A 113,595-nucleotide genomic window follows, 5' to 3' on the forward strand; every position below is an offset into this window, starting at 1 on the left:
GTCCCCAATTCCATCGTATTTGGCGATTTTTGGAAATGGACACAAAGGACGTGTCATGACGATTTCACCGGCGGCAACATTGTTGTCCTTGAATTTTGTCGCGACTATCCTGTCAGGTGCATCGCCTGTTTCTACCCATCTCTCGAGCGCCGCCAAAAGGTCTCGAGAGGGGTCGCCGGCCAGTGGGGCTGGGGTGCTAATGTCGTTGCCAAACACATTCGGCCCCAATCCCCCTCCGCAATGGTCCATGCCAGGGGCCTTGTAAAAGCGAATAAATGAGCCTCCAGCTCCGGTCGCTTCGCTAACCGATGTCAGATACTTTTCAAACCCGGCTGGCGGAATTAGCGCATCCATGGTTCCGTTGAAGCCAATGATTTTCCCGCCGCGATCCCTGAATTTCGTCAGATCTTTGCTCGTTGCATTTACGATCGGCCCTAGAACGCTTTCGACCGTTTGCCTGTCTCTGGAATAATCAAAATTGAGGAAGTCGAAGTCATTTCCAAGCACCCATGAGAAAAGCTCGCCGAACGGAGGCTTGGTGGAAAGATCGATCGCCAGACCGGCCGACCAATTCCGCTCTGAGCCCTTTTCGAGCTGCGGCGCTATGACTGCTCCCGTCACCGGGTCGACCACCGGGCTATACAGTTTTTCAACGGCCGACACCTGATCTGCAGTGAGGCAGTTCGCCCCGCCTGCGTCCTGGCATTGCAGAACGCGCGGATTAAACGAGCACTTTTCGGGCCGACTTATCAGACCGTCCTTCACTCCGTCGTCAGCGTCACAGGCTTCCAGGACTGCAGAAGACAGCAGGGCCATCTTGTCGGCAGGCATCCCCGGTGCCGGGAGTTTTTTCATGGTCGCCCAGTATGTAGCGATGCCGATGTGGGTCCCAATCCGATCATTGGCTGGCGCGCCGCTGATGATGCCGTCATAGTCGTCCGGGTACCGAGTCGCTTCATGGATTCCTTGACCACCCCCGGTTGAGCAGCCCATGAAATACGATTTCGCGGGCGGCTTTGAATAAAATCGCTCAGCCGATGCTTTTGAGAGAACCGTCATGAGGTGGGTTGAACGATAGCCCCAATCGATCCACTTTTCGGGATGACCCCGGAGAAGCGAGCCATCGAAAGAAAGCGTTGCCCCCCGGTGCCCATGTCTGTATGGGCGACCGCATAACCGCGCCTCAAACCTGCCGCCAGAGATTCGTAGCTGATGAAACCGGCGAACCCGCCGTTACCCAAGCCAAGCATCCGCCCGTTCCAGTGATCGCCGGGAAGCCAGATCTCAACTTTGATGTCGCTGTCATTGGAAGGGGTCAGTCTGACAGAGAGTCGACAGAATTCAGGCAATGATTTGATCGTTTCCGCAGTGGGGATGATCTGCTTCGGTACTGGAAAGTCTCCTGCTGGCCGATATTCCACGACGGTGAATTCAGTTCCCGGCAAGCTCTGAGCTGCAATAGCGCGGCACCTCTCCTCGTTGGACACCATTTGGGGAGGCGCGTCAGGAGGAATCACTGGCGTGGTGCCGGTTGCAGGAGGGAGTACAACAGGCACGAAACCTCCCGAATCCCCTCCTCCTCCGCACCCTGCGGCAATCGCCGCCACCATCATCCCGGTGACTGCTTTATATAAAGTCGTTTTTCTCATGATTTGTCTCCTACGTTGATGCTAGAACCGCTATTAAGTTAATAGCGATCCAAGAGCGGGGCCTGCTTAAAGCGCGGGCATTAAGGCTTGATCGTTGTCCCTTTCGGTTGCTGGCCGCGGCGCCGCTTTCCCTGGTGCGCCCGATCCGAGAACGGCGACACAATGATTCCTGGGGCCACTCGCCTACGCTAGGGCGCGCAAATACGCTAGGGTTTTCCATCACATCACGACGCGATGATTTCGTTGAGGCGGCCAGATCAGAAGATGCCGGCAACGCATTGGTACGTCATTTGGCGAAAATGTCGCGCCACGGACGTGAAGAGGTTGCGCTTTCCGCCTTAGTTGGAGCAGGCGGGGTAAACCCTGGCGTACTCACGCGACATGACACCCAAGAGATTTTTGAGCACTATCACGCTTTCGGGCGAAGGCCCTTTTTCGGATGGGTGAGTGAAAAAAGGCTATCTATTTGCGGCATTGAGAATGCTTGATGCTGAATATTTTGCTGAGGAATACCTCGCTAGAGTCGTCCCGCTTCTAAAACGGAGCGGTGCTCGAATCGTCGCTTCTTCAGATAGACCTGAGATAGTGGAAGGTGCGACTGACCGCGAGCGGGTCGTACTTATCGAATTTGATTCGTTTAAGTCAGCTCAGGATTTCTACCATGGCACAGAGTACCAAGCGGCAATTCAGTTTCGATTCAATTCAGCAGACGCGCACGTTTACATTATGGAAGCCCTAGACTGACGACCTTCCTATCGAGAGAGGGGGTCGGAGGAATCACTGTTCTTCGCCCAAATATCTCAAACAATGCAGAGAGGCCTCGGCGCTACAAAAGGACGACTGCATTGACCCCTTCTTCGCCGGCTTGGTACACCTGAGGTGACGCGATCCGCGAAGCCTTCTGTGCTCCCGCGACGGTCAAGCCACACATTGGTCACAGCTTGCCAATCCACCGCCCGCCTCCCCAGCTTGGCGTAGGCATGATGGTCCCAGCGTGCCTCCTGGTTGATCTGAACGCGTTATGTGCCCTGAGTCAGGAATACGCGCCAAATTTTTCCTCGGACGACGAGCTCGCGAGTTAAAGCCAGGGGCAGATCGAAATCGCGAGCCCGCGCTTACCATCAGTCCCGCGGCTTCATTTTCCTGAGACCAAGAATCTCGCGCGCCTCCCCCGCGCTTGCCAGGCGGCCGCCCAACTCACGCACGATGCGACCACCTTTGGCAACCAGAGCAGCGTTATCGGGTGCAAGCACCCCTTTCTCAAGGTAGATGTTGTCCTCCAGCCCTGCCCGCACGTGGCCGCCCAGGAGGAAGGCTTGCGCCAGCATGGGGAACGCTTGCCGGCCGATGCCAAAAGCGGCCCAGCGCGAATATTCGGGCAGCAGCGAACGTAAGTAGGCCAGCGTCGTGGGCGAGGCGTCGGCGCCGTACTTCACACCGAGGACGATCTGGAACAGCGCCGGTTCCGGCAAGGTTCCCTCTGCGATCAGATCACGAGCTAGGTGGATGTCCCCCGTGTCGAATACCTCCAACTCCGGCACTGTCCCCGCCTCTTGAATCAGTGCAGCCATCTTGCGCACATTCGCGGGCGTGTTGATGACGACGGAAGACCCGGAAAACATCGTATTGAGATCGAGGCTGCAGATCTCCGGCCGGAGGGCGGCCACGTGCTCCACTCGAGGCTCAGGCCGCATGAGCGTCGTACCGGCGGCTGCGACCTTCGGGTCGTGCTCACTCGGCACAAAACGCTGACCAGGGCCCGTGGTGAGATTGATCACCAAGTCCACATCGCTCGCCCGAATTCGCTGCACGACCTCTTCGTAGTGGGCAAGCTCCATGCTGGGGCGCCCGTCAGCATGTCGGACATGAATATGCACAATGGCTGCGCCGGCGCGGCCCGCATCGATGCAAGCATTCGCGATCTGCTCAGGAGTACATGGCAAGCCCGGATGCTGGGCGAGCGTAGTGATATTGCCAGTCACGGCACAACAAAGAATAGTGGGGGTGCTCATTGGTTAGAACATTGCTGAAAGTGTGTTGAAAACAAACCGCGACGAATACGTCCGGCGATGGATAAGCTTCGGTATCAACCGGCTGCATCGGCAAACGCGAATCCCATCGCACGGGCGTGGTAGTAGATGCCGCCGTCCTGAACAATCAGGAACATGGCAAATTGGGTTCCTTCGTTGTGATGGGAATGCATCGACGTTGCGGGTGTGACCGTCGTCGCCCAGGGGGCCCAGTCCTTGCGCTTGCCGTCAACCACGGAATAGCAGTTCTCGCCTTGGATCACCAGCGCCACGGCCGCTGAGTTGTGTCGATGTGGCCGCTGGGATTTTCCGGGCGGCAAGGTGTTCATCGCTACGGTGAGGGTTGGCAGAACGTTTCGGCTTGCCTCTTGTTCTTGCGAGGAGAGTATGAGCGCCGACCCTGCGATGTCGTCACTGCGTCCAATGCGGTAGAGGAGTTGAATCTGACGACTCATCTCGTCGGAGGTGAAATGCACTATCTCCGTCGGCGAATCGCCGGCGAGAGGTGGCTGCAGGTGTTCGAACATGAGTTGCGGTTCATTCGTGACGATCCACAATACGGCATCGCTCTCGCCAGCCTTGTGCCGATGGCTGGAGCTCCCCGGCAACACGAAGAGGTCTCCCCGTTGCCAGTCAATGCGCTCGTCTCCACATTCTGTCGATCCCTGCCCCGCGATGACATAGACGACGACTCCGCTGGCTCTGAATATCGTTTCCAGGGACTCCCCTGCCCTGATCCGTGCGTACCGGGCCAGGACAAGTGGCGTCGTTGCAGGGAACTTGCAACCCAACTGCTGCGATCGATCGCAGGAGATGACCCCAGTCGGAGTCCGCGGGTCCAAGGCCCTGCGAGGTTCATCGATGAAGCTCTCACCCGGAACCGGCGGAAGCTTCAGATCGAATGCATTGCCCGTATTGAAATATCTGGCGCGTTCTTCGGCTTTGGACTTGGGTGCCGAGGCGCGTTGCACCTCGAGCTCGCCAATAGACCGCGGCAGCGGTTGGTCATGCATGTTCTCTCCTTTTCAAGGCAGTCAGGTGTGTTCAGTCGCTACCTCGGCATAGCCAGTCGTGCACCCGAAGCTAGCGGAGCTCGCCTGCACTCAGTTCAAGCCCCGTGCGCTCCTTCACGAACTGTTCGACGGCTTGCACCAATGCATCGCAGTCCGCTTTCGTCGTGGGTATGCAAAGGTTGATCATTCCGCGCTTGGCTATCCAGAACCCCTGTTTCAGCAGATCGAAGTAGAAGAGATCTCTCAACGGAATATGACTTGCCTTCAGGTCGCGAACGCTATTGACCACGGCACGCGTCATGTGGACATTCATCATCGAGCCTCGGCCGGTGAACGTCATGGGAAGCTCGGACCTCGAGGCAATATCGTTCAGGCGCTGCCGCAGCTTTTCTCCACGTGCCGTCACCTCGGAAAGCAGCGCTTCGGTGAGCACATGCTTCATTCCGGCGGAGCCCGCCGTCATGGTGAAGATGTTGTTGTTGAAAGTCCCTGCGTGGCTGATCGAGTTCGGACCGAGCGGATTGAAACGGCCCATGATCTCTTGCTTGCCACCGAAAGCCCCAAAGCTGAAACCGCCTCCCAAGTACTTGCCCAGGGTGGTCATGTCCGGACGGATTCCGTGCAACGACTGCAACCCGCCGAATGCCAGCCGAGACGTCATCACCTCATCGAAGATCAGGACTGCGCCGGTGCGCGTCGTCCAGTCACGCAGGAACTTCAGGAACTCCTTGCTGGCGGGGATGCAGCCGCCAGAGCCTTGCATCGGCTCCACGATGACTGCGGCAATCTCACCCGCATGTTGGTCGATTAGAGCGGCGGCGGCTTCGGGATCGTTGTACGGCGCCAAGACGAAGTCGAATGGCGCGGTAAGGGGGTGACGGCTCGCACCTGAGAACACGAACACACCGCCGTGGTAGGCGCCCTCGAACACTACAATCTTGTTCCGGCCAGTGACAGCGCGTGCGGTCTGAATGGCATACAGGTTGGCCTCCGTTCCGGAATTTGCAAAGCGCAAAAACTCCATGGAGGGAAAACGCTCTCGGATGAGGTGGGCCATCTCAGCCTCCGCTTCGGTATGGCCGCCCATCGACCATCCCTGCTCGAGCGCCTGCATCACCGCTTCGCGCAGTATCGGATTCGAGTGACCGTAAAAGCCCGCCGTGTACTCACCCAGGAAATCCCGGTACCAGTTGCCGTCCAGTGAACAGACGCGTGCGTCCTTGCCGGCCACCAGCGTCAGAGGGAACGGATCGGTGAAGATCACTGTCCGGGTGTTGCCCCCCGGCATGACCTCGGCGGCCCTGAGATGCTGTGCGTAGCTTCGTGGGTTGGCCTTTGTGTATTCCTCTTTCGCTTCAGCCAAGGCAATGCTGACATGTCGGGTCTTCGCAGTAGTGTTCATGAGTGTGTTGATTGGAAGTAAACGGTGTTGTGGTTCGGCCCAGGACAAGGTCTCTTCAGGCTGCAATGGCCGAGTGCCCCAGGTAGGCTTCGCGGACTCGATCGTTCGCCCCGAGCTCTGCTGCCGAGCCTTCGAGCACGACCTGCCCGCTCTCAAGGACATATCCTCGCGAGGCAACGCTGAGGGCCAGGACGGTGTTCTGCTCTACCAGCAAGACAGTCAAGCCCTCGCCATGGATGTCAGCGATTCGCGCGTAAACCTCCTCCGCCAAGCGGGGAGCCAAGCCGAGCGATGGTTCGTCAAGCAGCAGAACCTTGGGGCGCGCCATCAAGCCGCGCCCGATGGCGAGCATCTGCTGCTCACCACCGGAAAGAGACCAGCCCAACTGGGTCGACCGCTCTGCCAGACGGGGGAATAGCGAATAGACCCGATCCATGTCCGACCGCAAATGACCATCCGAACGCCGGATGTGGGCCCCCACCAGCAGGTTCTCCTTGACCGTGAGCCCCGGAAAAATCTTCCTTCCCTCGGGCACATGAGCAATGCCAGCACGCACCCTCTGTTCGATGGACAGGTGGCTGATGTCTTCGCCGTCGAAAGTGATGGCCCCAGTGACAGCCAGTACCCCCGAGATCGCCTTGAGCAGACTGGTCTTGCCCGCCCCATTGACCCCGATCAGGGCAACAGCCTCTCCGCGATCGACGTGCAGGTTGATGCCGCGCAGCGCGGCGATGTCCTTGTAATACGCGCAAAGATCTTTACAGTGAAGCACTTCGGTACCCCTCTCCCAAATAGGCGGCGAGCACGGTTTCGTTTGCGGAAACCTGCGCGGGCGTTCCTTCGGCGAGCTTCTTGCCGAAGTTCAGGACGGTGATGCGCTCGGCAAGCCGCATCACCATGTTCATGTTGTGCTCGATCAGCACCACCGAGAGCTGGTGCTCCTTGCGAAGTGCCTGGAGAAGGCTCATCAGGCGCTCCACCTCACCGGAGTTCAGGCCTGCAGCGGGCTCATCCAGCAACAGTAGTTTTGGACGGCCCACCATTACTTTGGCCATCTCGACCAGTCGGCGACTCCCATAAGACAACGAACCGATCTGCCGGCCCGCATACTGGGCGAGGCCGAATCGTTCCAACATCTGCAAAGCCGCTTCCCTGCTTTCAGCCTGGTCCACGGAAGCGTTCCGCGGTGAGTACACCAAACGTAGAAGCGATGGCGGCTTGCGTGCCGAATGACCCATCATCACGTTCTCCAGAACGGTCAGCCTCTCGAACAGGCGTCCGTTCTGGAAGATTCTTCCGACGCCCATACCGATGATCTCGTGGGTCTTGCGGGATGAGATATCGCAGCCATCGAAGACGATTGCACCCCGGGTGGGACGCGCCAAGCCGGTCAGCAGGTTGATCAAGGTGCTCTTGCCCGCTCCGTTAGGTCCGATCACAGAATGAAATTCACCCTGCTTGACCTGAAAACTCACGTCGGACAAGGCACGGACGCCACCGTAGTCCTTGCTGACGGCCTTCACTTCGAGAAACGCCATTTGCCGGCCTCCTTCGATGACAGTTGCGCCTTCCACTTGCTCCACGCGAACCCGAACAAGCCTGCCAGGCCTCTGGGCGCGAGAAAAAGCATCAGGAGAACGAGCAGGCCAAAGATCACGAGATAGGCGGACCCGAGCCACCGTAGCCACTCCGGCAGGAACGTGATGACAAACGCACCCAGGATGGATCCAAGGATGGTTGCTTCGCCGCCGACGACCAGCATCGCCAGGTACACAATCGACGTGCTGGTACTGAAATCCTCCGGCGCGACAAACCGTGCATGTAGAACGAACATCACTCCGGCTACGCCGGCGTATACGCCGCCTAAGGTCAGAGCGGTCACCTTCACGGCGGTCACGTTCAGGCCTGAGACGGAGGCTGCGAGTTCATCGTCCCTGACCGCAATCATCGATCGTCCCAGCTGGCTGTGCCGGACATAGGAGGCAAAGACTGCAAGCAGCACGACGGCAACCAGCGCAAGGTAGTAGAACCGCCGCTCCGAATCGAACGCGAATCCCAGTATCGTCAGCGCCGGGATGCCAGTCAGCCCGTTGGAGCCGCCCGTGATCTCTACCAGGTTAGAGACAACGATGATGAAGCTCACGTTGATGCCCAGCGTGGCAAGCGCGAAGTAGTGGCCCTTGAGCCGCAGTAGCAGGATGCCGGTCACGTAGGAGAAGGCACCCGCGGTCGCCATGCCGATCAGGCACCCTAGCCAGGGATTAAGGCCAAATTTCACGGAACCGATGGCCACTGCGTAGGCTCCCATGCCGGCCACCGAGGCATGCATCATGGAGATCTGTCCGGCATACCCGAGCACGAAGTTCAGGCCCAGCACAGCCGCAGATGAGATCAACGCAGCGTTCGTCAAGCGGACCCAGTACTCCCCCACTGCGTTCGGCAGCAGGCTCGCGGCGCCCAGGCTGAGCACAAGCGCCAGAATCAAGCTGGCGTTCCTTGCGTTTTTCTTGTTCATGTCAACCTCGTTCCGAAATCGGCTCACCGAAGATGCCCTGTGGACGCGCCACGAGAAAGACAACCATGGCGCCGAAGCACAGAAGGTCTTTGTAGGCAGACGAGATGTAGGAAGCGCCCAGGATCTCCGCAAGTCCCACGAAGAGTCCGCCGGCAATTGCGCCAGGCACGCTTCCAAATCCACCGATGATGGTGGCAGCAAAGGCCTTCAATGCGATCGCATCGCCCATATGCGCGTCAGCGAACCACATCGGCGCGATCAGCAGGCCCGCGAAACCAGCCAGCACCGCGGCAATCGCCCAAGAGCACGCTAGCAGCAGTCCGACAGGCAGCCCCATGAGCCGAGCTGTGGGAAAGTCCTGCGCAACAGCTCTCATGACGCGTCCAAGGGAAGAATGCTGCATCAGCACGTACAAGGCTGCGACGAGGACCGCCGTAATGCCGATACTCGCCAATGCGTGCGTCGATATCGCGCTGTCGAAAACGGTGAGCGTTCCGTCGCCGAACGGCGATGGCAGCCGGAACGGGACACTCCCCCAGATCAGGTTCGCTCCGTTCTGCATGGACAGTCCGATCATCACCGTGGCAATGACCACGGTCACAGGAGACTGCGTGCGAAGCGGAAGGTGGACTCCAAGATAGAAGAGGAAGCCGAATACCCCCATCATTGCCACCGCCAACAGAATCGCCATTGGCATAGGCAGGCCGAGTTGCAGCACGGTGGTGACGCCAAACATCGCGCCGAACATGACGAACTGCCCGGCTGCGAAGTTCACGATGCCGGTCGCCGAATAGATGGTGACGAAGCCCAGCGCTGCCAATGCATACACGCTGCCCAGGGCTACGCCACTTACCAAGAGTTGAACAAGATCTTGCATCTCGTGTGCCCTGGTTGCGCGCTCGTCAGGGTGTTGCCACGACTTTGGACACGAACACCATGTCCTTGGTGCCCTTCTTGAAATTCACGATGGTCACTTCGTGAATTCCATTGCCAGCATCGTCGAAAGAGAATGTTCCAGCGACGCCCTGGTAGTTCTTGACCCGTGCGACGTAGTCGCGCAGCTTTTCCGGATCGGGGCCAACCTTGCGCAGGCCATCGGCCAGAATCATCGCGCCGTCATAGTAAACCGCCGCATAGGCATCCGCGTCGACGCGGAACCTCTCCTTGTATTCCTTGACGAAGCTCTTGGCGTTCGGGTTGGTTTCCAACATGACGTCAATCACGCCCCAGACATTCTCGAGGTCAGCAGCAGACATCAACTGCATCGCCGATGGAAGAAAAACCCCCGAGGACGCGACGATCGGCTGTTTCAGCCCCATGGTCTTGATCTGGCGCAGCAGCAGCGCACCGTCTTGCGGGAAGCTCAGTGCGATGATCGCGTCGGCACCTTTGTTCTTGAGGCTCAGCAACTGTGCGGACATATCTTTGTCATTGCCACCGTAGGCCTCGGATGCCACAACCGCGATGCCTGCGTCTGCCAGGGTCTTGGTGGCTGCCTTCGCTGCACCTTGACCGAAGTCGTTCTGGATGTAAATGATCCCAGGCTTCGTTGCCTTCAAAGTCCCCTTGACGAACTGCGCCATGGCCACGGCCGCCGTGCTGTCGGCGGGACGGATCCGGAACATGTACGGATTCTTCAGCGCTTGGAGCGCGTCCGCTCCGCCCGCATACATGACGGGCACGCGCGCCTTCAAGACTTCGGGGGCAACGGCCATGTTCTGCGTGCTGTAGCTCGACAGGAAAACGAAAGTGGGTTTCTTCTCCTGCACGATCTTCATGAACGCGTTGAGCGCCGTGGGATTGGTCGATTGCGCGTCCTCGAAGACGAAGCGGATCGGTTTCCCGTTGATCCCGCCCGCCTTGTTGACGTGCTCCTCGGCGAGTCGAAGGGAGTTGTGGTACTGCGTGCCTGAGAGCGCCGCAGGACCCGTGAGGGGCACGGTTGCTCCGATTTCAATGGCGCTCTGGGCAAACGACGGCATGCCGGCGATCGCCACGAGTGAGGCCGAGACGAGTTTGAGTAGCAGCTTGCGGTTGGTCATGCTTCGCTCCTTACGGGAGAGTTGGTGGGGAACTGGTTGGGTCGATCGTTCATGCAACTGAGTGCAGTCGGCAGGACTGCACGTCAGCGGCGCTGGCTTTCGTTGAAATAGCCGTTGCGCCGATCGCTTGCAATATCAGCGTCGCTGCGCTCCGACGGAGTGCCGTAGCCACCGCCGCCGGGAGTGCTCACCTCGATCCAGTCGCCCGCCCTCAGGGCGATGTCGTCGGCTTTCGAGATGTGCTCTGGAGTGAACTCCCTTCCATCCTGGGAGATCAAGATCTGGTTGGTGGCGCCCGGCTCGCCGCCAAGAATTCCGGGGGGGCCGAACTTTCCGTGATCCATCAGGAAGGACACCTTGGCGGTGCCGCGAAGGAGCCGAATGCGATAGTTGACGCCGAATCCACCTCGATGCTTGCCCGCACCGCCGGAGTCTTCGCGCAGGTTGTAGTGCTCGAAGCGAATCGGGTAGCGTTGCTCCATGATCTCCACCGGCTGGCTCTTGCAGATGCCGATCGTGGAGCATCCATTGGTGATGCCATCGCCGGACCACCAGCCGCCGTATCCGCCGCCAGAAAAGTAGTACATGACGTACTCGCGTCCGTTTTCAGGGTCCACGCCACTGAGGTTCAGGTTTCCACTGGTCCCTGCGGCAGCGCCGAAAAGCTTCTGTGGAATGGCCTGCGCCAACGCAAGAAAGATCGATTCCATGACGCGCTGAGAGACCTCAGCAGCGCAGCCAGCAACGGGCCGAGGGTATTCCGCGTAAAGAAAAGTTCCGTGCGGCTTCTTCACTTCGATGGGCGCGAAGCAGCCGGCATTGATCGGCACGTCGGGAAAGACATGCTTGAACCCGAGGTACACGGACGAGACCGTCGATGCCCAGACTGAATTCATTGGTCCTGAGCATGGCTTGCTCGACTTGGAGAGATCCACGGTCACCTGGTCGCCGCTGACCGTGACTTCGGCGTGAACCTCAAGCGGTTCATTCACCACACCGTCGCTGTCCATGTAGGTAGTGCTGCGGTAGACGCCGTCGGGAATGGCCCTGATGTGCGCGCGCATCATCTGCTCGGCCCTGCGCTCGAGTTCTTCGATGGCGATGTCCACGATTTCGACGCCGTAGCGATCAAGGAGTGCGGTAAGACGCTCGGCGCCCTTCTGCAGGGCCGCAATCTGTGCCTTGATATCGCCGATGCGTTCGTCGGGGATACGGATGTTCGCGAGAATCAGCTTCACCATTTCGTCGTTCATGACGCCGTCGCGCACGATTCGTACGGGAGGTATGCGAAGTCCTTCCTGGTGGATCTCCGTCGCGGTGCTGCTGAATCCGCCCGGCACCATCCCGCCCGTATCGGGCCAATGTCCCGCGTTCGACAGGTAGCACCAGAGCCGACCCTTGTAGAAGAACGGCCTGACCATCTTCACGTCCATCAAGTGCGTGCCGCCCCGATAAGGGTCGTTGACGATGATGATGTCGTCCTGACCGAGGTTCGGACACTCCTCAAGGACGCAGCGTGTCGTTTCCTGCATCACGCCGACGAATATCGGCAGGCCCGTGGCGCCCTGCGCAATCAACCGGCCATCCTTGGCGCCATAGATGCCGTTGGAGCGATCGAACGCCTCCGAGATGACTGGGGAAAAGGAGGTCTTCTCATGGACAAGATCCATTTCATTGCAGACCTGTGCGAGCCCCTTTTCGATGACGATCAAGGTGACGGGATCGAGTACTCCGCTGACTTTGCTGGTGTTCATGGTTTTCAGGTTCCGTTGTTCAGTTGGGACTCAGGCATGGAGGTCGATCAGGATGTTCCCGAACTTGTCGACCGTCGCGCGAGTGCCTGGATCGATCACCACGGTCGAGTCGGCCTGCTCAACGATGGCGGGGCCGACAAACACGGCACCGGCGGGCAGCCGCTCGCGGGAATAGATGTTTGTCTCATGCCAGCGCCCGTCAAAGAAGGCCTTTCTGCTGCCGACAAGCGCGGCTTCGAGGGTGTTGCCTTCATCCGGCCGGAAGATGTCGATGGAGATCCTGTCGCGCACCCCGATGACGGTGGTACGAACGTTGGCGAGCACGGGCTTCATCTCAGGAAGGTCGAGGCCGAAGCGGTCAAGATAGGCGCGAGCGAATTCCTGACGAACCTGCTCCTTGTTGAAGACACCCGCGTCGGTGGGCAGCTTCATGACGTGGGTCTGCCCCTGGTACATGAGATCGAGTTCGTTGCGCACGACCACTTGCTCGACTGAAACGTTCTCTCTTCTCAACAATTCCCGCCCGGCATCGGCCTGTGCTTGCATAACCGCGATCACGTCTTGTGGGTCTAAGCTATCGAAGGGTGCGTTGACAGTCTGTACGAAGTCGTGCCGCACATCCGAAAGGACGCATCCAAGCGCCGAGGTCAGGCCGGGAAAGCGCGGAACGAGCACCTTGGGAACGCCCACTTCGCGGGCGATTGCCACGGCGTGAAGAGGGCCTGCGCCACCATAAGGCATAAGCACGAAATCGCGGGGATCCTGACCCTTGTCAATGGAGATCAAACGGATAGCACCCGCGAGCTCGCTGACGGCAACACCAACGACCGCTTGAGCAGCCTCAAGAGCGGACATTCCAAGCGCTTTGCCCAGATGTTCCGAGAAGACGCTTTCGATCTCGCTCAAGGATGCGGGGCTCTCGACGCCTGTGATAGCGTCATGGTTCAGGCGACCAAGCAGGTAGTTGGCGTCCGTCACCGTCGGCAATTTTCCGCCGCGCCCATAGGCGATGGGACCGGGGAAGGAGCCTGCGCTTTCCGGCCCGATGCGCAGCATGCCCGCCGTGTCGACTCTGGCGATGCTCCCGCCGCCAGCGCCCACCGTGTGGATGTCGATCATCGGAATGCGGACCGGCAGCGCATAGGCGAGTTCTTTCTCCGCGCTGATCACCGGCTCGCCGTCGGCGATGAGGGCCACGTCATAGCTCGTGCCACCCATGTCCCCGGTGATGATGTTTTTGACCCCCGCCGCCTTCGCGATCTGGGAGGCAGCCAGGACACCCGCGGCCGGCCCGGACATGACAGTGTGCGCAGCGTGGTCGCCCACCACTGACGCGGCCATCATTCCGCCGTTGGCCTGCATGATCATCAGTTCGTTCTTGAAACCCTCGGCGGCCAAGAGTTCGCCGACACGGCGCACATAGCTCGTCACGATAGGGCGGATCGCTGCGTGCACTGCCGCGGTGCTGCCTCGCTCGAACTCCCGCATTTCACGCACGCATTCGTGGCCGGCCACCACGTCTGCGGTGTGCCAGAGCTTGCGGACGATTTCGGCGGCGCGCTTCTCGTGCTCCGGGTTGGCGTACGAATGCAGGAAATGGATCACCACGGACTCGACGCCCCGGAGTCGAAATTGCTCGACCGCAGCGATCACATCCTCTTCATGGAGTGGCTCGACGATGCCGCCGTTCGAATCCATCCGCTCACGGACTTCGATCCGGTCCTGCCGCTCGATGAGCGGCCGAAAGGTACCCGACAGACCGTACGAGTTGGGGCGTGTGCGTCGGCCCAGCTCAAGTACATCCCTGAACCCTTGGGTCGTGATCAGTCCGCAGCGAGCACCCTTGTGTTCGAGCACAGCATTGGTTCCGGCGGTCGTACCGTGGACGAGCCAGGAGATCTCGGACGGCGAGACGCCCAGCTTGGCGATTCCTTCCAGAAAACCCTTCGCCCGATCGTCGACCGTGGTCGGCACCTTGGCGGTCCTGAAGATGCCCTTTTCGCCGTCGACAAGCATGAAGTCCGTGAACGTGCCACCGACGTCGACTCCAACATTGATTGAACCCATTGCATTCCTTTCTGGTTTCGCTTTTCGAGACGATGTTCTCGTTTTATGATATTCTTCGCGAAGTGCCTTTGGAGCGCAAGACTTTTTTGACTAGGGATATCCCCGGGAGATCAATGGCGAAAAGCCGTCAGGCGGCCCGAGTCCGCACTTCCTTCTGGGGAAACACGCGAGATGCGATGATTGGCTTTGCAAACACACTGGAGATGAAGTGACAAACGCAAACGACGTGAGTGGTCCCCTTGACCGCTACTTGTCGATCCTTGAAGTTGTGCTCGCCTCGAAGCAGGGGCTTACCTTGGCGGAGCTTTGCAAGATCCTCGACCTGCCCAAGCCCACGGCACACCGCCTGGTTTCCGCGCTAGGCAGCGCCAAGGCGCTTGAGGTTGCCGACGAAGGCCTGAAGACCTACCGCGTCGGTGCGCGCATGTCGCGGATGCTGCAGCTCGGACGCAGTGACAGCGCCCTGATCAACTATTGCCAGGTGGTGTGCAACGAACTTGTGAGCGAGCTCGAAGAAACCTGTTACGTGGTCAAGCTCACGCCGCAATCGGCGCACACGATCGCAGTGGCCGTCACCGAGCATGGGTACAGGATGCACGTCGGCGAAGGTGCCGTGATGCCGATGCATGCGGCAGCTTCTTCCAAGATATTGCTTGCGCACCAGGACGACACATCTCGACGGCGATACCTCAGCGGACCGCTCGAGAAGCTCACGCCTTTCACGATCACAAGCGTTCGCCAGGTCCTCTCCGAAATCGAAAAGGCCAAGAAGGACGGCTACGCCACTTGCGTGGGTGAAGTGGACCCGTCCACCAAAGCGTATGCGGTGCCCGTCTCTTCCCCAGTGGGCGTTTTCTATTCGGTGGGTGTTACCGGACCGCAGTTCAGAATCGACAAGCGACCCATGGCATATTGGATCGACCACCTGCGAGACGCCGCCCAGAAGCTGGAACGCATTCTGGAGATGCCGCACCTCGACGGCGCGCAATTTTCCACTGGGCCGAGGGGTGCAACGGCCCGCCGTCCCGAGCGCAAGGCAGCTGGCTGACAGCACCGCTGTTCGTCGAAGGCGTCAGGAGTGTTGGATTCCACCGATCTCTGACCCGAGGGGGGTACGGATAAAAACTTGGACTGGTTTATGTCGCAAGTCCAAGACTCTCTCGATATTCGATGGGGCTGAGAGAGCCAAGGGAGAGCTTGATCCGCTTCTCGTTGTACCAGCGGATGTAGAAATCAACTTCTTTGATGAACTGCTCGATCGTGGTGGCCTTCCAGTCCCGAGGGTAGAACAGTTCCGTTTTCAGCCGGCCGAAGAAGCCTTCGCACGCGGCGTTATCAGGCGAGCACCCCTTGCGAGACATCGAGCGAACCAGCTTCGCGTCCCCGATCCTCAATAGCCAACCAGGCCAGCGATAGTGGGCACCGCGATCAGAGTGAACGATGGGCCGGGCGTTGCCGTCGACCACGGTCTCGATGGCCGCATCCAGCATGGTGTTGACCAGCTCAGCATTTGGATGCTCCCCAATGGACCAACTGATGACCAAGCCATCGAAGCAGTCGATGACGGGAGAGAGGTACACCTTGCCAGCCGGGATCTGGAACTCGGTGATGTCGGTCAGCCACTTCTCGTTCGGCGCTGCGGCGCGGAAGTCACGATTGATGAGGTTCTCGGGCGCTGGACTGATCTCTCCCAGATAGGCGCCGTACCGGCGCCGCTTGGGTTTAGAGACGACCAAACTCTCTTGTCTCATCAACCGCTGCACGACCTTCTCCGAGATCGTGACGCACTGCCTGGCCAGAGACGCCTGCAGCCTGCGGTATCCGCGTAGGCCATGAGCCTGATGCCTGTCTTCTTCTTCAGGTCTTCACCCAGTTCCTTGCCGAATGGTCCGTCGAGCACCGCATAGGCGTGTGCATGCGACTGGAACATATACGGCATGCTGAAGATGTTGAAGGGCCGATAGACGCCGGAAACGCCGCCCTCATGCACGACACCGAGTTCGACGGTGCCGAGGCGCAGGCCTTCCATGATCTGCGTTGACTGGATCAAGCCCATGATGGCCGCGGACGTGATGACGCTCGCGGACGAATGGTTGCATTCACGCTATATGCAGACATGCAACGAGCTCCAACAACCTTTCGCGCAGTATGGATGGGCGTAGCTATGCAGGTTCACTGCTCTCGTCGACATCGTGGTCGACCAACAGCAGGTGAACTTGCCCGTCCTGACACGGATGCCGGTCGCCACACCGCTCAACGCGTAAAACCATGGTGCGCCTGCCGACGCAGCGCTACGACGATGGACGGTCGAGCCCAGGCTCAGGCTCAACGTGGTTGTGCGTGATGAGACGCCTGAGCTTGGGGGTCAACCACAGCTCCGCGTCCTCCACGAATTCGTAGACGACCGGCACCAATACCAGAGAGAGCAGCGTGGAACTGATCAGGCCACCAATGACAGCCAATGCCATCGGTACCCGGAATTCCGAGCCTTCGCCAATGCCCAAGGCCGTGGGCAGCATGCCCGCCGCCATGGCGAAGGTGGTCATGACGATGGGGCGCGCGCGCTCCCGACAGGCCATCACCAGCGCCTCGTGCTGGCTCACGCCATCGCGCTCTGCCTCAATCGCGAACTCGACCAGAAGGATCGAATTCTTCGCCGCCAGCCCCATGAGCATCAGCAGGCCGATCATCGCGGGCAGGCCCAGTTCCGCGCCGCCCACCAGCAGGCCCAGGAATGCCCCAGCCAACGATAGCGGCAGCGCCGTAAGGATTGTCAGTGGTTTGAAGAAGCTGCGGAACAGCAGCACGAGCACGGCGTAAATCATGCCGATCCCCGCTGCCAGCGCCAGCGCGAAGCTGTTGAACAACTCGAGCTGACTTTCGCTCTGCCCGTAGGCCGGATTCCTAACACCAGGCGGCAGGCTTTTGAGCACAGGAAGATCCTTGATGCGGCTCATGGCTTGGCCGAGGGACACACCGACCAGCTCGGCCTCGACCATGGCACGGCGTTCGCGGTCATAGCGCTCAATGCGCGCTGCACCGGCCTGGAAGCCGACCTCAGCCACGGCCGACAGTGGTACGGTCGTCCCTGAGCTCGTGGGAACTCGCAAGGCCCCGATCACGCCTAAGTCACCGCGCGCAGCATTGTCCAGCCTCACGCGAACTGTCAAACGTTCAGTACCGGCATTGAACTTCGCGGAGTTCGCATCGATGTCGCCGATAGTGGCCACACGGGCGATTGTCGCCACGCTCTCGGGCGTCACTCCCAGGCGCGCCGCCTCGGCCTGCTTCAGGCGGATAACCAGTTCGATGCCGGGACGAGGCGTTACCTCGTGCACGTTAGCAAGTTCGGGCAAGCTGCGCATCTGCAACGCGAGCGACTGCGCGGCCTGATCGAGTGCCAACCCGTCCTCGCTCGACAGCAGGACCTGGACCAGGGTACTGCCGCCCTGCCCTCCGGGCCCAAAGCTCAGGCGTACGTCCGGAATTGAGAGCAACAGTGGACGGATGTCGGCCTGGAACGCCTGCGTGGTCACCTCGCGATCTGCGCGCAGCAGCACTGTCACCGTGCTGGCACCGGTGGCGCCGGTGGCGAGGGTTCCGAAAACGGTTTGGACGTCCTTGCGTTTTCGGAGTTCGCGGGTAAGGCGATCCGTGGCAGCCTGGATGTCGTCGAGTGTCGCGCCCGGCGCGGCCTCCATCGAAATCTGCACGATGCCGTTGTCGCTGGGCGGTGCGAAGCCCGTGGACAACAGGCCCGCCAGGAAAAGTGATCCAACGAAAGTGGCCACCCCTATCGATAAAGAAATCCATCGGTGGTCCAGCGCCCAATCCAGCGATTGGCGGTACCAGCCATGAAACGGTTTGGGTGCCCGGATCTGCGATTGCGGCGCCAGAAAATAGGCACACATCAGCGGCGTCAGCATGCGCGCCACGACAAGCGAAGAGAGTACGGAAACTGCGACCGTGATGCCGAACTCGTAAAAGAACTGGCCTACGTAACCGCCCAGAAAAGATACTGGCAGAAATACCACGACGATCGACAGCGTGGTAGCCGTCACGGCGAGCCCAATAGCGTCGGAGCCCTTGAAGGCTGCTTGGAAAGGCGTCTCGCCGGCATGGATACGCTTCTGGATATTCTCGATCTCGACGATGGCATCGTCCACAAGGATGCCGATCACCAGCGTCAGCGCGAGCAGCGTGATCATGTTGAGGCTGAAACCCAGCAGCGACATGACCGCGAAGGTAGGCACGAGCGAAATGGGCATCGCGACCGCCGCAATGGCCGTGGCACGCCAGTCGCGCAGGAACACGAGCACCACGAGGGCGGCAAGGAACATGCCCTCGATCAACGTATGAACCGTTGCTTGGAAGCTCTGGCGAGTGTTCTCGGCCGATGAAATGATCCGAGTGAAGAGGATGCCGGATTTCTGGCCAGCCAGCTTGGCGACCGCCGCGATGGTTGACCTTTCCACAGCCACGTCGGAAGCCGAGTTGGTCTTCATCACCTGGAACCCGACAACAGGCACGCCGTCAAGCAGCGCGAGATCGGTCCGCTCGGCGCCACCGCTGCCAACTTCGGCCAGATCGGCCAGTCGCACTGTCCGTCCATCTCCGGTCGGGATGACGAGTTGGCGCAGGCTCTCGACACTCTGCGCGGCGTTGAGCACACGGACAGTTTGCTGGTTGCCGCCGACCTGTGCGACACCACCGCCGATGTCGGTGCTGAAGCCACGCAGCGCATTGTTGACCTGCGGTGCGGTCAGGCCCAAGGCCTCGACCCGGGCGGGGTCCAGGGTCACGTTGATCTCGCGTGTGACACCTCCGATCCGCGCGACCTTTGCAACACCCTTGGCTCCGATCACCTGACGCGTCACCGTGTCATCAATGAACCGGCTGAGTTCGACATCCGACATGGAAGGCGCCGACACGGCATAGGTCAAAACGGGCAGTGAATCGATGTCGAATCGCCGCACCACCGGCTCTTCGATGCCAAGTGGAAGTGTCGCCCTGACGCTGTCGATGGCGGATCGAACCTCGTCGGTAGCCTTCTGCGGGTCCGCACCGACGGCGAACTCGACAGTGGTCGCGGACAGCCCCAGAGACACCGTGGAGCTGACGTGGTCCACATTGGCGATGTTGGACACTGCCCCTTCGATCTCGCGTGTGACCTGCTTCTCGACCTCCGATGGTGCCGCACCAGCCAGCGTCACGGCGACCTGCACGATCGGGAACGACACGTCAGGAAAGAGCTTGATGGGCAATGCCGCGTAGCCGGCCAAACCGGCAACAAGCAGCGCAAAGAACAGCACGCTGATCGGAATGGGGTTCTTGATGGACCAAGCGGAGATACCGAACTTCATGTCACTTCTCCGGAGTCCCCGTGAGTGTTGCCGATGACTCGGCAATCTCGGTCTTCACTTGGTCGCCGTCGAGCAGAAACGCACCGCCGGCCAAGGCCACTTGAGTGCCAACCGGTGGGCCTTCCACCAACTCCACCAGCCCACCGGATCGCTCGCCGGTCTTCACAGGGATTCTGCGAGCGCGGCTGTCGGCACCGATCACCGTGACCAGAGGACCACTCGCCTCGAACTGCACAGCCTTCTCGGGTACCACAGCCACCGGCACGGACCGGCCCATGAAGGTCGCGCGGGCGAAGCCCCCCACGCGCAGCACGCGATCGGCAGGTAGCGACACCCGCACGCGCCCCAGTTTGGTCTGGGGGTCGATGCGAGGGCCGATCAAGCGAACGACGCCGTCGAGTTCTTTCCCGTCGGCAAGGGTTACTTTCACTGGCTGGCGTTCAGCGATGCGCAGGATGGATGCCTCAGGCAACTCGGCCTCGAGCTCGAAAAGGTTGTCGCGAGCGACCCTGAACATGGGCTCTCCACCTGACAACGAACCTGGGCGTGCAGTGCGCTCGATGACCATACCCGACACCGGCGCACGCACGATCATCTGCCCGACCTGGGCCTCGAGTTCGCGCAGCTGAGCCTGTGCAACGCGCGCCTGGCTTCGGCGCTTGCCGATATCCTCGTCGGACATCACGCCCGTGCCGTCGAGGCCTTCGACGCGGTCGGCCTCGCTTTTGGCGTTGTCCGCCTGCGCTTGCGCCTGAATAAGCCGTTCGCGCAGCAAGGTGTCGTCCAACACGGCCAGGGGTTGCCCGGCCTTCACCCGAGCCCCCTCCTCCACGAAGACACGCAGCACGCGCACGCCGGCTTGCTCTACGCCGACTGCGGCCTCTTCGCGAGCCACCAACAGTCCGGAAGCGGTTGTCGTGCTGCCGAATGCGACACGCGCGACGTGCGTGACGCTGACGACTCGAGCCGGATCGACGACGCGTTGCACCGGCGCTTCCTTGGAGCATGCGCCCAGGAACGCGGCAGCGCCGACTGCGAGTGTGGAGACAAATCGTCTGGTCATGATGAAGAGCGAGAAGGTGAAGTCGAGGGCGACCATCCGCCGCCCAGGGCCTTGAAGGTCTGCACGGATTGAAGGAGTCTGTCCAGCCTAGCTGTCGTCAATGCCGAGCGCGTCGCGCGCCACGCAGCCTCGGCGTCCAGCAGGGTCTGCAGATCGCCCAGGCCACGCCGATAGCGGATATGCGTCGCGTCAAAGGCGCGCCGGGCACGAACCTCACCAGCGTTCAGGATCTCGACGCGCCGTTGCGCGGCGCGCAGGCGCACAAACGCGCGGTCCGCCTCTGCGAAGGCCGTCTGCACCGCCGTCTCATAGCGAATCAGCGCCTGATCGACACGAGCACCCTGCAGATCGAGCGCAGCTCGAAGGCGCGGCCGATCGAGCACCGGAATGTCAAGGCCTAGGCCGAGCGTCCAGAAGGAAAGGGAGGTGTTGATGCTGCCGCGCTGCTGCGACAGCCCGAGCGATGGATGAAGTGTCAGCGTCGGAAAGAAGTCGAGCTCGGCCAATCTGACGGAGGCACTGGCGCTGTCGATGCGCGCCCGCGCCTCGCGCACGTCGGGACGGCGGCGCAGCAAATCGCCGGGTACCGCGTCGGGCATGGCCGGGGGCTCCTCCAAGGTGTCGCCCAGTTGCAAGTCGTCGACTGGCAGCAGCCCACGGCCCGTTAGCACCAGCAGTGCACGCCGTGCGGCATACAGATCGGCCTCGAGCGCCATTCGTTGGGCCCGGCTGCGCGCCAGCTCCGCACCAACGCGGTCGGCGTCCGATCCGGCGGCCAAACCGCGTTCGAAGCGCCGTTCGATGAGTTCTAGCAGTTCGCCCTGGATGCGTTCGTTCGCACGCGCATCCTCTAGTTGCACCGTCAAGCCCCGCGCTTCGAACAACGTCTGCGCGACCTGCGCGGCCAACGAGGACCGCGAGGCTTCATATGCGAACCGGGCGGCCGCCAGATCCGCGTCGGCTGCATCACGTGCCGCTGAACGGCGCCCGAATAGATCGATCTCCCAGCTGATTGGCAACGCGAGGTTCCGCGCCTGTGCGACGGGCGGCGAGGGGTCGTCGCCAAGGCTGCGACTCTGGGTTCTTTCGGCGCTTGCCTGCACCCGCCCTTGTGGATCGTAGGCCGTCAAAGCCTGGGCGCGGACGGCCCGCGCCTCATCCAGGCGCGCAAGCGCAAGCCTGGCATCCGTACCGCCCTCCAACGCGCGCTCCACCAGCAACTGCAGTTGCGCGTCACCATAGCTGGTCCACCAAGTGTCGGGTTCTGCCGCGGACAGAAACCCGCTGCTGCCGGCGGCCGAGTAGACCGCAGGCAGCAACAGATCCGGCATGGCCAGGTGTTTGCCGGTGGCGCAACCGAGTAGCCCGATTGCCAACAGCACGGTCGGCACGAGCCGCAGGACCATGATCGTCGGTGAAACTCGACGGCAGGGCGGAACTGTCACGCAATGAGTTGGAACTCTGTAGCGTCTTTTCACGTCGTCACCCGAGTGCGTGAAGTGGAAGAGTGACCAGCGACGCAACCGCGACAAAATGACAAGCGGTGCCGACCATGACAAAGCCGTGCCAAAGCGAATGCATACCGGGAACGCGGGACATCAGGTAGAACGGCGTACCCGCCGTGTAGGCAACCCCACCTGCCACGATCCAGGCGATGGTGAATGGCGAAAAGCGATCGAGACACGCCTCTGCGGCGACGACACCGACCCATCCCAAGGCAAGGTAAATTGCCGCGGACATCCAACGGCCACCCGGAGGCCGAAGGAGCTTCAGGACCATTCCGATCAGTGCTGCCGGCCATATGATCGCAAGCAGAAAAATGCCCCAGGCGCCACCCAACGCCACCGCGAACGGCGTGTACGTTCCCGCGATCAACAGATAGATCGCACAGTGGTCGAGGGTCCGAAGCATCGACTTGCGAGCCGCGCTCGTGCTGCAGTGATAGGCCACCGAAGCCGCATACGTCGCCAACACCGCACCGACGAACGCGCTCGCAGAAAGCATCAGGGCGGCGGAGTCAAGGGCGCGACTCCGGACAATGAGCCAACACCCGAGCGCGACGAAAATTACCAAGCCGCCTGCGTGTGTCGTCACATTCATGCGTTCGTCGGGCGATACCGCGCTGATCCGTCGCGACAGCCTCATCGGCCGACCATCTGCACCAGGAATACTGCAAGTCGCATCGGATCGGGCGCGGCCCGCGCTGACGCCTCCGGCACGCGCCGCGCGGGCAGTCTCAGATTGGCTGGTTGGGTGCATCATCTTCACCTACTCAAGGAAAGCAACCCTGCGCATCTACGGCGCAGGGTCGTGGGCGTAGAAGCCCGCACGCCCTGTCTTCTTCAGGGATTGATGGCGGGGTTGAGAAACCGGCGGTTTGGTGAGGTAGTCCATCGGCGCCGCGGTCGAGGCCCGCAACTCGATCAGACACCTCACTGCGTGCGCTGAGCACGATGACAAGGATGCAGGGATGAGTCGCTCGAATTTCCGGGAATCAGCATCAGCAGCGTTCGATCAGGCAGCGCTAAACCTGTGCTTTCCGGTATGCATGGCTCCCCTGGGCTTAAAGCAGGTTCGACATTCATGCGACGATGAAACGCTCCCGAACAAGCGCCTCGCCGATGGATGCAGGCGATTCCGCCTCATCTTCGATCAGTAAAATTTTCATGAAAGACGTCTCGCTAGCAATGGGTGGCCATTACATCTGCCGAACATTGCGGCAACGTTGCGCGTCAGCGAATCGATCGCGACAAGCGTCCAGCAAATAGACGTGAAATCTGAAAAATCCGTGCGAGGGCTTCCAAGTTAAAAATGGGGCACTCGCCCAATCCATGTTGGAGCGTCAACACCAGGTTTGATCGCACCGATGCACACGAGGTCATAAAGAAGCTCGGATCGGGGAAATTCCAACGCTGCCAAACGTTGCCCAATCTTTGGCCGCGCACCTACCAGGCGGCACCGGTAAACGGACACGTGCTCCGACTAAGGCTGAAGCGCAGCTGGAACCGCAGCATCGCCAATGTTCGCTACCGAGGTGAATGCATCTGGCATTTCAACCGGAAATCCCTCCAAAGCACTTGCTACGCCGAGGTTGGCAGTTTGCGTTTGGCCCTGGCGATATCGGAGGAGAATGCGGCTTCGTTGAATAGCCATGGTTCTGGTGGCAGGTTCGCCGTGAACGAAGACGGTGGCGACGCCGTGAACTCATTGGCGATGGCATCAATTAGTTCATCGGGTGCCCCCTCCAGGTTGTCGAAGAGCGCATAGTCGTTGACCAGATCAGCAAACTTTTTGCCTTCCGGTGTAAGGCAGTTGTAGAGAATAAAAACCAACTCGATCCAGGAGAGTTGCGCGCGCACAAGCGCGACGTAGTGCCACTTCTGAACATCGTCGAGTTCAGAGGCGTCGATCCACCGCAGAAGACGGTAGAGAGTGCGGAACACCGCATCCAGCTCCGATCGATGCGTACGGATGACTTCTTTGTAGCCCCAGAGCGCGATGATGAAAACCTTGGAGAAGTTGTCCTTTTCTTGGGCGTCGCCGGTTGCGGATGCCCTGCGCATCTCCCCAAGATGGATCTTCGCTTCCTCTTCGTCGAGAGCCCCAAGGCCTTCGGCCCGTTGATGCTTCTGCATCGCAACCACGCTCGAGAAGCGCTGCTCGTACATGGTTGTCAAGGCTTGGCGTCCTTCGCCGCCAAGTCTGCTTTTCGTGGCAGAAAGAAGCGAGTGATAGTTGGCCAGCCAAGAGAACAGCGACTGCTCGAATCCCTGAAGCACCGCGCTTCGATGGGCACGCCGCATTTCTTCAAGTGAGGCCTGCAGCTCTTTTCTCTGCAGCATGAGCGTCAGGAAGATCAACGTCACCGTGGCGATTCCGACGAGCGGGTTGATGAGCCCGCCGACGTAATCTCCGAACGCTCCCCAATCGGCTGGATCCCCGGACATTTTGTGCCCGCCAAAAGCATGAAAGTACACCAACAGGACGACGAGTGCGGCGAGGATGGCTGCAACCACGGGTGCGTCGGAGGATTCCTGCGCCTCGGCCCAACGGATCGATGAGTAGTCGTTGAGACGGACCTTGGCCGCCTTCGTGGCCCGTTCGGTGTCTACCAGCGACCCTGTCTTGGTCTGGATCGGCAGTTCGAAGTCTGTCCACAGCGTGCAGCCCAGAAAGCGGACGCCGGCGATCACGGCCTCGCCGGGTGCCAGGAGATGCACGTTGCACGACCTCGCGGTGAGCGCCATTTCCTTGAGCGAGGTCTGGAGGACACCTTCGTAGAACTCATGGTTGCCGGGCACGAACACGATGGGGGCTGTCTCCCCAAAGTTCCCCGCCCGCCGGGCCCAGCGCATGGCCTTGGAACCGGGGACGAAGATGTCCCCGGCAAGGATCACTGCGTCGTAGTCGACCTTCGGGTCCCGAACTCGAGGTGCAGGTCCGAAAGGATGAGCAGTTTCACGTCGGTAGGCTCATTTTTTTAGCAGCGCATTCAGGGCATCAGGATCGAGAGCTTGGCGTTCCACGCCTCGCCATCGGACCTGGAGGGCACGGCGACGCGGATCGTCGGGCGGTCGAAGTCACTGGTCTCGAAGAGAAAGTGCACGTGCTGAAAGCGAAACACCGGATTCCCGGGATATTCGGTCCACTTGAGCCGCCAGGTCTGGAAGTATTCGAAGTCGACCGTGTGGGCTTTCTTTCCGCGACTGACGATGCAGGCCTTGCGGGCATCCGGATCGAACAGGATGCAGGTTCCATCCCAATCGCCCAGCATGCGGTGAGGGTCGACGGGGAAGAAGGTTGCGCCAGATGCCTGGCCTTGTGCTCGAAGCAACTGCTCGCGCCCGGTCTGGATCGAGCGCGGGGATGCGATCCAGACCCAGTAGAAGAGAACCAAGACGACGGCGAGGGCCAGCAGGAGCGGGATTTCCATGCTCAGTTGACCGGCCAGATCTGATGCCGAATGCTGAATGAAGTGCGCATGTCGTAGTGTGTGAACTGCGCTCCGCTCTCATCTTCGAGGACCAGAAGTTCGACTTGATCGGCGTCGGCGCTGGTCGCCGACCAGATCTTCCGAATGTCTCGAATTTGCCAGCGATCGGGATCGCTCTCCATCGGCGCCAGATACTGAACGTGCCGCAGCGACTGCGGCCCCACGCTCTCGAAGAGATCGAGGAAATCGCTCTCATAGATCAGCAAAGCCCGCTCCGAGACCTCAAGGTCGTCCTCTTGTACCACCCAGGTCGGAAAGAAAAAGGGGATCGACAAGTTCAGTTGGACCGTCCTCCAGCACCTTGCACCAGGCCCGGCGAGCATGGAAGAGATCCTTTCCTCATGTGAATCCATCGTCAGAAACATAAAAATGAATCCTATAGGTTGTAGCCCTATGGGATTCTAAATGACGCAATAGAGGGGATGAAATCTGCGGCGCATCGTCCCCCTCAATCCGACTTTGGACGCGCGTTGCGCGTGGCCCGCAGAGCCAAGGGATTGCCGCAGGAGTCGTTCGACCAGGTGTCGAGCCGTACCTACATCTCTGCGTTGGAACGAGGATTGAAGCAGCCCACCGTCGCAAAGGTTGACGAACTGGCTGCAGTCCTGGGCGTTCACCCGCTAACACTTTTGGCACTGTCCTATCTGCACCAGCCCACGGCAGCATCCGTGCAAAGGCTTACTGCTCATCTGATCAAAGAAATCGGCGATTTGGATCTAGTGACGCAATGAGAGGCTCCGATTTCAGCCAGGGGCTTCCGCGGTTGGCGCCAACAGATATAGGCTGTTGCTCTTCCGATTGATCGGCGCGCGCCACGACGCTTGAGGCGCGTGAGTTGATGGGCCTACTCTCGGCCAAACAACAGCAAGAAATCCTCCTCCCATCCGGCAAGTCGTTGATTCCTCGGCGGAAATTTTTGGCCAAGCCGAAGGCCAAAGAGCAACTCTGGGTCAAAGTTTGTTCATTTGATCGCAATCGAGGTGGTCTGACGCTGCCCCTTTCCTTGCGAGCAGTCAGGGGGTCCACGTAGAGGCCGGCCAACTTTTAGCGAAGTTTTTGGCAACCCTTCGTGTAAGTCACAGTGGCAGAGCACCGTCTCGATAAGGCGGGGGCCGATGGATCGTTCCCATCTGCGGCTACCAGTTCAATGGTGCGCGTAGCTCAATGGCAGAGCCGCTGGTTGTGGTCCAGCTGACGACGGTTCGATCCCGTTCGTGCACCCCATCTCTTCACAAACTGCCGCCAGACCTCAGGTCACACGCGCGTCGCGGGTATAGCTCAGAGGCAGAGCAACCGGCTTTTAACCGGTAGGCCGAGATTTCGAAATTCTCTGCCCGCACCACAGGCGAGTCCAACAATCGCTCGGCCATGAAAGGAGGCCTTCACCATGAAACCCCAAGTACTTCAGCTGGATGTCCAGGGCACGCCTCAAGCATGGATTTCGCTCGAGCAGGCAGCATCCCACTACGCCACTGGTGCTGTCGTCTGGGAAGACGGCGCAGGCCCATTGGCCACGATGCGTGGCGGCTTCAATGTGGCGCGCGGCGTGCAGTCCCGGCTCGAGATTTCACCGATCATCGCTCTCAAAGGCTGTGCAAAGGTCAACTTGTTCGAGCACACGCCCGCCTTCAACCGGCGCAAGCTCTTTGTCCGAGATCGCTTCATCTGCGCGTACTGCGCCCAGCGATTCCGCGAGCAGGACCTGACGTGCGAGCACATCGTTCCCGAGAGCCGCGGCGGTACCTGGGACTGGATGAATCTGGTGGCCGCTTGCCGCGCGTGCAACTCCGAAAAAGCGGACCGGACGCCGGAGGAAGCCGGCATGAAGCTGGTCTATCTTCCGTATGTTCCCAGCAGGTGGGAAGACTTCCTCCTGGAGGGACGGAATGTGCGAGCCGACGTGCACGAGTGGCTGGCGAGTCGGCTTCCGAAAGGCTCCAGGCTCAACTGAAAGACGAAGGGGCGCTTCCGCAAGGGGCGCCCCTTTTTCCGTTGGAGGGTCGGCCAGCACGGCGCGGGCTGCGCACTCGAGTCGTCCGTAGCATCAGCGCGCAAGCCGCGTGAACACGTAGTCGTGGTTCTTCACCAGCGCCTGGTGGCAGGCGAAGCAGGTCTGGTGCTGCGCCAGGTCCGCGGGCTTGCCGTCGACGAAGCGGCCGAATCCCCATCCGCCCGTGGCCGCGAATTTTTTCGAGTCCTTCACCATCACCTGCACGGTGGTCGCTGCGCCTGGGATCGACGCAGGCGCGAATTCCGGCGACTGCACATGCTTCCATGCCAGCTTGGTGAGGATGGTTCCGTCGGGGAAGGGCAGCGTGCCCTGGTCGTAGGCCTGGATTGCCTTGGCATTGCCGAGCACCACGCGCAGTTCGTTCAATGGCTCCGCCTCGATTGCCGGCGCAATCAGCTGCCACTGACGGTAGCCCTTGGGAAGGGTGACGCCGTACAAGGGCGAGGCATCCGAAGTCTTCGCGTCCTCCTCCGCAGCGCTGGAGGTTGCGGCGAAGACGCCGGCCGCTGCCGCGAGCGCAAGCAGGCCGAAGCCGGTGAGCTTTGCCAGCGTGCCTTGGCATGAAGACGGGCGCGCATGGCGCGTTGTGTGGTTTCGATTCATGAGGTAGTGGACCTTGTGCGTTGGAAATTGCCGCCGGGCGTGAAGGCTCCGCGGCGCCTGAACGCGTGGATTTTTCAGCGCCCCTGCCGCTTGCAAACGGGGTTCCGTATGCCTGTGTATCTGCACGGCCGGACGCCCACACTACGTTTCATCTGCGAGGCATCCGTGTATTTGTTCATGTCGCCCTGCCGGGCCGACACAGTGGCATACAGACATCTGCAGTGCACGTGGAGGCGGGCCCTATAAACGCGGCCGTGCTTTGCCCCGCCGCGCTCGTCACGGGTTGCAAAAGGCGATCACTCTTCATTGCCCTTCACTTCAACCGCAGGAAAAACCAAATGAAAAATCTCAGCCGCCGCTTCGCCCGCACCCTGGCCGCCGTGGGCCTCATGGCATTGGCTGGCGCCTTCACGTTCAATGCTTCGGCACAGACCCCAAGCACTGCACAGCAAGCCAAGCCCACCATCGTGCTCGTGCACGGTGCCTTCGCGGAATCGTCGAGCTGGGATGGCGTCATCCGCAAGCTCGAGGCAAAGCACTATCCGGTGATCGCCGCCGCCAACCCGCTGCGCGGCGTCAAGTCCGATGCGGCCGAAGTCGCGAGCATCGTCGATGCGGTCAAGGGACCGGTGGTGCTGGTGGGCCATTCCTATGGCGGCTCCGTGATCTCCAGCGCCGCCACCGGCAAGAGCAACGTGAAGGCGCTTGTCTTCGTCGCCGCCTTTGCGCCTGAAGCCGGAGAGTCGGCGGCCGATCTTGCGGGCAAGTTTCCCGGCAGCACGCTCGGGCCCGCGCTGGCACCGCCGGTCGCACTGGCCGATGGCGGCAAGGACCTGTACATCCTGAAGAACAGGTTCCACGACCAGTTCGCGGCCGACGTTCCGGCCGCGGCCGCGCGCCTGATGGCCGCGACCCAGCGCCCCATCGCCGAGTCGGCGCTCGGCGAGCCGGCGGGCGCTCCCGCGTGGAAGACGGTGCCTTCGTGGTTCGTCTACGGCGACGCCGACAAGAACATTCCGCCCGCGGCGCAGGCCTTCATGGCAGCGCGTGCCAAGTCGGTGAAGACGGTGGTCGTCAAGGGCGCCTCGCACGTGGTGATGACGTCCAAGCCCGACGTGGTCGCGAAGCTCATCGTCGAAGCCGCCAGCCGATAGAGGACTTGCTTCCGCGCACGGTCCTTCGGCAGCACGCGGCCAGGCGCCGCGTCGCACAGATTCCCATTCACCAGCACAAGGCAAACGACCATGACAGATTCCGATGCATCCAGCCGCCGCGCGGCGTTCCACCCCACCCTCACGCGCCGCGGTGCGCTGGTGGCAACGGCGGGCCTTCTTGCAGGTTCGGCGGCCACGACCTTTGCGGCCGCGACCTTTGCGGCGACGCCTGCCGACAAAAGCGCCGCAGCGCAAGGCGACGCGATACGGCCCTTCCGCATCGATGTTCCCGAGAATGCAATCGCCGATCTGCGGCGGCGCCTCAGGGCCACGCGCTGGCCCGACCGCGAGACGGTCGGCGATACATCGCAAGGCGTTCAGCTGGCCAGGCTGCAGGCGCTGGTCCGCTACTGGGAAACCGGCTATGACTGGCGCAAGCTCGAGGCCAGGCTCAATGCACTGCCGCAGTTCATCACCACGATCGACGGCGTCGACATCCAGTTCATCCACGTGCGCTCCCGCCATCCGGACGCGTTGCCGCTGGTGCTGACGCATGGCTGGCCGGGCTCGATGCTGGAGTTCCTGAAAACAATCGGGCCCCTGACCGACCCGACCGCCTTCGCAGGCAGTGCCGCCGACGCGTTCCATGTCGTGATCCCGTCCATCCCCGGCCACGGCTTCTCCGGCAAGCCCAGGGAGACCGGCTGGGGCCCCGAGCGCGTGGGCCGCGCGTGGGACACGCTGATGAAGCGGCTGGGCTACACGCACTACGTGTCCCAGGGTGGAGACCACGGCTCGGTCATTTCGGATGCAATGGCACGCCAGGCACCGCAAGGCCTGCGGGGCATCCACCTGAACATGCCCGCCACCGTGCCCGCGGAACTGGTCAAGCCCATCAACAACGGGGATCCCGCGCCGGCCGGGCTGTCGGCGCCCGAGCGCGCGGCGTTCAACACGCTCAGCGCCTTCTTCAAGACCGGCGCCGCCTACGGCGCCATGATGGTGACGCGCCCACAGACGATCGGCTACCCGCTGGCCGACTCGCCGGCTGGCCTGGCCGGGTGGATCTACGAGAAGTTCGCGCAGTGGACCGACAGCGGCGGCGAACCCGAGCGCGTGCTCGGCCGGGACGAGATGCTCGACGACATCACTCTCTACTGGCTCACCGACACGGCCGCTTCCTCCTCGAGGTTCTATTGGGAGAACAACAACAACAATTTCAGCGCGGCGGCGCAGAAGACGCAGGACATCTCGATTCCGGTGGCCATCACCGTGTTCCCGGGCGAGATCTACCGCGCGCCCAGGAGCTGGGCCGAGCGCGCCTATCGAACGCTCTACTACTTCAACGAAGCCGGCAAGGGCGGCCACTTTGCCGCCTGGGAACAGCCGCAGCTGTTCAGCGAGGAACTGCGCGCGGCGTTCCGGCCGCTGCGCCAGCCCGCCTGAGCGCGCTCGTTGCGCGACGGCACCGAACCCCGCTGCTAGGTCTGGCCGCCCTCGACCGGCAGCGGCGCCGTCTGCACGTTGTTGCGGCCGGCCCGCTTGGCGCGGTAGAGCATCTCGTCCGCTTGCTTCACCAGTGCGGCCGAGGTTGCGGCGCCGCCCTGGTAGAACGCCAGGCCGATGCTCGCGGTCACGTTGATCGTGCGCTGCGGCTCGACGGTGAACGGCGTCTGCATGGCCAGCACGAGCTTCGTGGCGGCGGCGACCGCAATGTCGGCATGGGGCAGCCCCTCCATGATCACCGTGAACTCGTCGCCGCCCAGGCGCGCGCGCACGTCGCTGGAACGCAGCCCCTGCGACAGCCGGCCCGAGAAGGCCTTCAGCAGCTCGTCGCCCGTCTGGTGCCCGAACTGGTCGTTGATCTGCTTGAAGCCGTCGATGTCCAGGTACATCAGCGCCATCAGGGCTCCCGCGCTGCGGCTGCGGTCCATGGCTTCGCCCAGCCGCGCCTCGAAGCCCGCGCGGTTGGCCAGGCCGGTGAGCGGGTCGATCTGCGCCAGGCCCACCAGGCGCTTCTCCTCGAGCTTCTGCCGCGTGATGTCGGTGATCACGGCGTGGAAGCCGACGATGGTGTCGGCATTGGCCGCGGGCTGCGGGATGTACTGGGCCTCGTAGCAGTTGTAGCTGTCGCTCTGGCTGACTTCGCTCTGGAAGGTGACGACCTCGCCGGCCAGCGCGGCGCGGATGTGCGGCTTCACGGATTCGTAGGCCGGCTCGCCCAGCAGCTCCTGCACGGTATGGCCCTGGATCTGGTCGCGCGAGAGGCCGAACTCGCGTTCGTAGGCCAGGTTGTTGAAGCGGTAGCGCTCGTCGGCATCGATGTAGGCCACGCGCATCGGCAGCGCATCGGCCACGGTGCGCAGGCGGGCTTCGCTTTCCTGCAGCGCTTCCTCGGCCTCGTGATGCGCGGTGATGTCGCTGTCCAGCGTGTAGAGGCCCACCACCTCGCCCGCTTCGTTGCGCTCCGGCACCAGCGTGGCCTGGATGTCGCGGCGCCCGCCGGCCCCTGTCACGCGCCGCTCGTAGGTGACCTGGCGTCCGCCCAGGGCCGCTCGGATGTACGGCTCCATCTGCGCCCATGCCTCCTCGCCGTAGAACTCGCGCAGGCTGCGGCCGAGCAGCTGCTGCGGCTCGATGCCGAACCAGTCCTGGTAGGCCTTGTTGACGAAACGGAAGCGCAGCTCGCGGTCCAGGTAGGAGATCAGCGCCGGCAGGTGGTCCGTCACCATGCGAAGGCGCTGCTCGCTCTCGCGCAGCGCCTGCTCCGCGGCCTTGGCCGCAGAGATGTCGCGCATCAGCCCCGAGAAATATTCGAGCTTGCCGTGCTTGTCGCGATGCGCGATCACCATGTGGCTGACCGGGAACGGCTGCTTCTGCGCATCCCACACCACCGACTCGCCCACCCAGACGCCGGTGGCGACCGCGGTGGGCACCACCTCCGACCTGAACCGCTCCAGCGTCTGCGGCGGATTGAAGTCGGACACCTTCAGCGTCTCGATCGGGGCATCGAGGTCCACGCCGGTGCGGCGGCGCGCGGCGGGGTTCATGTAGATGAGCCGCCCCTTCGCATCGTTCTGGATGATGAAGTCGGTCGTCATGTCGAAGATGGCCGTCAGCGTGCGAAGGGCCCGCTCGGCGCGTGTGCGCTCGGTGATGTCGGTCACCGTTCCGACATGGCCCATGACGCGGCCCGCAGCCAGCACGGGCCGGCTCCGCAAGGCCACCAGCACCTGCGTGCCGTCCCTGCGGTGCAGCCGGCGCGTGGCGTTCAGCGGCTCGGCGGCGCTCACGATGCGGACCCAGTCCTGGCGGACCTTCTCGCGGATCTCCTCGCGCACCAGCGTGAGCCAGCCCTCCTGCGCCTCTTCGCGCGCCAGTCCGTGGATCGCCAGGTATTCGTCGTTCACGTAGGTCATGCGTCCTTCGCTGTCGCAGCGGAACAGTCCCACGGGCGATGCATCGGTCACCGCGGCCACCTCGAGCCGCTGCTCGCGCAGCTCGCCCATCAGCGCGTCGAACTCGCGCGCCAGGTCGCCGCGCTCGTCGTTGGCGACGACGTCGAGCCTGACCTGGCTGTCCGGCGATTGGCGCAGCGTGCGGATCGCGTTGCTCAGTGCCTCCAGCGGACGCATGACCCAGGCCGTGCCCAGCCACACCAGCAGCGCGCAGCCCAGGCCGAGCCACAGCAGCTGCAGCAGCAGGTTGCGCCGTGCCTGCTCCAGCGGCGCGTAGGCGGCGCGGGCCGGCACCACGAGGCGAAGATCCCAGTTGGCGCTGCGCACGGTGGCGTGCGTGGCGAGGTCGTTCTCGGGACCGCCGGCAACGGCCGCCGTGCTGGCCGCGGCAGGCTCGAGCAGCCGCTTCGCATCGGGATGCATGACGATCCGCGGCGACTCGCCGCGCGTCACGATCTCGTAGTGGCCGCCGCGGCCGATGGTGGCGCGGCTCAGGTCGCCGAGCACGTTGGCGCGCTGCAGGTCCAGCGCCGCGCCCAGCACGCCGGCCAGGCGCCCATCCGGTGCCTCGACAGGCACGGCCATGACCACCGCGGGCTGCCGGCCGCCCTTGGTGAGCAGCGGCGCCGAGATGGCGGGCTCGCGCCGGTCGCGCACCTGCTTGAAGTAGTCGCGGTCGGCCACGTTCGGCGGCTGGGCCGCGGCGGGATGGATCGCGACGATGGCGCCGTCCGGCGTGGCCAGCGCGGCGTTGTCGAACATCGCGCGCAGGTCCTTGTCCGCAAGAAAGCGCTGCTGCGCCGCCGGGTCCGCAAAGCCTTCCGCGCCGAGTTCGCGCGCCGCACGCGACAGCGCGGCCAGGTGAACGCCCAGCTTGTAGTCGAGGTCCGCCGCGGCGCTGTCGGTGAGCGCCTGTTGCTGCTCGCGCATCAGGCCGACGTATTCGCTGGAGAGGCTTCGGTACTGCCACCAGCCCGTTGCACCCACCAGGGCGAGCACGAGCAAGGTGATGAGCAAGGCTGTCTTCGTTCTCAGCTTGAGCCGCACTGGGTTTCCTTCGCTGGGCACGACGTCCCGGTCGTTCGGGACTGCGTTTTCCGATGATAGCAACGGGCTGCGCTGTGTCCCCTGCGGAACAGCTGACGTGCACGCGGCCGGCGCGTCGCTTGCGGGACGGTCTCCCGCATCCTGCAATGTTCAAATCTTCCGCATGCGAGCGGTCTGGCCGGGTTGCTCGCCACCCAAGAAAGGACGCTCCCCATGTTTGCCGAACCCTCCGCGAAAACCCGCGAGCTGCTCGAACGCCTCAACAAGTTCTTCGACCAGCACATCTATCCCAACGAAGCGCGCTACCACCACGAGATGGACGCCTTCCGCCGCCAGGGCAACGCCTGGCAGGTGTCGCCGCTGATTGAAGAGCTGAAGCCCGTGGCGCGCGCGGCCGGCCTGTGGAACATGTTCCTGCCGCATCCGCACCGCGACGTGCCGGCCATCTCCAATCTCGACTACGCGCCGCTGTGCGAGGTGATGGGCCGCGTGTCTTGGTCGGGCGAGGTGTTCAACTGCTCGGCGCCCGACACCGGCAACATGGAAACCATCGAGCGCTACGGCACCGAGGCGCAGAAGGACGAATGGCTCGCGCCGCTGCTCGCGGGCGAGATCCGCTCGGGCTTCCTGATGACCGAGCCGGCCGTTGCCTCCTCGGACGCCACCAACATCCAGTGCACGATCCGCCGCGAGGGCGACGAGTACGTGATCAACGGCCGCAAGTGGTTCTCTTCGGGCGCGGGCAGCCCGCGCTGCAAGATCTTCATCGTGATGGGCAAGACCGACCCCGATGCGCCGCGCCATGCGCAGCAGTCGATGGTGCTGGTGCCGCGCGACACCAAAGGCATCACGGTGCTGCGCCATCTTTCGGTGTTCGGCTACGACGATGCACCGCACGGCCACATGGAAGTGCTGCTGGAGAACGTGCGCGTTCCCGCATCGAACATCCTGCTGGGCGAAGGGCGCGGCTTCGAGATTGCGCAGGGGCGGCTCGGCCCGGGGCGCATCCACCATTGCATGCGCTCCATCGGCGCCGCCGAGCGTGCGCTCGAACTGATGTGCAATCGCCTCCGCAGCCGCGTGGCCTTCGGCCGTCCGCTCGCGGAGCAGTCGATCTGGCACGAACGCATCGCGGAGTCGCGCTGCCTGATCGACCAGGCCCGCCTGCTCACGCTCAATGCGGCCCACAAGATGGACACCGTGGGCAACAAGGAAGCGCGCGCCGAGATCGCGATGATCAAGGTGGTGGCGCCCAACATGTCGTGCAAGGTGGTCGACTGGGCGATCCAGGCGCACGGCGCCGCCGGCGTGAGCCAGGACTTCTGGCTCGCCGAGGCCTATGCGCACCAGCGCACGGTGCGCATCGTCGACGGGCCCGACGAAGTGCACCGCAACGCGATTGCCAAGCTGGAACTGGCCAAGCGCGCGGCACCGGCGCGCGCCTGATCCCGCCGGGGCGAAGCACCCCGGCTCAATCGAGCCTGGCGCCCACCGCCTTGGCAGCGAGCCCCAGCGTTCCGGCTCCGCGCCCCCGGGTTTGTCCCGACGATGCAGGAACGCAAATGTCGTCCGCACTACAAACTCCACGGGCCGGTGTGCCATAGGATTCGCCAGCCCAAGGAAATTCGCAATGCTCGTGATGCGCGTTCGATCCGGTTTGTTCTTCGCCCGCGCCGAGCGCCCCCGCCCCGCCCGGTGGTGACGCATGCTGCCCCTCAAGGATCTCCACGCCTTCTTCGAGCGCTGCATCTGGCCGCGCGCATTGACGCAGGCCGAGCGAACCAAGGCCTTCGAGGCCTTGTACATCCGCCACCATGAAGCGCACTCCTATGTGTGCCGGCGCGACGAGACCGCCGACAGCTGGATCGGCGTGCTCGAAGGTTTCTTGCGCGTGCAGGACACCACGGTGGACGGCCGCCTGATCATGTTCACCGGGGTTGCATCGAGCGGATGGATCGGCGAGGGCTCGCTGCTGAAGCCGGAGCAGCGCAAGTACGAGGTCATGGCGACGCGGCCGACCGTCACCGTGCATCTGCCGAGGGCCACGTTCTCATGGCTGCTGGATCGAAGCATTCCGTTCAACCACTTCATGCTCTCCCATCTGAACGAGCGGCTCGGGCAGTTCATCGCCATGGTCAAGTTCGACCGGCTGCTCGAACCGACGTCGCGCGTGGCGCGGGGAATCTCCAGCCTCTTCCATCCGGTGCTCTATCCGAACACCGACTCCACGCTGCGGATCAACCAGGAAGAGATCGGTTCGCTCGTCGGCATCTCGCGCCAGCGCGTCAACGCCGCGCTGACCGAACTGGAAACCGCCGGCCTCATCCGGCGGGGCTACGGCTACATCACGGTGATGGACCGGCAGGCGCTTGCCAGGTATCCCTGAGCCGCCTGCGGTGCAGCGTGGGAAGCCGAAGGGTTTCTCCTTAGAAATCAGTGGCCCGAATGTCCGTCCCGAAACAGTTGCCCGAGGTCTCGCCTTTCAGAATCACGCAGGCATCGCTCCATGTCGTTGCGGTGCAGAGGCTGACAACCGACAAAGGAATCGAGACATGCACTTCTTCTCCTCCTCCAGGGAATCACGGGCCCGCACCAGGCTCCACGCCGTTGCCGCGGCGGCGGCGGGCGCAGCAATGCTGGCCGCTTGCGGCGGCGGCTCCGATCACCGCGGCGCGGTCCCCGTGCTGTTTCCGGTCCCGCCTGCGGCGCAGCCCGCCAGCCCGCCGCCCGCACCGGCCGTCACGGCCCAGAAGGCCTGCGGCGAACTGAACGGAAAAACCGTGGCCGGCGCCGCGCTCACGGCCGCCATGCAGGACGCGGCCGCGGGCGCGCCCGTCTACTGCAAGGTCACCGGCACGATCGCGCCGGCGCTGAACTTCCAGATCTCCCTGCCCGAGGCATGGAACGGCAAGCTCTACTACCAGGGCGGCGGCGGCTACAACGGCGCGATCACGCCGCCCTCGGTGCCGGCGCTGGGCCTGGGCTATGCCGTGGTCGCAAGCGACTCGGGGCACCAGGGCAATGTCCTGAGCGCGGACTTCGCATTGACCGACACCTTTGCCGCGCAGCTGTTCGGCAGCCTCTCGGTGCCCACCGTGATGTCGACCGCCACCGAGACCCTCGCGGCGGCCTATGGCGCCCTGCCGGCCAAGTCGTACTTCGAAGGCTGCTCGAACGGCGGCCGCGAAGCCTTGATGGCGGTGCAGCGCGCACCCAACCTCTTCGATGGCGTGATCGCGCGCGCACCGGCCTACAACTGGGTCGGGTTCATGGGCGCCTTCAACCGCAACTCCAGGGCGCTGGCCGCGCCCGGCGGTGCATTCAGCGCCGCGAAGACGGCCCTCCTGAGCAAGCATGTGCGGGATGCCTGCGACGGGCTCGACGGGCTTGTCGATGGCGTGGTGTCGAACCAGGCCGCCTGCACGCCGGCGCTTGCCAATGTGGCTGCGCTGCGCTGCGCCGGCGGAACCGACACGGGCGACACCTGCCTGTCGGACGCGCAGCTCGACGTGGTCACGTCCTGGACCACGCAGGCCTCGTTCACCGGCAGCCCCACCTTCCGCAACGCAGGTTGGAACCTGACCGGCAACGAGGACGATCCCGGCGCCTGGCGGACCTGGCTCACGGGCGACGGCAGCGTCACGTCGGCGCTGCAGTTCCTGTTCCAGGACACGACGGTCAAGAACTACCTGGCCCGCGACCGGACCGTGGACTCGCTGGCCTACACGCCCTGGGACCAGAACCAGAATGCCCTCTATGCCATGGCCGCGCTCAACGACGCGACCAACGCCGACATCCGCCCGTTCATCAACAGCGGCGGCAAGCTGATCCTGTGGCACGGCGGCAATGATTCCGCGCTCAGCGTGCGGTCGACCACCGAGTACTACGGGAATGTGCGAAACGTCATCGGCGCCGCAACCGCGGACGCATCGACGCGCTTCTATGTCGCGCCGGGCGTGAACCACTGCGCCGGCGGACCGGGTGCCGACACCTCGGACCTGCTGACGGCCCTGGACCAGTGGGTGACCAAGAGCGCGGCGCCTGCCACGCTGCTTGCGGAGAAGCGCGATGCGCAAGGGGCGGTGCTGCTGAGCCGGCCGCTGTGCCAGTACCCGCAATATCCGCGCTACACGGGCCCGGCCAACGATGCGGCGGCGGCGAAGCTGGCGGCCAACTACAGCTGCAGTTCCTGAGTGGCGGCCTCGGTGGCTGCCCGTGGGTCGAGCGTCGGAGTTCAGCTCGGCGCCGCCGCGCTGCGCTCCAGCGTCCAGAGCCGATGCAAGAGCGCCCGCGCAGGTGCGCTGCCGATCACGGGCGAGGACAGTTCCATGAACTTGTCCTCGAGCTCGGCATCGCTCAGCGGCTCTTCCGGATCGCCTTTGCGGTTGGGCTGCAGGTGTTCGAAGCGGCGGCCATCGCGCATCGTGATCAGCACGCGCGCGGCGCGCTGGCCTGGAAAGGCGGCATCGAGCTCGGGGTCCACCGCAACGCTGATGCGCTCCATCAATGAACGCGTGGCCGCGTCCCGCAGCCGCGCCGGTTCGTACGCCGCCAGCCGCACGCTGCCATGCGCCAGCGCGGTCGCCACCACGTAGCCGAGGCTGAAGCGCGCTTCGTTGGCGGTGGCCGGCTGCGTGTAGCAGGCGATGTCGAGCGCCGGGCGGTAGGTCGCCACATGCACATGCGCGATCTCGCCGGCCTCGATGCCATGCCGCCGCTTCAACGCCAGCGCGCCGTCGATGGCCGCGAAGGCATGTCCACAACCGATGTGGTTCTTGAACGTCAGGCGGGCGATGTGGAAGTCCCGCCCCAGTGTCGCGCCGATCTGCGACCAGTCCGGCCCGTCGCTCATGGCCCGGCCCAGCCCGGCCTCTCCTTCGAGCACGTCGAGCGAGCCCGTGACACCGTTGCGCGCGAGCTGGGCCGCGAGCACGCCGGCCTCGGCCGCGCGGCCCGCATGCAGCGGCTTGGACATGGAGTCCATGCGGAAGGCCTGCTGCAGGCCGGCCGTGAAGGTGGCGGCCGTGGCCAGCGCATGCGCGAAGGCGGTTTCGTCCAGATCCATGAGAACGCCTGCAGCGGCCGCGGCACCGAAGCTGCCCACCGTGCCCGTGCTGTGCCAGAACCGGTAGTGCGCGCGGCCCATCACGACGCCGATGCGCGTCGACACTTCATAGCCCAGCACCACGCCGCGCAGGAACTGCAGCCCGCTTGCGCCGGCGTCATGGCTTGCGGCCAGCGCGGCGGCAATGGTGGCTGCGCCCGGGTGGTACATGGCTTCGCGAAAGCTGTCGTCCACCTCCGCTGCATGGGCGGCCGTGCCGTTGATCAGCGCAGCGGCGCGCGCAGTGGCCGGGCGACCGCCGACGAGAAAGGCGCGTCCGCGGTCCAGGTCCTCGTTCAGGGCGGCCTCGAGCTGGCGCACCGGTGCTGCGCCGAGGCCGGGGAACAGCGAGGCGTACCAGTCGATCACGGCCCGCTTGGCGTGATGGAGGACCTCGGCCGGCAGATCCTGCCGCCGGAAGTCGGCCGCGTAGCGCGCGAATGTTTGTGTGACGTACATCTGGATGGCTCCGGGGGGGGTGGCTTGCCTCGCCTCGCTCAACCGGCCAGCACGACCACGCCATCGGCCGCGCGCACGCCCTGCCCTTCCGGCAGCACGAAGACCGGGTTGATCTCGGCTTCGAGCAAACGCTCGCCGAGCCGCGCCGCCATGTCCGAGAAGGCGACGATGGCATCGACCAGCGCCTTCACATCGGCCTTGGGACGGCCGCGAAAGCCATCCAGTAGCGGCCAGGTCTTGAGCTCGCGCGCCATGGAGAGTGCATCTTCGCGGCTCAGGCCGCCCTGGAGCGGCAGCAGCCGCATCGTGGTGTCCTTGAACAGCTCGGCAGTGATGCCGCCCATGCCCAGCAGGATGGCGGTGCCCAGCGGGTCGCGGTGCATGCCCAGGATCAGCTCGGTGCCGCCGCCCACCATTTCCTGCACCAGGAAGCGCCGGGGCCGCACGCCGGCCTTGCTCTCGACTTCGGCGGCCATCGCCTGCAGGCGCGCGCCCACCGCCTCGGGCGTTACGTTCACCGCGACGCCGCCGACATCGCTCTTGTGCGTGATCTCGGCCGACAGGATCTTGAGCACGATGCGCCCGCCCAGTTCGCGCGCCGCGGCTTCGGCCTCGGCCGGCGTGGCCACCACCATCTCGCGCGCGCACGGTACGCCGAAGCGGGTGAACAGCTGCTTGGCCTGGGCTTCATCGAGGGAGCCGGCCGGCAGGTCATCGATGAGCACGGCGGCGGCGGGCGCGCTGGACGGCTTGGGCTCCTGCCAGCTGCCGGCATTCAGCATGGCGGCGAGCGCACTGGTGCAGCTCTCGGCCGCGGCAAAGGCCGGCACACCGCGCTGCGTGAGCAGCGCCGCGACTTCGGGCGCATGCGGGCTCACGTAGGCGATCACGGGCTTGTCCGAGCGGGGCAGGCAATCCTGGATGGCGCCGGCCATCAGCTCCGGCATGGCCAGGCTGGACGAGCCGACGATGATCGCCAGCGCGTCGTAGCTGGGGCTTTCGAGCAGGATGTCGATGGCGCCGCGCAGCAGGTCCGGCTGCAGGCCGGCCAGCGTCACGTCGATGGGGTTGCGGTCGAGCACCGCGTGATCGCCGCTTTGCAGCGCGCGCAAGGCCTGCGCCGTTGCAGCATCCGGCGCCGGCGTCTCGAAGCCCTGCATGCCCAGGTCGTCCGACACCAGCGTTCCCGCGCCGCCCGTCGAGGTCAGGATGGCCACGCGCCTGCCGCGCAGCTTGCGGCCCGTGGCCAACGCGACGGGAATGTCGAGCAGGTCGCCGAAGGTCTGCGCGCGGATCACGCCGACCTGCCTGAACAGCGCGTCGTACATGCGGTCGGCGCCCGCGAGTGCACCGGTGTGCGACACGGCGGCCTTCGCGCCCGCTTCGGAGCGGCCGATCTTGAACGCGACAACCGGCTTTCCGGCGCGCGCGGCCTTCAGCGCAGCGGCACGAAACTTCTCCGGGTTGCGCACGCTCTCCACATAGAGGGCGATGACCTTGGTGTCGGCATCGTCGGCCAGGTGGTCGACGAAATCCGCCAGGTCCAGGTCCACTTCGTTGCTGGTCGAGATCAGCTTCGACAGGCCGATGCCGCGCGCCGCCGCGCGCGAGAGCAGCGCGCCGAGGATGCCCCCGCTCTGCGAGACCACGCCGGTCCCGCCGACCGGAAAATGCTCCATCTCGAGTGCGCCGCTGGCGGAGAGCACGATGTTGTCGCTCAGGTTGACGAGCCCGATCGTGTTGGGGCCGAGGATCCGCATGCCACCGGCCGCCTCGATGAGCTGCTGCTGGCGGCGCGCGCCTTCCTCGCCGGTTTCGGTGTAGCCGCTGGCAAGCACGATCGCCGCGGCGGTTCCCTTGGCCGCGAGTTCGCGCACGGCCTGGTGCGCGCGCTCGGCGCCCAGCAGCACGATGCCCACGTCGGGCGTGCCGGGAATCGAGGCGATGTCCGGATAGCAGGCCAGGCCGCCGATGGCATCGACACGCGGATTGACCGGATAGATCTCGCCCGTGAATCCGTGCTTGCGCAAGTAGGCCACGGGCCGGCCGGCCGTCTTGGCCGCATCGGCCGAGGCGCCGATCACGGCGACGCTGCGCGGCTTGAGCAGCCTGGCGATGGCGTTCAGTTCGGTCATTTCGTCGTCCCGTTCTTCGCGCTGCTCTTGGCCAGGAAGGCCATCACCGACTCGCGATGCTCGGTGCTGGTGTAGCAGATGCCCTGCGCCTGGCTGCCCTGCGCGAACACCTGGTGCGCGGACAGCTCGAAGCTCTGGTTGAGGATCGTCTTGCCAAGCGCCAATGCGGTGGCCGAACCCTGGCTCATCTCGGCCGCCCAGCGCTGCGCATCGGCCACCAGGCTCTGGGCATCCGACTGGCGATCGGCGATGCCCAGGCGCAGCGCGTCTTCGAGCTCGACCTTGCGGCCGCTGAAGATCAGCTCCTTGGCTTTGGAGAGCCCGACCCGGCGCGGCAGGAAGTACATGCCGCCGCCATCGGGCACGATGCCGCGATGGATGTAGGACCAGGTGAAGCTCGCCGCATCCGACGCGATGATGAAGTCGCAGGCCAGCGCCGTGTCGGCGCCCAGGCCCGAGGCGGCGCCGTTGACGGCAGCGATCGTCGGCTTGGGCATGGTGTGCAGCAGCGACTGGGTGTGGTGCACGCGCTGCTGGCGGCTCCAGCCGTTGAAGCCGACCTCGCCCGCGGGCGCCTGCATCCGCCGCTCCATGCCGGCGACATCGCCGCCGGCGCAGAAGCCCTTGCCGCGGCCGGTGAGCACCAGGGCGCGGATCGCCTTGTCGTTGGCCACATGCTCCAGCGCGGCGATGAATTCGGTGCGCATGTCGTCGCTCATCGCGTTGCGCTTTTCGGGGCGGTTCAGCCACAGGGTGGCGATGCCGTCCGCGGTTTCCAGTTCGATCAGGCTGCTGCTGCTCATTCGATTTCTCCGTTCATTCGGCCGTGATGTTGTTTTCCTTGACCACCTTGCGCCAGCGCGCTTCCTCGCCCTTGGCGTACCTGTCGAAGTCCTGCGGCGAGCCGCCGTTGATGACGAGGCCCTCGGACTCCACCCGCTTGCGGAAGGCCTCCGTCTGCACGGCCTTCTTCGCTGCGGCATTCAGGCGCGCAATCACGTCGGCCGGGGTGCCGGCGGGCGCGTACAGGCCATACCAGCTGTCGGCAACGTAGCCCGGCACGCCGCTCTCCGCGATCGTCGGCACCTTCGCGAGCGCGTGGGCCGTGGAGCGCGTGGCGGTGGTCACGGCCAGCGCGCGCAGCTTGCCGCTTTCGACGAAGCTGCCCACCGCCGCGGCCGTCGCGAACATCACGTCGACCTGTCCGCCCAGCAGGTCGGTGATGGCGGGGCCGGCACCGCGGTAGGGGATGTGGGTGATGTCGGTCTTGGTCAGGTTCTTGAAGAGCTCGCCGGCCAGGTGGGCCGAGGTGCCCGCGCCCTGCGACGCGAAGGACAGCTTGCCCGGCTGGGCCCTGGCCGCATCGACCAGGTCCTTCACCGACTTGAGCGGGCTGTCGGCGCGAACCACCAGCACGTTCGGCGAAATGCCCACCAGCATGACCGGCGCAAAGGCCTTGTCATGGTTGTACGGGAGCTTGGGCTGCAGGCTCGGGTTCACGACGTGCGCCACCGTGGCCATCACCATCGTGTAGCCATCGGGGGCGCTCTTGGCCACGGCGTCCGTGCCGATGATCGTGCCCGCGCCGGGCTTGTTGTCGATGATCACGGGCTGCCCCAGTTCCTGCCCCATCGCGATGGCCATGGTGCGGGCCACGAGGTCGGTGCCGCCGCCGGGTGCGAACGGCACCACGAGCTTGATCGGCTTGTCGGGAAAGGCCGCGCGCGCCGGCACCGCGGCCAGGCCGCCAACCGCGCAGGCCAGCGTAAGAAGGATGGCATGCCTGGCGCGTGCCAGCGTCATGGGGTTCAGCATCGTTTGTCTCCGTCGAAAGGGAATGTGAGAAAGCAGGCATCGAGGGCGGCGCTGCGGCTCTTCTCATCGACGGGTCCAAGCTTAGGGATGCGGGCTCTGCCGCGCATCCCCACATTTCCATTGCGTGGAATTCGAGATAGCTCTGCCGGCGCCAGCCCGGCCAGCGTTCACATCCGGCGGCCGCGGAATTCGCCCGGCGTCATGCCCTGGATCCGGCGGAAGTGCCGGTTGAAATTCGAGATGTTGTTGAACCCCACCTCGTAGCAGATGCTGCTCACCTGCTGGCGCGTCGAGGCCAGCAGGCGGCAGGCCCTCGCCACGCGCAGGCCGTTGACGAAGTCGGTGAAGGTCTGGCCGGTGGCGCGGCGGAAGCTGCGCGAGAAGGCGTTCTCGCGCATGCCCGCGATCGCGCCGACCTCGGCCAGCGACAGCGCCTCGGCGTAGTTGTCGCGGATGTAGTCGATCGCCTTGTGGATGCGCAGCGCGCGGCCGTCCTCGTCGAAGCCGGCATCGGCAAGGAAGACATCGGCAAGCAGCCGGTAGTCGCGCCATTGTGCGAGCTCGTTCAGCAGCGCGATGAATTCGGAGAAACGCGCAAGCCCGCGCAGCGTCTCGATGCGGCGCAGGCGCGCGAGCGTGTCCGCGCCCAGGCCGACGAACTGCACGCCCTGGCGCGCGCGCGCCAGCAGCGGGCCGGCATCGCCGAGCTCCGGAAAAAGCGCCATGCCGCGGCGCAGCAGCTCGTCGCTGAAGCGCAGCACCAGTTCGCCTGCGCTGCCGCCCGGCGGCGCGCGGTGCTCGAACGCGAGGCTGTGCGGCAGCCTGGGCCCGAGCAGCACGACGGTGCCGGGTGCGAAGCTGTGCGTCTCCTGGTCCGCGCCCGCGCCGATGCGCAGGCGCGCGGGCCGTGCGCCGATCAGGTGCAGCTCGTGTTCATGCAGGCAGCGCGGATGGCTCTCTCGCGGCGAAGCTGCAGAGGCGCCTTCGCAGTGGACCGTGGCGCAGGCATCGAACACCTGCGGGGAGGCAAGGGCCTGCTGGGAGGCAAAGGCCTGCCGGGAAGCAAAGGCCTGCGGCGTGGTGTTCAGCAAAGCCAGGTCTCCAGAAAGGGGCCGCAGCGAAGCGCGCCGTCAGCTTTTGCGCACCGGCGGCGGCACCGCCGTCTGCTGCTGGAACGCGGCAAGCAGCCGGTATTCCTCGCCAAGCTTGTGCGGCAGCGAGAGGAACACCGGCAGCAGCTGCCGATAGAGCGCAACGTTCTTGGCGTTGGGCGTGTGGCGGTGGGTCGCGCCGACCATGCCCGCGACCACGTCCAGCGAATCGACATGGCCCAGCGCATAGAGCCCGAGCACCGCGGCGCCGAGGCAGGAACTCTCGAAGCTTTCGGGCACCACCACCTCGCGGTCGAACACATCGGCCATCATCTGGCGCCACATGCCCGAGCGCGCGAAGCCGCCAGTGGCCTTGATGCGGGCGCTCGGGCCCGCGATCGACTCGACCGCCGGCAGGATGCTGTGCAGGTTGAAGATCACGCCCTCGAGCACCGCGCGGATCATGTGCTCCTTGCGGTGGTGGATGCCCAGCCCGAAGAAGGAGCCGCGCAGGTCGGCGTTCCAGTAGGGCGCGCGTTCGCCGGTGAGGAAGGGGTGGAACACCAGCCCTTCGGAGCCCGCGGAGACGCGCTCGGCGATGCGCGTGAGCACCTCGTAGGTGTCGATGCCCAGGCGCTTGGCGGTCTCGGCCTCGGCCGAGGCGAACTCGTCGCGCACCCAGCGCAGGATGATGCCGCCGTTGTTCACCGGTCCGCCCACCACCCAGCGCCGCTCGGCCAGCGCATAGCAGAAGGTGCGGCCCTCGGGATCGGTCATCGGATGGTCGACCACGGTGCGCATCGCGCCGCTGGTGCCGATGGTCACGGCCACTTCGCCGGGCGCCATCGCGTTCACGCCAAGGTTGGAGAGCACGCCGTCGTTGGCGCCGATCACGAACGGCGTGTCGCGCGCCAGGCCCAGCTGCGCCGCGGTGTCCGCCGCCAGGCCCTCGATGTGCCAGGTGGTCGGCACCGGGCGCGGCAGCTGCTCGGCGCGCACGCCGGCGAGCGCAAGCGCACCTTCCTCCCAGTCGAGCCGCTCGATGTCGAACAGGCCCGTGGCCGAGGCGATCGAATGGTCGACCTGCCACTGGCCGAAGAGCCGGAAGAACACGTACTCCTTGATGCCGACGAAGCGCGCGGCGCGTGCGAAGAGCTCGGCGCGCTCGTGGCGCAGCCACACCAGCTTGGCCAGCGGCGACATCGGATGGATCGGCGTGCCGGTGCGGCGGTAGATTGCCAGGCCGTCCCATTCGTCGCGGATGCGCACGGCCCAGGCCGAGGCACGGTGGTCGGCCCAGGTGATGCTGCGCGTGAGCGGCGCGCCCGCGGCATCGACCAGGATCAGGCTGTGCATCGCCGCGCTGAAAGACACCGCGAGCACGTCGGCGGGCGCGGCCTTGCTCTGCTTCACGCAGCCGGCGATGGCCGCGAGCACGGCCTGGAAGATCTGCTCCGGGTCCTGCTCGGCGGCCGCGGCCTCGGGCTGCAGCAGCGGGTATTCGACCGCGTCGTGCGCCAGCACGCGCCCGGCCGGCGTGAAGGCCACCGCCTTGGTGCTGGTGGTTCCGATGTCGACCCCGATGACGATGCGGCCCATGCTTGTCTCCTTGGCTTACACGACCATGCCGAGCAGCATGATGAACACGATGGCCACGACCGAGATCAGCGTTTCCATCACGGTCCAGGTCTTGAAGGTCTCGGCCACCGTCATGTTGAAGTATTGCTTGACCAGCCAAAAGCCCGCGTCGTTGACGTGCGAGAGGATCAGCGAACCCGCGCCCGTGGCCAGCACCAGCAGCTCGCGGTTCACGCCCGGCACCATGGTGGCAAGCGGCGCGACGATGCCCGCGCCCGTGATGGTGGCAACCGTGGCCGAGCCGGTGGCGATGCGGATCAGCCCCGCCACCAGCCAGGCGAGCAGGATCGGCGAGACCTGCGCATGCAGCGCCATCTGCCCGATCGCGTTGCCCACGCCGCTCGCCACCAGCATCTGCTTGAAGCCGCCGCCCGCGCCGATGATCAGCACGATGGCCGCGGTGGGCGCCAGGCTGTCGTCGACGAACTTCATGATCTGCCTGGCAGTGAAGCCGCGCGCAGTGCCGAAGGTGTAGAGCGACAGCAGCAGCGCTGCCAGCAGCGCGGTGATCGGGTGGCCGATGAAGTCCATCCAGTGGCGCACCGCGTTCTTGTCGTCGAGCGCCACGTCGGCGAAGGTCTTCAGCAGCATCAGCGCGACCGGCAGCAGCACCGTGAGCAGCGTGATGCCGAAGCCGGGCAGCTCGCGCGCCTCGGGTTCGTGCGCCAGCTGTTCCATCAGCTCGGGCGAGGCTTCGCCCGGCACGTACTTCGAGATGAACTTGCCGAAGATCGGCCCCGCGATCATCGCGGTGGGCAGGCCGACGATGAGGCCGTAGAAGATGGTCTTGCCGATGTCGGCGCCGAACACACCGATGGCCAGGAGCGGCCCCGGGTGCGGCGGCACCAGGCCGTGCACCACCGACAGGCCGGCCAGCAGCGGAATGCCGATGCGGATCAGCGAGACGCCGGTGCGCCGCGCCACGATGAACACCAGCGGGATCAGCAGCACGAAGCCTATCTCGAAGAACAGCGGAATGCCCACCAGGAAGGCCGCGAACATCATCGCCCAGTGCACGCGCTCGCGGCCGAAGGCGTCGATCAGCGTGCGCGCAATGCGGTCGGCGCCGCCCGATTCGGCCATCATCTTGCCCAGCATGGTGCCCAGGCCCAGCACGATGCCCACGAAGCCCAGCACGCCGCCGAAGCCCTCCTGGAAGGACTTCATCACCAGGTCCACCGGCATGCCCGAGGTCAGGCCCAGGAAGCCCGCGGCCAGCGTCAGCGCGATGAAGGGGTGCACGCGCCAGCGCGTGATCAGAAGGATCAGCCCGAGGATCGCCACCAGGGCGTCGACGAGCAGGAATACCTCTTTGCTCATTCCGAACATGTGTATGTCTCCTGAATCCGGCCGCGCCACGGGCGGCCGGTGGTGCCAGGGATAGCGCTATCCCGCACAATCCAAAAAAAGCCAGCGCTGGGGTGTCTCGGGTTTTTACGGAGCACCCATGGCTGGGACAGCGCTATCCTAGGACAGCGCTGTCCAGATTCAGCTTGGTATTAACCCTTAGAACTTCGATCCATGGCCGACGCTCCCGACCGCCCCCGACCCCGTTCCTCGAGCCACGTCACGCTGGACGACGTGGCCCGCGTCTCGGGCGTGAGCCCGATCACCGTGTCGCGCGCGCTGCGGGGCGCGCGCAACGTGGCGCCCGAGCTGAAGGCCCGCGTGCAGGCGGCGGTCGACCAGCTGGGCTACGTGCCCAACGTGGCGGCGCGCGCGCTGGCTTCGGCGCGCAGTTCCCACGTGGCGGTGCTGATCCCCTCGCTGACCAACCAGCTCTTCGTGGAACTGCTCGAGGCGGTGCAGGACGCGCTCGCGCCGCACGGCTACCAGTCGCTCATCGGCGTGACCCACTACGACCCCGCGCAGGAAGAGGCGCTGCTGCGCAGCCACCTCTCGCAGCGACCGGCGGGCCTGCTGCTGACGGGCTTCGACCGCAGCGCCGCGGCCGCCCAGATGCTCGAGCGCAGCCACGCGCCCTGCGTGTACATGATGGAAACCTCGGCCGCGCCCGGCATCCACAGCGTGGGGTTTTCGCAGCGGGACGCGGGCCGCGCCATCACCCGGCACCTGCTGCAGCGCGGCCGCCGGCGCATTGCCTATGCCGCCGGCCAGCTCGACCCGCGCGTGCTGCTGCGCCTGGAGGGCTACCGCGAGGCGCTGCGCGAGGCCGGCTGCCACGACCCGGCGCTCGAACTGCTGGTGCCGGGCCCGACCTCCATGGCACTGGGCGGCCGCCAGTTCGAGGACCTGCTCGCGCGCCATCCGGACGTGGATGCCATCTTCTACTGCAACGACGACCTCGCCCAGGGCGGGCTGCTCGCCGCGCTGCGCAGCGGCGTGCCCGTGCCGCAGCGCGTGGCGATCGCCGGCTTCAACGACCTGGGCGGCAGCGACCAGATGCTGCCGCCGCTGACCACCGTGCGCACGCCGCGAAAGGAAATGGGCGAACGCGCGGCCGGCATGCTGCTCGCGCTGATGCGCGCCGAGACCGTGGCGGAGCGCACGGTGGACCTGGGGTTCGAGTTGGTGGTGCGGGAGAGCAGCTGAGGCGATGGGGAACGCCCGTCGCCAACGGCGAGCACTCCAGGCTCACGCCTTGCCTTGACCCGCCTTGCCCGGCCCTCGGGTGGACCATGGATGGCATGATCTGAATAAAAAACCAGCCAAGACGCCTAAAATGAAACAAATCCTGTAACGATTAAAGAAATCCATGGCGCTGGTCGGCTATGAACTTGTTCGACGCAGACTGGACCTGCCAGTCTTCGAGATACGCCGTCCGGCCATGATCCGTCCTGTCACGCGGATCCTCCCCACGGCAAACGGCTTGTCCGTGCCTGCGGCCAGCGCGCCGGCCCGCGAAGATGATCTTCTCGGACACCTGCTCTTCGCGCTCAAGCACGAAGGCGTCAATTTGCCGTTGCTCGCCGCGGCAGCAAAGCATTTGTCCGCCGAACTACTTGGTGAGGCGGTGAGGCAGACGCCCAACGGGCAATACGTGCGGATGCTCTGCTGTGTTTGGGAGCATTTCACGGGCCGTCCGGTCATGCAGGATCCACCGGTGGCCGGGGGCTACATCGACCTTTTCGACTCGAGCAAGTACTTCGTGGGACCCGCACAGCGAGATTCGCGCTGGCGCGTGAACTTCAACGGTCTGGGAACTTGGGACTACTGCGCCACTGTCGAGCGCACCCAGGTGATCATGGACTTGGTCAGCTCCAAGGTGCTGGAGGCCGCGCGCGAGTTCGTCCAAGGATTGGATCGGGAATTGCTGGACCGCACTTTGAACTGGGCCTATTTGCACGAGACGCAGGACAGCTACGCGATCGAACGAGAAGCGCCCTCGGAAGACAAGCGGCGCACCTTCGTGCGGCTGCTCCAACAGGCCCACGAGCCACGCCAGGTCGACGAGCAGTACCTGGTGGACTTGCAGAACTCGATCGTGTCGAACCCGTACAACCAGGCCGTTCAGTATCGGACCGAACAGAACTGGCTGAGCGACGGCAATCAGGGCGCCCTCGGCGTGGCCTACGTGCCGCCGGCGCCTGAGGACGTGCCTGCGCTGATGGAGGGCTGGACAACCTTCGTCAACCGCATTTCCGGCCGATTGGATCCGGTGATGGCCGCGAGCATCGCCTCCTTCGGCTTCGTCTTTATCCACCCGTTCATGGACGGCAATGGCCGACTCTCGCGATTCCTGTTTCACAAGGTCCTTTGCCAGTCGGGCCAATTGGGCGAAGGCATGCTGCTGCCGGTGTCGATCGCGATGAAGCACCACGAGGCGCAGTACCTGCAGGTGCTCCGCGATTTCTCGCGGCCTGCCCGGGACCTTGTGCGCGTGCGCGCGATCGGCGAGGGCGACTACGAATTCAGCTTCGGGGCCGACGACAAGATCTTTCGATACTGGGATGCCACCGCATGCGTCGAATTTGGGCTGCGCATGGCGAAAGAGGCCCTGGAGGTTGAACTGCGCAACGAGAGCAACTTCATCCTGCACTTCGATGCAGTGCGCAGAGAGATCGATGAGCGCTTCGATCTACGCGGTTCAACGCTCGCGACGCTGGTATCGATCGCGCTGACCAACGGCGGAACGATCTCGAAGAACAAGCGCAGGCGCTACGCGGAGGAGGTATCTGAAGCAGCCTACCTGGCCATCGAAGAGAAGGTGCGGGCCGTGCTTTCGGTCGATGAGCCTGGTCCGCGCGACGAAGATGAGGCACCGACTGATCAGTAAGCTGAGTGCAGTCGCCCGCGACCGCGCTGAAGGATGCGCCTCGGGTCGTCACACCCCCGCAGGCTCGAGCACGAACGCGAACTCCAGCGTGTGGAACGGCGCTTCCTGCACGCTCCCGTCGGGCGCGCGCCCTGCGGCGTGCTGCGCGAAGTCGCCGATCAGCGAACTGCGCACGCCGAACACCGCATCGCTGTCGAGGTAGGGATCGCCCTCGCGGAAGACGTGCGTGATCAGCGTCTCGTAGCCCGGCGCCTGGATCATGAAGTGCACATGCGCGGGGCGCCATGGATGCCGCCGCGTTGCGCGCAGCATCGCGCCGACCGGTCCATCGGTGGGAATCGGGTAGGCCACCGGCGCCACGCCGCGAAACCACAGCCGGCCCTCGGCGTTGGTGCGCAGGACCGCCCGCCCCTGCGGCTGCGCGCCGGGCCGCTGCACGTCGTAGAAGCCTTCGGCGTCGGCCTCCCAGACATCGACCACCGCGTCGGCAACCGGCTCGCCGCCGGGTCCGCGCACCGTGGCCTGCACGAACAGCGGCTCGCCCACTGCGCCACCGGAGATGTCGCTGCCCAGCGGCAGCTGCGGCGCGCCCGCCACGTGGAAGGGGCCGAACACGGTGGCCTCGGTGGCCTGAGGGCTCTTCGCGTGGTTCATCGCCACGGTCAGCATCGACAGGCCCAGCGTGTCCGACAGCAGGATGAACTCCTGCCGCTGCGCGTCGCACTTCTGGCCCGTGGCGGTCAGGAACTCGATGCCGGCGCTCCATTCGGCCTCGGTCAGCTTCACTTCGCGCGCGAAGTCGTGCAGGTGGCGCACGAGCGCCGACATCACTTCCTTCAGGCGCGCGTCCTCGCAGCCGGCCATGCGTTCGAGCACGGCGGCGGTGATGGTGTGTTCATCGATGTTTCGCATGGAAGCCCCGCTCCAGGTCGGAAGAAGAAGAAAAAGAAGGCGCGGGCGGCAGGAGCCGCCGCTGCGTCGGGAACAGGGACCAGGCCCAGCGCTGCTGCGCCCAGCCCCACAGCCCCTGCTTGAAGAAGAGCGTCACACCGATGGCCAGCAGCCCGAGCCCGAGCAGGTACCAGGTGCCGTAGTCGCTGAGGAACTTGTTCAAGGCCCAGAAGACCAGTGCGCCCACCAGCGGCCCCTCGATGCGGCCGATGCCGCCGATCACCACCATGAAGATCGCGAACGCCGTCCAGTTGACGCTGAAGGCCGCGTCGGGGCTGATGCGCAGGTTGCCGACGAAGTAGAGCGCGCCCGCGAGTCCCGCACCGAAGGCCGCCACCACATACACCGCGAGCTTCATGCGCGCCACCGGAACGCCCTGCGACTCCGCGGCCACCTCGTTGTCGCGGATGGCCAGCAGCGCGAGCCCGCGCTTGCTGCGCAGGAACAGGTAGACCAGCGCAACGGCCGCGACCACGCAGGCCAGCGCCATCCAGTAGGTGGTTCTTTCGCGCGTCGCGCGTTCGATGCCGCGCAGCGCCGTGAGCGTAGTGCCCGAGCCGCCGCCCACCGCCGACACGTTGGCGAAGCTCAGGCGGAACACCTCGGCGATCACCCAGGTGCCGATGGCGAAGTAGCCGCCCGACAATCGGAACGCGACGAAGGACACGGGCACGGCGATGAGCCCTGCCGCGAGCGCGCCCAGCGGCACCGCCACGAAGGGGTTGACGTCCGCGAAGTTGCCGAGCATCAGCATGACGTAGCCGCCGAAGCCGAAGAAGGCCTGCTGCCCGATGCTCACCATGCCGCCGTAGCCGGCGAGCAGGTTCCACATCATCGCGAAGATGAAGTAGCAGGCGATCTCGACGAACTCGCGCATCCAGCTCGGCTCGCCCCAGAAAGGCAGGCTGGCGGCGATCAGCACGAGCGCGGTGCCGGCGGCGAGCGCGACGCGGCTCGCGGCGGTGGCGCGCTCGACGTCAATGAGGGGTGGGGGCATGTTCGTCATCGGCTTCATCCACGTGTCTTCGGAAAAAGGCCCTGCGGCCGCAGCACCAGCACGACCAGGAACACGATGTGTCCGGCCCAGATGCCCCAGCCCGGATCGAGCCGGAAGCCGATCTGCTGCGTGATGCCCAGGATCATCGCGCCGGCCAGCGTGCCCCAGAACGAGCCCATGCCGCCGATGATCACGGCCTCGAAGGCGAACAGCAGCAGCAGCGGGCCGTCCGACGGCGACACCGTGGTGCGCATGCCCTGCAGCGCACCGGCAATGGCGATCAGCACGAAGGCAATGGCGGTCGCAAAGGCGTAGACCTTCTTCGCGTCCAGGCCCATGAGTTCGGCGATCTCGCGGTCGTCGGACACGGCGCGGAACGAGCGGCCCAGCGCCGTGTGCGCGAAGAGCCATTGCAGCGCGGCCGTTGCAACCAGCGCGACGGCCAGCACGACGAGCGGCAGCACGCCGAGCGAGAGCGTGTCGCCCAGCGCCACGCCTTGCGTGCTGAGCCCGCCGGTCTCGATGGCGCGCGGGTCGGCCGAGAACAGTTCGAGCAGCAGGTTCTGGATGACGATCGACAAGCCGAAGGTGACGACGAGCGAGGGCAGCGGGTCTTTGCCGAGCGTGCCGTTGAGCACGTAGCGCTGCAGCGCGTAGCCGAACACGAAGGCCACCGGCAGCACCCCGAGCGCGACCATGGCAACGAGCCCCGGCGTGGCATCGCCCGCCACCGACACGCCCGCGATGACCGCGAAGGCGCCGAGGATGATGAAGTCGCCCTGCGCCGTGTTGGTGAGCCGCATGACGCCGAACATCAGCGACTGGCCGAGCGCGAACAGCGTGTAGAGGCCGCCGAGCAGCACGCCCTGGATGACGGTCTCAAGCATGGGCGGCCTCGATGCCGAAGTAGGCCTGCGAGATCTGCTCGCGCGTGAGTTCGCCCGACTTTCCTTCGAGCGACACGCGGCCTTCCTGGAAGCAGTAGATGCGCCGCGAGACCTGCCGCGCCATCGTCACGTCCTGCTCGACGATGACGACGGTCATGCCCTCGCCCGTGATGGTGGGCATGGCCGCATAGATCTCGCGGATGACGATCGGCGCGAGGCCGAGCGAGAGCTCGTCGCACAGCAGCACTTCGGGATTGCTCATGAGCGCGCGGCCGAGCGCCACCATCTGCTGCTGGCCGCCGGACAGCGAAGTGCCGGGCGCGTGGCGCTTCTCGGCGAGGATGGGGAACAGGGCGTACAGGCGCTGCAGGTTCCACGGACCCTTGCGGGCCGCGGTGGCGCCCATGCGCAGGTTCTCCTCGACGCTCAGGCTCGGAAAGAGGCGCCGGCCCTCGGGCACCATGGCCAGGCCGCGCCGCACGATCTCGCCGGGAGGCAGCCCGCCGATGGGTTCGCCCTTGAAGCGGATGGTTTCCCGCGGGACGCGGACGAGGCCGGCGAGGCTCTTGAGGAAGGTGGATTTGCCCGCGCCGTTGGCACCGATGATGGCGACGAGCTCGCCGGCGGCCAGCGTGAAGTCGATGCCGAAGAGAGCCTGGGCGTCGCGGTAGAAGGCCTGGAGGCCGTGGGTTTCGAGCAGGGCGTTCATGATCTTTGCTCCCTCCCCTTTCGGGGGAGGGCTGGGGTGGGGGCAAGCGGCGTTGGAGTGGTGGCGCCGTCGTGCCCCCATCCCGGCCTTCCCCCGGAAGGGGAAGGAGCAATACAAGAAAACGCGCTCATGCTTCCATCCCCATGTAAACCCGGCGCACCTCGGCATCGTTCATCACCGCGAGCGGCGCCCCCTCCGCCAGCTTCTGCCCGAAGTTGATGACGAACAGCCGGTCCGCGAGCGACAGCAGCGCATGCACCACATGCTCGATCCAGATCATCGTCACGCCCCGCGCCTTGATGCGCCTCAGTTCCGCCACCAGCACCGCGGCCTCGGGCTCCGTCAGGCCGCCCGCGATCTCGTCGAGCAGCAGCAGGCGCGGCTTCGTCGCGAGGGCGCGCGCAAGCTCCAGCCGCTTGCGGTCGAGCAGCGTGAGCCCGCCGGCCGGCTTGTTCGCATGCGGCATCAGCCCCGTCTGCGCGAGCACTTCGTGCGCCGTGCGCCACGCCTCGCGCTCGGTCTGCTGCCCGCCGAAGCAGCCGCGGTCACCAGGTTCTCGAACACGCTCATGTTCCCGAAGGGCTGCGGCACCTGGTAGCTGCGCCCGATGCCCGCATGGCAGCGCTGGTGCGGCTTGAGCCGCGTCACGTCGCGCCCCGCGTACTCCACGCGCCCCGCATCGACGCGCGCGTCGCCCGAGATCAGGTTGAACAGCGTGGTCTTCCCCGCCCCGTTGGGACCGAGGATGCCGAGCGTCTCGCCCTCGGCCACTTCGAGCGAGATGCCGTCGGTGACCCGCAGCGCGCCGTACGACTTGCTCACCGCATGCAATGCCAGCAGTGCCATGGCGTTCTTCAGAGCAGCCGCAGCGTGCCGCCGGCCGGAATGCCCTTGGCCGCTTCGTTGTTCACGATGCCGAGCTCGACCTTGTACTTCTTGCCCTTGCCCCACTGGCCGAGCACCAGCGGCGTCTTGCTGACGTTCTTGAACGGGCCCGGTCCGCCCCACTTCACCGGGCCGACCACGGAATCGATGGAAGTCGATGCGACCGCATCGCGCACGTCGCCGGCCTTCAGCGACTTGGCACGCGACAGCGCGTTCGCCGCCACCTCGAACAGCGCATGCGCGAAGCCGATGGGCTGCGTCCACTGCTTCTTCGCACCGGCCTCGTAGGCCTCGGCCAGCGCCTTTGCGCTTTGCTGCGTGAGACTGGACGTGAACGGATGCGAGGGGCTCCACCACACCTCGGTCGACAAGCCGTCGCCCAGTTCGCCCAGCGCCTCGATCGCGCCTGGGAAGAGTAGTGCCTTGCCGAGCGTGACGACCTTCGGCTTGAAGCCCTGCTGCCGCGCCTGCGTGAGGAAGGTCTTGGCATCGGGCGGGATCACCACGCCGGTGACGATCTCGACGTTGTCGCGCTTGAAGGCCGCGATCTGCGCGCTGAAGTCCTGCGTGCCGTTCTGGAAGCGGCCGGGATCGGTGAGCGTGAAGCCCATCTGCGCGAGCGGCTTCGGAAAGCCCAGTTCCTTGTCGCCCCAGGCGTTGCCGTCGCCATCGTTGGGAAACAGGCCGCCGACCTTCCTGTTGGTGGCCACGGTCTTCCAGCCGTTGGTGAAGTTGGCGATGACGTCCTCGAGCCCCCAGAACAGGTGGTAGGTCCAGTTGAAGCCCTTGGCCGGGTCGCCCTTGCGGCCGAAGAACCAGGGCTGCCACGGCACCACGCTGGAGATGCACGGCACCTCGTTGAGTTCGCAGGCGTCGCTCACCGGGTTGGCGGTCTCGGGCGTGCCTGCCGTGAGCACGAGCGCGACCTTGTCCTTGAGGATCAGGTCGTTCGCGACCTCGCCCGCGCGGTTGGGGTTCGACTGGCTGTCCTTCAGCACGATCTGCACGGCGTACTTCTTGCCGCCTACGCTGAGGCCGTCCTTGAAGGCGGCCTTCATCTGCTCGATCACCCACTTGTCGGCCTCGCCGAAGGGCGCGAGCGGCCCGGTCTGAGGCGACACATAGCCGATCTTGAGCGTGTCGGCGGCGAACACCCGCGGCGCGGCGCCCGTGGCGGCAAGCGCGGCGGCGGCCTGCGTGAACTGTCTGCGGTTGAATGTCATGGCTGTCTCCTTCGTTGTTCGTGTGGGTTTCTCTGTTCGCGTGCTGCGCCTATGCCGGCGGCTCGCCGTCGAAGGCGCGCTGCAGCAGTGCGCGGATCTCGCCGCGCTCGGCCGGGCCGAAGGGCCGCGGATTCCAGTACGGATTGGCGACGGCGATGTCGGCCGCGCGGTCGAGGTCGGCGGCGCGCATGCCGATGTCCCTGAGCGCCACGGGCGCGCCGTTGCCCCGCGCCAATGCGTAGACCGCCGCCGGCGCCGACACCCCGCCGAGCGCGCGCGCGATGCGTACCATGGCGCGCGGCGCGGCCGGCGCATTGAACGCGAGCGCGTGCGGCAGCACCACCGTGTGCACTTCGGCATGCGGCAGGTTGAAGCTGCCGCCCAGCGTGTGGCAGAGCTTGTGGTGCAAGGCCATGCCCACCGCGCCGAGCACGCTGCCGCACAGCCACGCGCCGTAGAGCGCATCGGAGCGCGCCGCCAGGTCGCCGGGCTGCGCACGGATGGCCGGCAGCGCGCGTGCGAGCGCGGCGATGCCCTCCTCCGCCATCAGGTCCATCACCGGATTGCTGTCCTGCGCATAGAGGCCTTCGGCCGCATGCGCGATGGCGTTGATGCCGCTGGTCACGCTCAGGCCCACGGGCAGCGTGCGCGACAGCTCGGGGTCGTAGATCACGGTGCGCGGCAGCACGCGCGGATCCTTGCCGGTCTTCTTCAGGCCGTTCTCGGTGAGGCCGTAGATCGGCGTCATCTCGCTGCCTGCGTAGGTGGTGGGAACGGCGACGATCGGCAGCCCCGCTTCCAGCGCAATGGCCTTGCCCAGCCCCGTGGTGGAGCCGCCGCCGAGCGCCACGGCGCAGTCGGCGCCGAGCCGGCGCGCCAGCTCGCGCGCCTCGCGTGCGGTCTCGACGGGCACATGCATCACGGCGCGGTCGAACAGGCCGGCCGCCTGCGCCCCGAGCGCGGCCGCCACGCGCTCGGCCTGCGGCCGCTGCTCGGGCGTGCAGAGCACCAGCGCCCGCTTCGCGCCCAGCGCATCGATCTCGCGCGCCAGGTGGCGCAGCGAGCCGGCGCCGAACACCACGCGCTGCGGATGGGTGGTGTGGATGAAGTCTTGCATGGCGCGTTCCTTCGGCCTGCCTATTCCAGGCTCAGGCGGCGCTCGCGCACCAGGCGGGCCCACTTGTCCTGCTCTGTGCGCAGCACGGCGGCGAACTGCTCGGGCGTGTTGGCGATGCCCGTCAGGCCCTGTTCGCGCAGCCGCTGCTGGAAGGCCGGCTCGGTCACGGCCTTGCGCACTTCGGCCTGCAGCCGGTCGACCACGGCGCGCGGCGTGCCGGCCGGGGCGAGCAGGCCGACCCAGGAATTCACTTCGAAGCCCGGATAGCCGCTCTCGGCCACGGTCGGCACCTCGGCATAGGCGGGCGCGCGCTGGGCGCCGGTCTGCGCCAGGGCGCGCAGCCGGCCCGCGTTGACGTGCGGCTGCGCCAGCACGGCCGAGAGGAACATCATCTCGACCTGTCCGCCCAGCAGGTCCTGCTGGGCCGGGCCGCCGCCGCGGTAGGGAATGTGCGTGACGAAGGTGCCGCTCACGGCCTTGAAGTATTCGGCCGTGAGATGGTTGCTCGACCCCGGGCCGACGCTCGCGTAGTTGAAGCCGCCGGGCTGCGCCTTGAGCAGGCCGACGAAGCGCTGGAAGTCCTTGGCCTGCACCTTCGGGTTGACCACCAGCACCAGCGGATTGCTCGCGACCTGGGTCACGGGCTGCAGGTCCTTGGCGATGTCGAAGCTCAGCTTCGGATAGACCAGCGGATAGGTGGCGTAGCTGTCGAATACCATCAGCAGCGTGTGGCCGTCGGGTGCCGCGCGAGCCACCTCGGCCGCCGCCAGCGTGCCGCCGGCGCCACTGCGGTTGTCGACGATCACGGTCTGGCCGAGCGCGGCCTGCAGGCGCGGCTGCAGCTGGCGCGCGACGGTGTCGACGATGCCGCCCGGCGGGAAGCCGACGACCAGCCGCACGGGCTTGGCGGGCCAGGCCGGCGCCTGGGCTTGGGCCTGGGCCTGGGCCGCGGCGCCGAGCAGCAGCAGCATGCAGGCGGCCAGCGCCCGGGAAAGGATCGGAAAAGACATCGTGTGTGCCTGGTGGGTGGAAAGAAGAAAACTCAGCGCACGAAGTGCGGCGGAATCTGCGCGTCGACGTTGACCCACACGCTCTTGACCTGCGTGTACTCGCGCATGGCGTCGAAGCCCATCTCTCGGCCGTAGCCGCTCTGGCCCACGCCGCCGAAGGGCGAGCCGGGGTTCACGCGCTTGTAGCTGTTGATCCAGACCATGCCGGCATGCAGGTCGCGCGCCACCTTGTGGGCGCGCTGCAGGTCGCGCGTCCACAGGCCGCTGCCCAGGCCGTAGTCGGTGCCGTTGGCGATCTGCATCGCCTCCTCGTCGCTCTTGAAGGTGAGCACTGTGACGAAGGGGCCGAACACTTCTTCCTGTGCGACGCGGTCCTGGTAGGACTTCGCACGCACCACGGTCGGCGCGACGTAGCAGCCCTGTGCAAGATCGCCGCCGGGCGAGGTGCCGCCAGCCAGCACCTCGCCGCCCTGGCCTTGCGCGACTTCGACGTAACTCAGCACGCGGTCGCGGTGCTGGGCACTGGTGAGCGGGCCCATCTCGGTGGCCTCGTCGAGCGGGTTGCCCAGGCGGATCGACTGCGCAAGCGGGATGAACTGTTCGAGAAACGCATCGGCGATCTTCTCGTGCAGCATCAGCCGCGAGCCCGCGATGCAGGCCTGCCCCTGGTTGTGGAAGATGGCCCAGGCGCTGCCGTTCACGGCGGCCTGCAGGTTCGCATCCTCGAACACGATGTTGGGTCCCTTGCCGCCGAGCTCGAGCTGCACCTTCTTGAGGTTGCCCGCGCTGGCCTGCACGATGCGCCGGCCGGTAGCAGTGCTGCCGGTGAAGGCAATCTTGGCGATCTCCGGATGCTCGGCGATGTACTGGCCCGCCACGCTGCCAAGGCCCGGCAGCATGTTGACCACGCCGGGCGGAACGCCCGCCTCGGCCATCAGCTCGGCGATGCGCAGCGAGCTGAGCGGCGTGATTTCGGCCGGCTTCATCACGATGCAGTTGCCGGCCGCGAGCGCGGGCGCCATCTTCCAGCTCGTGAACATGAGCGGGAAGTTCCACGGCACCACCTGCCCGACGATGCCGACCGGCTCGCGCAGCGTGTAGTTGAGAAAGCCCTCTTCCACCGGAATGGTCTCGCCCTGGAACTTGTCGGCCATGCCGCCGAAGTAGCGAAAGCATGCAGCGGTGCGCGGCACGTCGAGCCGGCGCGAATCGCGGATCGGATGGCCGGTGTCGAGCGACTCGAGCCGCGCGAGTTCTTCGCCGTGGGCCTCGATCAGGTCCGCAAGCTTCAGCAGGATGCGGCCGCGGTCGGCGGCGGCCATGCGGCTCCACTTCGGGAACGCACGCCTGGCGGCGGCCACGGCCTTGTCGACGTCGGCCTTGCCGGCCAGCGCGACATGGGCGATGGGCGTGTTGTCGTGCGGGTTGAGCGTGGCCAGGGTCTCGCCGGATTCGGCGTCGACGAAGCGGCCGTCGATGAAGAGCTGGTGGCGGATGGGCGTACGCAGGCCTGCCGCAGCGGCAATGTCATTGGGCTTCATGTCTTTGCATTTCTCCCTCGCCCCTTGGGGAGAGGGTGGGGGTGAGGGGGCGGCGGCGGCACGGACGCCACCCTCACCCCAGCCCTCTCCCGCTCGCGGGAGAGGGGGCCATTCAGAACTCGACCGGAATCTCGGGCGACTCGCCCTTCTGGATCTCGTACACCAGGCTCGGCGAGCCGTTCTCCCACACCAGCAGCATCGAGCGCTTGGGGCTGAAGCCCTGGTGGCGGCAGTAGGCGGGCATGGCGGCCATGTCGCCGGCCTTCATGATCACGCGGGCCATGGGACGGCCGGTGTTCTTGTCGCCGCAATCCCAGTGGATCTCGTCGGTCATCTGGAAGAACCACTCGACGCGGTCGTTGCCGTGGATGATCGGCAGGATGTGCTCCTCGGTCGTCGGGCACATGTAGCTGTGCTTCACCACCGAGGTGAAGCTCGGGTTCCAGGTAACCTGCGAACGGCTCAGGAAGCCGAACAGGTTGAAGGCGTGCACCTCGTTCTCGAAGCCGGGCTCGGGGTGCAGCTCGGGCTGGGCCTGCGGCACGTCGGCAAAGGCGCGGTTGACCGGCGCGCCGCGCGCATCGCTGCGCAGGTCGAGGTCGCCCTTCAGGCCCACGCAGCGCTTGGCCAGCTCGCGCGCCCGGGTGATCTTGGCGGTGTTGTTGCCGCTCTTGCGGCCATAGGGCGAGCCGGTTTCCTGCGGCGCGGCAAACGGGTCGAAGCTCTCGTTGGTCCAGTCGTCGAGCATGGCCTCGAAGGTGGCGCGGATCTGCGCCGTGGGAAAGTTCTCGAGCAGGTCGATGCCCGCGTCTTTCATGGTGCCGTTGAAGCTGCCGGCGTACAGGTCAACCGAGTCGTAGTGGTTGATGGTGCCGAACACGTCGTCGAAGTTGACCCAGCCGTAGAAGAAGCCCCAGGCCACGTCGCGCATCAGCGCGCGCAGGTAGCTGCCGGCGTCCATGGTGTGGCTCATGGGACGGCCGTCGCGGGTCTTCCAGGTGATGTGGACGAAATACTCGTCGCGGCGAAAGCCGAAGCTGCCGAGCGAAAAATCCTTGTAGCCGAGCGTGGCGTCGGGCTGCGACGCAATGACCTTGGCGAGTTCTGCGGGTGCGTTCATGGTGTGCTCCTGGATGCGTTCATTGCGTCTGGCAGATGTCGGCCCACTTCTCTACCGAGAGGTCGCCCTTGCAGGTCTGCAGCACGATCACGCCCGGGTCGCCGGCTGCGCGGAACTGGTAGGCCGTGTTCTTCGGCAGCAGGCCCTGGTGGCCGCGCGAGAGCTTCATCCAGCCCATCTTCCTGCCCCTGGGCTCGCCCTGCACGAGCACCGCGCCGTTCTTCTCCTTGTCGGCCACGGCCTGGGCGGCATCGAGCTGCACGAGGTGCACTTCGACCTCGCCGTCCATCACCAGCGCGAATTCGTCGTGCGCGCTGGTGTACCAGGGCGAGGTGCCTTCGGCGCGCAGCGTTTCCAGCACGTAGATCTGGTTCTGGCCGAACACGACCTTCTCGTACGGCCGGCTGATGCTGGCGATCTCGAAGCAGTTGGAGAACGCGTAGTGGCGCACGTCGTCGTCGATCGGCTCGACGTGCCCCTTCTCGAAGTGCTTGAGCGACCCGAAGCGGGTCTGGTAGGCAACGGTCATGGATGTCTCCTGAAGTGCTGGACGATGCAGCCTGGCGCTGCGATGTATGCACTGTAGGAAACGCGGGGCACGGGCGGTAGGCCCGAAACGCGGTCCGCATTGTTCGGCGAATCCGTTCAATGCGCAGGGTTTACCCCCGGAACGGGCCGCGCCCGCCTCAGGCGTCCCAGATCAGGCCGGGCGGCAGCAGGCCCCGTTCGATCATGGCCGCGTCCCACGGCGGCACCTTGGAGAAGGCATGGGTCAGGTGCTCGATGAAGAGCCGCAGCTTGAACGCATTGCGCGAGGTGCCCGCATACACCGCGCTCAGCGAGAACGACGAGAGCTGGTGCGCCGGCAGCACCACCTCCAGCTCGCCGCGCAGGATCGCCTCGCCCGCCACCAGCGTCGGCAGGCAGACGATGCCGGCATGCTCCATGGCGTATTCGCGCAGCAGGTGGACGCTGTTGGTGAGCAGTGCGGCGCTCATGTACATCGTCACCTGCTCGCCGCCGTGGTGGAAGGTCCAGCGGTCGCGCGTCGGATAGCCCGAGTACAGGCCGAGCGTGTGCTTGTGCAGCTCGCGCGGGCTCGCGGGCCTGCCGTGCGCGCGCAGGTACTCGGGCGTGGCGCAGAACACCCGGCGCACCGGGAACAGCGAGCGCGACACCAGCTCGGTCGATGCCGCCGGAAAGATCTGAAGCGCGCAGTCCACCCCTGCCTTCACCGGATCGACCACCGCATCGCTCACGATGAGTTCGAGGTGGATGTCGGGAAAGCTCGACTGGAAGGCCCGCAGCAGCGTCGCGAAATGCCCGAGCACGAAACCGGTGAGCGCATGCACGCGCAAGGTGCCGGTGGGGCCGTCCTTGGCATCGCGCATCTGGTCCATGATGTCGTTGGCCCGGCCGACCAGCTCGACGCAGTCGCGCAGGAAGGCCTGCCCGACATCGCTGAGCCGCACCACGCGCGTGCTGCGGTGGAACAGCGGCGCGCCGACATGGTCTTCCAGCTGCTTCACGCGGCTGGTCACGACCGACTTGGAGACCCGCAGCTGGCGCGCGGCCTCGGCGAAGCTCTGGGTCTGCGCGACCCGTACGAAGGTCTCAATGTTTTCGAGGCGGTCCATGGCGCATGCAATGTAGCGCTTCTGCGGCGGAGCGCCTTCGGGCGGATCTGCGAGGCCAGCACCGCTAGATGCTGTTGCGCATCTCCTCCAACAGCCACTCCTTGAACGCCTTCACCTTCCGCTGCCGCATGGCCTCCGGCGGATAGACAAGATAGAAGCTTGAAAAGGCCTTCAGCGCCTGCTTGAACGGCCGCACCAGGCGGCCGGCGGCCAGGTCGTCGGCGACAAGCATGGTGCGCCCCAGGACCACGCCTTCGCCTTGCACCGCCGCCTGCACGGCGAAGGTGTAGGAGTCGAAGGCGAGGCCGCTTCGGGCATCGATGCCTTTGACGCCGGCGCGCTCGAGCCAGTCCGCCCAAGCGATGGGATAGCCGTCGCGGATGAGGGTGTGGTGGCGCAGGTCGGCGGGCTTGCGCAGGGCATGCGGGCCTTTCAGCAGCCGGGGGCTGCACACGGGGAAGACCTCTTCGTCGGCCAGCCACTCGGCCGTGAGGCCGGGGTAGTTGCCGGCGCCATAGCGGATGGCGACGTCGATGCCGTCACCGTGAAAGCTGGCGAGGCGGCCGGTGGTGGAAACGCGCACGTCGATGTTGCCGTGAGCCTGGCGAAAGCGGTACAGGCGAGGCACCAGCCAGCGGCCGGCGAAACCGTCCGAGGTGCTGACGTTGAGCGTGCTGCCGGACAGGCGGGCCGTGGCGGCGGCGGTTGCCGCAGCGAGCTGGTCCAGCACATCGCGCACGGCCTTGGCGTAGGGCTCGCCCACTTCGGTGAGGCGCACGGAGCGCGTGCCGCGCTCGAAGAGCTGCACGTCGAGTTGCTGCTCGAGGTGCTTCACGGCGCGGCTGATGGCGCCCGGCGTGAGATGCAGCTCTTCGGCGGCCTTGGTGAAGCTCAGGTGCCGGGCCGCAGCGTCGAAGCAGGGCAAGGCCGTCAGCGGCGGGAGCTTCGCGGGTGTGTCCGGCATGGTTGAGTTTGGCTCACAAGTAATTGACAAATCATCGTTTGCCGCCATTGGTTGGCGCGGCACAGAATGTCCTCCATTCGTGAGCAGATATCAAGGAATGCGCATGCACAGCAGCCAAACCGGCACCCAACCCGTCACCGTCGTGATCACCTGCACCATCCAGCCCGACAAGCTGGAGCTGGCCCGGCGGGAGCTGCGGGCAGTGATCCGGCAGGTGATGGCGCTCGAGCCGGCCTGCCTCGGCATCCGCGTGCATGAGGACGCCAAGGCCCCGAACCGCTGGCTGATCGTGGAGCAGTGGGCCAGCGAAGCGGCCTTCACCGGCCCGCACATGCAGCAGCCGCACATGCAAGCCTTCATGCAGACGGCGCAGACCTTCCTGGAAGGCCAGGCCGATTTCGGCTTCTGGCACGAAACCCTGGCAACCTGAGGAGACAGCCATGCAACCCACCACCGTCGACTGCCGCTGCGGCAAGGCGCGGCTCCACCTGAGCGAGGCGCCGGTGGCGCAGTTCCACTGCCACTGCGAGGACTGCCGCGCCGTGACCGGTGGCGCGTACGCGCCGTTGGCGCTGTTCCCGGCGGGCGGCGCGACCGTGTCGGGAGACGACACAGCCACCTGGACCTACAGGACCACGCCGCGCACCCGCTGCGCCCATTGCGGCACGCTGTTGTTCGGCGAGCCGCCGGGGATGGGTGTGCGGGGTGTGAGCGGCTTCCTCCTGCCGCCCGAACTCTTCAAGCCGGCCTTTCACATCCACTGCCAGCGGGCCGTGGCGCCAGTGAAGGACGGGCTGCCCCACTTCAAGGACATGCCGGCGGCCTTTGGGGGCTGCGATGAGGTGATCGGGTGGTAGGGCGCGATGCGCCGATCCGCGCGTTCGAGCCGCCGGTGCCGCACCGGCTCATCACTGGACAGGCATCCTCGTGAACACGCCGTGCGTCGTGTCCTCGGCGTAGAACTCCATCTGCACGCTGTCCGACAGGCCCGAGACGCCGGGCCTGAAATCGATCCTCGAGATGGACCCCGGCGTGGCACTCTCGCCCGACAGGTCGATGACGAAGGTGTTGCCGCTCCAGTGGCGCAGCGCAAAGCGCCTGGCGCCGCCCGGCCCCATCTTCAGGACCAGGCCGCTGCCGGCGGTTTCCACCACGGCATTGCCGTAGTAGCTGTTGGCGTAGATGCCGGTGTAGGCATTGCTGCCGAGCGGCGCGACGGGTTGCGCCGGCGGCGGCTGGCCGGCCAGCGTGCCCTCGGGCGCGTACAGGCCCTGCATCAGCGGTGCATAGGCCTCGTACCAATCCCGCGTGAGCGCGCCGAACTCGACCAGGTCGTCGAAGGCGGCATTCATGGCCTCGGCAGCGCCCACTGGCGCCGCGTTGGTGAGCGTGACGATGCCGACACCCGCCGATGGAATCATCGAGAAGGCCGTGCCCGCCCCCAGCAGGAAGGCGCCCGAATGCGAGAGCCTGACCCGCCCCGACGGCGAGGTCCCGACATTGAAGCCATAGCCGTAGAAGCCCGCGCGCTCGTTCGGGTTGCGCGGCGGCGACGAGACGATCTGTGCGCTGGTCGCGCGCAGCAGGGCCTCGGCCTCGACCACCGGGCGGCCCTGGAAGCTGCCCTTCTGCAGGACCATCGACATCCATCGCGCCATGTCGTTGGCGCTCGCGCTCACGCCGCCGGCCGGCGACTGCGCATCGGGGTCCCGCTGGTACTGCGCCTGGTAGCCGGCCTCGGTCTTCACATGGGGCGAGGCGCGGTTGCCGCGCTGCATGAAATCGGCGAAGCGGGAGCTCGTCGACGCCATGCCCAGCGGCTGGTAGAGCGTGCGCTCGGACAGCGTCGCCCAGTCGAGCCCGGCCGCCCTGGCTGCCGCTTCGGCCCCGGCCGTGAGGCCGAAGTTGGTGTAGGCGTATCGCGTTCTGAAGCCATCGAGCGGCACGTAGCGCAGGCGCTCCAGCATGTCCTGGCGTCCGTAGCCCAGGTCTTCGAGCTGGTCGCCGACGTGCGCCGAGAGCCCCGAGCGATGCGCGAAGAAATCGCCCACCGTCACCTGCTGCGTGATCCAGTCGTCCGACAGCCTGAAGCCGGGCAAGTGCGCGGCGACGGGCGTGTCCCAGGACAGCACCTGCCTGCCCACGAGCCCCGCCACCACGGTCGCGCCGACGGACTTCGACAGCGATGCGAGCTGGAACACGGTGTCCGCATCGACCGGTTCGGGCGCGCCCACCGTTCGCACCCCGAAGCCCCTGGCATATACCGTCCGGCCGTCCTTCACCACGGCCACGGCCATGCCCGGAATACTGGAGCGGCGCATGATGTCGGCCGCCAGCTGGTCGAGCCTGGCCACGGCAGCATCGATCTGCGCCGGTGGTATGGCCACTGCGTAGGTTTCCGAAGGCGACGCAGCCGCAGCCGGCACGGTGCTGGCGGCCACCGGCACGAACACCGCCGGGCCATCGCTGCCGCCGGCGCAGCCGCCCAGTGCCAGGGCGGCCCCCAGCGCCGCGGTCATCCATCCCTTGCGGGCCGCATGTCTTGCAGTCATCGACGTTCCCCAGTCACTCCATCGCCCTGCGCGCCTGGCGCGTGGTCTGGGAACTGCCGTCGGGGCTCCAGCCCGGCGGCTGCAGCAGATAGCCGGCAACCTCGGACAGGCTGCGGGCCTTGCGCAGGTCCCTGGCAATGCCGGCCCACTCATGGAAGGCGATCCGCAGCGGGTTGAAGGTCTCGATGTTCTTCGTCAGGCCGAACCGCGGCGTGAAGTTTTCCAGCGCAAACGAGCCGAACAGGCGGTCCCAGATCATCAAGGTGCCGGCGTAGTTCTTGTCGAGGTAGTCGAAGTCGCTGCCGTGATGCACCCGGTGGTGCGACGGCGTGTTGAACACGGCCTCGACGCCGGCGGGCATCTTCCGGATCGCCTGCGTGTGGATCCAGAACTGATAGATCAGGCTCGCCGACTGCATGAACAGGATCATCTTGGGATGAAAGCCCAGGAGCGGCATCCAGGCCCAGAACAAGAAAGAGCCGCTGATCGTGCCGGTCCAGGTCTGGCGCAGGGCCACCGAGAAGTTGTATTTCTCGGAAGAGTGATGCACCGAATGCGAAGCCCAGAACCAGCGCACCTCGTGGCTGAAGCGGTGGAACCAGTAGTAGCTGAAGTCGTCCGCCAGAAAGCACAGCACCCAGGCCCACCACGCCGCGGGCGGCATCGTGAAGAAGCGGTGCGCATAGAGCCAGCTCAGGAACACCAGCATCAGGCCCGCGCTGGCCAGCGCGATGGCCAGGTTGCCCATCGCCAGCAGCACGTTGGCGGCGGTGTCGCGGGTGTCGTAGAGCTCGCCGCGCACCTTGAGGGAGTACACAAGCTCGACCACCATCAGCAGCGCAAAGGCCGGGAAGGCGGCGAACATGATGTTGGGGAGGTCGTTCATTTCTACCGTCCGATCGCGCCGGGTGCAGCGCACATGGATCAGGGGCGAGCTTAGTCAGCGCCCTGCGGTACGGAAATACCCGGAAACAAGTAAATGCGGTCAAGCAGCGTCAACGAATCAACACGCAATGCCTCGGGGGTGCCGAAGCCCGGCGGTTTTGCAGCATTGAACAGGTGCACGAACGAACAACGTGACTTTCTTCACTTACCCCGGCGCCCGGAATCGCTAGATTCGGTGGCGTGAGTACCGACGAAACGAACCGCCCGCCCAGACACGGCGCTCCTGCCGATGGTCGGCCGCCGCGGGCCATCCTGGTGGTGGACGATCACGACCTGGTGCGCCTGGGTGTGCGCGCGCTGCTGGAAGCACAGTCCTCGCCCTCGGGCGAAACCCTCGAGGTCTTCGAGGCCGGCAATCTCGCCGACGCCCTGGCCCTGTACGAAAGAGTCCGCGATGCCGTGGACCTGGTGCTGCTGGACCTGGCCTTGCCCGACACCCAGGGCCTCAGTGGCCTGATGGAATTTCGCGCCCGCTATCCGGCCGCGCGCATCGTGGCGCTCTCCGGGTCCGGCACCACCTCGCTTGCCCAGAGCACGATCGCGCAGGGAGCGCTGGGGCTGGGCGCCAGCGCCTTCCTCCCCAAATCTGCCAACCTCAAGGAGGTGGTGAGCTTCATCCGCGCCTGCGGGCTGCTCGGAAGCAACGCCATCGACGGCTCGCCCCGTCCGGCGAGCCCCTCGGTTCGCCCCATCAAGTCGTCTCGTGACCAAGCCTGGCAGGCGCTCGCCCCGCGGCAGGCGCAGGTGCTCCAGTGGATATTGGAAGGAAAGACCAACAAGGAGATTGCGGAGGCCGCGAGCCTTGGCGAAGGCACCGTCAAGAACTACGTGTCGACCATCCTCCTGCTGTTCGGCGTGCGCTCCCGTGCGCAGCTGATCAGCAGCTTTCGCTGAGCTCCGCCTGTACGGAGCGAAATACATACATACATACATACGCGGGGACCACCCTGCAGGGAGGCAATTCGATGAGCGACCTCGTGTCGAAGCATCTGGCCGTCGACGCCGCGCTGGGCCTGCGCATATTGCGCGAGCACGTGGCGTCGGTCTACGCCGGCCACAGCACGGCGATCCTGGCCCATTTCGGCTTTGCCATCGCGCTGGCCATCTTCAGCTACTCGCGCCTCGACCATCCTTTGCTGCTGTGCTGGCTGCTCGTCCTTGCGGCCGTGGACCTGTACGCCTTGCTCGCACCGCGCTGGACCCCTGCCACGCCGATGGCCGACAGCCCCTACTGGGCGCGCAAGTACGCGCGCCTGGTCACGATGGTCAGCGTCGCCACGGCGCCGGCGCCCCTGTTCCTTGTGTCGACGACGGACCTGGTCATGACCACCGTGTTCACGGTGGTCATCATCGGCAGCTGGACACGCGCGGTGCAGGCGCGATGGCCGCTGAAGCCGGCCATGTTCGGATACGGCATTCCCATGATGACCGGCCTCATTGCCGCGCTGGTCTGGCACGGCAACGCGCTGAACTGGTTCCTTGCCGCCTTCGGAACCGTCAACCTGGTGCTCACCTTCCGCGCCGGCTTGCAGGAGAACCGGCGGCTGACCGAATCGCTGCTCCTGCGCTTCGAGAACGAGGCCCTGGCCGCGCGCCTGAGCGAGCAGATTGCAGCCACCGAACGCGCCAGCGCCGAGAAGACCCGCTTCCTGGCTACCGCCAGCCACGACCTGCGCCAGCCGATGCATGCCATCGCATTGTTCGGCGCCGCGCTGGAGAACGCGCTGGAGGGCCGGCCCGAAGTGAAGAATGCCGAGCGCCTGATGCGCGCGGTCGACACGCTGGGTGCCTCGCTCAACACCATGCTCGACATCTCCCGCCTCGACGCGGGGGTGGTGGTTCCCGATCCATGCGCCCTGGAACTCGATGCGCTGTTCCGCCCGCTCAACCACACCTTCTCGGCACAGGCCGACCAGAAGAACCTGCAGCTGCGCATTCGCGCCAGCGGACTGTGGGTACAGAGCGACCCGCAGCTCCTGTACCGCATGCTCTCCAACCTGGTCGACAACGCATTGAAGTACACGCTGCACGGCGGCGTGACCGTGACGGCACTCGCGCGCGGCGATCTTGTGCGGATCGAAGTGCGCGACACCGGCATCGGCATTGCGCCCGCGCAGCTGGAACGCATCTTCGAGGAGTTCTACCAGATCGGCAATCCGGGACGCGACCGCTCGCGCGGCCTGGGCATCGGGCTGTCGATCGTGCAGCGCTTGTCGCGTCTGCTCGCGCATCCGGTGCAGGTGCGCTCGCGCCCGGGCCGCGGCACCTGCTTTCGCCTGGTGGTTCCGGCGGCCAAGGCATCGCTGGATTCGCCCGCGGATCTTCTGCTTCAGGATCTCGAGTCGCCCGTGCGGCATCGCTTCATGATGCCGGATCTGCGTGGACCGGTCCTGCTGATCGACGACGAGTCCGAGATCCGCGAAGCCATGACGGCACTGCTGCAAGGCTATTCGCTCGATGTGGTGGCCGTGGCCAACGAGGCCGCCGCGGTCGAAGCATTGGCGCATCCCGATGCGCAAGCCAGGCCCTTCGCACTGCTGCTGTGCGACTACCGGTTGGCCGACGGCGTGGACGGACTCGATGTCGGGCAGCGCCTGCGCGAACGCTTTCAGCTCCATGCACCGCTGCTTCTGATCACCGGCGAGACGGCGCCCGAGCGGCTGCAGCGCGTACGCGCGTCGGGCGTGCCGGTGCTGTTCAAGCCCGTGAGCGCCGCAACGCTCCTGCAAGCCATGGCCGAGCTCGCACCTGCAGGCCACCGGCGCGCGCATCGGCGCGACAAGTGACTTTAGGCACTATGGCGTCTTCCTCGCTTCTCCTAAATTGACAAGCGGCCGGATCGCGGCCCTTTGACACTCAACAGGGAGAGAAACGAATGAAGAAGAATCCATGGGCAATGGGCGCTGTGGCCGTGGCTGTCGCGGCGGTAGTGGCGGCATGCGGCGGGGGCGGCTCGAATGGCGGCGGCTTTGCAGGCGGGCTCCCTGCCGGCACGGGCACGCCCGGTGCTGGCGCTGGCGCAGGCACTCCCACTGGCGGCACAGGCAACTCGACCGGCACCGCCCCGGTAGCAGCCAATGACAGCGCCAGCGGCCAAGCCGGTGCCAGCGTCACCCTCAACGTGCTCGACAACGACCAGGATGCCGACGGCAACCTCGACCGCAACTCGGTGCGCTTCGTGCAGCCACCGGCCGACGCCACCTTGTCCGGCGACGGGCGCAGCCTGCAGGTGCCCAACGAGGGCAGCTGGCAGGTGGGCAGCGAGGGGGCGGTGGTGTTCACTCCCGCGAGCGGCTTCACCGGCAGCCCGACGGTGGTCAGCTACACCGTGTCCGATGCCACCGGGCTCACATCCGCGGCCGCGACGATCACGGTCACCGTCACGGTGGCGTCGGCCACCAGTTCGGCAGCCTGCTTCAACGAAGGGTTCCTCCACACCGGAACAACCATGGATTTCGAATTCACCGTCAGCGGAGATGGCGCTACGCCGCCCCGGCGCGTCGTGAGCACCGTCACGGGACCCAAGGAGTTCAATGGCGCGGCGACCATGGAGACGAAGTCGGATTCTATGGGGACGACGGCAGCTACGCAGGAACCAACATGGGCTACAACGCCTTCGTGGACGGCTTCCTGGTGAGCTACGGCATGACCGGGAGCAACGTCCGGCAGACGATGAGCCCGCCGCGTCGGCAACCGGTCGCCATGGAGCCAGGACAGACCTTCGATTTCACCTACACGACCAGGAACGAATACGCCGACCGCGTCGAAGAAGGTACGACGACCACGTCCTACACCTACGTGGGCCGCGAGACCCTCCAGAGCGCTGCGGGAACCTTCTCGGCCTGCAAGTTCACCACCCATCAGGTGGACACGCCCATCACCTCCTCGCCCACGACGCAGACCTTCGACAAGATCAGCTGGGTCGCCGCCGAGGGCCCGTATCGTGGGTTTGAACTGCGCACGGAGGTTGTGGCCCAGTACCCGAATGCACCCACGATCCGCCAGGTGGTGCAGCCCACCAAGGTCAGCGTTTTCGACATCAAGTGAGATCTTGCGGACTGCTGCGATCGGGGCCACGGGCGATGGCATCGGCGCGACAAGTGACTTTAGGCACTATGGCGTCTTCTTCGCTTCTCCTAGATTGACACAGGGCCGGGATCCCGGCCCTTTGACACTCAACAGGGAGAGAAACGAATGAAGAAGAATCCATGGGCAATGGGTGCGGTGGCCGTGGCCGTCGCAGCGGTGGTGGTGGCATGCGGCGGGGGCGGCTCGGGTGGCGGCGGCTTTGCAGGTGGGCTTCCTGTCGGTGCGGGTACTCCCGGCGCGGGTACTCCAGGTGCTGGTGCTGGCACCCCTGCTGGCGGCACGAGCAGCCCCACCGGTACCGCACCGGTGGCAACCAATGACAGCGCCAGCGGCCAGGCCGGCGCCAGCGTCACCATCAACGTGCTCGACAACGACCAGGATGCCGACGGCAATCTCGACCGCAATTCGGTGCGCTTCGTGCAGCCGCCGGCCGGCGCCACCTTGTCCGCCGACGGGCGCAGCCTGCAGGTGCCCAACGAGGGCAGCTGGCAGGCTGGCAACGAGGGGGCAGTGGTCTTCACTCCCGCGAGCGGCTTCACCGGCAGTCCGACCGTGGTCAGCTACACCGTGTCCGATGCCACCGGGCTCACGTCCGCGGCCGCGACGATCACGGTCACCGTCGCGGTGGCATCGGCCACCAGTTCGGCACCCTGCTTCAACGAGGGGTTCTTCCGGACGGGAACGATCATGGATCTCGAACACACCGTCAGCGGGGATGGCGCGACGCCGCCTCGGCGCACGGTGAGGACCGTCACGGGACCCAAGGAGTTCAATGGCGCGGCGACCGTGGAGACGAAGTACGATTTCTATGGGGACGACGGCAGCCATGCAGGGACCAACATGGACTACAACGCCATTCAGGACGGCTTCCTGCTGTTCTACGGCATGACCAGCAGCAACGTCCGCCAGACGATGAGCCCGCCGAGTCGGCAGCCGATCGCCATGGAGCCCGGACAAACCTACGAGTTCACCTACACCGCCAAGAACGAATACGCCGACCACGTCGAAGAAAACACGACGACGAAGTCCTACACCTACGTGGGCCGCGAGACCCTCCAGAGTGCTGTGGGAACCTTCGCGGCCTGCAAGTTCACCTCGCATGGAGTGACCACTATCACCACTCCTACGCCCATGACACAGACCTTCGACCTGGTCTACTGGGTTGCCGCGGAGGGCCCGTATCGGGGGTTTGCGCTGCGCACCGAGGCTGTGGGCCAGTACCCGAATGCACCCACGATCCATCAAGTGGTACAGACCACCAAGATCAGCGTCTTCGACATCAAGTGAGTCCTGCGGCTGCTGCGAGCCGGACAACCCGCAGCGGCGCAAGAAGTGACTTTAGACACTGTGGGCAATCGTGCCTTCCCACTAAATTTGCGCAGGGCCGCATTCCGGCCCTTTCGCAACCAATTGGGGGGAGGATCGCATGAAGAAGTCCACAGGCAAGCCACGCCAGCAGCGCGCGCTCTCGAGACCGGCCATGGCCATGGCAGCAGCGGCAACGCTGCTGGCGCTTGCCGGCTGCCAGAACATGCCCGCGCTCGACATGCAGATGGGCAGCCAGTCGGCCAAGACCGTTGCCACGGGCAGCGCCGCGGGCTCGGCCACGTCCGGTGAGAGCAGCGCGCTCGAGCGCTGCGATTCGCCGCTCGGCACCGTCTCGCTGATCGAGAACGTCAATGCCGGCTGGTACACCATCCTCACCGGCGAGTACCGCCTGCCGCCCACGGCCAACCTGCTGCGCCTTCTGGTGCAGCAGTCCAATTGCTTCGTGGTGGTCGAGCGCGGCGCGGCCGGCATGAACGCGATGACGCGCGAGCGCGCGCTCATGCAGTCGGGTGAAATGCGCGGCGGCAGCAACTTCGGCCGCGGCCAGATGGTGGCGTCCGACTACGGCCTGTCGCCCGAGATCGTGTTCAGCAACAACGACGCGGGCGGACTCGGCGGCACCATCGGCGGGCTGGTCGGCGGTGGCCGCGGCCGCGCCATCGCGAGCCTGGGTGCCAGCCTCCAGACCAAGGAAGCCGCGGCGCTGCTGACGCTCATCGACAACCGCTCGGGCGTGCAGGTCGCGGCATCGGAGGGCAGCGCCTCCAAGACCGACTTCGCGGGCCTCGGCGAGCTGACCGGCCTGCGCGGCGGCGGCAACATCGGCGACTACACCCGCACGCCGCAAGGCAAGGTGATTGCCGCGGCCTTCATGGACGCCTTCAACCAGATGGTGCGTTCGCTGCGCAGCTACAAGGCGCAGACCGTGCGCGGCCAGGGCCTGGGCGGCGGCGGCCGGCTCGGCGTGGATGGCGGCGCGGCGCCTTCGCAGACCTCGGCGCCGCCGGCGTCATCGGGCCGCAGGAGAAAGTAGCCCGGCCCGCGGCGACCTCAGCGCGCCTTGTCGACCTGCTCGGCGCCGCTGTCGGCCAGCAGGTCCGCGCTGCTCAGGCGCTGCGACGCACGCAGCATCTCGGGCGCGCCGGCCGTGCGGATCACGCGGCTGCTGCTCGCGAGCACGCGCTTCTTGGCCTGCTGCGCGCCTTCGGTCAGGCTGTAGTCGATGCGGTAGTCCCATGCCGCGATCGGCACCTTGCGGTTGCCCAGGCGCTCGATACGCACTTCCGCAGCGCTGCGTTCGCCGGGCCGGAGTTCGGTGGCCTGCGAGAAGCCCCGCCCGACGCCGATGACCGCACCGGCATCGTCGTACAGCGTGACCAGCACTTCGACGATGCTCAGCGCCAGGGCGTCCTTGCGCGCATTGGCGAGGCGGCCGAACAGCCACACCTCGTCCCCCTGCTGCACCAGGCGCACGCGCGTGAACTGCAGCGGCGGACCCTCGGTCGTCCAGAAGGGCGTCGACAGCGCATCGGCCTGCAGCTCGTAGCGCGTGACGGCCTGGTCGCTCGGCAGCTTGATCAGCACCGGCGCTGTCTCGCCGGGCATCAGCGTACCGATCGGCACCGATTCGCTCTGTTCGCCGATGCGGCTGTCGCGGTCGTAGAAGATCGCATTGACCTTCGGCCGCTCGATCGCGCTGCCGCTCTCGTTGCGCGCCGTCACCAGCAGCCAGGGCTGCGCCAGACTGCCGCTGCCCGCCAGCACCTGGCGTGCCTCGAGCCGGAGGCCCTCGCCCGGAATCGTGCGCGGCATCGAGGCCCGCTCCGGCTGGCTGCGGTCCACGACATAGGCCATGACGCCGAAGACACCGGCGACCAGCACCGCGACCGCCGCAATGGCGATGCCCATCGACCGGGCCGCGCTGCGGCCGCGCGCCGACTGCTCGGCGGCCAGCCTTCGTCCGGCCTCGTCCTTGACCTGCTCGAGCACGCGCTCCAGCCGGTCGGAGACGTTGTCCTCGACGATCGACACCGAGCCGCAATGCGCACAGGCGTATTGGTTGAGCCCCGAGCGCTGGAGCATGCCGCTGCCGCATTCACCGCACTTGAGCGTTTGCAGGTTGATGGTCAAAGAAATGTCCTCGGTGGCATTGGCGACGCGGTTCCGCGCGCATCTTAGCGAGGAAGGCGCGCGCGCCGGATATGCCGCCGCGACATATCTCAAAGTGGCCGGGCCGGATAGCGGGCCACCGCCGGAATGGCGATAGTCCATCACGCCGGCACACGGCCCCACGCACCGCCGGCACTTCAAAAGAGAAGACGGAGACAAAGGAATGGATATGCGCACTCGCACCCGGCGTTCGGCGCTCGCGCTGGCCGCACTCTCGTTGCTCTGCGCAGGCGCGAACGCGCAGCAGCAGCAACCGTCGTCGACCAAGCCCATTCGCCTGGTCGTGCCCTTCGGCCCCGGCGGCGTGGCCGATCTCACGGCGCGCACCGTCGCGCAGAAGATGTCGGAGGCCATGGGCCAGAGCATCGTCGTGGACAACAAGCCGGGTGCCGGCGGCGTGGTCGCTTCCGACGCGGTGGCCAAGGCGGCGCCGGACGGGCTCACCATGCTGCTGATGTCCAACGGCAATGCCGTGAGTGCGGGGCTGTTCAAGCGCCTGCCTTTCGACACGGTCCGCGACTTCGCGCCGGTGTCGACGCTGGGCTATTTCGACATGGCCGTGGTGACGGCCGCCGATGCCCGGTTCAGGACGATGCAGGAGCTGCTGGCATATGCGAAGGCGCGTCCCGGCACCGTCAACATCGGCACCATCAACGTGGGCAGCACGCAGCACCTGGCGGCCGAGCTCTTCAAGCGCAGCACCGGCATCGACGCGCAGGTGATCCCGTTCAACGGCTCGCCCGCGCTGATCACGGCGCTGCGCGGCGGGCAGGTCGACGCCGGCGTCGAGATCCTCGCGCCGATCCTCGGGCAGATCGGCGGCAAGTCGCTGCGCGCCCTCGCGGTCATGGGCGCGAAGCGCTCGTTCGCGCTGCCCGACACGCCGACGGTCGCGGAGAGCGGCGCGCCCGGTTTCAAGGTCTCGTCATGGAACGCGCTTGCCGTGCCCGCGAAGACGCCGCCCGCGGTCATCGCGAGGCTCAGCAAGGAAGCCAATGCGGCGCTGGCCACGCCGGAAGTCAAGGAACGGCTGCGCCAGCTTGGCGTCGAGGCGCAGGGGAGCACGCCGCAGCAGCAGGCGGACCTCCTGAAGGACGAGATTCAGCGCTGGTCGGAAGTCATCCGCCTGGCCGGCATTCCGAAGCAGTGAGCGCCGGTGCCGGCGAAGCGTTCATCGTCTGATCCACCACCTCGCGCACCAGCTTCAGAACGGCCTGCTGGGTCAGCGTGGCCGGTCGCTGCGAACTGACGGCCAGCGCCAGCCGGCTGCGCAGCGGTGGATCCACGATCCGCCGGATGCCGAAAGCCTCCGGCCGAGGCGCGGTGAGCACTGCGTTCGATGACAACACTGCCAAGCCCACGCCATCGATGACCAGGTCGAGAATGGCGGCCACGCCGTCGATCTCCATCGCGATGGCCGGGCGGCATCCGATGTTGGCCATTTCCGCCTCGACCAGCATGCGGATGGAGTTGGGCTGGGTCGGAATCACGAGCGGCTGCGGCACCACCTCGCGCAGCGCGATCTCCCCGCCGGGCTGCGTGGCCGGTCCGACGAGGTACAGGTCTTCTTCGAGGATGACCACGCTGTCGATGTCGGCCGAGGGCGCGGGGTTGTAGAGCAGCGCGAGGTCGATGCGGCCCGCGGTCACCGATTCCTGCAGTGCACTCGACAGCGCCTCGGTGATGGCAAGGCGCGCATCGGGCAGCTGCTGGCGAAAGGCACGGGTCAGCGGCACGGCGATGCGCTTGGCGATGCTCGGCGGCAGGCCCACCGTGACCCGGCCGGCCAGCGCGCCGCGCATGCGGCCGAGGTCTTCCTTGGCGCGCTCGATCTGGTGCAGGATGCCCCTCGCGTGCGCCAGCAGCAGCGTGCCCGCATCGGTGAGCGTGACGCCGCGGCCGTTGCGCGTCAGCAGGTTCTGCCGCAGCTCCACTTCGAGCTGGCGCACCTGCCGGCTGAGCGCGGGCTGCGCCACGTCGATCACGATCGATGCGCGCGTGAAGCTCCCCAGCTCGGCCACGCGAACGAAGTACTCCAGCTGCTTGAGATCCATGAAGCTGGAGTCTAGGGGTCCGCTCACGCGAAGCAAGCGCTTGCCGCCTCTCAGGCCCAGTAGAGCCGCATCGGGTTGTCCACGAGCAATTGCTGCTGCAGCTGCGCAGTGCACGCAATGCGCGGAATCATGTCGACCAGCGTGCCGTCGTCGGGCATGTGCGTCTTGAGGTTGGGATGCGGCCAGTCGGTGCCCCACAGCACGCGGTCCGGGAAGGTCTCGACCAGGCGCTGCGCGAACGGCACGACGTCATCGTAGGCCGGCGGCCCAGAAATCGACATGCGCTCGGGGCAGCTCACCTTCGACCACACGTTCGGATGCTCGCGCATCAGCCGCACGAAGCGCTCGAACTGCGGCCCGTCGACCGGCTGGCTCACGTCGGGCCGGCCCATGTGATCGACCACCACGGTCGTCGGCAGGCGGGTGAAGAAATCCCAGAGCTCGGGCAGGTCCTGCGCCTCGAAGTACACGACCACGTGCCAGCCGAGCGGCGCGATGCGCTTGGCGATGTCCATCAGCACCTCGCGCGGCGTGAAGTCCGCCAGGCGCCTGAGGAAGTTGAAGCGGACGCCGCGGATGCCGGCCTCGTGCAGCCGGTGCAATTCGGTATCGCTCACGTTCGGCGCGACCGAGGCCACGCCGCGCGCGCGCCCGTTCGAGTGTGCGATGGCATCGAGCAGCGCGCGGTTGTCGCTGCCGTGGCAGGTGGCCTGCACGATCACGTTGCGCTCGAAGCCCAGCAGGTCGCGCAGCGCGAAGAGCTGATCCTTCGATGCGTCGCAGGGCGTGTACTTGCGCTCGGGCGCATAGGGAAACACGGCCGCCGGGCCGAAGACGTGGCAGTGCGCGTCCACCGCGCCCGGCGGCGGCGTGAAACGCGGCTTCGACGGGTTCGGGTGAAAGCGCAGCCAGTCCTTGTCCATGGTGCTAGCGGGCATGGCGCGCCTCCGTGGCGGCAGGGATCGAAAGGCGGGAAACCGGTGTTTGCATGGCTCGCATCTTGCGCAGATTGCAGCCCGCGAGCGAGCGCCCAGGCGCGCTAGCAGCTAGCGCATTTCGGTATGGCCCTGCAGCTGCGCGGTCGCCAGGTACATGGCCGTGGTCCCCACCGAGGCATGCCCGAGGTTGTTCTGAACGACCTGGATCGGCACCGGCACCTGCCCTTCCCTGCCGCGCAGCGCGTGGGATCCATGCGAGTGTCGCAGCCAGTGAGTGCTCGCTTTTTTGAGCTGCTGCGCCTCGGCGCCACGCAGGCTGGCGGCGGCCTGCGCGACAAAGGCCTTGATCGCCTGGTACAGGCCCGAGGCCGACCAGGCGGCCGGACGGCGCAGTTCGGCATCGAAGCGCGCCAGCACATGGATGCCGCGGTTGCTCACGGCACCGACCTGCCGCTCGAAGCCGTGGCGGGCGAGTTCGTCTTCCAGCTCGGCCACCAGCACCGGCGGCACCGGCACCCGGCGGCAGCGCCTGCCCTTGCCGGCCACCACCAGCTGCCAGCCGGTGGCCGGCGCGCCATCGGCCGTGCGGCATTCGATCTGTTCGAGGTCCTCGCACTTGGCGCTGGTGATCTCGGCCAGCCGCAGGCCGGTCGCATAGAGCCAGCGCATGCCACGCCGCAGCCGGCGCCTGGCTTCGGTGTCGGCATGCGCCTGGAGCAGCGCGTCGACATGGTCCCACTGCGCGAAGCTCAGCGCGCGGCTGGAGTCCAGCGGCTGCTGCAGGCTCGCGGGCGGCGCCAGCGTGGCAAAGGGGTTGCCCACCAGATAGTTCTGGTTCACCAGGAAAGCATGCAGGCTGCGCAGGATCGCGATGGCCTGGCGCAGCGCCGAGGGCGCGAGCGGCCCTTCCATCGGCCGCCACAGCGGCGACCAGCGCTGGTGATGGCGCGCGCCGCACCAGTGGGCGGGCGGATCGAGCAGGAAGTCGCGGTACTCGATCGCATCCTCGACGGTGAGCGACGACAGCGCCTTCCCGCGCTCGAGCACGGCCCAGAGCAGCAGGCGCTCGGCCTCCTTGCGGTAGGCGCGCTGGGTGGCCGACAGGTCGATGGTGGCGTCGCCCGCGCGCTTGGCGCTGAGCCAGGCGCCCACGGCCTCGTGGTCGTTGGTGGCCATCAGCAGGCACTGCCCGCGCGGCGCGCGGTTGCTGCCTGCGCTGCCGTCGAGCTCGGCGGGGAGCACGAACTTTTCATAAGGCACGAGCGCGGTGCCGCCCGGCACCACCGCGGCCAGCGCCAGCGGGCCGAGCTGCGCCCGGGGCGTCATCGCGTGGGCGCCGATGCGCAGCCCCAGCACCTGTTCGTTGGCGCGCAGCCAGTCGAGGATGCGCGCCGCCTTGAGTTCGCCCACGCCCGGCACATGCACCCACCAGCGCGAGCCGATGCCGTTGATGTGCTCGACCAGCGCATGGAGCGTGCGCAGGCCGGCGCGTTCCAGGCGGCTTGCCACCGAGGGATTGAGCCAGGCCGACACGCTGTCGAGCGGCCGCGGGTCCTGGGCGACCAGGTTCTCGAGCCAGCGCAGCGCTTCGAGCTGGCGCTCGACCACGCGCGCCCGCCGCGAGGGCCGCGCGCCCTGCCCTGCCTTGCCCGCGGCCGGGTAGGCGGCCTCGTAGGCCTCGACCTGTTCGGACTCGGAGAAATCCTCCAGGCCGTTCGCCACGGCGAACTCGGCCAGGCTCGGGAGCGCCGGCGTCGCGGAAAAGCGGTCGGCGTCGAGCAGGATCAGCCGGGCGGTGCCTGGCTTGTGCTCGCGCCGCGCGGCCGCCGCGAATTCGTCGCGGATCCAGGCGATGGTGCGGCGCACGGTCCGCAGGTCGGTGTGTTCGCCTTCGAGCCGCAGGTAGCGGTCCCAGCTGGCCCGTTCGTCGAGCCCCTGGGCCAGCGCCCGCATGAACGCGAAATGTCCGCGGTGCAGCTTGCGCGGAATCAGTGCCTTCATGAGGCCGATGTCGGGTTCCGCTCACCGGCCGTCGTCGACTGCCAGAACTTCCACCACGGTCGCGGCGCCGGCCCGGGATCCTCCGGCAGCTGCTGCAGCTGGCTCACCCGCGTGCGCCGGCGCTGCTCGACCTCGAGCGCATGCGCGATGCCGAAGGCCTCGCGGTCGCCGCGGCCCGCAAGGGCCCGCCAGGTCGACGCCAGGCGCGCGAGCTCGTCGTCATCGATGTGGGACAGTTGGGAGGGTGTGGGAACGGCAGGCATGTCTGTCGCACTCATGCGGCGGTCCATCTCGCCGGTAGGGCGGGATCGAACAGGGTGCTGGCGAAGGCCTGCGTGCCGTGGGGTGCGGTGGTCGTTGTCATGAATTGCTTGATGATAACTGAAGTAATCATCAATACACATTTTGTGTTGCAACCAAGCATCTTCACGAGCACCTTCACCTAAGTTGTTGATTTGATTGAATTTTATCCGGGTTGCTCGGCGTCTGCCGAGCGCCACAGGAACCCGTGGGAACCGTGCAACAGCCGCTGGTCTTCGAAAACCCGTCCCTCCAGGCCCCCTGTCCCGCAGGACCGATGGCTTGTCCCGTCGACCCATAGAGGCACTGGCCGCGTTGCCTCTAGTACGATGCGCGGCCATGGGAACAAATCACATTCGAGGTCTTTCATGAATCCCCTTCTGCGCCCCCTGGCCCTGGTCGCCTTGCTTGCCACCGGTGCCATGGCACCCGCCGCCGCGGACCCGTACAAGGACGAGAGCGGTCACGGCAAAAGACGGCACGGCGGCCGCGAGTACAAGGAAGCGTTCTGGGACGGCCGGTGCAAGGTCGAGCGCAAGTGGGAGAAGAACGGCGAATACAAGGAAAAGCGCAAGTGCAAGGACCACGCCTCGCGCGCCCCCGTGTACGAAGCGCCGGTCTATGCAGGCCCGCCGCCGGGCGTGGTCGTGCAGCCCCCTGCGATCGTGATCCAGCCGCCGGCCATTGTGGTTCGGCCCTAGGCGCGCAAGACCAGGCCAGCCCGGATCCCACGAGGCAGGCCGGGCTTTTTTTTATTTCCCTGCCCTGCCCCCGGGGCGGCGCCAGGACGCCGGCCCGGGTGCCGCTGCGCCTGCCAAATGCCTGGGACGAGCGGCGCAAGCAAATCCCAACGGTTCTCACATTGGCCCTGCCGCCCTCCCCCCGGCAGGCGAATCTACAGCGTGCGGGCCTTGCGCAAAGCCTCGGCGATGCCGGCCTCGAGCGCATCCTGGCTGGACTCGGTGGCTGCGTCCGGCACGATCGTGATCGTGATCTCCCCGCTCTTGGCGCGCACCAGCGTGCCGATCTTCTGCCCCGCGGACAGGATGTCGAGCTTTTCCGAGCGTTCGAAACCCGGCTTGGCGTCGAGCAGCCGGGCGACGACCATGGCCGGCGCAAGGCTGTGGCCCCGCAGCCTTTCCACGCGCTTGAGCACGCCGCGGCGGTCCTTTTCCATGGCGGCATTGATCTGCTCGGCATGGCGGAAGCTGATTTCGAGCGGGCTGCGGAAGCACTCCACCACGGCCGTCGGCAACTGCGCCACCATGAGCGCCTTGCGCACCCAGGTATGGCTCACGCCGAGCGCTTCGGCCAGTTGGCGCTGCGTCGGGAACAGCTGCTCTTCGAGCGCGCGCTGGTACATCAGCCCCTGTTCGTAGTTGGACAGGTCCGCGCGCTCGCGATTCTCCCGGTCCATGGCCGCGAAGAGCGCCGCGTCGCCGAGCTCGTCGACCCAGATGGACGCCAGCACCGGGATGCCAAGCTCCAGCGCGGCCCGATGCCGGCGGTGGCCAAAGACGATCTCGAACTGGCCGGGCTCGTCCTTGAGCGGCCGCACCAGGATCGGCTGGACGTTGCCGCCGGCATGCTCGATGTCCGCCTTCAGGCCCGCAAAGGCGCTGCTCGTGAACGAGGCGTCGTGGCGGTTCGCCCAGCGGCTCGGATGGATGGTCTTGGGGTCCATCTTGCGCGTGGGCAGCGAGCCTTCGTACTGGCTGAGCTTTTCGCGCAGCGCCGCCATCTCGCCTTCGACCTGCTGGATCTGGCCGCGGAAAGCCATCATCTGGCCAGGGCCGGTGCGCGGCGCGAGCGAGCCGCCGACGGCCGGTGGAAACCTGGTTTCCACGGCGTTCGATGCCGACGGGGGCACTGCGGGAGCAGCCGCCGGGGCCGGCGCATCGACCGGATCCTTTGCCGCTTCGGGAAGCATCAGGCCGGCGGTCAACGCCTCCAGCCGCTTGCGGGTGCTAGCCATGATGGACACTCCTTGGCGCGGCTTGGGCCGCGCTCGATGCCGTGAAACGGTGCCTTCTGCCGATCCGCCCCGCGACCTTCGGCAGGTACTGTGGCATTGCCGCGCCGCATCCGGCTTGTGGCAACCGCGGCCGTGGAAACCAGGTTTCCACGGCGTGCGTCATGCCGGATACATCAAGGGCGAGCCGCCCGGTGGAAACCTGGTTTCCACGCCAAGGGGCTCCGGAAAGCATGGCCGGCATTCTCATTGCTGCGCCCTCCCTTGTGCCGTCCAGGCGCCGATCACCGACTGCTCGACGAGCTCGACGAAGGAATCGTAGGCGTCTACAGCGCGCTTGTAGGTCTTGGCGGCGCCTTCGTATTTCTGCACATCGTAGACCGTGGCGAATTCCGCGGCCTTGTTGCTGGTCACGCTGGTCTTCGGGATCTCGACCGGCAGCGTGTATTCGCCGTAGGTGGCCTGGATCCACTGGCGCACCGCGGGCATGGCCGGATCGGCCGCGTCCACGCGGCTCAGCAGCACGTGCAGGAAGTCGAAGGCCTTGCCCTCGCGGTCCTTGCTCTGGCCGTCCAGGTTGCCGCCCAGGTCCGCGAGCAGCGACCAGAACTGCGCCGACGAGGCAAAGTCCAGGCCCGAGGGCGGCACCGGAACGACGATGCCGTTGGCCGCCCAAAGCGCATTGATCGTGACATACGAAAGGGAAGGGGGCGTGTCGATCACGATCACGTCGTACAGGTCGCGAACCGACTCCAGGCCTTCGTTCAGCACGTCCCAGAACTTGGCGCCGGGCTGCTGCATCTGGCGCGCGGGGAGGGCGAACTCGGCCGAGAACAGGAAGGGCGCGGCCGCGACCAGGTCGATGCCATCCCAATAGGTCGATCGGATGGCGTAGCGGATGTCGTTCTCGGAGCCGTCGCACAGCGGACCGATGGTCATGTCCTCGGTGACCTCGGCTTCGGGCAGCAGGCCATGCAGCGTGGTGAGCGAACCCTGTGGATCGGTGTCGATCGCGAGCACGCGGTGCCCGCGCAGGCTGAGCCCCTGCGCCAGCACCATGGCCGTGGTGGTCTTGGCCACGCCGCCCTTGAAATTGCCCACGGCGATGGTGATGGCCTTGCGCCCGGCCGGCCGCATCTTTTCCGCACGGTAGGTTCGGGTCCAGCGGCGCAGTTCGTCCAGCTCGAAGGTGCGCTTGCCGCCCGAAGGGGTCAACCGCCCGGCCGGCAGGTCTTCCTTGGTGATGCGGTAGGCCACATGCGCCTTGTCGACGCCACACAGCGCGGCCAATTGGGCGGTGGAGTAGGTGGGCGGGATCTTGCGGGCTTCCGGCGCCAGCAGCATGCCCCGGATCTGCTCCACCATCGACCCGGCCCGGGTCGCCAGCGCGGCGATCTTCTGCATGTTGATGGTTTGGCGGGGAGGCACCTGGACGTCGTTGGAAACCAGGTTTCCACCGACCAGAGGAACAGGAACGGACATTTTGTTTGGCCTTATTCGACAGAATACGGCAATTCTATGAGAATCTGTCGAATGAACAAGTTTCGCGGAGAACTCAGCTACAGCGCCGCGAAGTATTGTGAGGAAGATTGGGGACCAAGACCCCAGCCCCTCGCATGCCAAGCGCCGCAGGACCCGAAAACCGGGGGCAGGGCGCCTGACGCGGGCCTTTTGCGCGCCTGGCTGCCGCCGCGGACCCCAAACAGGGGCGCAGCCCACGGCCGGAACCCATATCCACTCACATTGGAACCCATCCGGACTCACAAAAGTGGCGCTTGTCTCCCAACAAGGCTCACTCCAAATCCCATCCGATCTCACATTCAATCCCAACCGATCTCACATGAGAGGAGCTAAGTGACTGTCACGACGGAGGAAAGTGGAATCCCAATTCTTCAATTCCCCAAGTGTTTATCTGCAAACATACCAAGGCACCATGGCCGGCGTAATGTGAATTGACTGAATCACAATGCAAAGGCATGATGTGAAACCATCTGATTGCCGTAGCGGACCATGGTCGAAGAAGACAATTCACAATCCCGGTCTCCGCCGCGGCAGCCGCCCACGGCGGAGGAGCAGAGCGTTGCCAAGGCCAACGAAGCCATCGCCATCCGCCCCAAGCGCGGCCGGCTCACCCTGCTGTCGCGGCGCATCTACAACGCGCTGCTCTACCACTCGCAGCGCCAGGGCGTGGACGAGCCGGTCTACCGGCTGACCTTGAGCGAACTGATCGGCGACGCCCGCTTCAACTCCAACAACACCGAGCTGCTCAAGTCGCACCTGCGCGACATGCAGGCCACGACCATCGAGTGGTCGACCAGCAGCAGCTCCCTGAAGCGCTGGGTGTCCTCGCAGCTCCTGGGCACGGTCACGATCGAGGAGCAGGGCAGGGGGCGCCCCTGCATGGTGACCTGGCGCTATCCGGACGAGATCAAGGAGCGGCTGGTCAAGCCGCACCAGTACACGCGCGTGCTGCTCGAGATGAGCAGCCAGATGCGCAGCTATTCCGCCGCGGTGCTGTATGAGATCGGCGCGCGCTATCTGACCTCGCCGGGGCGGCTGTCGATGCGCGAGGACGTGGTCTGGTGGGCCGCGGTGCTCACGGGCCGCAGCGACATCAAGGAGGTCGACTACCGCTTCCTCAAGCGCGACGTCATCAGCAAGGCGCTGGCCGAGATCGACGCGCTGTGCGAGGACTTCGGGCTCGAGCTGATCGAGCACAAGCGCGGCCGCAAGATCGAGGAGATCCAGTTCCGGGTCGTTCCCAAGGTGCAGCAGCGCCTGGGCGACATCAGCGCGTCGAACCGCAACGTCTTCGACCTGGCGCTGGTGGGCCGGCTGATCGCACTGGGCCTGAAGCAGGACGAGGCGCAGGATCTCTACGCCACCACCGACGAAGGGCAGATCCGCGCCACGCTCGACCATGTGGACCAGCGGCTGCGCAATGCCTCGATGCCGGTGCTCAAGTCGCCGGCCGCGTATTTCAAGGATGCGCTGAAGAAGGGCTACGCGGGCGTGACCGCGATGGAGCCGGCGCCCAGCAGCGGCCCGGCACCGGCCCTGGCGCCACCCGTGGCGGTGCTGTCGGAGGCCGACCGCCTGCGGCGCATCCGCGAGCTCTGGGAGAACGACCGCATGGGACAGGCGCGCGCCGTGTTTGCCGAGATGCCGCAGCCGATGCAGGCCGAGGTGCGCACGCGCTTCGAGGCGGAGCGGCTCGACCAGGTGGCCGCCCCCATCGCGCGCGCTTGGCGGCGCGACGGCCCGGCGAGCCGCGTGGCCGCGACCACCTTCTTCCGCTGGCTGGCCGAGGACACCTGGCCCGAGGAGCCCTCCGACCGCGTGCTGCTGGACTTTGCGCTCCAGCGCGGCGTGGCGGGCATCTAGAAGGTGAGTGCATACTCTTCGTTGAGGGCGCTACTACCTTCGAAAGCTGCCTGGATGCTGGGCCTCAGCGTCCCGCCACGCGGCGCGCGCGCGCCTCGGGCTGGCCGCTCGCCGCTGCCTCGCCAGCGCGCATCCTGACCAGTGCCGCCAGTTCGGCGGGCGGCACGGGCCGGCTGAAGAGATAGCCCTGCATCTCGTCGCACCCATGGGCGCGCAGGAATTCCAGCTGCTGCTCGGTCTCGACCCCCTCGGCAATGACCTTGAGATTGAGCTCGTGCCCCAGCGCGATGATGGTCTTGGCAATCGCCTTGTCCTCTTCGTCGCCCGGAATGTCGCGCACGAAGGACTGGTCGATCTTGAGCCTCGCGATGGGAAAGCGCTTGAGCGCACTCAGGCTCGAATAGCCGGTGCCGAAGTCGTCGATCGAGAGCTGCACGCCCATGGCGCGCAGGGCCTTCATCGACTGCAGCGCCTTGTCCAGGTCCTCCATGACCAGGCTTTCGGTCAGTTCCAGCTCCAGGAGGCGCGGCTCGAGCCCGCTGTCCCGAAGCGCCAGGGACACCTGCGCGATCAGGGTCCGCTCACGGAACTGGCGCGCCGACACATTGACCGACACGATGAACGGCGGCAGGCCCGCGTCCTGCCAGGCCTTGTTCTGGAAGCAGGCGGTGCGCAGCACCCATTCGCCGATCGGAACGATCAGGCCGGTCTCTTCCGCCAGCGGGATGAACTGCGCCGGCGAGACCAGGCCGCGCTCCGGATGCTGCCAGCGGATCAATGCCTCCACGCCCGTCACCCGGCCCGATTCCATGTCCAGCTGCGGCTGGTACGCGAGGTGGAACTCGCTGCGCGCGAGGGCATGGCGCAGCCCTTCGCGCAGCGCGAGTTCGTCGCGGATCGCGCCGCTCATCTCGGCCGCATAGAACTCGAAGTTGTTGCGCCCCGAGGCCTTGGCGTGGGACATCGCGGCGTCGGCGTTCATGAGCAGGGCGTCGGCATCGGCGCCGTCCGCGGGATAGGTGGCCACGCCCATGCTGCCCGTGAGCTGGACCGCCTGGCTGCCGATGCGCGCTGGCTGCGCGATGGTCTCGAGCAGCTTTCTCAGGGCTGGTGCGATGTCTGTTCCGTCGCCGGGCTGGTCGTACAGGATGATCACGAATTCATCGCCGCCCGTTCGCACCACCGTGTCCACGCTGCGCAGGCACCGGGCCATGCGCTCGGCCATGACCTTCAGCAATTCGTCGCCGCCCTTGCGGCCCAGGCTGTCGTTGATCCGCTTGAAGCCGTCCAGGTTGATGAACACCACCGTCATCAGCCGGCCGTAGCGATCGGCATACGAGATGGCCTGCCGCAGGCGGTCCTCCAGCAATGCGCGGTTCGGCAGCCCGGTCAGCGGGTCGTGGGTGGCCTGGTGCTTCAGGGTGTCGGCGCTGCTTTCCAGCAGCGCATTGGAATTCTCGATCGACTCGGCCATCTGGTTCATGGCGCTCGCAAGGATGCCGAATTCATCCGCGTGGCCCTGCGGCGTCCTGGCGCTGAAGTCCCCCGCGGCGACGCGCCCGGAAAACGCGACGAGCCGGGCGATGGAGCCCGTGATGCGCCGCGAGACGACCGTCGCGGCCGCCGCGCTCAGCAGGATGGCCAGGGCGACCAGCGCGATGACCGCCCAGCGCGAGAACCTGGCTGCGCGTTCGACATCGCTGCGCGTCTGGAGCGCGCGCTTGGTCGCCTCGGTGTGCAGCGCCTCCACCGAGGATTCGATGGCCACGGCCGTGGCCAGGTAGCCTTGGCGCAGCGCATCGGCCGATTCCGGAAGGCCTTCCTTGCCATGCCGCGCAATGAACGCGAGGAAGCCGTCCTCGTACTGCCGGGTCTGGGTCTCGATCCGGTCGACCTGGTCCCTGAATTTCGGATCGGTCGAGAGGATTCGAAGGCTGGCAAGGTACTCCCGCATGTCCAGCAAATGGTTCTGCATGGCCGGCAGGGAGCGCTCGCTCGCCTGCGCCACCCCGAGCCGGTCCGCGGACAGCAGGAGTTCGTTCTCGGCGTCGCGGGCCTTGTACATCGCCAGCGAGCTGCGCAAGCTCAGGTCCGCCATCCGGTTGTCGCTGCTGAGCAGCTTGTCGATGGCGGCCGCGGAGCGCTGTTCGCTCAGATAGAAGGACGCGCCCAACGCGAGCATCAGCACAATGACGACGCCGAATCCGAGCGCGATCTCCACCCGCAGGCTGCGCGTTCTTCTCCCCCTCGGGAAGCCGATCGGGAATTTGATCAATTGCGGCCCGCTCCCAGGTCGCTGTTGGAGAGATGCATCATTGCCTTCGCTCTGCGTCGACCATCTTCAGGAACGTGCGCACGTTCTCGTCGCCCGCGAAGCGCCTGATCTCGTCGCGGGCGCCCTGCGTGGCCGCGCGGAACGGTGCCGGGTCGGGGCGCGTGACCTTCACGCCGGCGGCAGCCATCTTTGCGATCAGCTCCTCCTCTTCGGCAATGATCTTCTTGCGCATGCCGTCGCCCGCCGCCTTGCTCTCTTCACGCACGATCGCCTGCTCGGCCGGCGTGAGCTTCGCCCAGGTCGCGGTGCTCATGAGGTGGAGCGTGTTGTAGTACACATGGCGGGTCAGGGCGAGGTGCTTTTGCGCTTCGTACAGCTTGTTGTAGTAGATGACGTTGAGCGGGTTCTCCTGGCCGTCGACCAGGCCCTGCGCCAGCGCCTGGGGAAGCTCCTTGAAGCCGACCTTGCTGACCTCGGCGCCCAGCGCCTGCATGGTGGCCTCGAGTTCGGCGACGGGCGGAACGCGCACCCTGAGGCCCCGCACGTCTTCGGGCACGTTGATCGGGCGCTTGCTGTTGGTGATGTTGCGGAATCCCCATTCCCAGTTGGACAGGATGACGAAGCCCTGCTTCTCGGCCAGCGGCGCGAGCCAGTTCATTGCCGGGCCATCGAGCACGCGGTGGGCATGCGCATAGCTGTCGAAGAGATACGGCATGACGACGACGGAGAACGTCTTCTCGTACTTGATGAGGTAGTTCATCGAGGTCACGTCCATGTCGACCGCGCCCAGCCGGACCTTCTGCAGCAGTTCGTTCTCGCTGCCGAGCTGGGACGCGGGAAAGATCTCCGTGCGGATCTGCCCGTGGGTGCGCTCCTCGACCCGCTTGGCGAACTGGAGCGCCGCCAGATGAGCCGGATGCGTGGTGGTGGCGGCGTGCACCAGCGACAGCACCACGGGATCGGCATGCGCCGCCGGCGGCAAGGCAGCGAAGCCCCACGTCGCGGCGAAGATCAGGAGTGCTTCTTTCATGCTTCGGCCCCGTGCTCTCCGCCCTTGCTGCGTTCGCTCTGCGCCATGGTGCCCGAGCGCAGCAAGTCGCCGGCCTCGGTGGCCATCACGGCCTCGCTGAAGTAGTAGCCCTGCGCCATCGTGGTGGCGCCGGTCGATTGAAGGAACGCAAGCTGCGTCTCGGTCTCCAGTCCCTCCACGATGATGCCGATGCGCGCCTCGCGCGCGAGATTCATGATGGCGCGAACCGTGGCCGCGCTGTCCGGGTCGTCGATCGCGCGCTGGAGCATCGACTGCGCGATCTTCAGGTGGTTCACGCGGTAGGTGCGCAGGTATTCGAACGACGAGTATTCGGTGCCGAAGTCGTCGATCGCAATGCGCACGCCGAGCGCCCTCAGCCTGGGCAGCACGTCGTTGTGGGTCCATGTCATCTGGGCCAGCGTCGACTCCGTCACGTCGAATTCCAGCACGGACGGATCGAGCCGCCATTTCGCGAGGCTCTCGGTCACGTCGCGGATCAGCTCGCCGCCCTGCCGGAGTTGTCCGAGCGACAGGTTGATGGCCACCACCGGCGGCGCCACGCCCTGTTCGCGCCACACGCTCAGCTGCCTGCAGGCCTGGTCCAGCACCCAGCGGCCGAGCGCGACGATGGCGCCGGTGCGCTCGGCAATCGGCACGAACGCGTTCGCCTCGAGCAGGCCGCGCCTGGGGTGGTTCCAGCGCAGCAGCGCCTCCACGCCCACGATCTTTCCGGAGGACAGCTCGACCTGCGGCTGGTAGTAGAGCTCCAGCTGTTCGCGCTCGATGGCCTGCTTCAGGTCTTCGCCGAGCGCCACGCGGTCGCGCACTTCGAAGTCGAGTTCCTCGGAATGGAAGTGGTACTGGTTGCGCCCCTGCTCCTTCGAGCGGTAGAGCGCCAGGTCGGCCTGCGCGAGCATTTCCTCCGGGCTCTCGCTGCCCGGGGTGTAGGGGCAGATGCCGATGCTGGCTGAGGCATGCACCTGGTTGCCATCGATCATGTACGGGCGCGCGAGCTCCTGCTGGATCTTCGCGGCCAGGGCGCCCGCGGCGGCCGCGTCGGCCATTTCGCTTTGCAGCACGGCAAACTCGTCCCCGCCCAGGCGCGCCACCACGTCGGTCTCGCGCGTGCAGTTCTTCAGGCGCAGCGCCACCTCGCGCAGCAGCAGGTCGCCGCCCGGATGGCCGAACATGTCGTTGACCGGCTTGAAGTGATCCAGGTCGAGGCAATGGAGCGCAAACGGCACGGAGCCGCGCCGTGCCGCCGCGTAGGCCTGGTGCAGGCGCTCGACGAGGGTGGCGCGGTTGGCCAGGCCCGTGAGCCCGTCGGTGCGCGCCAGCTTTGCCAGTTGCTCCTCCGCCGCCTTGCGCTCGGTGACGTCGATGACGATGCCCTCGACCTCGATGAGCCGGCCGTCCTTGTCGCGCACCGGAACATAGCGGTTCTCGACCCAGCGCCGCGCGCCGTCGCCGGTGCACAGGCGGTATTCGATGGAGGCGCCTTCGGCGTCCTTTTCGAGCACGCGCGCCATCGCGGCGGCCACGCCGGGCTGGTCGGCCGGGTCGATCAGCACGTCCGCCCAGTCCGGGTTGGCCAAGAGGGCCGCCGGTTCGTGGCCGAACTTGGTGATGTTGTGCGAGATGTAGATCAGCGGGAACGCCGGCTCGCCGCGCAGCCGGTAGAGAATGGTCGGGCTGTTCTGCACGATGATGTTGGCGTCCGACAGCTCGCGCGTGCGTTCCTCCACGGCCTGCTCGAGCTGGTTCATCTTGAAGGCGGCGTCTTGCGTCATCTGCCACTTCATGGTGAGCGCGCTGGCCAGCTGGCGCACCTCGATCGGATCGAAGGGCTTCTTGAGCACCAGCAGGCGGTCGCGCGCGTCCAGCCGCTCGAACACCTCGACCCACGACTGGTCCGCATAGGCCGTGCAGATCACGATCTGCAGGCGCGGGTCTTCGAGCCACAGCTGCTCGATGGTCTCGACGCCGTCCCACCCGGGGGGCATGCGCATGTCGATGAACGCCATGGCGTAGGGCGCCTCGGCTTCCAAGGCCTCGCGCAGCTTCGCGAGCGCCTCCTGCCCCTGGTAGGCGCTGTCCAGCACGAAGTCCACGTCGCTTTTCCTGGCCGAGGTTCCGAACAACGCGGACTCCAGGTCGTCCAGGTTCGCGTCCGCGGCCGCCGGAAGAAGGATCTTGCGGAAGTCCTCGTGGATGGCCGGCGTGTCGTCAGCCAGCAGGATGCGGCGGTTCTGCGGTTTGCTCATGGCGTCTCTGCGGCCTTTCTGATCGGAAGTTCGAGCGTGAAGGTGGCGCCGGTGCCGGGTCCGTCGCTGTGCACTGCCAGCGTGCCGCCCATCTCGCGCGCCGCGATGGCTGCGCTGTGCAGGCCGAAGCCGTGGCCGTCCTTCCTGGTGGTGAACCCGTGCATGAACACGCGCGTGAGGTTGTCGGGAGCGATGCCGACGCCCGTGTCCGCTACGCGGATGCGCAGCACCTCGTCCCCGACGATCTCCGCATCGAGCACGAGTTTGGCGCGGTCGTCCGCCACCGCTTCCATCGCCTGCCTGGCATTGCGCACGAGGTTCATCAGCACCTGCAGCAGGCGGCCCCGGTCCAGCGGCAGTTCGGGAAGGCGGGCGAGGCCGCTCCCGATCACCACCTGGTAGCGCGCCGCGCCCGACGCGTTCATGCGCAGCGCGTCCTCGACGAGCTCGTGGATGCGTATCGACTCGATCAGGCTGGAGGCGCGGGCATGGGCCTGCTGCGCGGCGATGATTTCCTTGATGTGGTCGACGCTCTTGCCCAGCGCCACCAGCTCGTCGACGACGGTGCGCTGCTCCGCCACCAGGAGCGGCGCCAGCTGCATCAGGTAGCCCGGGAGCATCTTGCCCTTGGGGTCGGAGGCGAGGAACGCGCCCAGGTCGTCCGCATGCGCGTTCATCAATTGCACCGCGCGCGCGAGTCCTTCCACCTTGGACGCGCGAACCCTGGAAAGAATCAGCCCCGCGGACACGTTGACGCTGTTGAGCACGTTGCCCACGTTGTGCAGCACGTTGGTGGCGATCTCGGCCATGCCGGCCGAGCGCGCTGCGGCCACCAGGTCGGCCTGCGTCTTGCGCAGCACCCGGTTGACCTCTTCGTTCTCGCGCAGCGCCGCTTCAAGTTCTGCGGTGCGGCTGAGCACCTGCTCCTCCAGCATGATGGTGGTCTGGAAGAGGTTGAAGTCCGAGCCCTGCGCATTGGCGCTGCGCTCGGCCCGGTCCATCAGGGCCTGGACGATCTTGTTGAGCCGTGCGATCTCGTCCGTCGAGGAAAGTGCCTGCGCACCGGGGCGCGGCAGTGTTGCAGACTCAAGCATGGCTGGCCCCCTCGCCGTTAGTGCCGAATGCAATGCCGACCAGCGTCTGGTTGACGTGCACGCCGCGGAACTGCTCCCCGTAGGTGTGGAAGCCGACCGTGTTGTTCTGCTGCAGGAGTTCGCCGATGCGGTCCTTCGCGCTGCTCTGCGCGATTTCGAGCTTGCGCAGGATGCAGTCGTAGCCCAGCACCAGCTGCGGGGGGCCGATCTCGGCGCGTATGCCGGCAAAGGCCTGCTCGAGGTTCTGCAGCAGGTCCACGCCCCGGGCCACGCGCAGCACCAGCCCGTTCTCGATTGCGCAGAAGAACGTGAGGCTGCCGTCGGCGTTGGCCTTCTGGATCGAGCGCACGTAGGTGGTGCCGCCGATCGTCAGCACCACTGGCCAGGCCGCAAAGCGCGAGGGATCCAGGTCGGAGGCGTCGATGCCCAGCATCCTCGCGTACTCCTGGCTCGCCGGCAGGCCGTTGATTTCCTTGACGGTGCGCGAAGCGGCGTCGGCCTCTGTCACGACCAGCCTGTCGTCGGTGGCAACCACGTGCTGCGTCTTGAAGATGCGAAACGGCATGCGCGAGGCCACCAGCACCAGCACCGCGCAGTCGGCGCCGAACCGGCCGTCCCAGTAGACCTGGGTCCGGTCGAACTTCATGCCGTCGCCGGCCGAACCGCCAAGCAGCGGAAGCCTGCCCAGCGCAGTCTGGAAGGCGCGCGTGACGGGTTCTTCGCGCAGCGACAGGCCGTCGATCAGCAGCAGCGCGAAGCTGTGGTCCGCATCGCCGGGCGAGCCCTCGGCCAGCAGCTTGTGCAGCAGCGCCTGCGCGAAGTCCTGGCCGGCCTCCACCTTGAACTGCTGCAACTGCTCGACCTGGCCCGCCGCCACCCTGAAGTGGCTGGCCGGAAAGCTCGCACCCGCCAGGCTGTGGTCGCGCAAGCCCGCGGGGCCGATTTCGCCCGCCGTGGTGCAGCCGACCACCGGCACGTCGCCGAACAGGCGCTTCATCTCGTCGGCCAGCGCATCGAGGTCGTAGTCGCTGGAGCAATAGAAGATCACCAGCGCCATGCCGGGCTGCGCCACCATCGCATGGAATTCCTGCGCGGCCTTGCGTGGGTCCGCCGCGCAGGCGTGGGCCTTGCGTATGTAGGCCGTGTCCTTCATGTGGCGACTCCTTGCATGGTGAGTCCCATTAGACGCTGGAAGAATCGCCTCAGTCGACCGATTCCATGCGGGACATCCCTGCCGCGGACCGGGTTCTTTCGCTACTTTCGCGAGTCGCTTAAATTGAAAGTTCTAAGGCGACGTGCCGAATGCGCAACCTACGCTGATCGAATTACTGCCTGCGGGTTTTACCGCAGCCGCTCAGAGGCACTGCCATGCCTTCAGTGCCTGCTGCAATTGCGCGCCTGCGTCCGCGAGTGCCGAGTCGTTGCGGACCTCGATGGCCGCGATGCCCGGCGGCAGTTGGAAGTCGAGCGCCCGCCGCACGCGCGCATCGACCATCTGCGGCGTTTCCCGCTCGCGCGCGAGCAGCCGGCGGCGCAGCGTCTGGGCGTCGGCCGTGATGTGGGCGACCACCAGTTCGGGAAAGAGCCGCACGGCCCGGGGCAGGTAGGCGCGCGAGCCGTTCACGATCACGGTCCTGCCGTCGCAGCGCGCGGCGAGTTCCGCGCGCGCGATGCCGTAGTGCAGGGCATTGGCTTCCCAGTGCATCGCGAACGCGCCGGCCTCGCGCAGGCGCATGAAGGCGGCCACGTCGACACTGTCGTGCTGCTCGCCGCCCGGCTGCACCGCGCGCGTGATGGTGCGGCGCGCGAAGTGCACGCGGGCGTCCTGCGGCAGCTGCTGCCTCAGCCAGTCGATGACGCTGTCCTTGCCGGCGCCCGAGGGGCCGACGACGTAGACCAGGCGGCCGGTCTGCGCGGCGTTCATTGGGTAACCTCCGTGCTGCGCACTGCGGTGCGAGCCCCCTTCGGAACGGCCGGGCAGGGGCTCATGCGCCGAGCGCCATCTGTTCGATGCACACGAAGTCCGCGCGCGGCTCGGGCTCCGCGAACAGGCTGATCGCATCGAAGCGTTGCGCGGGCAGCGCGCCGAAGTGCCGTTGCGCCGCGTCGTGCAATGCCTGCACCTCGGCCTCGTCGGCCTCGCGCAGCGAGCCGGTCAGCGAGAGGTGGAAGCGGAAGCGGTCGAGCACGAACGGGTAGCCCCAGCGCTGCAGCAGCGCGTCTTCCTCGGGCGTGAGACCGCTCGCGCGGCGGCGCTGCAACTCGGCGGGCGGCAGCGGCGCGGCGAAGGCGTGCAGGCCGGTCACGCAGGCGCTGGCCATGGCGTTCAGCGCGCGGCTGGGCACCACGGGCACGAGCGCGAGGAAGTCGTCGAGCCGCACCACCTGCAGCGCCGGCATGTCGAAGGGCTCCCAGGCCTTGCAGATGTGGCGGATGCCGGTGCGCAGCGACGCCGCGTCCAGGTGCGAGGGCAGGGCGAAGGGCGCCTTCAGCGTGGCATGCCAGCCATAGCGCCGCGGCGCGGCCGTCAGTGCCTGCTGCCGCGCGGGCGGCAGGCCGTCGATGGCGGGTTGTGGCAGCGGCTGCCCGCTTGCCGCGCAGCGTCCGAGCCAGTGGCTGCCGGTGTCCCACCACGCGCTGCCGATGGTGGGTGCGAAATAGGCCGCGTAGCGGTGCGCCGCGCCGCGCCTGCGAGGTACGGCCTCAGTCATCGTGCGCCACCGTCAATGAGGTGCGGTCGCCCGCGAACCAGGCCCTCGCGTATTCGATCGGCACACCCGCGGTGTCGACGTTCACGCTCTCCACGAACAGCACCGGCCGGCTGACCGGCTGGCGCAGCTGCGCGGCGATCGCGGCCTCGGGCATCTGCGCCGTGATGCGGCTGTGGTGGCGCGTGTAGTCGGCCACGCCGTGGGCTTCGAAGCCGGCGGTGATGGAGCCCGTCTCGCGCACCACGGCTTCGAGTCCTGCGAAGCGCGGCAGTGGAAAGAAGCGTTCGCTGCAATGCAGCGGCTGGCCTTCGGCTTCGCCGATCACCTGCAGGCACAGCAGCGAACTGCGCGCCGGCACCGCGAGCGAACGCGCCTGTGCCGCGGTGGCGCGCACGGTGCTGGATGCGACCACGCGCAGCGCGCCGCGCAGCCCGGCCAGCGCCATGCTGCGCTGGAAGCGCGGGCGCTTGGCCAGCGCGAGGTCGACCGCGAACTCTTCCACATAGGTGCCGCTGCCCTGCGTCACGCGCAGCAGCCCCTGGCTGCAGAGGTTGGCGAGCGAGCGGCGGATGGTGTGGCGGTTCACGCCGAACTGCTCGGCCAGCGCGTGTTCGGAGGGCAGGCGCTGGCCCGGCGAATACACGCCGCGCGCAATGGCCTCGGCCAGGTCGGCCGCGATGCGGATCCAGAAGCTGTCGCGTGCGGTGCGTTCGGTGTTGGTGGTGGCGGGGCGCGGAGCCAGCGCGGAGGCAGGGGTCGTCGTCGTGCTTGTCATTAAACCTACTTGCGCGCTCTCTAAGCTCGCGTCAGTTGCCGAATTTGTCTATACAACTTCAAGCGTATCACTCTCATGTTTCATGCCTTTGACACAGAACCCGCGGCCCGCCCGCTGCGCCGCGCGCAGTGGCTCGCGATGCTGGCGCGTGCGCCCGTCTCGCTGCTCGAACCGGCGCTCGCGCAGCACGCCGAGACCCCGCCCCAGTGGCTGCGTGCGCCGGAGACCGGCCTGGTGATGGTGCAGGGCCGCGCCGGCGGCACCGGCGAGCGCTTCAACCTGGGCGAGGTGACGGTCACGCGCTGCGCGCTGCGCCTGGGCGGCACCGCGCCGCAGCCGGGCGCCGCGGTGGGCGTGGCCTATGTGCTCGGCCGTTCGCACCGCCATGCACAGCTCGCGGCCGTGGCCGACGCGCTGCTACAGGACCCGGCGCAGCAGGCCGCGCTCGATGCCCGGCTGCTGGCGCCGGTGCGTGCGCATCTCTCGGCGCTGCGCGCGCAGCGCCATGCACGCGCCCAGGGCAGCAAGGTCGAGTTCTTCACGGTGGCGCGCGAAGCCGGCGGCGCCGACATGGACGAGGACGATTCCGAATGAACGCGAACGTGCTTTCCACCCTGGGCGCGGGATTCGCCGATGCCGCGCTCGGCAGCCAGGCGGTGTTCCGCTCGGCGCTGCAGGCGCTCGCGCATCCGGGCCACGTCGTCGAGCTGTCGCACGATGCGCAGGTGCCGTCGCAGGGGCACGGCGCCTCGGCCGCGCTGCTGCTGGCGCTGCTCGACCCGGACTGCCGCCTCTGGCTGTCGCCATCGCTCGCGGGCAGCGACGCGGCCGCATGGCTGCGCTTTCACACCGGCTGCGTGCTGGTCGACGCGCCCGCGCAGGCGCAGTTCGCGTGGATCGGCGAAGGCGATGCATGCCCGCCGCTCGATGCCTTCGCGCAGGGCAGCGACGCCTATCCGGACCAGTCGGCCACCTGCGTGATCGATGTGACCGGCGTGATGGACGTGTCCGCACCGGCCGAAGGCAGCGCACCGCGCTGGACGCTGCGCGGCCCCGGCATCCAGGACCGCAGCGCCATCGCAGTGGAAGGCGTGGCACCGGCCTTCACCACCCAATGGTCCGCGAACCACGCGCTGTTTCCGCGCGGCGTGGACGTGTTCCTGGCCGCGCCGCAACGCATCGTCGGTCTGCCGCGCACCACCCGCATCGAACAGGAGGCTTGAGATGTACGTTGCCGTCAAGGGCGGAGAAGCCGCCATCCTCGCCAGCTACCGGCTGCTGGCCGAACAGCGCCGCGGCGACACCGGCACGCCGGAGCTGTCGGTGCGCCAGATCCGCGAGCAGCTCAAGCTCGCGGTCGACCGCGTGATGACCGAAGGCTCGGTCTACGACCCCGAACTGGCCGCGCTCGCCATCAAGCAGGCTTCGGGCGACATGGTGGAGGCCATCTTCCTGCTGCGCGCCTACCGTGCGACGCTGCCGCGCCTGGGCCACAGCGTGGCGCTCGACACCTCGCGCATGGCGCTGGACCGCCGCATCTCCGCCACCTTCAAGGACCTGCCCGGCGGCCAGGTGCTGGGTGCGACGCACGACTACACGCAGCGCCTGCTCGACTTCACGCTGCTGGCCGAGGGGCGGCAGCAGGCCGCGCCGGCGCCCGCGGCCGATGCGGCCGAGCCGCCCGCCGCGGCCACGCCGCGCGTGGTCGATCTGCTGAACCAGGAAGGGCTGATCGAAACCCGCCCGGTGCCGCCCGGCGACCCCGCACCGGTCGACCTCACGCGCGCGCCGCTGCGCTTTCCGGCCGATCGGGCCACGCGGCTGCAGAACCTTGCGCGCGGCGACGAGGGCTTTCTGCTCGCCATGGCCTATTCCACGCAGCGCGGCTACTCGCACAGCCACCCGTTCGTGGGCGAGATCCGCTTCGGCAGCGTGGAGCTGGAGCTCGCGCCCGAGGAGCTCGACTTCACCATCTCCATCGGCGACCTGGAGATCACCGAATGCGAAATGGTCAACCAGTTCGCGGGCAGCAAGAGCGAGCCGCCGCAGTTCACGCGCGGCTACGGCCTGGCCTTCGGCCACTGCGAGCGCAAGGCCATGGCGATGAGCCTGGTCGACCGCGCGCTGCGCGCCGACGAGCTCGGCGAGCCCGTGGAGTCGCCCGCGCAGATGCAGGAGTTCGTGCTCTCGCACAGCGACAGCCTCGAAGCCTCGGGTTTCGTGCAGCACCTGAAGCTGCCGCACTACGTCGACTTCCAGTCCGAGCTGGAGCTCGTGCGGAAGATGCGCGCCGCCGCCGGCGCGGGAGACCACGAATGACGACCACCACCGAATACAACTTCGCCTACCTCGACGAGCGCACCAAGCGCATGATCCGCCGCGCCATCCTCAAGGCCGTGGCCATTCCGGGCTACCAGGTGCCCTTCGGCTCGCGCGAGATGCCGCTGCCCTACGGCTGGGGCACCGGCGGCATCCAGGTGACGGCCGCGGTGATCGGCCCGCGCGATGTGCTCAAGGTGATCGACCAAGGCTCCGACGACACCGTCAACGCCGTCAACATCCGCCGCTTCTTCGAGCGCACCACGGGCGTGGACACCACCACGCGGACGGCCGAGGCCACGCTGATCCAGACGCGCCACCGCATCCCCGAAGCGGCGCTCGCCGAAGGGCAGGTGCTGGTCTACCAGGTGCCGGTGCCCGAGCCGATGCAGCGGCTGGAGCCGCGCGAGACCACCACGCGCACGCTGCACGCGCTGGCCGAGTACGGGCTGATGCACGTGAAGCTCTACGAGGACATCGCGCGCTACGGCCATATCGCCACCACCTATGACTACCCGGTGCTGGTGAACGGCCGCTACGTGATGTCGCCCTCGCCGATCCCGAAGTTCGACAACCCCAAGATGCACATGAACCCTGCGCTGCAACTCTTCGGCGCCGGCCGCGAGAAGCGCATCTATGCGGTGCCGCCCTACACGCCGGTCGAAAGCCTGAGCTTCGAGGACCACCCCTTCGAGATCCAGCGCTGGGACACGCCCTGTGCGCTGTGCGGCGCGACCGACAGCTTCCTCGACGAAGTGATCACCGACGACCGGGGCGCGCGCATGCATGTGTGCTCCGACTCCGACTACTGCCAGTCGCGGCAGCAGGCGGACAGCGCCGCCGCGCCCGACCCCGCGGCCGATTCGGCGGCCACCATGGACGGAGCCCTCGCATGAGCGCCGCGCAAGCTTCCTCCCTGCCGCTGCTGCGCGTGCGCGGCGTCGGCAAGCGCTACGGCGACCGCGTAGCGCTGCACGACGCCTCCTTCGACCTCTGGCCCGGCGAGGTGCTGGCGGTGGTCGGCGAATCGGGCTCGGGCAAGTCGACCCTGCTCGACGCCATTGCCGCACGCAGCCGCCCCGACGCCGGCAGCGTGCAGTTCCATGTGCGCGGCGGCGGCCTGCAGGATGTGTTCGCGATGACCGAGGCTCAGCAGCGCCTGCTCTCGCGCACCGACTGGGGCTTCGTGCACCAGAACCCGGCCGACGGCCTGCGCATGGACGTCTCGGCCGGCGCCAACGTGGGCGAGCGGCTCATGGGCCTGGGCGAGCGGCACTACGGCCGCGTGCGCGCCACCGCGGCCGACTGGCTGCAGCGCGTGGAGATCGATCCGGCGCGCATCGACGACACGCCGCGCACTTTTTCAGGCGGCATGCGCCAGCGCCTGCAGATCGCGCGCAACCTGGTCACGCAGCCGCGGCTGGTGTTCATGGACGAGCCGACCTCGGGCCTCGATGTGTCGGTGCAGGCCCGCCTGCTCGACCTGCTGCGCCAGCTCACGCGGCAGATGCAGCTCGCGGCCATCGTGGTCACGCACGACCTGGCGGTGGCGCGGCTGCTCGCGCACCGCATGGTCGTGATGCAGCAGGGACGCGTGGTCGAGACCGGCCTCACCGACCAGGTGCTGGACGACCCGCAGCACGCCTACACCCAGCTTCTCGTTTCCTCGGTGCTCCAACCATGACAACCCCCTTGCTTCTTCTCCAGGGCGTGGCCAAGCGCTTCACGCTGCACCACCAGAACCAGCTGGAGCTGCCGGTGTTCGACGCGGTCGACCTCAGCGTGAGCGCGGGCGAATGCGTGGTGCTCGACGGCGCCTCGGGCCTGGGCAAGAGCACGCTGCTCAAGCTCATCTATGCCAACTACCGCGCGAGCGCGGGCCGCATCACGGTGCAGGCGCCGGCCGGCCCGGTGGACCTGACCGAGGTGGCGCCGCGCGAGCTGGTGCGTCTGCGGCGCGACACCATCGGCTACGTGAGCCAGTTCCTGCGCGTGATCCCGCGCGTGCCCGCGCTCGACGTGGTGGCCGAGCCGCTGGCCGAGGATGCGGGCGACGACCCCGCGGGCATCGAGGCCGCGCGCGCCGAGGCGCGCCGCTGGCTCGCGCGGCTGCGCATTCCGGAGCGCCTGTGGCACCTGCCGCCGGCCACCTTCTCGGGCGGCGAGCAGCAGCGCATCAACATCGCGCGCAACATGATCAAGCCCAAGCCATTGTTGCTGCTGGACGAGCCCACGGCCTCGCTCGACGCCGCCAACACGGCCACCGTGATCGAACTGATCCGCGAAGCCACGGCACGCGGCGCGGCCATCGTCGGCATCTTCCACGACGCCGAGGTGGGCGCGGCCGTGGCCACCCGCCGCGTCAACGTGGGCGACTTCAGGAGCACCCGGCCATGAGCGCAGCACCCATCGTCTTTTCCAATGCGCGCATGGTGCTGGCCGGCGAGGTGGTGCTGGGCGCGCTCTCGGTGGCCTCCGGGCGCATCGAGGCGCTGGACAGCGGCGTGACCGCTGCGGGCACCTTCGACCTCGAGGGCGACTACCTGTTCCCGGGCCTGGTCGAGGTGCACACCGACAACCTGGAGCGGCACCTGATGCCGCGCCCCAAGGTGCAGTGGGCGGAGATGCCCGCGCTGCTCGCGCACGACGCCGAGGTGGCCGCCGCCGGCATCACCACCGTGTTCGACGCCCTGGGCGTGGGCGAGGCCGACCCCGAGAGCCTGCGCGGCAGCACCTGGGACACGCTGCTCGGCGTGCTCGACGGCTGCATCGAGAGCGACCTGCTGCGCGCCGACCACCACCTGCACGTGCGCTGCGAGCTGCCGGCGCCCAACACCATCGAGCTGTTCGAGCCGTTCCGCAAGCACCCGCGGCTGTCGATGATCTCGCTCATGGACCACACGCCGGGCCAGCGCCAGTGGGAGAACATCGAGGTGGCGCGCGTCTACTACACCGGCAAGAAGGGCTGGAGCGACGACAAGTTCGACCGCCGCGTGTCCGAGGCCGTGCTGCTGCAGACGCGCTATGCCCAGCCGCACCGCCAGCACTTCGTCGAGCATTGCCGCGTGCATGGCATTGCGCTCGCGAGCCATGACGACACCACCGTGGCGCATGTGGAGCAGGCGCATGCGGAGGGCGCCAGCATGTCGGAATTCCCGACCACGCTGGCGGCCGCGCGCGCGGCGCGCGAACGCGGGCTCGCCAACATCATGGGCGGGCCGAACGTGGTGCGGGGCGGCTCGCACTCGGGCAACGTGGCCGCGGCCGAGCTGGCGCGCCAGGGCCTGCTCGACATCCTTTCTTCCGACTACGTGCCCGGCAGCCTCATGAGCGCCGTGATGCGGCTGGTGGACGAGGGCATCTGCACGCTGCCCGAAGCGGTGGCGATGGTGAGCCGCGCCCCCGCGCGCGCGGCCGGCCTGCACGACCGCGGCAGCCTGGCGCCGGGGCTGCGCGCCGACCTGGTGCAGGTGCGCATCACCCAGATGGCCGACGGTGCCAGGCACCCGGTGGTGCGCGGCGTGTGGCGCCAGGGCCGGCGCGTGATCTGAGGGTGCGATCCGGGGCGCGGCCGTGGCTGTCGCCGCAATGTCGCGCAGCTGTCGCGCGCATGTCACGACGCCTCGCGAGACTTCACTTGTCTAGACGACTTTGGAATCCAAGATGACCGGTGTCCTGCGCATCCATCAACTGAACAAGCACTTCGCCAACGGCCGGCATGCGCTGCGCGACGTCAACCTGGCCGTGAACCGCGGCGAGATGGTGGCGTTGATCGGCGCCTCGGGCTCCGGCAAGTCCACCTTGCTGCGGCACGTGGCGGGCCTGGTGGCCGCCGATGGCGCAACCGATTCGCTCATCGAGATCGACGGCTGCTGCGTGCAGAAGGGCGGCCGCATCCACCGCGACATCCGCAAGGTGCGCTCGCAGGTCGGCTTCGTGTTCCAGCAGTTCAACCTGGTGGCGCGGCTGCCGGTGCTGGTGAACGTGCTCGTCGGCTCGCTGCACCGCATGCCGTGGTGGCGCAGTTGGCTGCGCATGTTCACGGCGCAGGAGCGCGCGCTGGCGCTGGAGGCCCTGGGGCGCGTGGGCATTGCCGACTGCCATGCGCAGCGCGCCTCCACGCTCTCGGGCGGCCAGCAGCAGCGCGCGGCCATTGCGCGCACGCTGGTGCAGGGCGCCAAGGTGGTGCTGGCCGACGAACCCATTGCATCGCTCGACCCCGAGTCGTCGCGCAAGGTGATGGAGATTTTGGCGCGCATCAACCGCGAGGACGGCTGCACCGTCATCGTGTCGCTGCACCAGGTCGACATCGCCATGAAGTACTGCCCCCGCGTGGTGGCGCTGAACCAGGGCCAGGTGGTGTTCGACGGGCCTTCCTCGGCGCTCACGCCCGCGCTGCTGCGCGACCTGTACGGCGTGCAGGCCGACGAGCTGCTGCGGCCCGCCGCTCCGGCCGCTGTGCCCGAAGGCGCCAACGTGCATGTGCTGAACCCGGCGGCTCCCGTGTCGTGGGCCGCGCAAGCCGCATAGGCCGCGAAGAACACGTCTTTCTTCTTTTCCATCCCTCAATTTCCCTGGAGCCATCCATGATCAAGAAACTCATTGCCGCCACAGTGCTGGGCCTCGGCCTTGCCGGCGCGTCCCTCGCGCAGGACATCAACTTCGGCATCATCTCGACCGAGGCGACGCAGAACCTCAAGGGCGACTGGCAGCCGCTGATCGACGACATGAGCCGCCAGACGGGCCTCAAGGTCACGGCCTTCTTCGCGCCCGACTACGCCGGCATCATCGAAGGCATGCGCTTCAACAAGGTGCACATCGGCTGGTTCGGCAACAAGTCGGCGATGGAAGCGGTCGACCGCGCAGGCGGCGAGGTGTTCGCGCAGATGGTCAACGCGGACGGTACGCAGGGCTACTACTCGCACCTGATCGTGAACCGCGAGAGCCCGCTCAACACGCTCGAGGACGTGCTCAAGAACGCGAAGAACCTGAGCTTCGGCAACGGCGATCCCAACTCGACCTCGGGCTACCTGGTGCCGGGCTTCTACGTCTTCGCGCAGAACAAGCTCGACGCCAAGTCGATCTTCAAGGTGACGCGCAGCGCCAACCACGAGACCAACGCGCTGGCCGTGGCCAACAAGCAGGTCGACGTGGCCACCAACAACAGCGAGAACCTCGAGAAGGTGAAGGAGCGCTTTCCCGAGAAGTTCAAGGACATCAAGATCGTCTGGACCTCGCCGCTGATTCCGCTCGACCCGCTCGTGATGCGCAAGGACCTGCCCGAGGCCACCAAGGCCAAGCTGCGCAACTTCTTCTACAACTACGCCAAGTCCGATCCGCGCGAGAAGGAGATCGTCATGAAGATCTCGAAGCTCTCGGGCTTCAAGGAATCGAGCGACAAGCAGCTGCTGCCGATCCGCCAGCTCGACCTGTTCGGCCAGCGCACCAAGATCGAGGCCGACGCCGTGCTCGGCGACGCCGACAAGAAGGCCAGGCTGGCCGACATCGACAAGAAACTGGCCGCGCTGAACTGAGCGCCGCCACTTTTCTTTGCTGCTGCACTGCTGTGTCCGCCATGCAACCCACGGTCCATATCGTCCGCCCGAGCGTGGCGCCTGCGGCCTCCGCCGCTCCCAAGCGCAGCCTCGCCTGGCAGCTCTCATGGGCTGGCCTGCTCATCTTGCTGGCCGCGTCCTGGAAGGGCGCCGACATGCGTCCGTTCGAACTCTGGCGCGATTCCGGCAACATGGCCACCTACGCGGCCGAGTTCTTTCCGCCGAACTTCACGCAGTGGCGCATGTACCTGCAGGAGATGGTCGTCACCTTGCAGATCGCGCTGTGGGGCACGGCGCTGGCGGTGGTGAGCGCGGTGCCGCTCGCGCTGCTGGCCTCCGCCAACATCGTGCCCTGGTGGATCTACCAGCCGATGCGCCGCCTCATGGACAGCTGCCGCGCCATCAACGAGATGGTGTTCGCGATGCTGTTCGTGGTAGCCGTGGGCCTGGGCCCCTTCGCCGGCGTGCTGGCGCTGTGGGTGCACACCACCGGCGTGCTGGCCAAGCTGTTCGCCGAAGCGGTGGAAGCCATCGACCCGCAGCCGGTGGAAGGCATCCGCTCCACGGGCGCCAGCGCGCTGCACGAGATCGTCTACGGCGTGCTGCCGCAGGTGATGCCGCTGTGGATTTCGTATGCGCTGTACCGCTTCGAATCGAACGTGCGTTCGGCCTCGGTGGTGGGCATGGTGGGCGCGGGCGGCATCGGCGTGGTGCTGTGGGAAATCATTCGCGGCTTCCAGTACGCCGAGACCTGCGCGGTGATGCTGATCATCGTGGTGAGCGTGAGCGCCATCGACCTGGCGTCGGCGCGCATCCGCAAGTTCCTGATCTGAGCTGAAGGCGGGTTGGAACTGGGGCGGAATCTTTAAATCGCCTGCAACCCGCACCAGCACTCGCTTTCACCAATTCGTCCTATCCGCCGGGTACACGTTTGGGTACACCAAAACTGCCGGAAGCAGCCCCAGGTTTCAGGCATCACACTAGATGAGTGCCACAACATCGCGCAGGTGCGCTGCAGTCTGTGGCAACCCACGCTTCTCGAGCAGCGCGACCAACGCGATCGCGTCGACCTGCGGCCGGGCCCAGCGCTCGCGCATTCGCTTCAAAGCCGCGAGGGCGGCGAGCTTCTCCAGCATCAGCTGGTTGAGGACGAATTCGTCAGGGGTCTGTACCTCGATGCCGAACGGGTCCAGCACTTCCCTGGGAAAGTCCTTCTCGTTCCACGTCACGATCGCATCCGCGTGCCCAGTGATCGCAGCAGCCAGTACGTGGCGGTCATCGGGGTCCGGCAGCTTCAGGCCCTCGATCAGGTGTTCGTAGCCGGAGACGAGGCAGTCCGGAATGGCGTCCTCCATGGCTTGCGCAGCAGCGGCAACCTGGACGCCCATGCCGGGCCGGTCCCGCAGCAGGCTGCGCGTCCACTCCTCGCGGATGTGGACGGACCACTTCGCGCTATAGAGGTCCGCGTCGGCCAAGCTCAGCAGCGCGTCGCGCAGCAACGCCGGGTACAGGACGTTGGCGTCGAGCACGGCTGTGTACCGGGCGCTTCCCGCCACTCACAGCTCCTCGCCCATCTCCTGGGAGAGGTCGTTCAATTGTTTGAGGGCACCGGCCGACCGCTGCTTCTGCTCGTCCTTGTAGCGCATGAGCTCTTCGAACTCGATGCGGCGGTGCCGGTTGATCAGGCGGCACTTCAGCCGGCCAGCCTCGATTTCCTTGATCACGAAGGGACGCGACACATTCAGGAGTGCCGCAGCTTGCTGCGTCGTGAGTTCCAGCTTCTGCGGGACGAGCATCATCGGCTCGCGCTTGGCCATCTGGCGCAACACGTCGGCAAGGAAGTGCAAGGCACGCGGAGGCAGGAGCAGCACCGGGGCTTCGCCCTTGCCGTCCCTGTCCACTTCGATGGTTACTTTGATCGCTTTTGCCTTCGAGTGATCCAGGGCCGCAACCAGGCACGCCGTCGCCGCACCGGCCATTTCCGCTTCCATTTCGCTGGCGGGGTCGAGTATCTGGTTCATGCTGGGTCCTTTCATAGCTGGCGCTACGCCGGCGCCTCAAGCGAAATATACGCACTAAACGCAATATTCGCAACTGACGGGCGCCGGAAAGAAGATGGCACTCTTGTCAGCAGGCGCCTTCATTCAGCGGCCGGATTCTGCGGCCACCCAGCGGATATTCCCTTGTCCCCGCGGCGCTGCCGCCTTGATCTGAAGCTCGCTGAGTTGCCCCATGGTGTACCCAAGATCGGCTGCGGTTGAATAGCAGTCTGGGGTACACCGTGGGGTACGCGCAAGAACGAGACTGTGTGAGATTCGGTGATGCCGCTTGAGCCGTCATTGGCAGGTTAAGTCCTTGATGTACAAGGGCTTTTGAGCGGCCTTGGGATCTACCGAGAAAGAAAAATGGTGGCCTGGGGCCGAGGCAGAATCGGGCAAGGACTTCCGCATGCACATGAACGCCCCGACATCACCCGCCATTCTCCAGCTCCACGACCTGGGCTTTTCCTATCCGGGCCAGCCCGCGCTCGCAACCGGCTGGTGCGCATCGTTGGGCGAGGGCGTCACGCTGCTGCATGGCGACACGGGCAGCGGAAAGTCGACCCTGCTGCGCGTGATCGCGGGCGCGCTGCCTTCGGCTTCCGGAACGCTGACGCTCGCGGGCGTGCGGCTCGACGCCGAGCCCGAGGCCTACAGGCGCAACGTGTTCTTCTGCGACCCGGCCGCCGAAGCCTTCGACCAGCTCACCGCGCGTGCGTGCACGGCCACCCTGCGCGAAGGCGACGCGGGCTTCGATGCGGCGCTGTGGCAGGCGCTGGTCGAGGGTTTCTCATTGGCGCCGCACATCGAGAAGCCGATGTACATGCTCTCCACCGGATCGAAGCGCAAGGTGGGGCTGGCGGCCGCGCTGGCCTCGGGCCGCCCATTGGTGCTGCTCGACGAACCCGAAGGCGCGCTCGACGCGCGCTCGATCGGCTGCCTGTGGCAGGCCGTCGCATCGCGGGCCGGGCGCGCGGGCCATGCGATCGTCATTGCGAGCAGCGCGCGGCTCGATCACGTTCCGAAGGTTCCGCTCGCCGGCTGCATCGAGCTGCCGTTGCGTTGAGCGCGGCACGCGATCAGGGTGCCGGCGGACGTTGCAGGCGCTGCCAGCCGATCACGGGCCAGTCGCTTCTCGACTGGTCGGCGTCACCGCCATAGACGACACTGCCGCCTTCCAGCGCCTCAGGAAACGACGCAGCAAAACTGCGAAGGCCGCGAAAGTCATCGGCGTTCACTGTCACGCCGGCCTTGATCTCGACGGCGCGGAGCTTTCTCCCGTCGGGTATCGGCAAGTCCACTTCATTGCCGATCGCATCCCGGAAAAAGTACATCTCCCCTGACTCGCCTTGATTGAATCGCGTCTTGAGGGCTTCCATGATCACCAGATTTTCAAACAGGCTCCCAAAGAGCGGGTCTCGCGCGACCTGGTCGGCGCTGCGCAAGCCCAACAACCAGAAGGCCAAGCCGACGTCGTAGAAGTACAGTTTCGGACTCTTCACGAGGCGCTTCGACGTGCTGGTAAACCAGGGCGGTAGCACATGCACGATATAACTGGTCTGGAGCAGGTCCAGCCAGGCCCGAGCAGTGGCATGCGACACGCCGGCATCGTTGCCCAGACTCGTGAGGTTCGAGCTGACCGACCCGTCCGGCGCACAGGCGGACAAAACGTTCGAATCGCTGCAAGTCACGAACGGCCGCCAGCTGCCGCAGGTCGCGTTCCACGTAGGTGGCGAAATAGTCCCCGAGCACGCGCGACGGGTCGAGCCCCCGGTCGTGGATGCGCGGATAAAAGCCCGTGAGCAATGTCTGCGCCAGCGGCGGGACGGGGTGCAGTCGGGCCACCTCGGGGAGCGAGAACGGCAACAGGCGAAGCACGGCCGTACGGCCGGCCAGCGACTGGCTCACCTGGGACATGAGCTCGAACTGCTGGCTTCCCGTCAGAACGAAACGTCCAGGGGTTGGGTCGGCGTCTACCATCGCCTGAAGGTAAGAGGGGATCTGCGACGCGCGCCGAATCTCATCGATGATGGCGCCAGCCTCGAGGCCCTTCAAGAAGCCACGTGGATCTTCTTGTGCGAAGCGCCGCGTGTCGGGATCCTCCAGCGTGACGTACGGCTTGTCAGGGAACAGGCTTCGACACAGTGTGGTCTTCCCACTCTGGCGAGGCCCCGTCAGGGTCATCACAGGGTACTGACGAGACAGTTGCGCGGCGAGCGGCGAGCGGCGAGCGGCGCGATGTCGCGAGGAATCATGACATGCGATTTCACGCATACTGTGCAAATTGAAGATTTAATCTTGTATTTGCAGACCCTGGCCAGTCTTCACCAGATGTGGAAGAACGGGCCGACGCGGAACTGACCATGTTCCCTGGGTCCCGCTCCCCGGCTGCATCGAGCTGCTGCTGCGCTGAGCGGTCCAGCGCAAGAGGTTCATTTCAGAGCGCGGACTCCCGAGTGCGATCGCGGTCCTTCCACTTGACCTCTCCTCGCTTCGGCTCTTGCTTGACTTCGCAAGCTCTGCCCCAGCGGTCCTCGCGCCAGTCCATGTGTCAGTCGTTGCGCCGCCAGCGGCAAGCGCTTACGCTCAGCGCCGATACGGATTGTGGGGGCGGCGGTCGTAGCGGTCGGGCACGCCGTCGCGGTCGCTGTCGCGGCGCGCGTGGCGGTAGCCGGCATGGCGGTCGTGGCGGTGGTCGTAGCCGTGCCGCACGACATGGCGCGGCGGGGGCGGCGGAACAACGACCACGTGCGGGCGATAGCCATGGTCTCCAAGGTGCGGCTGCGCTTGCGCAGGAGCACTCAGGGCGGCCAGAGAGAGCAGGGCGGCCGCAGCCAATGCGAGGGACAACTTCTTCATTGCAACTCCTTCGAGTCGTTGGATTCAGGAGTTCCCATGCTGAAGGCGCCATGTGAAGGGCCGGTAAGGCTGCGGCGAATTTCCGATGAACTTTTTTGCGGGGCATTCCGGCATGCGCGGGCGCTGCCTCCCTAGACAGGCGGCATCCCCTTCAGCGCCCTCGCGGAGCGCGCGAGCCCTTCGAGGATCCGGCCCGACACCGCAGCCGGAAACCGCGCAGGCAGGCGCGCAGCGATCCGGTCGATCACGCCTGGCGTTGCCGCGAGCACGCGCTGGATGATGTTCTCGGCATCCGGGCCGTAGTGGCACTTCTGCGCCATGGCGTTGAAGTGGCGCCGTTCGATGGTCTTGAAGTGGTAGTGCCTGTTCTTGCCGGACAGGGCCATCGCGAGCTCGGCCTCGTGCCTGGAGAACTGGTTCGGGCCGTTGCCTTCCAGGGGCCAGATGGACATCACGTCGTAGAGGGGCGTCAGCCTGTAGCGGCCCATCGGGAGCCAGGCGATGCTGAAGTTCTTGGCATGCCCATCGGGCGCGCCCAGCATCCAGAAGAGAAGCTGTGCGGTGAGGAGCGTTGCCAGGTCTTCCTGCGCGTTGACCGAATTGCGCAGCACGTCGGCCAGGTCGGTCATTCCCGGTCCGCCGTCCGCTTCGTATTTCAGGTGCGACGGCTTGCCCAGGGCCTGGCAGAAGTCCTCCTGCGGCAGGCGCAGCCACCAGTTTCCGGACGAATGCAGCCGACGGTCGAAACGCTCGACGGCCAGCACCTTCTGCGAACCGAACCGGAGCATCGCGGTCCGGGGCACGGGAACGCCGTACGCCTGGAGGATGTTCAGGCAGAGCCACTCGTTCTCCACCGAGGTGCTGAGGTCGGCCTTGCGATGGCCGACCAGGCCCAAAGGCAGCTTCAGGATATGCGTGGTGGGGGTCGAGCCCTGCGGACGCACCCACTGGCCCTCGTGCCACAGGAGCGCGGTTTTCTCCTGGGCACCCGCCAGGGAGATGCGCAGCTCGTCGCCAGGCACTGCCTGCGCGGCGAAGCGGCCCGGATCGACCGTCTGCAGCAGCAGCCGTTCGACGCCGGCTTCGCTCATCGGCTCGCCCTCGATGCGTTGCACATCGGCCGGGCTGGCGTTCTCTCCCAGCAGCTGGATGGCGCCCACGCAATCCCTGCCGATCGCCTGCAGCAGGTCGAAGGCCTGCGTCGTCTGCGTGCCGAAGCGGCTCGCGATGCGCTGGCGGATGGGCAGGCTGTCCGGCAGCAGGTTGTCGAAGTAGTTACGGACGACCGCGCCCTTGTGGGTGAAGCCGCGCACCAGCGGCAATGAAAGCGAGAGCGGGCGCCCGGCGGGCGAATCGGCCCAGGCATCGTCATAGCGCAGTTCGTCCGCCCCGTGCGCGGGAATGCGCCAGCTGCCGACCCGTTCACCGTTGGCCCAGATGGAAAGGGCCTGGAGGCCCCGTGTGCGTGCCATGCTCACCACTCCTGGGAAGCTGCCTTGCTGCCGGTGGGCGCGAGCCTCTTGGAGCCCACCACCATCTCGAGGCCCAGCACGCCGAAGATGGCCAGCAGCTGTTCCAGGCTCAGCGAGCCCGGGTTGAGCTCCATGTGGGACATCCGGCTCTGGCTGATGCCAAGCCGTTCGGCCAGCCTGACCTGCGAAATGCCCGCTTCCTTGCGCGCGGCCTTGAGCAGCGCGCCGAGCTGGGAGGGAACCGAAAGGACTTGCTGCATGTGAATACCAATGAGATTGGTATCCCGAGATTACCTATGTCATGGGTATTTGTCAAAAACCCATCACATAGGTAATTTTACAAATACCCATGAGATGGGTAAACGGCCAACAAGCGCAGCCGTCTTCGAAATACTATCGATCCAGGAACTCGATCGCCTTGGGCACGAAGTCGGCATGGAACTGGAACACGCCGCCGTGGCCGGCATCGGGGTAGATGATCAGCGTGCTGTTCGGAAGCCGCCACGCCAGCTCGTGCGAGTTCGCGGTCGGGACCATCCGGTCGTCGTCCCCGTTGACGATGAGCGCGGGCTGCCTGACCACCGAAAGATCGGCGGGCTGCTTGCGGCCCCAGGCCTTCACCGCCCGCAATTGCGCCAGGTACGCGGAGATCGTGATCTCCTTGTCGCGGTTTTCGGAGCGTTCCTTCAACCGTGCGAGAAAGGCCTTGCCGGCTTCGATGCCGCCCGGCGTGCGCGTGAAGAAAAGGAACTGCTTCGGATCCTGGCCGGTGAGAAGACCCCGCAGCAGGTCGCAGTGCGCGACCCTGGCCACCGTGCTGATGCCCTCGCCGCCCGCGGGGCCGGTGGCCGCAAGGATCATCTTGCGTACGAGTTGCGGCACCTTCAGCACGATGTCCTGGGCGATCATTCCGCCCATCGACAGGCCGAAGAGGTCGACCTGCGCGAAGCCCATCGCCTCGATGAATGCGATGGCGTCGCTCGCCATCTGCTCCACCGAATCGGACGGCGAACCGCTGGATGCGCCGACGCCGCGGTTGTCGAAGGCGAGCACGTGGTGCTTTGCCGCAATGCCGTCCATGATGCGCGGGTCCCAGTTGTCCAGGACGGCCGCCAGGTGCACGAGAAACACCACGGGTGTTCCGCCATGGTGCGCTCCCAGCTCCCGGTACGCAAAATCCACGCCGCCGGCGGAGATGGATCTCGTTGGAACGTCCGCCCAGCGGTGCACTCAGCCCACCTGCGGAAGGTAGCTGGGCCTGGGCGCGGTCATCCCTTGCTTGACTTGCTGCGTGAGCTCATCGGCCAGCACCTCGTCGAGGCCCGATTCGAGCCCGTCGAGCGCACGCTTCACGATGTCTTCAGGGCTCGTCTTCGGCACATCGAACCCGCGCGTGAGATCGGTGTCGACATAGGCCATGTGCAGTCCAAGCACCTGCGTCTTCTGCGCCGACAGTTCGCTGCGCAGGGCATTGGTGAGCGACCACGCGGCCGACTTGCTCGCCGCATAAGCTGCCAGCTCGCCGCCGTTCACCCATGAGGCGACCGACAGGACGTTGAGCAGCGCGCCGCCGCCGTTGGCTTTGAGAATCGGCGCGAAGGCCTTGCTCATGCGCAGCACGGCAAAGAAGTTGGTTTCGAAAATGCGCCGCGCCGTGTCTTCACTGTCGTCCGCGAGAAAGCCGCCGACCTGGGCAATGCCGGCGTTGTTGACCACCAGCGTCACGTCGGATGCCGCAGCCGCGGCAGCCGCCACGTCTTGCGGATTGTTGACGTCCAGGCGCAGCGCCTGGACGCCGGCCTGGGTCACGGTTTCAGGGTTGCGGGCGCCCACGTAAACCTTGCGGGCGCCGCGGGCCAGCAGCTCGCGCGCGAACGCCAGGCCGATGCCGCGATTGGCGCCCGTGACGAGGGCGACGGAATTTTCGATCTTCATGAGGAATCTCCAGGAAAAGAAGGGAACGGGAAATGAACGGGGCTCACTTGAGCTTGACGACGACCTTGCCCTTGGCGCGGCCTGCTTCGACATAGGCCAGGGCTTCATTGGTGGATTCGAACGGGAACACGCGGTCCATCACGGGCCGGATGGCACCGGCTTCGATCAGGCGCGTGATCTCGCGCAGCTGGGTACCGTTCGCCCTCATGAAGAGGAACGAGTAATCGACGCCGCGGTTTCTGGCCCGGCGCCTGATGCCCGAACTCAGCAGCCGCATGGCCAGCTTCACGAAGCCGGGTGCGCCGCTCTGCTTGGCGAATGCCGGGTCGGGCGGTCCGGAGATGGAGATGAGCTTGCCGCCGCGCTTGAGCACGCGCAGGGATTTCTCGAGCGTCTTGCCGTCCTGGCTGTTCAGGACCACGTCGTAGTCGCGCAGCACGTCCTCGAAGTCCTGCGTGCGGTAGTCGATGGCGACATCCGCGCCCAGGCGCTTCACGAGCTCGACATTGGTCGGGCCCGTGGTCGTCGCCACGCTGGCGCCCAGGTGCTTGGCCAGCTGGATGGCCAAAGTGCCCACGCCGCCGGAGCCCGCCTGGATGAAGACCTTCTGCCCCTTCTTGAGCCCGGCCTTCTCGACCAGTGCCTGCCACACCGTCAGGGCCACCAGCGGAATGGAAGCGGCTTCTTCCATCGTGAGGCCCTGCGGCTTCAGCGCGAGCGACGCCTCCTTGACCGCAACGAACTCGGCGAAGGTGCCGATCCGGAAATCGTCCGCCCGCGCATAGACCTCGTCGCCCGGCTTGAACTGCCGCACGCGCGGGCCGACCTTGGCCACGACGCCGGCCACGTCGTGCCCCAGCACCAGGGGCAGGCGGTACGGCAGGATGAGCTTGAACTCGCCGTTCCTGATCTTGGCGTCCAGCAGGTTCAGGCCTGCGGCATGCACCTCGACCAGGACCTCGTCATCGCGCAGCTCCGGCGTCGGCACGTCGGCCGGCCGCAGCGCGGCTTTCTTGCCGTATCGATCGAGAACAAATGCTTTCATGGTTTTCCTTGTTCCTGGCGTATCCAGGTCTGTGAACGGCCCAGTATTGGCACACCGATGTAGCCGCGCACGCTGAGCTTCTTGCCGTTGTCGGTCAGGCGCACAGTGCTGCGGTAGACCTTGCCGTTGTCGGGATCGAGGATCTGGCCGCCGGCGTATTCGCCGCCTTCCTTGGCGAGGCCGCTGAGGATCACCAGCCCGACGACCGGTGCGTTCCTGTTGGCGCCTTCGCACTTCTCGCAGGTCGGATTCGGGTCTTCGTTCGGCGCCGGGAACACCCTCTCGATCTTTCCCTGGAGGACGCCGTTCGATTCGGTGAGGCGGATCAGCGCCCGCGGCTTGCCGCTGACGTCGTCGACGTTCTTCCACAGGCCGACGGGCGATGTCTCGTCCGCCCGGGCCGGCAACGCCGTGAGCGCTGCGGCCGCGGCGAGCCCCTGGAATGCGAGCGCGAAAAGGAGCGGAAGCGCGCGCGCCTTGCCGGTGGGGTTCCGCTTATGTCGCATGATGGTCATCATATTTTTGGTCGAACAGAAAGGGATGTGGGATTCGTGCCGCGGTGGATTCAGGCCGGCGTCAAATGCTTGAGCGTCGCCTCGCGCAGGCCGGCCGACAGCGCCGGCTCGTCGACCGCACGTGCCAGCAGCAAGGTGCCGACCATGGTGGCAACGGTCACCAGTGCGCGTTCATGCGCCGCGGGCTGCCCCCAGTCGGGCGACTGGCGGGCGACGAGATCGATCATTTCCTTGACGTACCGCGTGGTCACGCGCCGCACCTCGGCGGCCTGGCGTGGCGTTTCCGAGCC

99 protein-coding genes, 2 tRNA genes and 6 pseudogenes (2 of these 107 only partly in view) are annotated in these 113,595 nt (G+C 66.1%); 35 read left to right on the forward strand and 72 right to left on the reverse strand.

What is annotated here, in order from left to right; translation table 11 throughout:
* Window positions 1-1,649 (reverse strand): annotated as a pseudogene (locus ACAM58_RS31835) (tannase/feruloyl esterase family alpha/beta hydrolase) (it extends 42 nt beyond the left edge of the window).
* A 447-nt stretch (window positions 1,650-2,096) separates the two neighbouring features.
* Between ACAM58_RS31835 and ACAM58_RS31840 the strand changes: the two are divergent.
* The gene (locus ACAM58_RS31840) at window positions 2,097-2,393 is read left to right on the forward strand and encodes a DUF1330 domain-containing protein (RefSeq protein ID WP_369664728.1); all 297 of its coding nucleotides are present in this window, start codon (window positions 2,097-2,099) and stop codon (window positions 2,391-2,393) included.
* Between the two features lie 377 nt (window positions 2,394-2,770).
* Here the strand turns inward: ACAM58_RS31840 and ACAM58_RS31845 are convergent, their stop codons facing one another.
* From ACAM58_RS31845 to ACAM58_RS31890, 10 genes are all read right to left on the reverse strand, one after another.
* Window positions 2,771-3,661, reverse strand: a complete 891-nt coding sequence (locus ACAM58_RS31845; RefSeq protein WP_369664729.1) for a 3-keto-5-aminohexanoate cleavage protein — start codon at window positions 3,659-3,661, stop codon at window positions 2,771-2,773.
* A gap of 74 nt (window positions 3,662-3,735) precedes the next feature.
* A complete protein-coding gene (locus ACAM58_RS31850) occupies window positions 3,736-4,692 on the reverse strand; it encodes a cupin domain-containing protein (protein WP_307596940.1) in 957 nt (318 codons plus the stop codon).
* A 70-nt stretch (window positions 4,693-4,762) separates the two neighbouring features.
* Window positions 4,763-6,094, reverse strand: coding sequence for an aspartate aminotransferase family protein (locus ACAM58_RS31855; protein WP_307596941.1), 1,332 nt, complete (start codon window positions 6,092-6,094; stop codon window positions 4,763-4,765).
* Between the two features lie 55 nt (window positions 6,095-6,149).
* Window positions 6,150-6,866, reverse strand: coding sequence for an ABC transporter ATP-binding protein (locus ACAM58_RS31860; protein WP_307596942.1), 717 nt, complete (start codon window positions 6,864-6,866; stop codon window positions 6,150-6,152).
* Window positions 6,853-7,632 carry an ABC transporter ATP-binding protein gene (locus ACAM58_RS31865; RefSeq protein WP_307596944.1) on the reverse strand — a complete coding sequence of 260 codons (780 nt, stop codon included), beginning with the start codon at window positions 7,630-7,632 and terminating at the stop codon, window positions 6,853-6,855. The genes ACAM58_RS31860 and ACAM58_RS31865 overlap by 14 nt, the downstream gene beginning before the upstream one ends.
* Entirely contained in the window at window positions 7,614-8,609 is a 996-nt protein-coding gene (locus ACAM58_RS31870) for a branched-chain amino acid ABC transporter permease (protein ID WP_369664730.1), read from the reverse strand. The genes ACAM58_RS31865 and ACAM58_RS31870 overlap by 19 nt, the downstream gene beginning before the upstream one ends.
* 1 nt (window position 8,610) lies before the next feature.
* Window positions 8,611-9,486, reverse strand: coding sequence for a branched-chain amino acid ABC transporter permease (locus tag ACAM58_RS31875; RefSeq protein ID WP_125967082.1), 876 nt, complete (start codon window positions 9,484-9,486; stop codon window positions 8,611-8,613).
* Window positions 9,487-9,511: 25 nt separating this feature from the next.
* Window positions 9,512-10,651: an ABC transporter substrate-binding protein gene (locus ACAM58_RS31880; RefSeq protein ID WP_307596948.1), complete on the reverse strand. Its 1,140-nt coding sequence runs from the start codon at window positions 10,649-10,651 to the stop codon at window positions 9,512-9,514.
* Between the two features lie 83 nt (window positions 10,652-10,734).
* Window positions 10,735-12,405: a hydantoinase B/oxoprolinase family protein gene (locus ACAM58_RS31885; RefSeq protein ID WP_369664731.1), complete on the reverse strand. Its 1,671-nt coding sequence runs from the start codon at window positions 12,403-12,405 to the stop codon at window positions 10,735-10,737.
* A gap of 30 nt (window positions 12,406-12,435) precedes the next feature.
* The gene (locus tag ACAM58_RS31890; RefSeq protein WP_369664732.1) at window positions 12,436-14,472 is read right to left on the reverse strand and encodes a hydantoinase/oxoprolinase family protein; all 2,037 of its coding nucleotides are present in this window, start codon (window positions 14,470-14,472) and stop codon (window positions 12,436-12,438) included.
* Between the two features lie 208 nt (window positions 14,473-14,680).
* Between ACAM58_RS31890 and ACAM58_RS31895 the strand changes: the two genes are divergently transcribed.
* The gene (locus ACAM58_RS31895) at window positions 14,681-15,520 is read left to right on the forward strand and encodes an IclR family transcriptional regulator (protein WP_307596951.1); all 840 of its coding nucleotides are present in this window, start codon (window positions 14,681-14,683) and stop codon (window positions 15,518-15,520) included.
* Between the two features lie 88 nt (window positions 15,521-15,608).
* On the opposite strand, the pseudogene ACAM58_RS31900 reads toward ACAM58_RS31895, so the two are convergent.
* From ACAM58_RS31900 to ACAM58_RS31940, 9 genes and pseudogenes are all read right to left on the reverse strand, one after another.
* Window positions 15,609-16,295, reverse strand: a pseudogene (locus ACAM58_RS31900) (IS3 family transposase); the annotation flags it as partial.
* Window positions 16,223-16,528, reverse strand: coding sequence for a hypothetical protein (locus tag ACAM58_RS31905; RefSeq protein WP_307596952.1), 306 nt, complete (start codon window positions 16,526-16,528; stop codon window positions 16,223-16,225). The pseudogene ACAM58_RS31900 and the gene ACAM58_RS31905, both read right to left, overlap by 73 nt.
* Before the next feature lie 235 nt (window positions 16,529-16,763).
* Window positions 16,764-19,835 carry an efflux RND transporter permease subunit gene (locus ACAM58_RS31910; protein WP_369664733.1) on the reverse strand — a complete coding sequence of 1,024 codons (3,072 nt, stop codon included), beginning with the start codon at window positions 19,833-19,835 and terminating at the stop codon, window positions 16,764-16,766.
* 1 nt (window position 19,836) lies between these two features.
* On the reverse strand, window positions 19,837-20,934 hold the full coding sequence (locus ACAM58_RS31915) for an efflux RND transporter periplasmic adaptor subunit (RefSeq protein ID WP_307596955.1): 1,098 nt from the start codon (window positions 20,932-20,934) through the stop codon (window positions 19,837-19,839).
* A complete protein-coding gene (locus ACAM58_RS31920) occupies window positions 20,895-22,304 on the reverse strand; it encodes an efflux transporter outer membrane subunit (protein ID WP_369664734.1) in 1,410 nt (469 codons plus the stop codon). The genes ACAM58_RS31915 and ACAM58_RS31920 overlap by 40 nt, the downstream gene beginning before the upstream one ends.
* A gap of 76 nt (window positions 22,305-22,380) precedes the next feature.
* The gene (locus ACAM58_RS31925; RefSeq protein WP_369664735.1) at window positions 22,381-22,998 is read right to left on the reverse strand and encodes a hemolysin III family protein; all 618 of its coding nucleotides are present in this window, start codon (window positions 22,996-22,998) and stop codon (window positions 22,381-22,383) included.
* A gap of 980 nt (window positions 22,999-23,978) precedes the next feature.
* A complete protein-coding gene (locus ACAM58_RS31930; RefSeq protein WP_369665090.1) occupies window positions 23,979-25,205 on the reverse strand; it encodes a putative phage abortive infection protein in 1,227 nt (408 codons plus the stop codon).
* 185 nt (window positions 25,206-25,390) lie between these two features.
* Window positions 25,391-25,831 (reverse strand): hypothetical protein, encoded by a 441-nt coding sequence (locus ACAM58_RS31935; RefSeq protein ID WP_369664736.1) that lies wholly within the window; start codon window positions 25,829-25,831, stop codon window positions 25,391-25,393.
* 2 nt (window positions 25,832-25,833) lie between these two features.
* Window positions 25,834-26,256, reverse strand: a complete 423-nt coding sequence (locus tag ACAM58_RS31940; protein WP_369664737.1) for a hypothetical protein — start codon at window positions 26,254-26,256, stop codon at window positions 25,834-25,836.
* 57 nt (window positions 26,257-26,313) lie between these two features.
* Here ACAM58_RS31940 and ACAM58_RS31945 point away from each other — a divergent pair, with 57 nt between their 5' ends.
* From ACAM58_RS31945 to ACAM58_RS31960, 4 genes are all read left to right on the forward strand, one after another.
* Window positions 26,314-26,622: a helix-turn-helix domain-containing protein gene (locus tag ACAM58_RS31945; protein WP_369664738.1), complete on the forward strand. Its 309-nt coding sequence runs from the start codon at window positions 26,314-26,316 to the stop codon at window positions 26,620-26,622.
* Between the two features lie 419 nt (window positions 26,623-27,041).
* Window positions 27,042-27,115, forward strand: a tRNA-His gene (locus ACAM58_RS31950).
* Between the two features lie 43 nt (window positions 27,116-27,158).
* Window positions 27,159-27,233, forward strand: a tRNA-Lys gene (locus ACAM58_RS31955).
* A gap of 45 nt (window positions 27,234-27,278) precedes the next feature.
* Window positions 27,279-27,842, forward strand: a complete 564-nt coding sequence (locus ACAM58_RS31960; RefSeq protein ID WP_062365228.1) for an HNH endonuclease — start codon at window positions 27,279-27,281, stop codon at window positions 27,840-27,842.
* A 93-nt stretch (window positions 27,843-27,935) separates the two neighbouring features.
* On the opposite strand, the gene ACAM58_RS31965 is transcribed toward ACAM58_RS31960, so the two are convergent.
* On the reverse strand, window positions 27,936-28,505 hold the full coding sequence (locus ACAM58_RS31965) for a cytochrome P460 family protein (RefSeq protein ID WP_369664739.1): 570 nt from the start codon (window positions 28,503-28,505) through the stop codon (window positions 27,936-27,938).
* Between the two features lie 338 nt (window positions 28,506-28,843).
* Here ACAM58_RS31965 and ACAM58_RS31970 point away from each other — a divergent pair, with 338 nt between their 5' ends.
* Together ACAM58_RS31970 and ACAM58_RS31975 are read left to right on the forward strand one after the other, a co-directional pair.
* Entirely contained in the window at window positions 28,844-29,659 is an 816-nt protein-coding gene (locus ACAM58_RS31970; RefSeq protein WP_369664740.1) for an alpha/beta fold hydrolase, read from the forward strand.
* A 90-nt stretch (window positions 29,660-29,749) separates the two neighbouring features.
* Window positions 29,750-31,105, forward strand: a complete 1,356-nt coding sequence (locus tag ACAM58_RS31975; RefSeq protein WP_369664741.1) for an epoxide hydrolase family protein — start codon at window positions 29,750-29,752, stop codon at window positions 31,103-31,105.
* Between the two features lie 35 nt (window positions 31,106-31,140).
* Here the strand turns inward: ACAM58_RS31975 and ACAM58_RS31980 are convergent, their stop codons facing one another.
* On the reverse strand, window positions 31,141-34,134 hold the full coding sequence (locus tag ACAM58_RS31980) for a PAS domain S-box protein (protein WP_369664742.1): 2,994 nt from the start codon (window positions 34,132-34,134) through the stop codon (window positions 31,141-31,143).
* Window positions 34,135-34,377: 243 nt separating this feature from the next.
* Between ACAM58_RS31980 and ACAM58_RS31985 the strand changes: the two genes are divergently transcribed.
* The 3 genes from ACAM58_RS31985 to ACAM58_RS31995 all read left to right on the forward strand — a co-directional run bounded on the left by ACAM58_RS31985 (window position 34,378) and on the right by ACAM58_RS31995 (window position 38,357).
* A complete protein-coding gene (locus ACAM58_RS31985) occupies window positions 34,378-35,610 on the forward strand; it encodes an acyl-CoA dehydrogenase family protein (protein WP_369664743.1) in 1,233 nt (410 codons plus the stop codon).
* A gap of 259 nt (window positions 35,611-35,869) precedes the next feature.
* Window positions 35,870-36,550 (forward strand): Crp/Fnr family transcriptional regulator, encoded by a 681-nt coding sequence (locus ACAM58_RS31990; protein WP_369664744.1) that lies wholly within the window; start codon window positions 35,870-35,872, stop codon window positions 36,548-36,550.
* A 166-nt stretch (window positions 36,551-36,716) separates the two neighbouring features.
* Entirely contained in the window at window positions 36,717-38,357 is a 1,641-nt protein-coding gene (locus tag ACAM58_RS31995; protein WP_369664745.1) for a tannase/feruloyl esterase family alpha/beta hydrolase, read from the forward strand.
* Window positions 38,358-38,398: 41 nt separating this feature from the next.
* Here ACAM58_RS31995 and ACAM58_RS32000 read toward each other — a convergent pair whose 3' ends face one another.
* The 7 genes from ACAM58_RS32000 to ACAM58_RS32030 all read right to left on the reverse strand — a co-directional run bounded on the left by ACAM58_RS32000 (window position 38,399) and on the right by ACAM58_RS32030 (window position 47,735).
* Window positions 38,399-39,727, reverse strand: coding sequence for an MmgE/PrpD family protein (locus ACAM58_RS32000; RefSeq protein ID WP_369664746.1), 1,329 nt, complete (start codon window positions 39,725-39,727; stop codon window positions 38,399-38,401).
* A 38-nt stretch (window positions 39,728-39,765) separates the two neighbouring features.
* A complete protein-coding gene (locus ACAM58_RS32005; RefSeq protein WP_369664747.1) occupies window positions 39,766-41,862 on the reverse strand; it encodes an acetate--CoA ligase family protein in 2,097 nt (698 codons plus the stop codon).
* Window positions 41,859-42,665: an enoyl-CoA hydratase/isomerase family protein gene (locus ACAM58_RS32010; protein WP_369664748.1), complete on the reverse strand. Its 807-nt coding sequence runs from the start codon at window positions 42,663-42,665 to the stop codon at window positions 41,859-41,861. Before ACAM58_RS32010 ends, ACAM58_RS32005 begins: the two co-directional genes overlap by 4 nt.
* A 13-nt stretch (window positions 42,666-42,678) precedes the next feature.
* Window positions 42,679-43,677 (reverse strand): Bug family tripartite tricarboxylate transporter substrate binding protein, encoded by a 999-nt coding sequence (locus ACAM58_RS32015; RefSeq protein ID WP_369664749.1) that lies wholly within the window; start codon window positions 43,675-43,677, stop codon window positions 42,679-42,681.
* A gap of 167 nt (window positions 43,678-43,844) precedes the next feature.
* Entirely contained in the window at window positions 43,845-44,768 is a 924-nt protein-coding gene (locus ACAM58_RS32020) for an AraC family transcriptional regulator (RefSeq protein WP_081247594.1), read from the reverse strand.
* 39 nt (window positions 44,769-44,807) lie between these two features.
* Complete coding sequence (gene gntK, locus ACAM58_RS32025) at window positions 44,808-46,367, reverse strand: gluconokinase (RefSeq protein ID WP_369664750.1); 1,560 nt, start codon at window positions 46,365-46,367, stop codon at window positions 44,808-44,810.
* Window positions 46,368-46,382: 15 nt separating this feature from the next.
* Window positions 46,383-47,735, reverse strand: coding sequence for a GntP family permease (locus ACAM58_RS32030; protein WP_369664751.1), 1,353 nt, complete (start codon window positions 47,733-47,735; stop codon window positions 46,383-46,385).
* Between the two features lie 192 nt (window positions 47,736-47,927).
* Between ACAM58_RS32030 and ACAM58_RS32035 the strand changes: the two genes are divergently transcribed.
* Complete coding sequence (locus tag ACAM58_RS32035; RefSeq protein ID WP_369664752.1) at window positions 47,928-48,959, forward strand: LacI family DNA-binding transcriptional regulator; 1,032 nt, start codon at window positions 47,928-47,930, stop codon at window positions 48,957-48,959.
* Window positions 48,960-49,122: 163 nt separating this feature from the next.
* Complete coding sequence (locus tag ACAM58_RS32040; protein ID WP_369664753.1) at window positions 49,123-50,643, forward strand: Fic family protein; 1,521 nt, start codon at window positions 49,123-49,125, stop codon at window positions 50,641-50,643.
* A 48-nt stretch (window positions 50,644-50,691) separates the two neighbouring features.
* Here ACAM58_RS32040 and ACAM58_RS32045 read toward each other — a convergent pair whose 3' ends face one another.
* The 13 genes and pseudogenes from ACAM58_RS32045 to gcvA all read right to left on the reverse strand — a co-directional run bounded on the left by ACAM58_RS32045 (window position 50,692) and on the right by gcvA (window position 63,684).
* Window positions 50,692-51,555, reverse strand: a complete 864-nt coding sequence (locus ACAM58_RS32045; RefSeq protein WP_015866162.1) for an intradiol ring-cleavage dioxygenase — start codon at window positions 51,553-51,555, stop codon at window positions 50,692-50,694.
* Entirely contained in the window at window positions 51,539-52,600 is a 1,062-nt protein-coding gene (locus ACAM58_RS32050) for a branched-chain amino acid ABC transporter permease (RefSeq protein ID WP_369664754.1), read from the reverse strand. Before ACAM58_RS32050 ends, ACAM58_RS32045 begins: the two co-directional genes overlap by 17 nt.
* 5 nt (window positions 52,601-52,605) lie before the next feature.
* A complete protein-coding gene (locus tag ACAM58_RS32055) occupies window positions 52,606-53,478 on the reverse strand; it encodes a branched-chain amino acid ABC transporter permease (protein WP_369664755.1) in 873 nt (290 codons plus the stop codon).
* Complete coding sequence (locus ACAM58_RS32060) at window positions 53,471-54,187, reverse strand: ABC transporter ATP-binding protein (protein ID WP_369664756.1); 717 nt, start codon at window positions 54,185-54,187, stop codon at window positions 53,471-53,473. Before ACAM58_RS32060 ends, ACAM58_RS32055 begins: the two co-directional genes overlap by 8 nt.
* A 127-nt stretch (window positions 54,188-54,314) precedes the next feature.
* Window positions 54,315-55,033 (reverse strand): annotated as a pseudogene (locus ACAM58_RS32065) (ABC transporter ATP-binding protein).
* A gap of 8 nt (window positions 55,034-55,041) precedes the next feature.
* Window positions 55,042-56,295 carry an ABC transporter substrate-binding protein gene (locus ACAM58_RS32070; protein WP_369664757.1) on the reverse strand — a complete coding sequence of 418 codons (1,254 nt, stop codon included), beginning with the start codon at window positions 56,293-56,295 and terminating at the stop codon, window positions 55,042-55,044.
* Between the two features lie 49 nt (window positions 56,296-56,344).
* Window positions 56,345-57,412 carry a maleylacetate reductase gene (locus tag ACAM58_RS32075; protein WP_369664758.1) on the reverse strand — a complete coding sequence of 356 codons (1,068 nt, stop codon included), beginning with the start codon at window positions 57,410-57,412 and terminating at the stop codon, window positions 56,345-56,347.
* Between the two features lie 20 nt (window positions 57,413-57,432).
* Window positions 57,433-58,422, reverse strand: coding sequence for a tripartite tricarboxylate transporter substrate binding protein (locus ACAM58_RS32080; protein ID WP_369664759.1), 990 nt, complete (start codon window positions 58,420-58,422; stop codon window positions 57,433-57,435).
* Window positions 58,423-58,454: 32 nt separating this feature from the next.
* Window positions 58,455-59,918, reverse strand: coding sequence for an aldehyde dehydrogenase family protein (locus tag ACAM58_RS32085; protein ID WP_369665091.1), 1,464 nt, complete (start codon window positions 59,916-59,918; stop codon window positions 58,455-58,457).
* 157 nt (window positions 59,919-60,075) lie between these two features.
* Window positions 60,076-61,083, reverse strand: coding sequence for a hydroxyquinol 1,2-dioxygenase (locus tag ACAM58_RS32090; RefSeq protein WP_307596767.1), 1,008 nt, complete (start codon window positions 61,081-61,083; stop codon window positions 60,076-60,078).
* Window positions 61,084-61,102: 19 nt separating this feature from the next.
* Window positions 61,103-61,612, reverse strand: a complete 510-nt coding sequence (locus ACAM58_RS32095) for a hydroxyquinol 1,2-dioxygenase (RefSeq protein ID WP_369664760.1) — start codon at window positions 61,610-61,612, stop codon at window positions 61,103-61,105.
* A 157-nt stretch (window positions 61,613-61,769) separates the two neighbouring features.
* Window positions 61,770-62,720 carry a LysR family transcriptional regulator gene (locus tag ACAM58_RS32100; RefSeq protein WP_062365212.1) on the reverse strand — a complete coding sequence of 317 codons (951 nt, stop codon included), beginning with the start codon at window positions 62,718-62,720 and terminating at the stop codon, window positions 61,770-61,772.
* A gap of 64 nt (window positions 62,721-62,784) precedes the next feature.
* Window positions 62,785-63,684, reverse strand: a complete 900-nt coding sequence (gene gcvA / locus ACAM58_RS32105) for a transcriptional regulator GcvA (protein WP_369664761.1) — start codon at window positions 63,682-63,684, stop codon at window positions 62,785-62,787.
* A gap of 103 nt (window positions 63,685-63,787) precedes the next feature.
* Between gcvA and ACAM58_RS32110 the strand changes: the two genes are divergently transcribed.
* Both ACAM58_RS32110 and ACAM58_RS32115 read left to right on the forward strand, forming a co-directional pair.
* Entirely contained in the window at window positions 63,788-64,114 is a 327-nt protein-coding gene (locus tag ACAM58_RS32110; RefSeq protein WP_369664762.1) for a putative quinol monooxygenase, read from the forward strand.
* A gap of 10 nt (window positions 64,115-64,124) precedes the next feature.
* Window positions 64,125-64,541: a GFA family protein gene (locus ACAM58_RS32115; RefSeq protein WP_369664763.1), complete on the forward strand. Its 417-nt coding sequence runs from the start codon at window positions 64,125-64,127 to the stop codon at window positions 64,539-64,541.
* Between the two features lie 51 nt (window positions 64,542-64,592).
* Here the strand turns inward: ACAM58_RS32115 and ACAM58_RS32120 are convergent, their stop codons facing one another.
* Both ACAM58_RS32120 and ACAM58_RS32125 read right to left on the reverse strand, forming a co-directional pair.
* Entirely contained in the window at window positions 64,593-66,236 is a 1,644-nt protein-coding gene (locus ACAM58_RS32120; protein WP_369664764.1) for a serine hydrolase, read from the reverse strand.
* A gap of 13 nt (window positions 66,237-66,249) precedes the next feature.
* Window positions 66,250-67,122 (reverse strand): sterol desaturase family protein, encoded by an 873-nt coding sequence (locus tag ACAM58_RS32125; protein WP_369664765.1) that lies wholly within the window; start codon window positions 67,120-67,122, stop codon window positions 66,250-66,252.
* Window positions 67,123-67,361: 239 nt separating this feature from the next.
* Here ACAM58_RS32125 and ACAM58_RS32130 point away from each other — a divergent pair, with 239 nt between their 5' ends.
* The 6 genes from ACAM58_RS32130 (at window position 67,362) to ACAM58_RS32155 (ending at window position 73,632) form a co-directional block, all read left to right on the forward strand.
* Window positions 67,362-68,075, forward strand: coding sequence for a LuxR family transcriptional regulator (locus ACAM58_RS32130; protein ID WP_369664766.1), 714 nt, complete (start codon window positions 67,362-67,364; stop codon window positions 68,073-68,075).
* Between the two features lie 71 nt (window positions 68,076-68,146).
* Window positions 68,147-69,967: a hybrid sensor histidine kinase/response regulator gene (locus tag ACAM58_RS32135; RefSeq protein WP_369664767.1), complete on the forward strand. Its 1,821-nt coding sequence runs from the start codon at window positions 68,147-68,149 to the stop codon at window positions 69,965-69,967.
* A gap of 89 nt (window positions 69,968-70,056) precedes the next feature.
* Window positions 70,057-70,818, forward strand: coding sequence for an Ig-like domain-containing protein (locus tag ACAM58_RS32140; protein WP_369664768.1), 762 nt, complete (start codon window positions 70,057-70,059; stop codon window positions 70,816-70,818).
* Window positions 70,782-71,228 (forward strand): hypothetical protein, encoded by a 447-nt coding sequence (locus ACAM58_RS32145; RefSeq protein ID WP_369664769.1) that lies wholly within the window; start codon window positions 70,782-70,784, stop codon window positions 71,226-71,228. The genes ACAM58_RS32140 and ACAM58_RS32145 overlap by 37 nt, the downstream gene beginning before the upstream one ends.
* 147 nt (window positions 71,229-71,375) lie before the next feature.
* Window positions 71,376-72,557, forward strand: a complete 1,182-nt coding sequence (locus ACAM58_RS32150; protein WP_015866142.1) for an Ig-like domain-containing protein — start codon at window positions 71,376-71,378, stop codon at window positions 72,555-72,557.
* A 139-nt stretch (window positions 72,558-72,696) separates the two neighbouring features.
* Complete coding sequence (locus tag ACAM58_RS32155; RefSeq protein ID WP_369664770.1) at window positions 72,697-73,632, forward strand: CsgG/HfaB family protein; 936 nt, start codon at window positions 72,697-72,699, stop codon at window positions 73,630-73,632.
* A gap of 17 nt (window positions 73,633-73,649) precedes the next feature.
* Here the strand turns inward: ACAM58_RS32155 and ACAM58_RS32160 are convergent, their stop codons facing one another.
* On the reverse strand, window positions 73,650-74,729 hold the full coding sequence (locus ACAM58_RS32160) for a hypothetical protein (RefSeq protein WP_369664771.1): 1,080 nt from the start codon (window positions 74,727-74,729) through the stop codon (window positions 73,650-73,652).
* Between the two features lie 208 nt (window positions 74,730-74,937).
* Between ACAM58_RS32160 and ACAM58_RS32165 the strand changes: the two genes are divergently transcribed.
* Window positions 74,938-75,918 (forward strand): tripartite tricarboxylate transporter substrate binding protein, encoded by a 981-nt coding sequence (locus ACAM58_RS32165; RefSeq protein ID WP_369665092.1) that lies wholly within the window; start codon window positions 74,938-74,940, stop codon window positions 75,916-75,918.
* Here ACAM58_RS32165 and ACAM58_RS32170 read toward each other — a convergent pair.
* The 4 genes from ACAM58_RS32170 to ACAM58_RS32185 all read right to left on the reverse strand — a co-directional run bounded on the left by ACAM58_RS32170 (window position 75,887) and on the right by ACAM58_RS32185 (window position 80,039).
* Window positions 75,887-76,822: a LysR substrate-binding domain-containing protein gene (locus tag ACAM58_RS32170; RefSeq protein ID WP_369664772.1), complete on the reverse strand. Its 936-nt coding sequence runs from the start codon at window positions 76,820-76,822 to the stop codon at window positions 75,887-75,889. The genes ACAM58_RS32165 and ACAM58_RS32170 overlap by 32 nt on opposite strands.
* A 50-nt stretch (window positions 76,823-76,872) precedes the next feature.
* Window positions 76,873-77,760 carry an amidohydrolase family protein gene (locus ACAM58_RS32175; RefSeq protein WP_369664773.1) on the reverse strand — a complete coding sequence of 296 codons (888 nt, stop codon included), beginning with the start codon at window positions 77,758-77,760 and terminating at the stop codon, window positions 76,873-76,875.
* Between the two features lie 108 nt (window positions 77,761-77,868).
* Complete coding sequence (locus ACAM58_RS32180) at window positions 77,869-79,761, reverse strand: phage integrase family protein (protein WP_369664774.1); 1,893 nt, start codon at window positions 79,759-79,761, stop codon at window positions 77,869-77,871.
* Complete coding sequence (locus ACAM58_RS32185) at window positions 79,758-80,039, reverse strand: hypothetical protein (protein WP_026284139.1); 282 nt, start codon at window positions 80,037-80,039, stop codon at window positions 79,758-79,760. Before ACAM58_RS32185 ends, ACAM58_RS32180 begins: the two co-directional genes overlap by 4 nt.
* A 390-nt stretch (window positions 80,040-80,429) precedes the next feature.
* On the opposite strand from ACAM58_RS32185, the gene ACAM58_RS32190 reads away from it, so the two are divergent.
* Window positions 80,430-80,762 (forward strand): hypothetical protein, encoded by a 333-nt coding sequence (locus ACAM58_RS32190; protein WP_062365200.1) that lies wholly within the window; start codon window positions 80,430-80,432, stop codon window positions 80,760-80,762.
* A 194-nt stretch (window positions 80,763-80,956) separates the two neighbouring features.
* Here ACAM58_RS32190 and ACAM58_RS32195 read toward each other — a convergent pair whose 3' ends face one another.
* Together ACAM58_RS32195 and ACAM58_RS32200 are read right to left on the reverse strand one after the other, a co-directional pair.
* Window positions 80,957-82,036, reverse strand: a complete 1,080-nt coding sequence (locus ACAM58_RS32195) for a ParB/RepB/Spo0J family partition protein (RefSeq protein ID WP_278878266.1) — start codon at window positions 82,034-82,036, stop codon at window positions 80,957-80,959.
* A gap of 243 nt (window positions 82,037-82,279) precedes the next feature.
* Complete coding sequence (locus tag ACAM58_RS32200; RefSeq protein WP_230537868.1) at window positions 82,280-83,461, reverse strand: AAA family ATPase; 1,182 nt, start codon at window positions 83,459-83,461, stop codon at window positions 82,280-82,282.
* A gap of 582 nt (window positions 83,462-84,043) precedes the next feature.
* Between ACAM58_RS32200 and ACAM58_RS32205 the strand changes: the two genes are divergently transcribed.
* Window positions 84,044-85,417: a replication initiation protein gene (locus tag ACAM58_RS32205; RefSeq protein ID WP_015866131.1), complete on the forward strand. Its 1,374-nt coding sequence runs from the start codon at window positions 84,044-84,046 to the stop codon at window positions 85,415-85,417.
* A gap of 64 nt (window positions 85,418-85,481) precedes the next feature.
* Here ACAM58_RS32205 and ACAM58_RS32210 read toward each other — a convergent pair.
* The 9 genes and pseudogenes from ACAM58_RS32210 to phnF all read right to left on the reverse strand — a co-directional run.
* Window positions 85,482-86,837, reverse strand: a pseudogene (locus ACAM58_RS32210) (putative bifunctional diguanylate cyclase/phosphodiesterase); the annotation flags it as partial.
* A 96-nt stretch (window positions 86,838-86,933) separates the two neighbouring features.
* A pseudogene (locus ACAM58_RS32215) lies at window positions 86,934-87,599 on the reverse strand (GGDEF domain-containing protein); the annotation flags it as partial.
* 130 nt (window positions 87,600-87,729) lie between these two features.
* Window positions 87,730-88,722 carry a TRAP transporter substrate-binding protein gene (locus ACAM58_RS32220; RefSeq protein WP_018905739.1) on the reverse strand — a complete coding sequence of 331 codons (993 nt, stop codon included), beginning with the start codon at window positions 88,720-88,722 and terminating at the stop codon, window positions 87,730-87,732.
* Window positions 88,719-90,986 (reverse strand): putative bifunctional diguanylate cyclase/phosphodiesterase, encoded by a 2,268-nt coding sequence (locus tag ACAM58_RS32225; RefSeq protein WP_369664775.1) that lies wholly within the window; start codon window positions 90,984-90,986, stop codon window positions 88,719-88,721. Before ACAM58_RS32225 ends, ACAM58_RS32220 begins: the two co-directional genes overlap by 4 nt.
* The gene (locus tag ACAM58_RS32230; protein ID WP_369664776.1) at window positions 90,983-92,080 is read right to left on the reverse strand and encodes a sensor histidine kinase; all 1,098 of its coding nucleotides are present in this window, start codon (window positions 92,078-92,080) and stop codon (window positions 90,983-90,985) included. The genes ACAM58_RS32225 and ACAM58_RS32230 overlap by 4 nt, the downstream gene beginning before the upstream one ends.
* Window positions 92,073-93,233 (reverse strand): nitric oxide-sensing protein NosP, encoded by a 1,161-nt coding sequence (gene nosP, locus ACAM58_RS32235; protein ID WP_369664777.1) that lies wholly within the window; start codon window positions 93,231-93,233, stop codon window positions 92,073-92,075. The genes ACAM58_RS32230 and nosP overlap by 8 nt, the downstream gene beginning before the upstream one ends.
* A 201-nt stretch (window positions 93,234-93,434) precedes the next feature.
* On the reverse strand, window positions 93,435-94,004 hold the full coding sequence (gene phnN, locus ACAM58_RS32240; protein ID WP_062365194.1) for a phosphonate metabolism protein/1,5-bisphosphokinase (PRPP-forming) PhnN: 570 nt from the start codon (window positions 94,002-94,004) through the stop codon (window positions 93,435-93,437).
* A 61-nt stretch (window positions 94,005-94,065) separates the two neighbouring features.
* Window positions 94,066-94,791 carry a DUF1045 domain-containing protein gene (locus ACAM58_RS32245; protein ID WP_369664778.1) on the reverse strand — a complete coding sequence of 242 codons (726 nt, stop codon included), beginning with the start codon at window positions 94,789-94,791 and terminating at the stop codon, window positions 94,066-94,068.
* Window positions 94,784-95,566: a phosphonate metabolism transcriptional regulator PhnF gene (phnF, locus tag ACAM58_RS32250; RefSeq protein WP_278881315.1), complete on the reverse strand. Its 783-nt coding sequence runs from the start codon at window positions 95,564-95,566 to the stop codon at window positions 94,784-94,786. The genes ACAM58_RS32245 and phnF overlap by 8 nt, the downstream gene beginning before the upstream one ends.
* A gap of 75 nt (window positions 95,567-95,641) precedes the next feature.
* On the opposite strand from phnF, the gene phnG reads away from it, so the two are divergent.
* The 10 genes from phnG (at window position 95,642) to phnE (ending at window position 104,273) form a co-directional block, all read left to right on the forward strand.
* Window positions 95,642-96,160 (forward strand): phosphonate C-P lyase system protein PhnG, encoded by a 519-nt coding sequence (gene phnG, locus ACAM58_RS32255; RefSeq protein ID WP_369664779.1) that lies wholly within the window; start codon window positions 95,642-95,644, stop codon window positions 96,158-96,160.
* Window positions 96,157-96,789 carry a phosphonate C-P lyase system protein PhnH gene (phnH, locus tag ACAM58_RS32260; protein ID WP_369664780.1) on the forward strand — a complete coding sequence of 211 codons (633 nt, stop codon included), beginning with the start codon at window positions 96,157-96,159 and terminating at the stop codon, window positions 96,787-96,789. Before phnG ends, phnH begins: the two co-directional genes overlap by 4 nt.
* Before the next feature lies 1 nt (window position 96,790).
* Window positions 96,791-97,885, forward strand: a complete 1,095-nt coding sequence (locus ACAM58_RS32265; RefSeq protein WP_278881310.1) for a carbon-phosphorus lyase complex subunit PhnI — start codon at window positions 96,791-96,793, stop codon at window positions 97,883-97,885.
* A complete protein-coding gene (locus ACAM58_RS32270) occupies window positions 97,882-98,781 on the forward strand; it encodes an alpha-D-ribose 1-methylphosphonate 5-phosphate C-P-lyase PhnJ (protein ID WP_369664781.1) in 900 nt (299 codons plus the stop codon). Before ACAM58_RS32265 ends, ACAM58_RS32270 begins: the two co-directional genes overlap by 4 nt.
* On the forward strand, window positions 98,778-99,569 hold the full coding sequence (phnK, locus tag ACAM58_RS32275) for a phosphonate C-P lyase system protein PhnK (protein ID WP_369664782.1): 792 nt from the start codon (window positions 98,778-98,780) through the stop codon (window positions 99,567-99,569). The genes ACAM58_RS32270 and phnK overlap by 4 nt, the downstream gene beginning before the upstream one ends.
* A complete protein-coding gene (phnL, locus tag ACAM58_RS32280) occupies window positions 99,566-100,282 on the forward strand; it encodes a phosphonate C-P lyase system protein PhnL (protein WP_062365186.1) in 717 nt (238 codons plus the stop codon). The genes phnK and phnL overlap by 4 nt, the downstream gene beginning before the upstream one ends.
* Window positions 100,279-101,436 carry an alpha-D-ribose 1-methylphosphonate 5-triphosphate diphosphatase gene (locus ACAM58_RS32285; RefSeq protein WP_062365185.1) on the forward strand — a complete coding sequence of 386 codons (1,158 nt, stop codon included), beginning with the start codon at window positions 100,279-100,281 and terminating at the stop codon, window positions 101,434-101,436. The genes phnL and ACAM58_RS32285 overlap by 4 nt, the downstream gene beginning before the upstream one ends.
* 112 nt (window positions 101,437-101,548) lie before the next feature.
* A complete protein-coding gene (gene phnC, locus ACAM58_RS32290; RefSeq protein WP_062365184.1) occupies window positions 101,549-102,415 on the forward strand; it encodes a phosphonate ABC transporter ATP-binding protein in 867 nt (288 codons plus the stop codon).
* 56 nt (window positions 102,416-102,471) lie between these two features.
* Complete coding sequence (gene phnD / locus ACAM58_RS32295; protein ID WP_369664783.1) at window positions 102,472-103,419, forward strand: phosphonate ABC transporter substrate-binding protein; 948 nt, start codon at window positions 102,472-102,474, stop codon at window positions 103,417-103,419.
* A gap of 41 nt (window positions 103,420-103,460) precedes the next feature.
* Window positions 103,461-104,273: a phosphonate ABC transporter, permease protein PhnE gene (phnE, locus tag ACAM58_RS32300; protein WP_369664784.1), complete on the forward strand. Its 813-nt coding sequence runs from the start codon at window positions 103,461-103,463 to the stop codon at window positions 104,271-104,273.
* Window positions 104,274-104,420: 147 nt separating this feature from the next.
* Here the strand turns inward: phnE and ACAM58_RS32305 are convergent, their stop codons facing one another.
* Window positions 104,421-104,969 (reverse strand): putative toxin-antitoxin system toxin component, PIN family, encoded by a 549-nt coding sequence (locus ACAM58_RS32305; RefSeq protein ID WP_369664785.1) that lies wholly within the window; start codon window positions 104,967-104,969, stop codon window positions 104,421-104,423.
* A gap of 27 nt (window positions 104,970-104,996) precedes the next feature.
* Window positions 104,997-105,461, reverse strand: coding sequence for a helix-turn-helix domain-containing protein (locus ACAM58_RS32310; protein ID WP_018905757.1), 465 nt, complete (start codon window positions 105,459-105,461; stop codon window positions 104,997-104,999).
* Window positions 105,462-105,888: 427 nt separating this feature from the next.
* Between ACAM58_RS32310 and ACAM58_RS32315 the strand changes: the two genes are divergently transcribed.
* A complete protein-coding gene (locus ACAM58_RS32315; RefSeq protein ID WP_369664786.1) occupies window positions 105,889-106,545 on the forward strand; it encodes an ATP-binding cassette domain-containing protein in 657 nt (218 codons plus the stop codon).
* A gap of 13 nt (window positions 106,546-106,558) precedes the next feature.
* Here the strand turns inward: ACAM58_RS32315 and ACAM58_RS32320 are convergent, their stop codons facing one another.
* The 10 genes and pseudogenes from ACAM58_RS32320 to ACAM58_RS32365 form a co-directional block, all read right to left on the reverse strand.
* The gene (locus ACAM58_RS32320; protein WP_278879099.1) at window positions 106,559-107,080 is read right to left on the reverse strand and encodes an ATP-binding protein; all 522 of its coding nucleotides are present in this window, start codon (window positions 107,078-107,080) and stop codon (window positions 106,559-106,561) included.
* A 301-nt stretch (window positions 107,081-107,381) separates the two neighbouring features.
* Window positions 107,382-107,753 (reverse strand): annotated as a pseudogene (locus ACAM58_RS32325) (AAA family ATPase); the annotation flags it as partial.
* 312 nt (window positions 107,754-108,065) lie between these two features.
* A complete protein-coding gene (locus ACAM58_RS32330; protein ID WP_278879097.1) occupies window positions 108,066-108,338 on the reverse strand; it encodes a hypothetical protein in 273 nt (90 codons plus the stop codon).
* A 131-nt stretch (window positions 108,339-108,469) separates the two neighbouring features.
* Window positions 108,470-109,810, reverse strand: coding sequence for a type II toxin-antitoxin system HipA family toxin (locus ACAM58_RS32335; RefSeq protein WP_369664787.1), 1,341 nt, complete (start codon window positions 109,808-109,810; stop codon window positions 108,470-108,472).
* Window positions 109,811-109,812: 2 nt separating this feature from the next.
* Complete coding sequence (locus ACAM58_RS32340) at window positions 109,813-110,070, reverse strand: helix-turn-helix domain-containing protein (RefSeq protein ID WP_369664788.1); 258 nt, start codon at window positions 110,068-110,070, stop codon at window positions 109,813-109,815.
* 133 nt (window positions 110,071-110,203) lie between these two features.
* Complete coding sequence (locus ACAM58_RS32345; RefSeq protein WP_369664789.1) at window positions 110,204-111,040, reverse strand: alpha/beta fold hydrolase; 837 nt, start codon at window positions 111,038-111,040, stop codon at window positions 110,204-110,206.
* On the reverse strand, window positions 111,041-111,745 hold the full coding sequence (locus ACAM58_RS32350) for an SDR family oxidoreductase (protein WP_062365176.1): 705 nt from the start codon (window positions 111,743-111,745) through the stop codon (window positions 111,041-111,043).
* Window positions 111,746-111,788: 43 nt separating this feature from the next.
* Window positions 111,789-112,790 (reverse strand): NADP-dependent oxidoreductase, encoded by a 1,002-nt coding sequence (locus ACAM58_RS32355; RefSeq protein WP_369664790.1) that lies wholly within the window; start codon window positions 112,788-112,790, stop codon window positions 111,789-111,791.
* A complete protein-coding gene (locus tag ACAM58_RS32360; RefSeq protein WP_369664791.1) occupies window positions 112,787-113,308 on the reverse strand; it encodes a DUF2147 domain-containing protein in 522 nt (173 codons plus the stop codon). Before ACAM58_RS32360 ends, ACAM58_RS32355 begins: the two co-directional genes overlap by 4 nt.
* Before the next feature lie 47 nt (window positions 113,309-113,355).
* A protein-coding gene (locus tag ACAM58_RS32365; RefSeq protein ID WP_369664792.1) for a TetR/AcrR family transcriptional regulator crosses the window boundary here: on the reverse strand, window positions 113,356-113,595 show its end. It continues 360 nt past the right edge of the window; only the last 240 of its 600 coding nucleotides appear in the window; its start codon lies off the right edge, out of view; its stop codon occupies window positions 113,356-113,358.

Origin of the sequence: Variovorax sp. V116 (assembly GCF_041154435.1) — a bacterium.
In the GTDB taxonomy this organism is placed as follows: Bacteria; Pseudomonadota; Gammaproteobacteria; order Burkholderiales; family Burkholderiaceae_C; genus Variovorax; species Variovorax paradoxus.

Bases quoted from the DNA above. Each gene is read 5' to 3' on its own strand.
- ACAM58_RS32205 (WP_015866131.1), top strand. From the start codon at position 84,044: ATGGTCGAAGAAGACAATTCACAATCCCGGTCTCCGCCGCGGCAGCCG.
- ACAM58_RS32000 (WP_369664746.1), bottom strand. From the start codon at position 39,727: ATGTACGTCACACAAACATTCGCGCGCTACGCGGCCGACTTCCGGCGG.
- ACAM58_RS31935 (WP_369664736.1), bottom strand. From the start codon at position 25,831: ATGGAAATCCCGCTCCTGCTGGCCCTCGCCGTCGTCTTGGTTCTCTTC.
- ACAM58_RS32035 (WP_369664752.1), top strand. From the start codon at position 47,928: ATGGCCGACGCTCCCGACCGCCCCCGACCCCGTTCCTCGAGCCACGTC.
- ACAM58_RS31940 (WP_369664737.1), bottom strand. From the start codon at position 26,256: ATGTTTCTGACGATGGATTCACATGAGGAAAGGATCTCTTCCATGCTC.
- ACAM58_RS32055 (WP_369664755.1), bottom strand. From the start codon at position 53,478: ATGCTTGAGACCGTCATCCAGGGCGTGCTGCTCGGCGGCCTCTACACG.
- ACAM58_RS32340 (WP_369664788.1), bottom strand. From the start codon at position 110,070: ATGCAGCAAGTCCTTTCGGTTCCCTCCCAGCTCGGCGCGCTGCTCAAG.
- ACAM58_RS32080 (WP_369664759.1), bottom strand. From the start codon at position 58,422: ATGTCTTTTCCGATCCTTTCCCGGGCGCTGGCCGCCTGCATGCTGCTG.
- gcvA (WP_369664761.1), bottom strand. From the start codon at position 63,684: ATGCCGGACACACCCGCGAAGCTCCCGCCGCTGACGGCCTTGCCCTGC.
- ACAM58_RS31985 (WP_369664743.1), top strand. From the start codon at position 34,378: ATGTTTGCCGAACCCTCCGCGAAAACCCGCGAGCTGCTCGAACGCCTC.
- ACAM58_RS32315 (WP_369664786.1), top strand. From the start codon at position 105,889: ATGCACATGAACGCCCCGACATCACCCGCCATTCTCCAGCTCCACGAC.
- ACAM58_RS32180 (WP_369664774.1), bottom strand. From the start codon at position 79,761: ATGAAGGCACTGATTCCGCGCAAGCTGCACCGCGGACATTTCGCGTTC.
- ACAM58_RS31970 (WP_369664740.1), top strand. From the start codon at position 28,844: ATGAAAAATCTCAGCCGCCGCTTCGCCCGCACCCTGGCCGCCGTGGGC.
- ACAM58_RS31855 (WP_307596941.1), bottom strand. From the start codon at position 6,094: ATGAACACTACTGCGAAGACCCGACATGTCAGCATTGCCTTGGCTGAA.
- ACAM58_RS32120 (WP_369664764.1), bottom strand. From the start codon at position 66,236: ATGACTGCAAGACATGCGGCCCGCAAGGGATGGATGACCGCGGCGCTG.
- gntK (WP_369664750.1), bottom strand. From the start codon at position 46,367: ATGGGCCGCATCGTCATCGGGGTCGACATCGGAACCACCAGCACCAAG.
- ACAM58_RS31845 (WP_369664729.1), bottom strand. From the start codon at position 3,661: ATGAGCACCCCCACTATTCTTTGTTGTGCCGTGACTGGCAATATCACT.
- ACAM58_RS31945 (WP_369664738.1), top strand. From the start codon at position 26,314: ATGAAATCTGCGGCGCATCGTCCCCCTCAATCCGACTTTGGACGCGCG.
- phnC (WP_062365184.1), top strand. From the start codon at position 101,549: ATGACCGGTGTCCTGCGCATCCATCAACTGAACAAGCACTTCGCCAAC.
- ACAM58_RS32040 (WP_369664753.1), top strand. From the start codon at position 49,123: ATGGCGCTGGTCGGCTATGAACTTGTTCGACGCAGACTGGACCTGCCA.
- phnG (WP_369664779.1), top strand. From the start codon at position 95,642: ATGTTTCATGCCTTTGACACAGAACCCGCGGCCCGCCCGCTGCGCCGC.
- ACAM58_RS31920 (WP_369664734.1), bottom strand. From the start codon at position 22,304: ATGGTCCTGCGGCTCGTGCCGACCGTGCTGTTGGCAATCGGGCTACTC.
- ACAM58_RS32115 (WP_369664763.1), top strand. From the start codon at position 64,125: ATGCAACCCACCACCGTCGACTGCCGCTGCGGCAAGGCGCGGCTCCAC.
- ACAM58_RS31875 (WP_125967082.1), bottom strand. From the start codon at position 9,486: ATGCAAGATCTTGTTCAACTCTTGGTAAGTGGCGTAGCCCTGGGCAGC.
- ACAM58_RS32170 (WP_369664772.1), bottom strand. From the start codon at position 76,822: ATGGATCTCAAGCAGCTGGAGTACTTCGTTCGCGTGGCCGAGCTGGGG.
- ACAM58_RS31850 (WP_307596940.1), bottom strand. From the start codon at position 4,692: ATGCATGACCAACCGCTGCCGCGGTCTATTGGCGAGCTCGAGGTGCAA.
- ACAM58_RS32190 (WP_062365200.1), top strand. From the start codon at position 80,430: ATGAATCCCCTTCTGCGCCCCCTGGCCCTGGTCGCCTTGCTTGCCACC.
- ACAM58_RS31995 (WP_369664745.1), top strand. From the start codon at position 36,717: ATGCACTTCTTCTCCTCCTCCAGGGAATCACGGGCCCGCACCAGGCTC.
- ACAM58_RS32005 (WP_369664747.1), bottom strand. From the start codon at position 41,862: ATGACCGAACTGAACGCCATCGCCAGGCTGCTCAAGCCGCGCAGCGTC.
- ACAM58_RS32070 (WP_369664757.1), bottom strand. From the start codon at position 56,295: ATGACATTCAACCGCAGACAGTTCACGCAGGCCGCCGCCGCGCTTGCC.
- ACAM58_RS32195 (WP_278878266.1), bottom strand. From the start codon at position 82,036: ATGGCTAGCACCCGCAAGCGGCTGGAGGCGTTGACCGCCGGCCTGATG.
- ACAM58_RS32360 (WP_369664791.1), bottom strand. From the start codon at position 113,308: ATGATGACCATCATGCGACATAAGCGGAACCCCACCGGCAAGGCGCGC.
- phnE (WP_369664784.1), top strand. From the start codon at position 103,461: ATGCAACCCACGGTCCATATCGTCCGCCCGAGCGTGGCGCCTGCGGCC.
- ACAM58_RS32330 (WP_278879097.1), bottom strand. From the start codon at position 108,338: ATGAAGAAGTTGTCCCTCGCATTGGCTGCGGCCGCCCTGCTCTCTCTG.
- phnD (WP_369664783.1), top strand. From the start codon at position 102,472: ATGATCAAGAAACTCATTGCCGCCACAGTGCTGGGCCTCGGCCTTGCC.
- ACAM58_RS32355 (WP_369664790.1), bottom strand. From the start codon at position 112,790: ATGAAAGCATTTGTTCTCGATCGATACGGCAAGAAAGCCGCGCTGCGG.
- ACAM58_RS31990 (WP_369664744.1), top strand. From the start codon at position 35,870: ATGCTGCCCCTCAAGGATCTCCACGCCTTCTTCGAGCGCTGCATCTGG.
- ACAM58_RS32265 (WP_278881310.1), top strand. From the start codon at position 96,791: ATGTACGTTGCCGTCAAGGGCGGAGAAGCCGCCATCCTCGCCAGCTAC.
- ACAM58_RS31865 (WP_307596944.1), bottom strand. From the start codon at position 7,632: ATGGCGTTTCTCGAAGTGAAGGCCGTCAGCAAGGACTACGGTGGCGTC.
- ACAM58_RS32335 (WP_369664787.1), bottom strand. From the start codon at position 109,810: ATGGCACGCACACGGGGCCTCCAGGCCCTTTCCATCTGGGCCAACGGT.
- phnL (WP_062365186.1), top strand. From the start codon at position 99,566: ATGACAACCCCCTTGCTTCTTCTCCAGGGCGTGGCCAAGCGCTTCACG.
- ACAM58_RS32095 (WP_369664760.1), bottom strand. From the start codon at position 61,612: ATGACCGTTGCCTACCAGACCCGCTTCGGGTCGCTCAAGCACTTCGAG.
- ACAM58_RS31905 (WP_307596952.1), bottom strand. From the start codon at position 16,528: ATGGGCTTGATCCAGTCAACGCAGATCATGGAAGGCCTGCGCCTCGGC.
- ACAM58_RS32175 (WP_369664773.1), bottom strand. From the start codon at position 77,760: ATGCCCGCTAGCACCATGGACAAGGACTGGCTGCGCTTTCACCCGAAC.
- nosP (WP_369664777.1), bottom strand. From the start codon at position 93,233: ATGAAGGACACGGCCTACATACGCAAGGCCCACGCCTGCGCGGCGGAC.
- ACAM58_RS32185 (WP_026284139.1), bottom strand. From the start codon at position 80,039: ATGAGTGCGACAGACATGCCTGCCGTTCCCACACCCTCCCAACTGTCC.
- ACAM58_RS32350 (WP_062365176.1), bottom strand. From the start codon at position 111,745: ATGAAGATCGAAAATTCCGTCGCCCTCGTCACGGGCGCCAATCGCGGC.
- ACAM58_RS32090 (WP_307596767.1), bottom strand. From the start codon at position 61,083: ATGAACGCACCCGCAGAACTCGCCAAGGTCATTGCGTCGCAGCCCGAC.
- phnF (WP_278881315.1), bottom strand. From the start codon at position 95,566: ATGACAAGCACGACGACGACCCCTGCCTCCGCGCTGGCTCCGCGCCCC.
- ACAM58_RS32135 (WP_369664767.1), top strand. From the start codon at position 68,147: ATGAGCGACCTCGTGTCGAAGCATCTGGCCGTCGACGCCGCGCTGGGC.
- ACAM58_RS31965 (WP_369664739.1), bottom strand. From the start codon at position 28,505: ATGAATCGAAACCACACAACGCGCCATGCGCGCCCGTCTTCATGCCAA.
- ACAM58_RS32310 (WP_018905757.1), bottom strand. From the start codon at position 105,461: ATGAACCAGATACTCGACCCCGCCAGCGAAATGGAAGCGGAAATGGCC.
- ACAM58_RS31925 (WP_369664735.1), bottom strand. From the start codon at position 22,998: ATGAATGTGACGACACACGCAGGCGGCTTGGTAATTTTCGTCGCGCTC.
- ACAM58_RS32075 (WP_369664758.1), bottom strand. From the start codon at position 57,412: ATGCAAGACTTCATCCACACCACCCATCCGCAGCGCGTGGTGTTCGGC.
- ACAM58_RS31890 (WP_369664732.1), bottom strand. From the start codon at position 14,472: ATGGGTTCAATCAATGTTGGAGTCGACGTCGGTGGCACGTTCACGGAC.
- phnH (WP_369664780.1), top strand. From the start codon at position 96,157: ATGAACGCGAACGTGCTTTCCACCCTGGGCGCGGGATTCGCCGATGCC.
- ACAM58_RS31910 (WP_369664733.1), bottom strand. From the start codon at position 19,835: ATGAAGTTCGGTATCTCCGCTTGGTCCATCAAGAACCCCATTCCGATC.
- ACAM58_RS32060 (WP_369664756.1), bottom strand. From the start codon at position 54,187: ATGAACGCCCTGCTCGAAACCCACGGCCTCCAGGCCTTCTACCGCGAC.
- ACAM58_RS32140 (WP_369664768.1), top strand. From the start codon at position 70,057: ATGAAGAAGAATCCATGGGCAATGGGCGCTGTGGCCGTGGCTGTCGCG.
- ACAM58_RS32155 (WP_369664770.1), top strand. From the start codon at position 72,697: ATGAAGAAGTCCACAGGCAAGCCACGCCAGCAGCGCGCGCTCTCGAGA.
- ACAM58_RS32010 (WP_369664748.1), bottom strand. From the start codon at position 42,665: ATGAGCAGCAGCAGCCTGATCGAACTGGAAACCGCGGACGGCATCGCC.
- ACAM58_RS32030 (WP_369664751.1), bottom strand. From the start codon at position 47,735: ATGTTCGGAATGAGCAAAGAGGTATTCCTGCTCGTCGACGCCCTGGTG.
- ACAM58_RS32015 (WP_369664749.1), bottom strand. From the start codon at position 43,677: ATGCTGAACCCCATGACGCTGGCACGCGCCAGGCATGCCATCCTTCTT.
- ACAM58_RS32045 (WP_015866162.1), bottom strand. From the start codon at position 51,555: ATGCGAAACATCGATGAACACACCATCACCGCCGCCGTGCTCGAACGC.
- phnK (WP_369664782.1), top strand. From the start codon at position 98,778: ATGAGCGCCGCGCAAGCTTCCTCCCTGCCGCTGCTGCGCGTGCGCGGC.
- ACAM58_RS32245 (WP_369664778.1), bottom strand. From the start codon at position 94,791: ATGACTGAGGCCGTACCTCGCAGGCGCGGCGCGGCGCACCGCTACGCG.
- ACAM58_RS32150 (WP_015866142.1), top strand. From the start codon at position 71,376: ATGAAGAAGAATCCATGGGCAATGGGTGCGGTGGCCGTGGCCGTCGCA.
- ACAM58_RS32110 (WP_369664762.1), top strand. From the start codon at position 63,788: ATGCACAGCAGCCAAACCGGCACCCAACCCGTCACCGTCGTGATCACC.
- ACAM58_RS32145 (WP_369664769.1), top strand. From the start codon at position 70,782: ATGGGCTACAACGCCTTCGTGGACGGCTTCCTGGTGAGCTACGGCATG.
- ACAM58_RS31915 (WP_307596955.1), bottom strand. From the start codon at position 20,934: ATGGTCGCCCTCGACTTCACCTTCTCGCTCTTCATCATGACCAGACGA.
- ACAM58_RS31960 (WP_062365228.1), top strand. From the start codon at position 27,279: ATGAAACCCCAAGTACTTCAGCTGGATGTCCAGGGCACGCCTCAAGCA.
- ACAM58_RS32100 (WP_062365212.1), bottom strand. From the start codon at position 62,720: ATGGACCGCCTCGAAAACATTGAGACCTTCGTACGGGTCGCGCAGACC.
- ACAM58_RS32270 (WP_369664781.1), top strand. From the start codon at position 97,882: ATGACGACCACCACCGAATACAACTTCGCCTACCTCGACGAGCGCACC.
- ACAM58_RS32165 (WP_369665092.1), top strand. From the start codon at position 74,938: ATGCGCACTCGCACCCGGCGTTCGGCGCTCGCGCTGGCCGCACTCTCG.
- ACAM58_RS32225 (WP_369664775.1), bottom strand. From the start codon at position 90,986: ATGAGCAAACCGCAGAACCGCCGCATCCTGCTGGCTGACGACACGCCG.
- ACAM58_RS32220 (WP_018905739.1), bottom strand. From the start codon at position 88,722: ATGAAAGAAGCACTCCTGATCTTCGCCGCGACGTGGGGCTTCGCTGCC.
- ACAM58_RS31880 (WP_307596948.1), bottom strand. From the start codon at position 10,651: ATGACCAACCGCAAGCTGCTACTCAAACTCGTCTCGGCCTCACTCGTG.
- ACAM58_RS31870 (WP_369664730.1), bottom strand. From the start codon at position 8,609: ATGAACAAGAAAAACGCAAGGAACGCCAGCTTGATTCTGGCGCTTGTG.
- ACAM58_RS32230 (WP_369664776.1), bottom strand. From the start codon at position 92,080: ATGCTTGAGTCTGCAACACTGCCGCGCCCCGGTGCGCAGGCACTTTCC.
- phnN (WP_062365194.1), bottom strand. From the start codon at position 94,004: ATGAACGCCGCGCAGACCGGCCGCCTGGTCTACGTCGTCGGCCCCTCG.
- ACAM58_RS32125 (WP_369664765.1), bottom strand. From the start codon at position 67,122: ATGAACGACCTCCCCAACATCATGTTCGCCGCCTTCCCGGCCTTTGCG.
- ACAM58_RS31975 (WP_369664741.1), top strand. From the start codon at position 29,750: ATGACAGATTCCGATGCATCCAGCCGCCGCGCGGCGTTCCACCCCACC.
- ACAM58_RS32285 (WP_062365185.1), top strand. From the start codon at position 100,279: ATGAGCGCAGCACCCATCGTCTTTTCCAATGCGCGCATGGTGCTGGCC.
- ACAM58_RS31885 (WP_369664731.1), bottom strand. From the start codon at position 12,405: ATGAACACCAGCAAAGTCAGCGGAGTACTCGATCCCGTCACCTTGATC.
- ACAM58_RS32050 (WP_369664754.1), bottom strand. From the start codon at position 52,600: ATGACGAACATGCCCCCACCCCTCATTGACGTCGAGCGCGCCACCGCC.